Annotated in this window: 84 protein-coding genes, 1 tRNA gene and 1 riboswitch (1 of these 86 running past the window's edge); of the genes, 46 read left to right on the forward strand and 39 right to left on the reverse strand. The window is 43.4% G+C overall.

The genetic code is table 11. The features are described 5' to 3' along the window. The first annotated feature begins 493 nt into the window (after nt 1–493). From GQF63_RS13165 to GQF63_RS13195, 7 genes are all read left to right on the forward strand, one after another. Entirely contained in the window at nt 494–1687 is a 1194-nt protein-coding gene (locus tag GQF63_RS13165; protein WP_160369706.1) for a FecR family protein, read from the forward strand. Nucleotides 1688–1933: 246 nt separating this feature from the next. Beyond that, nucleotides 1934–5413 (forward strand): SusC/RagA family TonB-linked outer membrane protein, encoded by a 3480-nt coding sequence (locus GQF63_RS13170; RefSeq protein ID WP_160369707.1) that lies wholly within the window; start codon nt 1934–1936, stop codon nt 5411–5413. 26 nt (nt 5414–5439) lie between these two features. After that, nucleotides 5440–7455 (forward strand): RagB/SusD family nutrient uptake outer membrane protein, encoded by a 2016-nt coding sequence (locus GQF63_RS13175; RefSeq protein WP_160369708.1) that lies wholly within the window; start codon nt 5440–5442, stop codon nt 7453–7455. A 27-nt stretch (nt 7456–7482) separates the two neighbouring features. After that, the gene (locus GQF63_RS13180) at nt 7483–8838 is read left to right on the forward strand and encodes a DUF5126 domain-containing protein (RefSeq protein ID WP_160369709.1); all 1356 of its coding nucleotides are present in this window, start codon (nt 7483–7485) and stop codon (nt 8836–8838) included. A 30-nt stretch (nt 8839–8868) separates the two neighbouring features. Next, nucleotides 8869–9558, forward strand: a complete 690-nt coding sequence (locus GQF63_RS13185; protein ID WP_160369710.1) for a DUF4998 domain-containing protein — start codon at nt 8869–8871, stop codon at nt 9556–9558. Between the two features lie 94 nt (nt 9559–9652). Beyond that, nucleotides 9653–10681 carry an MBL fold metallo-hydrolase gene (locus tag GQF63_RS13190; protein WP_160369711.1) on the forward strand — a complete coding sequence of 343 codons (1029 nt, stop codon included), beginning with the start codon at nt 9653–9655 and terminating at the stop codon, nt 10679–10681. 283 nt (nt 10682–10964) lie between these two features. Then, nucleotides 10965–11549: an RNA polymerase sigma factor gene (locus GQF63_RS13195; RefSeq protein ID WP_160369712.1), complete on the forward strand. Its 585-nt coding sequence runs from the start codon at nt 10965–10967 to the stop codon at nt 11547–11549. Between the two features lie 69 nt (nt 11550–11618). Here the strand turns inward: GQF63_RS13195 and GQF63_RS13200 are convergent, their stop codons facing one another. Genes GQF63_RS13200 through GQF63_RS13210 form a run of 3 tightly spaced genes read right to left on the reverse strand, consistent with a single transcriptional unit; the run spans nt 11619 to nt 15537 of the window. After that, nucleotides 11619–12071, reverse strand: coding sequence for a DoxX family membrane protein (locus GQF63_RS13200; protein WP_212592577.1), 453 nt, complete (start codon nt 12069–12071; stop codon nt 11619–11621). A gap of 3 nt (nt 12072–12074) precedes the next feature. Next, a complete protein-coding gene (locus tag GQF63_RS13205) occupies nt 12075–13322 on the reverse strand; it encodes a hypothetical protein (protein WP_160369714.1) in 1248 nt (415 codons plus the stop codon). 22 nt (nt 13323–13344) lie between these two features. Beyond that, nucleotides 13345–15537, reverse strand: coding sequence for a TonB-dependent receptor plug domain-containing protein (locus GQF63_RS13210; protein WP_160369715.1), 2193 nt, complete (start codon nt 15535–15537; stop codon nt 13345–13347). Between the two features lie 302 nt (nt 15538–15839). Here GQF63_RS13210 and GQF63_RS13215 point away from each other — a divergent pair, with 302 nt between their 5' ends. Beyond that, nucleotides 15840–16847 carry a helix-turn-helix domain-containing protein gene (locus GQF63_RS13215; RefSeq protein ID WP_160369716.1) on the forward strand — a complete coding sequence of 336 codons (1008 nt, stop codon included), beginning with the start codon at nt 15840–15842 and terminating at the stop codon, nt 16845–16847. A gap of 319 nt (nt 16848–17166) precedes the next feature. Here GQF63_RS13215 and GQF63_RS13220 read toward each other — a convergent pair. After that, nucleotides 17167–17241, reverse strand: a tRNA-Glu gene (locus tag GQF63_RS13220). A gap of 112 nt (nt 17242–17353) precedes the next feature. On the opposite strand from GQF63_RS13220, the gene GQF63_RS13225 reads away from it, so the two are divergent. Beyond that, nucleotides 17354–19837, forward strand: coding sequence for a family 20 glycosylhydrolase (locus GQF63_RS13225; RefSeq protein WP_160369717.1), 2484 nt, complete (start codon nt 17354–17356; stop codon nt 19835–19837). Nucleotides 19838–19895: 58 nt separating this feature from the next. Here GQF63_RS13225 and GQF63_RS13230 read toward each other — a convergent pair whose 3' ends face one another. The 4 genes from GQF63_RS13230 to GQF63_RS13245 form a co-directional block, all read right to left on the reverse strand. Beyond that, nucleotides 19896–20618, reverse strand: a complete 723-nt coding sequence (locus tag GQF63_RS13230; protein WP_160369718.1) for a hypothetical protein — start codon at nt 20616–20618, stop codon at nt 19896–19898. Between the two features lie 195 nt (nt 20619–20813). Beyond that, a complete protein-coding gene (ribH, locus tag GQF63_RS13235; RefSeq protein ID WP_160369719.1) occupies nt 20814–21302 on the reverse strand; it encodes a 6,7-dimethyl-8-ribityllumazine synthase in 489 nt (162 codons plus the stop codon). 68 nt (nt 21303–21370) lie between these two features. Continuing rightward, complete coding sequence (locus GQF63_RS13240; protein ID WP_160369720.1) at nt 21371–22045, reverse strand: tetratricopeptide repeat protein; 675 nt, start codon at nt 22043–22045, stop codon at nt 21371–21373. Nucleotides 22046–22118: 73 nt separating this feature from the next. Further along, a complete protein-coding gene (locus tag GQF63_RS13245) occupies nt 22119–24053 on the reverse strand; it encodes a polysaccharide biosynthesis protein (protein ID WP_160369721.1) in 1935 nt (644 codons plus the stop codon). A 133-nt stretch (nt 24054–24186) separates the two neighbouring features. On the opposite strand from GQF63_RS13245, the gene GQF63_RS13250 reads away from it, so the two are divergent. Both GQF63_RS13250 and GQF63_RS13255 read left to right on the forward strand, forming a co-directional pair. Next, nucleotides 24187–25398: an alanine dehydrogenase gene (locus tag GQF63_RS13250; protein WP_160369722.1), complete on the forward strand. Its 1212-nt coding sequence runs from the start codon at nt 24187–24189 to the stop codon at nt 25396–25398. A 3-nt stretch (nt 25399–25401) separates the two neighbouring features. Continuing rightward, on the forward strand, nt 25402–26268 hold the full coding sequence (locus tag GQF63_RS13255) for an alpha/beta hydrolase (protein WP_160369723.1): 867 nt from the start codon (nt 25402–25404) through the stop codon (nt 26266–26268). Between the two features lie 11 nt (nt 26269–26279). Here the strand turns inward: GQF63_RS13255 and GQF63_RS13260 are convergent, their stop codons facing one another. The 6 genes from GQF63_RS13260 to porX form a co-directional block, all read right to left on the reverse strand. Next, complete coding sequence (locus GQF63_RS13260; protein ID WP_160369724.1) at nt 26280–27329, reverse strand: ABC transporter ATP-binding protein; 1050 nt, start codon at nt 27327–27329, stop codon at nt 26280–26282. A gap of 62 nt (nt 27330–27391) precedes the next feature. Further along, nucleotides 27392–28195 carry an outer membrane beta-barrel protein gene (locus tag GQF63_RS13265; RefSeq protein ID WP_246163532.1) on the reverse strand — a complete coding sequence of 268 codons (804 nt, stop codon included), beginning with the start codon at nt 28193–28195 and terminating at the stop codon, nt 27392–27394. 3 nt (nt 28196–28198) lie between these two features. Then, nucleotides 28199–28972 carry a hypothetical protein gene (locus tag GQF63_RS13270; RefSeq protein ID WP_160369725.1) on the reverse strand — a complete coding sequence of 258 codons (774 nt, stop codon included), beginning with the start codon at nt 28970–28972 and terminating at the stop codon, nt 28199–28201. Then, nucleotides 28969–29517: an RNA polymerase sigma factor gene (locus tag GQF63_RS13275; RefSeq protein ID WP_160369726.1), complete on the reverse strand. Its 549-nt coding sequence runs from the start codon at nt 29515–29517 to the stop codon at nt 28969–28971. The genes GQF63_RS13270 and GQF63_RS13275 overlap by 4 nt, the downstream gene beginning before the upstream one ends. 61 nt (nt 29518–29578) lie before the next feature. Next, the gene (gene tsaE, locus GQF63_RS13280; protein ID WP_160369727.1) at nt 29579–29989 is read right to left on the reverse strand and encodes a tRNA (adenosine(37)-N6)-threonylcarbamoyltransferase complex ATPase subunit type 1 TsaE; all 411 of its coding nucleotides are present in this window, start codon (nt 29987–29989) and stop codon (nt 29579–29581) included. 614 nt (nt 29990–30603) lie between these two features. Beyond that, nucleotides 30604–32157 carry a T9SS response regulator signal transducer PorX gene (gene porX / locus GQF63_RS13285; RefSeq protein WP_160369728.1) on the reverse strand — a complete coding sequence of 518 codons (1554 nt, stop codon included), beginning with the start codon at nt 32155–32157 and terminating at the stop codon, nt 30604–30606. A gap of 434 nt (nt 32158–32591) precedes the next feature. Between porX and GQF63_RS13290 the strand changes: the two genes are divergently transcribed. The 7 genes from GQF63_RS13290 (at nt 32592) to GQF63_RS13320 (ending at nt 39029) form a co-directional block, all read left to right on the forward strand. Continuing rightward, nucleotides 32592–33848, forward strand: coding sequence for an HD domain-containing protein (locus GQF63_RS13290; RefSeq protein WP_160369729.1), 1257 nt, complete (start codon nt 32592–32594; stop codon nt 33846–33848). A gap of 18 nt (nt 33849–33866) precedes the next feature. Beyond that, entirely contained in the window at nt 33867–34904 is a 1038-nt protein-coding gene (lpxD, locus tag GQF63_RS13295; protein ID WP_160369730.1) for a UDP-3-O-(3-hydroxymyristoyl)glucosamine N-acyltransferase, read from the forward strand. A gap of 35 nt (nt 34905–34939) precedes the next feature. Continuing rightward, entirely contained in the window at nt 34940–36334 is a 1395-nt protein-coding gene (locus tag GQF63_RS13300; RefSeq protein ID WP_212592578.1) for a bifunctional UDP-3-O-[3-hydroxymyristoyl] N-acetylglucosamine deacetylase/3-hydroxyacyl-ACP dehydratase, read from the forward strand. A 12-nt stretch (nt 36335–36346) separates the two neighbouring features. Next, on the forward strand, nt 36347–37141 hold the full coding sequence (lpxA, locus tag GQF63_RS13305) for an acyl-ACP--UDP-N-acetylglucosamine O-acyltransferase (protein ID WP_160369732.1): 795 nt from the start codon (nt 36347–36349) through the stop codon (nt 37139–37141). Between the two features lie 18 nt (nt 37142–37159). Then, the gene (locus GQF63_RS13310; protein WP_160369733.1) at nt 37160–37780 is read left to right on the forward strand and encodes an ABC transporter ATP-binding protein; all 621 of its coding nucleotides are present in this window, start codon (nt 37160–37162) and stop codon (nt 37778–37780) included. 50 nt (nt 37781–37830) lie between these two features. After that, the gene (gene efp, locus GQF63_RS13315) at nt 37831–38391 is read left to right on the forward strand and encodes an elongation factor P (RefSeq protein ID WP_160369734.1); all 561 of its coding nucleotides are present in this window, start codon (nt 37831–37833) and stop codon (nt 38389–38391) included. 68 nt (nt 38392–38459) lie between these two features. Then, nucleotides 38460–39029, forward strand: coding sequence for a 5-formyltetrahydrofolate cyclo-ligase (locus GQF63_RS13320; protein WP_160369735.1), 570 nt, complete (start codon nt 38460–38462; stop codon nt 39027–39029). Nucleotides 39030–39331: 302 nt separating this feature from the next. Here GQF63_RS13320 and GQF63_RS13325 read toward each other — a convergent pair whose 3' ends face one another. Together GQF63_RS13325 and GQF63_RS13330 are read right to left on the reverse strand one after the other, a co-directional pair. Beyond that, complete coding sequence (locus GQF63_RS13325) at nt 39332–40627, reverse strand: HAD-IB family phosphatase (protein ID WP_160369736.1); 1296 nt, start codon at nt 40625–40627, stop codon at nt 39332–39334. A gap of 15 nt (nt 40628–40642) precedes the next feature. After that, on the reverse strand, nt 40643–41650 hold the full coding sequence (locus GQF63_RS13330; RefSeq protein ID WP_212592579.1) for an NAD-dependent epimerase/dehydratase family protein: 1008 nt from the start codon (nt 41648–41650) through the stop codon (nt 40643–40645). A gap of 202 nt (nt 41651–41852) precedes the next feature. Here GQF63_RS13330 and GQF63_RS13335 point away from each other — a divergent pair, with 202 nt between their 5' ends. From GQF63_RS13335 to cydB, 4 genes are all read left to right on the forward strand, one after another. After that, nucleotides 41853–43040 (forward strand): formimidoylglutamase, encoded by a 1188-nt coding sequence (locus GQF63_RS13335; protein WP_160369737.1) that lies wholly within the window; start codon nt 41853–41855, stop codon nt 43038–43040. Between the two features lie 27 nt (nt 43041–43067). Beyond that, nucleotides 43068–44393, forward strand: a complete 1326-nt coding sequence (locus GQF63_RS13340) for a DNA recombination protein RmuC (protein WP_160369738.1) — start codon at nt 43068–43070, stop codon at nt 44391–44393. Between the two features lie 137 nt (nt 44394–44530). After that, entirely contained in the window at nt 44531–45868 is a 1338-nt protein-coding gene (locus GQF63_RS13345) for a cytochrome ubiquinol oxidase subunit I (RefSeq protein ID WP_160369739.1), read from the forward strand. 6 nt (nt 45869–45874) lie between these two features. Continuing rightward, nucleotides 45875–46951: a cytochrome d ubiquinol oxidase subunit II gene (gene cydB / locus GQF63_RS13350; RefSeq protein WP_160369740.1), complete on the forward strand. Its 1077-nt coding sequence runs from the start codon at nt 45875–45877 to the stop codon at nt 46949–46951. Between the two features lie 45 nt (nt 46952–46996). Here the strand turns inward: cydB and ggt are convergent, their stop codons facing one another. Next, a complete protein-coding gene (ggt, locus tag GQF63_RS13355; protein ID WP_160369741.1) occupies nt 46997–48691 on the reverse strand; it encodes a gamma-glutamyltransferase in 1695 nt (564 codons plus the stop codon). A 65-nt stretch (nt 48692–48756) separates the two neighbouring features. On the opposite strand from ggt, the gene GQF63_RS13360 reads away from it, so the two are divergent. After that, nucleotides 48757–49518 carry an endonuclease/exonuclease/phosphatase family protein gene (locus tag GQF63_RS13360; RefSeq protein WP_160369742.1) on the forward strand — a complete coding sequence of 254 codons (762 nt, stop codon included), beginning with the start codon at nt 48757–48759 and terminating at the stop codon, nt 49516–49518. A gap of 11 nt (nt 49519–49529) precedes the next feature. Here the strand turns inward: GQF63_RS13360 and GQF63_RS13365 are convergent, their stop codons facing one another. From GQF63_RS13365 to GQF63_RS13375, 3 genes are all read right to left on the reverse strand, one after another. After that, nucleotides 49530–49856, reverse strand: coding sequence for a nucleotide pyrophosphohydrolase (locus GQF63_RS13365; protein WP_160369743.1), 327 nt, complete (start codon nt 49854–49856; stop codon nt 49530–49532). A 10-nt stretch (nt 49857–49866) separates the two neighbouring features. Then, on the reverse strand, nt 49867–50325 hold the full coding sequence (dtd, locus tag GQF63_RS13370; protein ID WP_160369744.1) for a D-aminoacyl-tRNA deacylase: 459 nt from the start codon (nt 50323–50325) through the stop codon (nt 49867–49869). A 110-nt stretch (nt 50326–50435) separates the two neighbouring features. Next, a complete protein-coding gene (locus tag GQF63_RS13375; RefSeq protein WP_160369745.1) occupies nt 50436–52898 on the reverse strand; it encodes a TonB-dependent receptor in 2463 nt (820 codons plus the stop codon). Nucleotides 52899–53251: 353 nt separating this feature from the next. On the opposite strand from GQF63_RS13375, the gene GQF63_RS13380 reads away from it, so the two are divergent. From GQF63_RS13380 to GQF63_RS13390, 3 genes are read left to right on the forward strand one after another with little or no spacing between them, the layout of a single operon-like run. Further along, nucleotides 53252–54415, forward strand: coding sequence for an amidohydrolase family protein (locus GQF63_RS13380; RefSeq protein ID WP_160369746.1), 1164 nt, complete (start codon nt 53252–53254; stop codon nt 54413–54415). 32 nt (nt 54416–54447) lie between these two features. Then, entirely contained in the window at nt 54448–54729 is a 282-nt protein-coding gene (locus GQF63_RS13385) for an acylphosphatase (protein ID WP_160369747.1), read from the forward strand. A 1-nt stretch (nt 54730) separates the two neighbouring features. Further along, nucleotides 54731–56218, forward strand: a complete 1488-nt coding sequence (locus tag GQF63_RS13390; RefSeq protein ID WP_160369748.1) for an oligosaccharide flippase family protein — start codon at nt 54731–54733, stop codon at nt 56216–56218. A gap of 11 nt (nt 56219–56229) precedes the next feature. Here the strand turns inward: GQF63_RS13390 and dusB are convergent, their stop codons facing one another. The 5 genes from dusB to trmD all read right to left on the reverse strand — a co-directional run bounded on the left by dusB (nt 56230) and on the right by trmD (nt 61413). Then, nucleotides 56230–57225 (reverse strand): tRNA dihydrouridine synthase DusB, encoded by a 996-nt coding sequence (gene dusB / locus GQF63_RS13395; protein WP_160369749.1) that lies wholly within the window; start codon nt 57223–57225, stop codon nt 56230–56232. Between the two features lie 469 nt (nt 57226–57694). Beyond that, a complete protein-coding gene (gene trpC / locus GQF63_RS13400) occupies nt 57695–58477 on the reverse strand; it encodes an indole-3-glycerol phosphate synthase TrpC (RefSeq protein ID WP_160369750.1) in 783 nt (260 codons plus the stop codon). Between the two features lie 37 nt (nt 58478–58514). After that, on the reverse strand, nt 58515–59087 hold the full coding sequence (locus GQF63_RS13405; protein ID WP_160369751.1) for an anthranilate synthase component II: 573 nt from the start codon (nt 59085–59087) through the stop codon (nt 58515–58517). A gap of 1 nt (nt 59088) precedes the next feature. After that, the gene (locus GQF63_RS13410) at nt 59089–60492 is read right to left on the reverse strand and encodes an anthranilate synthase component I family protein (protein WP_160369752.1); all 1404 of its coding nucleotides are present in this window, start codon (nt 60490–60492) and stop codon (nt 59089–59091) included. Nucleotides 60493–60735: 243 nt separating this feature from the next. Further along, entirely contained in the window at nt 60736–61413 is a 678-nt protein-coding gene (trmD, locus tag GQF63_RS13415) for a tRNA (guanosine(37)-N1)-methyltransferase TrmD (protein WP_160369753.1), read from the reverse strand. 397 nt (nt 61414–61810) lie between these two features. Here trmD and GQF63_RS13420 point away from each other — a divergent pair, with 397 nt between their 5' ends. The 5 genes from GQF63_RS13420 (at nt 61811) to GQF63_RS13440 (ending at nt 72459) form a co-directional block, all read left to right on the forward strand. Next, entirely contained in the window at nt 61811–64957 is a 3147-nt protein-coding gene (locus tag GQF63_RS13420; protein WP_160369754.1) for a SusC/RagA family TonB-linked outer membrane protein, read from the forward strand. An 11-nt stretch (nt 64958–64968) separates the two neighbouring features. Beyond that, nucleotides 64969–66444 carry a SusD/RagB family nutrient-binding outer membrane lipoprotein gene (locus GQF63_RS13425; protein ID WP_160369755.1) on the forward strand — a complete coding sequence of 492 codons (1476 nt, stop codon included), beginning with the start codon at nt 64969–64971 and terminating at the stop codon, nt 66442–66444. Between the two features lie 14 nt (nt 66445–66458). Next, on the forward strand, nt 66459–66962 hold the full coding sequence (locus GQF63_RS13430; protein WP_160369756.1) for a hypothetical protein: 504 nt from the start codon (nt 66459–66461) through the stop codon (nt 66960–66962). A 771-nt stretch (nt 66963–67733) separates the two neighbouring features. After that, entirely contained in the window at nt 67734–70937 is a 3204-nt protein-coding gene (locus tag GQF63_RS13435) for a SusC/RagA family TonB-linked outer membrane protein (protein ID WP_160369757.1), read from the forward strand. Between the two features lie 19 nt (nt 70938–70956). Then, nucleotides 70957–72459: a RagB/SusD family nutrient uptake outer membrane protein gene (locus tag GQF63_RS13440; RefSeq protein WP_160369758.1), complete on the forward strand. Its 1503-nt coding sequence runs from the start codon at nt 70957–70959 to the stop codon at nt 72457–72459. A gap of 147 nt (nt 72460–72606) precedes the next feature. Here GQF63_RS13440 and GQF63_RS13445 read toward each other — a convergent pair whose 3' ends face one another. After that, entirely contained in the window at nt 72607–73668 is a 1062-nt protein-coding gene (locus GQF63_RS13445; RefSeq protein ID WP_160369759.1) for an Mrp/NBP35 family ATP-binding protein, read from the reverse strand. 115 nt (nt 73669–73783) lie between these two features. Here GQF63_RS13445 and GQF63_RS13450 point away from each other — a divergent pair, with 115 nt between their 5' ends. Continuing rightward, on the forward strand, nt 73784–75859 hold the full coding sequence (locus GQF63_RS13450) for a transglycosylase domain-containing protein (RefSeq protein ID WP_246163533.1): 2076 nt from the start codon (nt 73784–73786) through the stop codon (nt 75857–75859). Nucleotides 75860–75861: 2 nt separating this feature from the next. After that, nucleotides 75862–76422: a phosphoribosyltransferase gene (locus GQF63_RS13455; protein ID WP_160369760.1), complete on the forward strand. Its 561-nt coding sequence runs from the start codon at nt 75862–75864 to the stop codon at nt 76420–76422. Here the strand turns inward: GQF63_RS13455 and GQF63_RS13460 are convergent. Continuing rightward, nucleotides 76403–76969, reverse strand: a complete 567-nt coding sequence (locus GQF63_RS13460; RefSeq protein WP_160369761.1) for a DNA-3-methyladenine glycosylase I — start codon at nt 76967–76969, stop codon at nt 76403–76405. The genes GQF63_RS13455 and GQF63_RS13460 overlap by 20 nt on opposite strands. Before the next feature lie 46 nt (nt 76970–77015). Between GQF63_RS13460 and GQF63_RS13465 the strand changes: the two genes are divergently transcribed. The 7 genes from GQF63_RS13465 (at nt 77016) to GQF63_RS13495 (ending at nt 85080) form a co-directional block, all read left to right on the forward strand. Further along, a complete protein-coding gene (locus GQF63_RS13465; RefSeq protein WP_212592580.1) occupies nt 77016–77990 on the forward strand; it encodes a DUF4271 domain-containing protein in 975 nt (324 codons plus the stop codon). Nucleotides 77991–78000: 10 nt separating this feature from the next. Further along, entirely contained in the window at nt 78001–78768 is a 768-nt protein-coding gene (locus tag GQF63_RS13470; RefSeq protein WP_160369763.1) for a uroporphyrinogen-III synthase, read from the forward strand. Between the two features lie 687 nt (nt 78769–79455). After that, the gene (porK, locus tag GQF63_RS13475; protein WP_484589481.1) at nt 79456–80733 is read left to right on the forward strand and encodes a T9SS ring complex lipoprotein PorK/GldK; all 1278 of its coding nucleotides are present in this window, start codon (nt 79456–79458) and stop codon (nt 80731–80733) included. A 34-nt stretch (nt 80734–80767) separates the two neighbouring features. After that, nucleotides 80768–81418: a type IX secretion system motor protein PorL/GldL gene (gene porL / locus GQF63_RS13480; RefSeq protein WP_160369764.1), complete on the forward strand. Its 651-nt coding sequence runs from the start codon at nt 80768–80770 to the stop codon at nt 81416–81418. A 51-nt stretch (nt 81419–81469) separates the two neighbouring features. After that, nucleotides 81470–82993 carry a type IX secretion system motor protein PorM/GldM gene (gene porM, locus GQF63_RS13485; protein WP_160369765.1) on the forward strand — a complete coding sequence of 508 codons (1524 nt, stop codon included), beginning with the start codon at nt 81470–81472 and terminating at the stop codon, nt 82991–82993. 21 nt (nt 82994–83014) lie between these two features. Continuing rightward, nucleotides 83015–84064: a type IX secretion system ring subunit PorN/GldN gene (gene porN / locus GQF63_RS13490; protein ID WP_160369766.1), complete on the forward strand. Its 1050-nt coding sequence runs from the start codon at nt 83015–83017 to the stop codon at nt 84062–84064. Nucleotides 84065–84210: 146 nt separating this feature from the next. Then, nucleotides 84211–85080: a cupin-like domain-containing protein gene (locus tag GQF63_RS13495; protein WP_160369767.1), complete on the forward strand. Its 870-nt coding sequence runs from the start codon at nt 84211–84213 to the stop codon at nt 85078–85080. 44 nt (nt 85081–85124) lie between these two features. Here GQF63_RS13495 and GQF63_RS13500 read toward each other — a convergent pair whose 3' ends face one another. The 6 genes from GQF63_RS13500 to GQF63_RS13525 form a co-directional block, all read right to left on the reverse strand. Continuing rightward, nucleotides 85125–86054 (reverse strand): substrate-binding domain-containing protein, encoded by a 930-nt coding sequence (locus GQF63_RS13500; protein WP_160369768.1) that lies wholly within the window; start codon nt 86052–86054, stop codon nt 85125–85127. A gap of 1 nt (nt 86055) precedes the next feature. Continuing rightward, on the reverse strand, nt 86056–86529 hold the full coding sequence (locus GQF63_RS13505) for a DsrE family protein (protein WP_160369769.1): 474 nt from the start codon (nt 86527–86529) through the stop codon (nt 86056–86058). Nucleotides 86530–86533: 4 nt separating this feature from the next. Continuing rightward, nucleotides 86534–87580, reverse strand: a complete 1047-nt coding sequence (locus GQF63_RS13510) for a c-type cytochrome (protein WP_246163534.1) — start codon at nt 87578–87580, stop codon at nt 86534–86536. Nucleotides 87581–87643: 63 nt separating this feature from the next. Further along, nucleotides 87644–88552: a LysR family transcriptional regulator gene (locus GQF63_RS13515; protein ID WP_160369770.1), complete on the reverse strand. Its 909-nt coding sequence runs from the start codon at nt 88550–88552 to the stop codon at nt 87644–87646. A gap of 81 nt (nt 88553–88633) precedes the next feature. After that, on the reverse strand, nt 88634–91525 hold the full coding sequence (locus tag GQF63_RS13520) for a PD-(D/E)XK nuclease family protein (RefSeq protein ID WP_160369771.1): 2892 nt from the start codon (nt 91523–91525) through the stop codon (nt 88634–88636). Nucleotides 91526–91534: 9 nt separating this feature from the next. Beyond that, nucleotides 91535–94894, reverse strand: a complete 3360-nt coding sequence (locus GQF63_RS13525; protein ID WP_160369772.1) for a UvrD-helicase domain-containing protein — start codon at nt 94892–94894, stop codon at nt 91535–91537. 239 nt (nt 94895–95133) lie between these two features. Between GQF63_RS13525 and GQF63_RS13530 the strand changes: the two genes are divergently transcribed. Further along, nucleotides 95134–95664 carry a 30S ribosomal protein S16 gene (locus GQF63_RS13530; protein WP_160369773.1) on the forward strand — a complete coding sequence of 177 codons (531 nt, stop codon included), beginning with the start codon at nt 95134–95136 and terminating at the stop codon, nt 95662–95664. Nucleotides 95665–96198: 534 nt separating this feature from the next. Here the strand turns inward: GQF63_RS13530 and GQF63_RS13535 are convergent. Next, a complete protein-coding gene (locus GQF63_RS13535; RefSeq protein ID WP_160369774.1) occupies nt 96199–97926 on the reverse strand; it encodes a RagB/SusD family nutrient uptake outer membrane protein in 1728 nt (575 codons plus the stop codon). An 18-nt stretch (nt 97927–97944) separates the two neighbouring features. After that, on the reverse strand, nt 97945–100983 hold the full coding sequence (locus tag GQF63_RS13540; protein ID WP_160369775.1) for a SusC/RagA family TonB-linked outer membrane protein: 3039 nt from the start codon (nt 100981–100983) through the stop codon (nt 97945–97947). 800 nt (nt 100984–101783) lie between these two features. On the opposite strand from GQF63_RS13540, the gene rimM reads away from it, so the two are divergent. Next, nucleotides 101784–102311 (forward strand): ribosome maturation factor RimM, encoded by a 528-nt coding sequence (gene rimM, locus GQF63_RS13545; RefSeq protein ID WP_160369776.1) that lies wholly within the window; start codon nt 101784–101786, stop codon nt 102309–102311. An 80-nt stretch (nt 102312–102391) separates the two neighbouring features. Continuing rightward, a riboswitch (SAM riboswitch) is annotated at nt 102392–102492 on the forward strand. A 45-nt stretch (nt 102493–102537) separates the two neighbouring features. Continuing rightward, the gene (gene metF, locus GQF63_RS13550) at nt 102538–103494 is read left to right on the forward strand and encodes a methylenetetrahydrofolate reductase [NAD(P)H] (protein ID WP_160369777.1); all 957 of its coding nucleotides are present in this window, start codon (nt 102538–102540) and stop codon (nt 103492–103494) included. Nucleotides 103495–104009: 515 nt separating this feature from the next. On the opposite strand, the gene GQF63_RS13555 is transcribed toward metF, so the two are convergent. Further along, nucleotides 104010–104588, reverse strand: coding sequence for a thioredoxin family protein (locus tag GQF63_RS13555; RefSeq protein WP_160369778.1), 579 nt, complete (start codon nt 104586–104588; stop codon nt 104010–104012). A gap of 271 nt (nt 104589–104859) precedes the next feature. Here GQF63_RS13555 and dnaK point away from each other — a divergent pair, with 271 nt between their 5' ends. Continuing rightward, entirely contained in the window at nt 104860–106776 is a 1917-nt protein-coding gene (gene dnaK, locus GQF63_RS13560; RefSeq protein WP_160369779.1) for a molecular chaperone DnaK, read from the forward strand. Between the two features lie 474 nt (nt 106777–107250). Next, entirely contained in the window at nt 107251–110262 is a 3012-nt protein-coding gene (locus tag GQF63_RS13565; protein ID WP_160369780.1) for a glycosyltransferase family 117 protein, read from the forward strand. Nucleotides 110263–110392: 130 nt separating this feature from the next. Here the strand turns inward: GQF63_RS13565 and GQF63_RS13570 are convergent, their stop codons facing one another. Continuing rightward, nucleotides 110393–112063, reverse strand: a complete 1671-nt coding sequence (locus GQF63_RS13570; protein ID WP_160369781.1) for a glutamine--tRNA ligase/YqeY domain fusion protein — start codon at nt 112061–112063, stop codon at nt 110393–110395. Between the two features lie 94 nt (nt 112064–112157). Here GQF63_RS13570 and GQF63_RS13575 point away from each other — a divergent pair, with 94 nt between their 5' ends. Continuing rightward, nucleotides 112158–113432, forward strand: coding sequence for an FAD-dependent oxidoreductase (locus GQF63_RS13575; RefSeq protein ID WP_160369782.1), 1275 nt, complete (start codon nt 112158–112160; stop codon nt 113430–113432). 82 nt (nt 113433–113514) lie between these two features. Here the strand turns inward: GQF63_RS13575 and GQF63_RS13580 are convergent, their stop codons facing one another. Together GQF63_RS13580 and GQF63_RS13585 are read right to left on the reverse strand one after the other, a co-directional pair. Further along, nucleotides 113515–114162, reverse strand: coding sequence for a carbonic anhydrase (locus GQF63_RS13580; protein ID WP_160369783.1), 648 nt, complete (start codon nt 114160–114162; stop codon nt 113515–113517). A gap of 70 nt (nt 114163–114232) precedes the next feature. After that, on the reverse strand, nt 114233–115343 hold the 3' portion of the coding sequence (locus GQF63_RS13585; RefSeq protein ID WP_160369784.1) for a SulP family inorganic anion transporter. Its footprint extends 479 nt past the window's final position; only the last 1111 of its 1590 coding nucleotides appear in the window; its start codon lies beyond the right edge, outside the window; the stop codon is at nt 114233–114235.

Consider the following 115343-nt stretch of genomic DNA (forward strand, 5'->3'; position numbering starts at 1 on the left):
AAGGATCTTTAGGCTATCACTATGAACAGCTTGTCCTCCTGTTTTACGTTTCTTCTCCGGATTTCTCATAACTATTAAAGTTAATTCTTAATGTCCGCTTTTTGTAAACCATTTTTAGGAATGGACAAGGTGTTGTTTTTGAGTTGCTATCGTGCTGTCGTCGGGTTATCGGTTTGTTATCGCATTGTCATCGTATTGTCATGGTGAGGGGGGGTAAAATGTTTGCAAAATTTATTGGAAGGTGATGACATGATGTGGCCTTGCGTGTTAAGCTATGCTTTTAAACTATGGCACGCTTTGCTAGTAAACTGTGGCACGCTATGTACTGCGTTGCGGCAAGTATTGTCATCGTGGTTCGACTCCGCTCACCATGACAAAACTATGACAATACTGTGCCATACTTGTCTACTTCCCCCTCCTCAAAAAATAGTTTACTTTTTTACTAAGGTTTTTTCATCTCGTTCGTATTACACCTAGAAACCAACATTAATCAATGGATAGAAGCGCTGAAATAGCAACCTTAATACGAAAGAAAATCGAGGGCACCTTGACTGCCCAGGAGGCTATCTTGCTGCAAGATTGGCTATCCGAGAGCCAGCAACATGCCGATTTCCTAAAGCAGGCCAGCCATGAAGACCTGGTTTGGGAGGATGTGAATGCCTGGCTCGTGCTGCGGGAAGGTGAGGCGCAAGACGCCTGGACGCAACGGCTGGAGCAAATCACCATGCAAAAGATTCAAGAAGGCCGTCAGCAGCATGGGCATAGCAAATGGCCGTTCTATCGGCGTCTCTTATCCTATGCGGCGGTCCTGCTGCTGGTGGCATCCGTTTCCTTATTAATCTATAAAAATCAACATACAGATAAGCAGTATACGGAGATTGAAAACCTGGAACCGGGAAGCAACAGAGCACAGATTACCCTGTCGGACGGGCGTGTGATTGAGTTGCGGGAAGATCAGGATGGCGTTGTCTTAGGGGAAGATCTGGTTTATGAAGATGGTACCATGATCACCAGCTTAGACAATGAGGAGCCTGTTTTTGCCAGTATCGTTACTCCTCGGGGCGGACAATATCAAATTACGTTAATGGATGGCACCAAGGTATGGCTGAATGCAGCTTCCAAGTTGACCTATCCATCGCGCTTTGATCAGGGCGAGCGGAGGGTGGAATTGGAAGGGGAAGGCTATTTTGAAGTGGCCAAACAGATGAAACAGGGTAAAAAAGTTCCTTTTATTATTAAAACCCCTACGCAGGAGGTGGAAGTATTGGGAACGGAGTTTAATATTAGCGCGTACAAAGATAATGGCGAATCGGCCAAAACCACGCTCGTGGAAGGTTCGGTACAGGTGCATGCGCAGGGGGAAACTATGCTGTTGAAACCCGGCGAGCAAAGTGTGCAAAGTGCGAAAGGCTTGAACAAGAAGAAAGTGGATGTAAGTCCGTTTGTTGCTTGGAAAAATAATGAATTCGTCTTTTTTGAAACGGAATTGAAGGATGCTTTATTGGTGCTGAGTCGCTGGTACGACTTTGATGTCGATTTAAAGCAGCCTATCCCTAGCACCCATCTTTATGGCAGCATCAGTCGCAAGGAAAGCTTAAGTGAAGTTTTGGAGATTTTAAAAAGCAGCGGCTTGAAGTTTAGAATAGAAAACCTAAAAAATAAAAACAGACTGATAATATTACCTTAAACTAAAATGAAATTATATGCGGAAACCATAACCTAACGAAAGGACGAAAACAAAAACGGACAGTGCGGTAACACTGCCCGAAACAGTTTAAATGTCCATCACAATTAAATCATCTCTAGGGTAGAGCGTGAAATTATTTTAATTATCTGATAAATTATAATATGATCTAAACTGCACAAATATATGACTTTAACTACAAAACCTGATAATCTCCATGGGTTTTTAACAAACCGTTTTGTTCGGATTATGAAATTAATTATTCTACTTATTCTGCTGAATATCACAACCGTACTTGCGGATGGATTTGCGCAGAAAGTAACGTTGAAAGCGACTAACATCTCCTTGGTTGAGGCGATGAAAAGCATTCAAAAGCAGAGTGGTTTTCGCTTCTTTTTGAATGGTCGCCAATTGGCCAATATCAAGGTCGATGCGAACATCCAGGCGATGGAAATCGACCATGCCATGGACCTGCTGCTCGAAGGTAAGCCGGCACGTTGGATTCTAGAAAACGGCACCATTATTATTAAGCCGCAAGCCATAAGAACAACGCATGCTGCGGTTCGGGTGGCGCCAAGGGAAGTGCAAGCAAGCCTGCCTATTGTTGAACAAACACCCATTACAGGTACCGTTACGGATGCCTTTGATGATGCCCCTTTAAACGCCGTGAGCGTGATGATTAAAGGAGATTTGCGTGGTAGTAAAACCGATGCCAACGGGGTGTATGAAATTAGGGCCAATGAGGGTGATACCTTGGTATTCTCATCCATTGGTTATGCGACGCAGAAAGTGGCGGTAGGCAAGGTGAAAATCATCAATATCCGTTTATCCAAAGATACCGAAACATTGGATGAAACGGTTGTTGTAGCCTTCGGTCGGCAGACCAAAGAAAGTGTGGTTTCTTCAATCACGACCGTGAATGTTAAAGACCTACGCTCGCCATCGAGCAATTTAACAACGGCTTTGGCCGGGCGAATGGCCGGATTGGTGGCTTACCAATCTACAGGTGCACCGGGCGAAGAAGATGCGCAGTTCTTTATTCGTAGTGTAACATCCTTTGGAAGTGGATTGGCTTCGCCTCTTATATTGATTGATAATATTGAAGTAACCTCTCGGGATTTAGCGCGTTTAAATCCAGATGATATCGCTAGCTTCTCCATCTTAAAAGATGCCTCGGCAACAGCCTTGTATGGTGCCCGTGGAGCCAACGGTGTGGTGCTTGTGACCACTAAAGAAGGGGAGAAGGGGAAAGTAAAAGTATCTTTCCGGACGGAGACTTCCATGTCTACACCGACAACTAAAGTTGATGTGGCCGACCCGATTAGCTTTATGGAATATTCGAATATTGCCAGCTTGACCCGTCATGATTTATTGACTTACCCGCAAGGGAAGATTGAAGCTACGAGAGACCCGAACCGTAATCCTTATGTGTACCCGGCGGTGGATTGGAAAGATATGTTGACACAGGATTATTCCATGAACTACCGGGCGAATATCAACCTGACCGGTGGTGGAAATGCAGCCACCTATTACCTGGCAGGTTCCTTTTCACAAGACAATGGTATTTTGAAGGTGGATAATGTGAACCCTTTCAACACCAATATTAACCTGAAGAAATACACGATCCGTTCCAACGTTAATCTTAATTTAACGAAATCGCTAGAAGCAAAGGTGCGTTTAAGTGCCAATTTTGACGATTACTCCGGCCCAATCGGCGAGTCTGGAAGCGGGGGAGCCTATACTTATGGTAAAACATTATTGGCCAATCCGGTTTTATTCCCGGCTTACTATCAGGCCGATCGTGCCAACCAATATGTAGATCGTATTCTGTTCGGTAATTATAGCGATAGTGAATACGGAGATGGATCACCTAAATACCTGAATCCCTATGCTGATATTATGCGAGGCTATGAGGATGTTCGGAATAGCACCTTATTATCCCAATTGGAATTACACCAAGATTTGGGGATGCTAAGCCAAGGCTTAAAAGCACGCTTTATCGGAAGTATTACCCGTTATTCCGGTTTTAATATTCAGCGCAGCTATAAACCATTCTATTACCAATACATTAAAGGAACCTATAATCCGAATGAGGCCAGCTATCCGTATGAGCTTTCTGTGCTAAATCCAGAAGGTGGCTATGATTATATTGATTATACCGCGGGGAGTAAATTTGTGGAAGCACGTTTCTATGCAGAGGGAGCCTTATTATACAACCGTAAATTTGATGGTAAACATGATGTGGGCGGTTTATTGGTCGGTTCGGTAAAAGAAAGCATGGATGGAAGTCCTTTAAATTTGGATTCTTCCTTGCCGTCTCGAAATGTGGCACTTGCCGGACGTTTTACTTATGGGCTTTCGCAGAAATACTTTGCTGAATTTAACTTTGGTATCAATGGATCCGAGCGCTTCGACCCACGCTTCCGTTGGGGATTCTTCCCATCTATTGGTGCAGGTTGGCAAGTCTCTGATGAGCCATTTTGGGAGGGTATTCGCACTTATGTCCCTAAATTCAAAATCCGCGGAACTTACGGCTTAGTGGGAAATGACGTTATCGTTTCGGAGTGGGACCGTTTCTTCTTTACCTCGAATATCAACTTAAACGGACCTAATGCCGGATATTTTGGAAATGACCCTACACAGACTTTTAGTCGACCTACGATTCAAACCTATCGATATGCCAACCCGAATATTACTTGGGAGGTATCTTATAAAACCAACTTAGCTGTTGAGTTAGGCCTATTGAATAATGACCTATCTATTATTGCTGAGGTATATCATGAAAACCGCACCAATATCGTTCAGGTACGTCAAGATATTTCCTCTATCGTCGGTTTAACCACAGAAGTTAAAACCAATTATGGCGAGGCCATTGGTAAAGGGATTGATTTGACCTTGAACTATAATAAGGCTTTTGGAAATACCATGTGGTATATCCTTCGTGGTAATTTCACTTATGGTACGGCGAAGATTTCGGTATACGACGAATTGGATTACTCGGGTATTGCCCCTTGGAAATCGGTGGTCGGCCAGAAAGTAGGCCAATCACGCGGCTATGTGGCGGAGCGTCTATTTATTGATGATAATGAAGTGAAAAACTCACCGATTCAACAAGTGCATGCGAGTGGAGGCGATTACCAAGCCGGTGATATCAAGTATCGGGATATCAATGGCGATGGGGTCATCAACTCCTTCGATATTGTGCCGATGGGCTATCCGGAGAACCCGGAAATTCAATTCGGTTTGGGCGCTTCCTTTGGTTATAAAAACTTTGATATCTCAGCCTTCGTGCAAGGGGAATCCAACTATTCATTCTTCATGAATGCAGCAGCAATGGCGCCTTTTGTGGAAGTGACTACCGATGGTAAAAAAGGAAACCGGGCGATGTTAAACTTTATTTCGGAAAGCTTATGGACCGAAACCAATAGAGACTTGTATGCCAAATGGCCACGCTTATCTCCGGATGTTGCGGGTGCTGCGGTAGGGAACAATAATAATTTTGTGCGCAGTAATTATTGGATGCGTACTGCCGGTTATATCCGTTTGAAATCGGTAGAAATGGGTTATAAAATCAAGGATTTCAAGGGAATATCGCCTCGCGTTTATGCCAGTGGTACGAACCTGTTTACCCTTTCTGACTTTAAGCTATGGGATCCGGAAATGCGTGGAAATGGCTTAGCCTATCCGTTGCAACGGGTGTTCAATGTTGGTGTTCAAGTTAATTTTTAAAGACCTCATTATTAAATGATATACAGATGAAAAATATACCCTATTTAGTAACTGCTTTCTTTCTGTTGTTGCTCACGGGCTGTAACAAGTTTTTGGATGTTTTGCCCGATGATAAACCGGTATTGGAGGATGCTTTTAAGGATAAATATAATGCCGAAAAGTATTTATTTACTTGCTATGGCAGTCTTCCGAATTTCGTGTCACCAACGAATACGCTGGGGATATCCGGTGGAGGTGATATTATCTATTCCGAAAAAAATACAGGAGGAGGATTTGGCGGAGGTCTTCCGGCTCCGCAATTGGCCTTTTTGAAGGGAAACAATGTTTCGAATCCGTATGCTAACTTCTGGGACGGAGCGAATGGTGCAAGTGAAAATATTTGGGCTGGAATTCGCCATTGTAATGTGTTTTTGGAGCATATTAAGGTGGAAGATGGTGGACCTCGGGATTTGGATGAATCCTTACGCGAGCAATGGATTGCGGAGGTGAAAACCATTAAAGCTTACCTGCATTTTTATTTACTGCAATTGTATGGGCCTATTCCTATTGTAGATAAAGTGATTCCAATTTCTGCGAAAGGCGATGAAGTTGATCTATACCGTGAACCGGTTGATAAGGTGGTGGATTATATCGTGAATACCTTGGATGAAGCCATCGCAACGCTGCCGAATAAGAATGAATTGGATGTGGTGAGTGAATATGGCCGTTTTACAAAATCAATTGCCAAAGCGATTAAGGCCAAGACCTTGGTGTTGGCAGCAAGCCCTTTGTTTAATAATAATAACTATTATAAAGGGTTTAAAGACAATCGTGGTACCGAGCTTTTTCCACAGGGGGATAGCCAGGCACGTTGGGATCGCGCAGTGCAGGCTTGTGATGAAGCTGTTCGTTCTGCAGAATCAGATGGTGCCATTATTCTGATTAGTACAGATGGCGGTAATAATGCCATTCGGGGCATAAACAGTACGAATATCAACGATACCACCAAAGCCATGGTCAGCATGCGTCAAGCTGTGACGGAGCCTTGGAACCTGGAACAAATCTGGTCCACGAATGAAAGTACCACCGTTTTGCAACGCTGGAGTACCATGTTGAGTAATGACGAATGGTTTAACTTGGCGGGTTCCGGCGGTTCAGATATTGGGCAGCGCCAGTCGCCAACCATCAACTTTGTCGAGCTTTTCTATTCGGCCAATGGGGTGCCTATTGAAGAAGATGCCGATTGGGAAACCAACGGCTGGTATCAAAACCGCTATAATACGCAATTACCCGATGCGGAGCATAGCAAATACTTTGTGAAAAAAGGACAGGAAACAGCCATTCTCCATATGCACCGTTCCTTACGGTTCTATGCTTCTGTAGGTTTTGACGGTGGTATTTGGGAAGGACGGGAGAAGTCTTTAGCAGATGCTTCATTCCCGAATATGATGCGTTATTTTGGTAGTGGTTTCAAACATGGTGAATCTTATGGTGGTTATCCTTTTGCGGGTTACCTAGCCAAGAAATTAAGCCATTTAAGAACAACCTATACTGAAACTCGGATTACCCTGATTAGTCAGCCTTATTCCTTTCCTATAATTCGTTTGGCCGATTTACACCTCTTATTAGCGGAATCGTTAAATGAAGCCGGAGGCCCTGGAAAAACGGACTCGCAGGGGCATAATGCCGTTTACTACCTGGATCAGATTCGCAAACGTGCAGGAATGGAAGGGGTAGTTGAAAGTTGGCAAAAATATGCGCAATCTAAATTTAAAACCAAGCCGAACAGCATAAACGGGTTACGCGATATTATTCGTAGAGAACGGATTAACGAACTGGCTTTTGAGGGGCATTTTTATTACGATGTGCGCCGCTGGTTAATGGCAGAAAGTATGTTTAATCAGCCTATTCTGGGTTGGAACCAATACGGCGAGAATAAGAAGGACTTTTATAACATCCGGGTGCTTTTGCAGCCTCGTTTTTCCATGAAAGATTACTTAATGCCGATCCGTACAAACACCTTATTGCAGAACGGTAATCTGGTTCAAAATCCGGGTTGGTAATATTAAATGACCTTAAAAATGAAAGATATGAAAAGATATATGCGCAGCTTCCTAATTCTTTGTTGCAGCAGCTTACTCTTGTTGTCCTGCGGGGAAAAATACCTTGGGGTAGAGCAAGTGGGTATTGAAACGACGAAACCTGAAAAGCTAACTGTGGATCAGGTGATCTCTAAATCGGGGGCTTTAGAAATACATTTTACACTGCCTTCAGGCAATCCGAATATCGATCAGGTGGTAGCAACCTACCTGAATAAGCGGGGCCAAAAGGTAGAGTTTAAGGTGTCTAGATATTCAAATGTTATTTTGGTGGAAGGTTTTGTCGGTACAGATGAAGCGACCGTAGAATTGACCTGTGTAGATGTGGGTGGACATCAATCGGATGTAACCTTGGTGAAAGCCGCACCTTTGGCTTCGCCGGCAGAGCTGGCGATGCAGGCCATGAAGGTTGAACCCGCCTTCGGTGGGGTAAAAGTGTCTTGGGAAAATAAAAATGCCCAAGCTTTGGCTATTCACGTTCTGACCGAAGATGTGCTTCAAGTAGGGGTTGTTTCTTTTGTGGAAGATCCCCTCAAAACCATCTATAACAGAGACTCGGTGAATACCTTCGCTTATGTGCGTCAGTATCCTTCGTCTGAGCAACGCTTTGGCTTTGTGATTTCTGATAAATGGGGAAATAGAACAGATACCCTGGTGCAGACCTTAACGCCGTATAAGGAGGAAGAAATTGACTATAACCGGGTAAAAGCGGTATCCTATTTTAACCCGACCTATTTTGCGGGTAGCCGGGATTATGGAATTTATGGGGTGAATGCAGCAACCGGTATTCAGAATGATGCGAATGCGCATGGTACAGCCTATGCACCACAAACCCTATTCAATAGTTCGACCACCGGCAACCAATACTACGGTTATAAATTCGTGAAGAACCTGGCGGATCCGAATCCGGCGAATCGCGAAATTGTAAACGATGTGTTCCTGACCTTCGACCTGAATATGGATGTTCGTCTGAGCCGCTATCTTCTTTTCCCAAGAACAGGATCGGCCTATACCTATGGACGTTCCAGTCCGAAGCGTATCCGTATTTATGGAACCGATGATTCCAACAAAGATAGATGGGCGAAATTCCCGGAAGGCTGGGTGTTGATTGGTGAGTATGTAGGTCCGGAGCCTGCGGTACCCGGTAGCTTGACCCAGGAAGAGATTGAATGGTTCAATAGCAAACAGGAATACTCCATTAGTGAAGATAATGTGAATCCGGATGCTAACCCTACAGCCGTAATCCGGTATATGCGCCTTCATCTGATGGACTCTTATAATCGGAATGAAGCCTTCTATACGATTAACGAGTTCAGGATGTTTGGTGATATTCAAAAAACGTATTAATAGAAACCTGTTTTTAAAGAGATGAATAGCATGAATAAATTATTATATATAGGCTTATTTTTCCTTTCCTTCTTGCAGCTGAGTTGTGAGGATTCTGGAGAAATGCTGGACAAATACTTAAAGGATGGGCCGATTACCTATGCAGGAAAAATAGAAAGCATGAATATACAATCTGGGTATTACCGGGTTCGGTTGAATGTTTATCCGGCAGCGGATGTGAATCGTTCGCATTGCATGATCAGTTGGAATATATCCACAGGGGTGAAGGATTCCGTTAAAATGGATTACGTAGCAGCAAATTATGATGAGAAAGCAGCTTGTTATTATACCCTAATTACGGTGCCTGAAATTGAAGGTAATTTACTGTTGGAAGCTATAAATGTGGATAAGTTTGGCAATAAATCTTTGCTGACCAACGTTGGTGCTTTTATATACGGTAAAACTTATACTTCAACCTTACAGAATTCTTCCCTTAGTTTTTCGGCTAAGAAAGATGAAATCATCTTTGAAGATCGCGTAGGCTCGGTGGGCAACCTGGTTAGTTATGAACAGAACTCGGGTAAATTTACTGATGAGGTAATCGTACGTAGCAGCAGGTTTCCTTTAGTAGATGCGAAAAAGGGCGGAATTATCCGTACGAAAACCCGCTACCTGATGACAGCAACCGATATCGATACGCTGCTAACTGGTTCGTACCTGGAAACAAGAATACCTGAATAACGGTTGTAAACCGTAACTTATAAACCCTATGCATGAAGAACCCAATAATCCCAAACCCGTTCTTCATGCATAGTTTATTTAATTATAGACAAGAATGAAAAGAATCTTCCTAACCTACTGCTTGCTGCTGCTGGCTTTCGCCGTAGTTGCGCAACAGCCTTCCTTTCAAAAAAATCAAAAGAAGTACGCCAATGAGGCCGTACAAACAGTGAAACAATTTCGTAAGACTTCGCCTTTGCTGTTGAATGAGCAGCGGTTGCAGCTCCTCAAAACGTTTGAGACTTATTCTGACCCATATTCAAACGCACCTTTCCGTGCTTACCTGGCTGAATCAGATGCCGGTGCCGAGCAGTTAGAGCATACCGTACCTATTCTGTATAGCTATCGGGAAGCGTTTGACAAGGTGTTGCATGAGGTGAAAACCGTAAAAGTAAAAAAAGGAACCGCAAAGGTTTGGTTGTTATATAATATGGGTTTTGTCGTAAAAACCCCATCTGGTTGTTTCGGTATCGATGTAGACCATCGCTATGCGGAAGCGCTCGCGCCTTATCTTGATTTCTTATGCATTACACACAACCATGGCGATCATGCGAATGTGAAGCTTATGGAGGCCATGACCAAGGCAGGGAAACCCGTGCTGTCTAACTTTTACAAAGGCGATGAAAAGCATCTTTCTAAAGTGCCGACAACCTATAGCATAGGAAACTTTAATATCCGTACCGATTTTAGTGATCACTTAAAGAATGCGAACCTCTTAAAGTTTGTGACAACTTATCGTATCGACTGCGGCGCGGATGCTGGCGATTTCTCTATCCTGCATTGTGGTGACTCGGGTTTCACTCCGGCGCAATTTACCAAGGTGGATGGCCCCGTGAGTTTGGTGGTATTGAGATGGGGCGCCCCTGTAGAGAATCAGATTTTTGGAACAGGCCCCGGACAGATACAAACCGATTATGCTGTGCTATCGCACCTGATAGAATTAAGACACGATCCGTTTCCGAAAGGACAAGCCTCCATTACCCAAACGCTAAAACACTTGCCAAATGTGCACTGTAAAAACACCTTAATTCCCTTTTGGGGGGAGATGCTGACCTGGAAAAAAGGTAAGTTGATTAAAAAATAATATTCAGGCTGTCGTTTCCTGAAAAGCACATGTTATCAGGTGGTTCTCCTTGTATTCTTCTTATTTTTAGTTTAATAAACTTAAATATTGAGGGGATATAAATAATAAAATTGATTTTTTTATTTAGGAATTGTTAAATTATACATATTTTTAAATAAACCAATGAAGACTTAGCGCGCGAATATCAGGGTAAGTATTAATATAATGATAACATCAAAACCCTTTTTTCTTCGCATTCTTTATCTAATTTTAGAATTTCATATTAGGATAATAAAAAAATAAAATGCAGTCTATAGACGTCATGAAACACCTTCTTTTGTTACAATCAGGAAATGAGGAAGGTCTTCGATTTTTTATGTCTAACTATGGGAACCATCTACGCTTTTTTGCTTATAAAATCACCAGAAATAAGGAAGTTTCTGAAGAGATAGTTTCCGAATCGTTTTACAAATTATGGCAAGGACATGAAAAAGCAACCTCGCTGGAGTCGGTAAAGTCTTTTCTTTATTACGCCACGCGGAATGCTTGCTATGACCATGTAGGCTCGGCCTATTATAAAACGCTGCAACACGGCGAAGAACTCCTCTGGGATACTGCCGAAGATAAAAATGATGCCCTCACTCAAATTATCTATACCGAACTCATCGGGCAAATAGTCGCTGAATTGGATAAGCTACCGAAACAACAAGCCGAGGTATTCCGATTGGCTTACTTAGAGGGAATGGATACCAGCGAAATCTGCAAGGTTTTAGGCACCACAGCTAATAATGTGTACTTCGCACGATCGAAGGCTTTATCGGCGCTTAAAGTGGTGTTTAAAGAAAAGGATTTGAGCTTGTATTGCGCTTTGCTGGTGATGTTTTGTTGAGAACTAGCAGTTACAAGCCTATCTAATTCTTGTAAAAGCTAGTCATAATCGTTTATATCCTCAAATCCATTAAATCCAAGTTTTTTCCTTTTTGAAGAACAGGCTTTTTAAAGGGAGATAGTTTATAAATAGAAGATAGAGGTTAAATAACAACACTAAACTATCAAATATTAAAAAATCCATTGCATGACTTAAGAAAACATGGCAGAAAAGCATTCCTATTGAAATAGGCAATAACCAAATGCTGCCGAATAAATAGGTGCGCTTCGGAATGAGTAGCAAACCACCAATAAGTTGGCCTAATCCGATGACCCAAATAAAACCAGTACGCTCCCAGATCAGATAGAAATCAAGGAAATCACCGGCGAGACCAAAATCGATGTATTCTTGCGGGTCTATTTTTTTTGTCAGTTTTTCCCTACCATGGGGGATATACACCCAAGCTAGAAATAATCTTGAAAGGTAGGTTATTACGAGCCAAACTTTGTTCATGTGCTGTGTTTTTGATTGAATTATTTCCATTTTTTAATCGTTAAAGATGTGGAAGCCCATTAACCGACCGCTACCCTCCAAGCGGAATGTCTCCTTCGTTTCTCCCGTTTTTGGATTGTATTGTGTTACTCCAGAGAAGTTGTCTGTGGAATTATTAGACAAAAAGTAAATTTCACCTTGATGAAGGAAAGGGTTCTGATAGGCGTAGAAGTTATCTACAGGAATGTCGAGGCGTTTTGCTTTTCGGGTAATCGCATCAATCTCGGTCCAATACCAGATATCTTGCCTGTAGGAGACGCCATGCTGACCTCCCCCATAGTAGGAGGTTGGTCGGCTGGATATGGTCGTGTAAATCTTACCATTATGTGCAAAAAGGCGATTGAAGTCTGAAGGATATTGAAAATCGTTGATTTTTAGTTCGAAACTTTCGTCGAACTGATTTTCCCCTTGTTTTATACGCAATATTTTTGAGGTAGGGGTTTGAGTCACCATGTCACCAATGGCTACCATATACAGATCTTTAGTTACTTCATCGATACTCCAAAGTACATGGTCGGCAAATAAACCTAGGTTTGTTGCTCCGTTATAGGTTGTTGTATTTTCGATGGTTTTGCTACTGAGGTTATATACGGCTATTTTCACGGAAAGGTCATTAGGTTTTACTTGCCATGCTTTAGTTCGCGTTCCATGTTGAATATCGACATAAAGTTTATCATCGCGCTTAGCAAGAATCAACTGCCCGGCAGCCTCATAGGAACTTCCGTTGGATAGGGAAGAAAAATCAATTTCACCGGTACGCTGCATGCTGCTTGGATTGAAAGTCTGTATTTTTAATCCTCCAGCACCAAGATTCCAATAGTAACCTTCCGTGTCGCTCACAATTAACGTATTTGTTTCATACGAGTTGGTGGGGGTGGCTAAAAAGCCGGCATGGCTAACCTGCTGGCTAGGGTCTATTGCAAATTTAGTGATGCCCAATTCTGTACTCGTAGCGCCGTTTAACTTATAAAGTGTTTTTCCTACAATACGTCCTCCGGCCGAATAGCCCAATTGGTAGAATTGTTTCCCCGATAAGTTGATGTTTTTTGATTTGTTTTCTTTTATCGCATATATACCGCCACTCCAATCGGCATTTCCGTTAAAGATTACCCATGTTTCCTGTTGTGGGAGGTCATCCTTTTTATTGTTTTCTACATTTGGTTTGTCGTCTTTACTGCAAGAGAATAGTACTAGACTGGCAACAAAGGCCAGCAGTATCGAACGAATGTGCTTAATTTTCATATCCATTTTGATTTGGTTTTACTTATATGATTTGATAGACTAGTTTTAAGTGAAAGGTTCTCCCTTGTCGTTGCACGTTGAAGTTGTCGTATAATTTTGCATTAGCTATGTTTTTGCATTCAGCTGAAATGGATGTTTTCTTGCTACTGAAGTCATAGGTAAGTGCCAGATCATTTGCCACTTGTCCGGGTCTTCCATCGCGTGGAATAATTAACGAGGTTTGGAAATCTTGAACAGGGCCAAACAGACTTGGTTCTTGGTTTCGAGGAATTGCCTTAAGGAAAAAGCGGTGTACATAATTCAGATTCCATTGGAAGTGTGCTCTGTCCTTTTTCTTATATAGGTTAGCAGTGCTCAGGCTTAGAAAGGCGTTGCCAAAGAAATAGGGAATATTGGGTATCCTGGATCCTTCAAGATTTCGGAACATGGATTCCCTAATGTTTATCCGTCTGATGTCTTGATAGGTTAAGTTGAATCCGCCAGAAATATGAGGATTGGGTGAATACCTGGTTTCCACTTCCACGCCTTTAATATTGAACTCTTCGTAATTGATATAGCGATTGAAAGGGATGTCTAATTGCAGAAATATAATGTCTTTTACGCGCCGATAAAATAGGTTAGCCGTAAAGTCTAGTTGTTGCTTGCTTATTAAGAGTCGCTGCTGTATATTCAAATTGACATTATGGCTTTTTTCTGGCTTTAAATCTAAGTTTTCCTTCAGCATTACTCCATCGCCAAATATTTCATACTCATCTGGTAGTCGGTTGGCGAATTCATAAGATAACTTGAGCAGGAAGCTATCGTTGTCCCATTTGACCGCTGCGAGGTAGCCAAATAGGTCACCCTTTTTGGAGGATTGCCATGCAAAATTGTATTTGTCTGTTGTGTATCCTGTTGTTTTATACTTGTAGTATTTTATGCTGAATATACTTTCTACTGTTTTTTGTAACCATTGAGCGTTATAAGCTAAGGCTAGTACATTCTTGCGATAAACTGCAGGTATACCCAAAATATCGATTTGATCGAGAACGGAAATGGTGCCTAAAGGATCAGTTCCTTTCCTATGTTGATACTGTTGAAGATTGCTCAATTCCAAATACTGTTGGGAGGCAATTGCGTATTTAGCATGAAGTCTTGTGGAATAGAGATGGAATTCCAATCGTTGATCATTGCCTCTGTTTATCTCACCAATAGGCATATTGCTGGACTGGACTTGGCCATTCCAATTATAACGTACTGTAGCTGTATCGACAAATCGAGTGTTGAAATGACTATAAGTGGCATTTAAGTGTAGTTGCAGGCGATTTTCGAAAAGTACTTTTCGAAAGGATAACAGAGTTGCATAGTTGTTTTCTTTTGAAAAGGCCTCCCCATACACGCGAACCATTTCAGCATCATTTTGGATTTGTTTATAAAAATCGGAATAAATGAGGGTCAATCTAAGGTCGTCTGCCCAGTGTTTGTTTCGCAAACCCGCGTACCACTCCCCATAAGATGATCGCGCGATATCATGAAATCGCTTTGTCGTATGGTAGCTTTGTCTTGCTGTAGATACATCGTAAAAGGGCGCATGAACCGGGTAATTATTATCTGAATAATTAAAAGAAGCATTAATTCCGGTGTAGGCGGAAGTTCTGTCTGGATGGGTAATAAAAAGATTCGCGGTGGCCCGATGCGTGTTGTAGGAGGCCAATTCGTAGGAAAATACCGCTGAGTTTTTTATTGGTTTCCTTGTAATGAGGTTAATTCCCCCTCCTAAAGCATCCGATGCTAAGTAAACAGGCATTGCTCCTTTGTATATTTCAATTCTTTCCAACATATTACTAGATATGGTACCTAAATTGAAACTGTGACCATACAATTCAATTGGAAGTCCATCTTTGAAAACTTTGATAGCTTTCCCTTGTAATCCAGCAAGGTTGACTTGTACAGAAGAACCTAAACTTCCATCGGCACGTGTTTTCACCCCCAGCGAGTGATTCAAGAGATTGGTTATATCGCCACTGTGGCTATATTCCTTTCGCATATCTAATACTTGAACTGCAAATGGGGAATCTTCCAGTTTCTTTTTGATCGACTTTGCTTCTATGGTTATTTCTTCCAATTGCCGAATAAGACTATCGGGGCGCGTTTGGGTTTCCTGCCCGAATACGGAGATTCCTATACTGGAATAAATGAAGATGACTGTTATACATGCCTTGGTTAATTCGTACATTATTGCTTTGTATGCTCCTTGCCATGCAAACTTAGCGTCAGTTGCTTTCGGAGGATTACGAATTCAGAATTAAAATTTAGGATTTTGGAACTAAGGAAAGGCATGCGTCACGCTTATGTCACTTCTATTGGCATTAAATGTTTCTTTACTGATATTTTCTAATTTAGAAAGATTATAAATAAGTAGTTTGTTTATCATAGCTGACTTCTCCTGGTGACCGTTTGCAACTGTTGAGTGAAAGGAGAAGAAAGCATAAACAGCTGGTTTTTAATGCACACGAACCCTATTATTAATATTACTCAATGAAATTTGTACTTAGTGCAGAACAATGGAATGACGAATTAAGCTATAGTCATACAGATGCAGCAATTATCGCATCAGGAGCAACCTTAGAAACGAAGGCCAATTTATCTAATCAATTCGGAAATGTATCTTTTCGGGAAATACAACTTGAGATTGCCAATATCCTTATCGGCGATTACCAATTGACCAAGGAACTCGTCCTTAAAAACAAGTTGATGGAGCCCTTGATTGAAATGCATTTCAATTTTGACTCCAGCATTTGGATGGGAGAGAACAGTAGGTTTCAGACAACAGTAGATGGTATGCGTCATAATATCTTTGGACTTAATGGGGTAAGCGGGTTTGTAGACTTTAGCAAAGGCCAGTCTTTTAAAACATTCGATATCCATTTATCGCTTAATTATGTTAGGAAATGGCTCGGGGAGAGTCCATTGTTAGATCGGTTTCTGGATGATTTCGATCAGCAACGCCCCTGTATGCTCTATCCACAAGCCATGCATATCACGCCTGCTATGCAGGAGGTCATTAGTCAAATACTGAATTGCCCGTTCGAGGGGTTTACTCGTAAAATCTACCTGGAAAGCAAGGTTCAGGAATTATTTTCACTACAAATTGAATTATCTTATTTTATGTCAAATATTGGTGTTTATGCTCAAAAAGAACTCTCTCCAACCGATGTAGAACATATCCATGAAGCAAAGAAATATATCGAAAACAATTTGGCAAAGCCCAAGAGTATTGAAGAACTCGCGCGGTTTTGCGGAACAAATCAACAGAAGCTAAAATATGGTTTTAAGCGCATGTTTGGTACCACTATTTTCAGCTATTTGCAAAAATGTCGGATGCTAGAAGCCCGCAGACTTCTATTGGAGGGGATGTCGGTAAGCGAGGTGTCTTACCATGTAGGCTATGCTAACCATTCTAGTTTTAGCCATGCTTTTAAGGAGTATTTTGGATTTTCACCGATTAAAAATCGAGATGGAAGGCATAAGCCCGTTGGTCGCTAGCTTTCTGTTTTCATAACTAATGAAGGGATATTGTGTTCATCTAAATAAATGTGCAGTTGATTGTCAACTGATCTATTTCTAAATCTTAAAGTATTCTCAAAGGCCTTCAGTCCTCAATAAGGATAGTAATTTACATTCGGCGTCTTGAAAGGGATTACGGCTTTAAAGATGCTAAACTAGGAAATTATTACTATTTCCCTCCAAGAATTCAGCTTGATCCATAGAGTTTGCGAATTTCTGAACATTTTAACCTGCCGTAAAAACAAAAAAGCCTGCAAACGTTAAATTTGCAAGCTTTTGTATGTTTTGATCTTCGATCTGGTAGCCCGTAGGGGAATCGAACCCCTGTTTCAAGAATGAAAATCTTGCGTCCTAACCCCTAGACGAACGGGCCTTATTGCCTTTCGGTGTGCAAATATAGAATTTACTTTCTTATTCTCAAAATAATTTTAAAAAATTGTTTACATGCCAAATTTCCTTAATTTTAAGGCTCACGAAAAAATCATATGAAACTAATTAATAAACTAAGTTTACTGCTCCTGTTCACGGGGATTTCCTCCCTTTTTGCCCAGCAACAAAACTTTGACATCAAGTGGAATTATGGCCATTCTTACAATGGAAAGGACGATTTATCCTTAAAACTTACCCTGATCAATCAAAACGATCAAGCTTTCCAGCTAAAAGATTATGCCCTTTGGTTTAATTCCATGTATCCTATTAAGGAAGGAAATTTCGGCGATTTCAGCATACACAATCGTAATGGTAACCTCTATAGTATCGATTTTAATCGGAATACCACACTCGCTAGCAAAGATTCTTTGCAGATTGATTACCAATCGCCCTATCCGATAGCACATATTTCCTTAACCCCGAATGGCTTTTACTTACAGAATCGCAAAAACAACAAGCAGCTGATTCCGATTGCCGACCCGCAGATTACTCCCTTAAGCATTTCTGCAGAAGAGCAGCGCCAGTTTTTGGCAGCCTTATACGATAAGATTGAATCGCGTCAGGCCGATACGACCCAGCTTATTTTACCAACGCCCCTAAAGATCCGCCGGATGGAAGGCTCTTTAACCCTTCAAAATGAAGTCAGCTATTTTATTGATGAGGCGTTCAATTGGGAAATGTCTTCTTTTCAGGAATTCGCGCAGCAGTTGCAGCAGCTACAATTTGTAGAAGCAGGGGAGAAGGCTGCCCAAGTGAAGGTGCTGTTTGATAAAAACCTCGGAGAGGAAGAATATAAGTTAACTATCAGCGAAAAGGGTTTAGTGATTGAGGCCGGCAAGGGCCCGGGGGCATTCTATGCCTTGCAAAGCATCAAGTCCTTATTGCCAAGTCAGGCTTTAAGTGGCGAAATGGGCATTAAGTTACCCGCATTAACGATCCACGATAAGCCACGTTATGCCTATCGCGGCTTTATGATGGATATAGCGCGGAATTTTAAGGATAAGCAAGTTATCCTTAAGTACCTCGATTTAATGGCGCTGTACAAGCTAAACACCCTGCATTTGCACCTGATTGACGATGAAGGCTGGCGTTTGGAGATCCCCTCGCTACCTGAATTAACGGAGATCGGATCGGTGCGTAGTCCCTATTTTGCCGATGGCAATAGCCTGCAGCCTGCCTATGGCTCTGCGTCTAATACCACGAAAGGCCACTTCTTGAGCAAGGCCGATTTCCAGGAAATCTTGAAATATGCCGCAGCTCGCTATATTACCGTTATTCCAGAAATCGAAACCCCGGGCCATGCACGTGCAGCCATTAAGGCAATGGAAACCCGCTATAATCGCTTGATGAAGCAAGGGAAGAAGGCCGAAGCAGAAGCCTTCTTATTATACGAAGCGGCCGATGAGTCGCAGTATAGCTCCGCGCAATACTGGGACGATAATGTGATGAACCCGGCAATGCCTTCGGTCTATCATTTTATCGATGTGGTGTTAGATGATATTAAGGCCATGTATACCGAGGCGGGGCTGACCTTAAAAACCGTTTCCTTGGGTGGCGATGAAGTTCCCGCGGGTTCTTGGGAGAAGTCTCCGCTGATCAAAGCCCTGATGGCCAAAGAAGGCTTCAGCAGCGTATATGAGGTATGGCCTTATTATATCCAAAAGATTCAGCAGATCTGTGCCTCCAAAGGCCTGCAAATGGCGGGATGGGAAGAAATAGGCATGGTCAATAAAGGAACTGGCATGGTCGTCAATGAAAAACTCTCCCATTTAGATATGTTGCTCGATGTGTGGAACAACGTCATCGGTGGGGGACAGGAAGACCTGGCCTATAAGTTAGCCAATGCAGGCTATAAAACCATTTTCACCAGTTCCGCCAATTACTACCTAGATATGGTTTGGGATCGCGACTTCCGCGAACCCGGATTAAAATGGGCATCCATTAGCGATCTTTACCAAGCCTTCGCCTTATTGCCGGAGGATTTCTTCGCCAACCTAGCCCATACCGAAGCTGGAAGCTTGCTGAAACCGGAATACCTCAACGCCAAAACACGCTTAACGGAAAAAGGAAAGAGCAATCTAGTGGGTTTAAAGGCTGCTTTATGGCAAGAAACCGTATTGGATGAAGCCCGTATGGACTACATGATCCTTCCGCGCATCTTCGCCCTGGCCGAGCGTGCCTGGCGACCAGCTTATCCGTTTGAAAACGAGCATAAATTTAATAAGGACGCCTTTCTAAAGGCCTATGGTTCTTTTGCCCGCAAGGTAGGGGTCGAATTACCCAAGCTACAAACCCTGGCCGGAACCTTTCAGTATAGATTGCCTTCGGTTGGACTAAAACAAGTAGGCAATAAGCTCATGGCCAATATGGAATACCCAGGCTTTGCTCTGGTCTATACCATCGATGGATCCCACCCGAATGCCAATGCGCAGTTGTTCCCAACCAATGGACTGCCCGTTAGAGCCGGACAGCGCGTGAAAATAGCCAGTATGGATAAAGATCAACGTATCGGCAGGATCAGTGAATACCTCGTTCCTTAGCCCGATAGCAAATAAAAAAGGCTGCCCATCGGCAGCCTTTTTCTATTCTTTTAACTTTTTAATACGTTTTAAACTTTTGCTTTTCCATATCCGTAAAGGAAGCGACTTTCTGATAGGAAATGCTATCTGAACTACCTTTAAAGCTTGTCGGTAAAACCAATCCGCTACCAATATCTTTGTAGCCATTTACCAAGTACACTTTATTGTCCATATCGATCCGTTTGATCAGACCTGTTTCTTCGTTCACATAAATACTGCCGGATTTTCCCAAGAAGTTATCAAAAACAATTTTCTTCAGTTTCTCCGCATTAATAATCTTACTTTCCGATTGGTTGCTCAAACTCGCATTAGAAAGCAAGGTAACCGGTAAAGAAAGCACTTTTAAATCCATGGAATATTGCTCGATTAAGTCATCCAAAATATCCTTGAAATCTTGGGTAGCTATTGGCGCACCATTGTCATTAAAGGCACCGTTTAATTTATTGTTCCGTACATTAAATAGAAGTACGACATTTTGACTGTTGATGGCTCCTTCAAAGCGCACATCTCCCGTCTTTTTATCCAGCAAGAACTTACGTTCCGCGCTGATGCTATTAAATTTACTATTGCCCGAAACGGTAAACATCATGTAGTTGGTGTCGTCCCATTTACTTTTTCCGCCGATGCCCGTCCAAATCTTATCGCTGATGCTAGCTGTTTGGGCTAAAAGCGCTTGACATGGCATACTAACTGCAATAAAAAGTAGGCAGATATAGTAAACTATATGCTTCTCATGTTTCATAATGATGAATTTTAAGTGAAACCAGGGCTCCCCCGCCTTGTCTTACCTGTTTCTATGATTCTTTTTGGGGTAAGTGCTATAGGCCGCGCATGATTGGGATGCACAAGAGGATAGGAACGTCGTTCCTACAAATACAAAGCCCAGTAATATATAAAGATAACGCTTCATAACACTAATTAATCAAAAACAATACCATTAATGGCTACGGTGAATTAGGCCCATTTGAATGGCCGTAATCGCTGCTTCTTCGCCTTTATTGCCATGTTTGCCTCCAGCACGATCCATCGCTTGCGCTAAGTTGTCGGTGGTTAAAACCCCGAAAATAACAGGTTTGCTATGCTTTAAACCTACTTGCGCTAATTCCGTACCGACAGCTTGGCAGATAAAGTCGAAATGCCGCGTTTCCCCTTGAATTACACAGCCTAAGGCAATCACAGCATCCAGCTCCTTATTGCGTAAAGCCATATCACTACCAGCAATCAATTCATAACTGCCCGGAACCTCAATCAGCTCAATGTTTTCCTCAACGGCACCATGCGCCAATAAACCGGCATATGCACCGTTTAATAAAGCACCGGTCACTTGGGAGTTCCATTGCGAAACGACAATAGCAAATTTTAGGTCGGCCGCATTGCCCACTTGGATATGAGAAAAATCAGAAAGGTTTTTTAAACTACTAGACATATGTGTTGAATAATTACTAAAAAAGGGCTACCTACAGGCAGCCCTCAAAGTTAATAAAATTTTTATCATTACTGTTTCGCCTGAACACGCGCGATGAAGCTGTCAATAGTGGTTGCTTCAGCACTTTCAGGGAAATCATTACGAATCTTTTCATACGTAGCTTCAGCGTTTTTATAGTCTTGAAGCTCCTCATATACTAAGCCTAATTTCTTTAAGAAAACTGGCGTCGTAAAACTGTTTGCCGATTTATCAGCTGCTTTCTTGTAGTAGTTAGCGGCTTTATCATAGATTTTCTCTTCCGAGTAGGCATCACCCAATAAACCGATTACTAAAGGGTCTAAAATGCTGCTTCCTGTTTCAGAATACTGCTCCAAGTGTTTAATAGCCTCTTGGAAGTTTTTCTGACGAAGGTATAAACCGCCTAAGTAAGCATTTGCAATGTTTGCAGATTTTGTATTGCTATACTCATCGGCAATTTCTTTAAATCCAGCAAATGAACCATCACCTTCGATTGCTTTTTTCTGCAAAGAATCAATCGCAGCAAACTGCTCCGCTTGATACATATTGTTGGCTGCTTTTTCAGCACGTGGTGCCAAATAAAGCTTTTGGTAACCAATGTATAATAAAATTAATACAATAATACCTGCAACGATAAAGATGATACTCTTCTCGTTTTCTTGGAAAAAGGATTTCTTCGTACCTGCAATGTTTGCTGAAGAAACAGACTGTTTATTTTGTGACATTCTTAGTTTTAATAGATTACGGAACGCAAAAATACACTTTTAAAGAATACTTGCAATAAATTAACAAAAATATTTAAGAGGTTGGGCTGTTCACGGCTTCTAGAATCTCCTTATCTAATTGTTCATAGATGGAGTTCTGACTTTTGAATTCCGGCACCATCACTTTCATCTGCCGCACGATGTTCATGTTGTTATGGGAATCCAAGGCTTTGGAAAGGTTCTTCACTTCGTTTTTAACCAGGTCAAAATCATTATCGCGCACTTTGGCAATCATAATCTTTTCATGGTGGGTGGTTACGGTGTTTTCTAGGTCGTTCAGCAATTCTTCATAGAGCTTCTCACCCGGACGTAAGCCTGTAAATTTAATCTCGATATCTTTAAATGGCGTATGCCCAGATAGTTTAATCATCTTCTTGGCCAGGTCTACAATCTTCACCGATTTGCCCATGTCAAAAACGAAAATCTCGCCACCATGCCCCATGTTGCCGGCTTCCAATACCAGTTGGCAGGCTTCCGGAATGGTCATGAAATAACGCGTAATATCCGGATGGGTGACAGTAACCGGGCCGCCCTTTTCAATCTGATCTTTAAATCGCGGAATCACCGAACCATTCGAGCCCAATACATTCCCAAAGCGGGTGGTAATAAACTTGGTGCCCCTCTCGTCGTTCAGCTGCGTAATGTAATTGTTTAAAGACTGCACATACTTCTCAGCGATACGCTTGGTTGCCCCCATCACATTGGTGGGGTTCACCGCTTTATCCGTCGATACAAATACAAATTTTGCCACATCAAATTCAACCGCCAGATTCGATAGTAAAAAGGTGCCAAAAACATTGGTCTTCACGCCTTCGCTCGGGTGGTTTTCCATCATCGGCACATGCTTGTAGGCTGCAGCATGATAAACCACATGGGGTTTAAAAGTCTCAAACAACTCCCGCATCCGATCCTCATTGCGGATGTCTGCAATATAAGTGTGGTAAATTTGGTTCTTAAACTGGTCTTGTAGGTCCAATTGCAGGTTATGCAAAGGCGATTCGGCCTGGTCACACAGAATAATCAATTGCGGCTCATAGCGGCCTAATTGCTTTGAAATCTCGCTACCAATAGACCCTGCGGCGCCTGTTACCAATACGCGCTTGCCTTTTAGCTGATCCAACAGCTTTTCATTGGAAATCTGAATAGGCGCCCGCTCCAGCAAATCCTCGATCTTAATTTTCTTGATTTGGCTAGGCGATAAGTCGCCATTCATGATTTTATTCACCGGAGGCAATGTCAATACATTGACGTTTTGCTCTAAGGCCTGATCGATAATGGAATTCTTCGTGTCGATATCGATACGGGAGGAGGCGATGATCAGTTCATCAATACCAAACTTATCGATAACCCGCGGAAAGTCCTTTGATGAAAAAATCTTTAAACCATCGATAGATTTACCAATTTTTTCCTCATCATCGTCAATATAAGCGACAATGCTTTTTTCTGAACGAAAATCGTGCTCAAAGGTGCGCTTTACAGCGATACCTAAATCGCCGGCACCATATACGACGGCGTTTTTACGGCCATTACGGGTAGACTTTGTGTATTGAAAGAAAATCTTAATGCAGGTACGGTAGGTGGTCAATCCCGTAAAAGCAAATAAAGAATAAATGATAATTAGGTTTGTAGGCACCGTTAATGGAATGCTGAAGGCAATAAACACCAACTTAGCCAAAAACATAATGATGGAAGTAAAGACAATGGTCGACAGGATCCGGATCGAGTCTACCGCTGAGGTATAGCGTACAATGCCACTATACAGCCGGAAAACACAAAAGGAGACCGCCGTCAGCACGATGCAAAACAGGAAGGAAGTCGCAAAACTTAACTCCGAAAAGGCATCGAGTTTAAAATCATTGTACAGGGAATAGGCAAAGATAAAGGCAATGGCTGATACAGCGATATCAAACATGAAAATGATCCATCTCGGCACAATCCTGATATGATTCAGTGGTTTTAATATCTTCATCGTTATAGGTTAGATAGCAAACTTACGATAATTTTATGTACTCTTTTCTTTAATTTATTAACAAATATAATCCTAAAGCCCTGCTTTTTTGTAATAATAATCCTTATTTTTAGCTTAATATATTAATTTTTAAATGATAAACGTTTCGAAGATAGCTCAGCAAGGCGTGTTGCAACCACAAGAAGCCATGCTGAAAACGGGAAGGAAAAAAGGAAGATTGACCATCGGCATACCCAAAGAAACCTCTTTTCAAGAAAATAGAATCGCCTTAACCCCCTTATCGGTGGGGCTGCTTGTTGAAAATGGCCATGAGGTCATCTTAGAAAGTGGAGCCGGTAACAAATCCAACTTTCAAGACCACCATTACAGCGAACAAGGGGCACAAATTGTGTATGACGTAAAGGAGGTGTTTAAGGCCGAAATTATTATTAAAATATTAAGCCCTACCTTAAAAGAGGTAGAACTCATGAAAAACAGGCAAGTGCTCTTCAGCTCGCAGCAACCCTCGCTTATGCAAGTTGATGTGTTGAAGGCCTTGATGAAAAAGCAAATTACCGCCCTTTCTTATGAATACTTGCAAGACGAAGGTGGCCACCTATCGGTGGTGCGTGCCATGAGTGAAATTGTCGGCGCAACTTCCGTATTAATTGCGGCAGAATACCTCAGCAATGTCTTCGATGGCAAGGGGCTGATGTTAGGTGGTGTTACGGGCGTGCCGCCAACAGAAATGGTGATTATTGGTGCCGGTACGGTGGGTGAGTTTGCCGCCAGAACCGCCATCGCCTTGGGGGCGCAGGTAAAAGTATTTGATAGTTCGGTATACCGTTTACGAAGGCTACAGAATAATGTCGGTAGCCGGGTCTTTACTTCGCTGATTCAACCCATCATCCTGAACAAGGCGGTGCGTACCTGCGACGTGGTCATCGGTGCCGTGAGGGCCAGAAATGGGCGAACACCTTGTTTAATATCTGAAGATACAGTCTCTAAAATGAAGCCGAATTCGGTGTTAATCGATGTCAGTATCGATCAGGGGGGCTGTTTTGAAACCTCCGAAGTCACCAATCACGATAAACCTGTTTTCAAAAAATACGATGTCATCCATTATTGCGTGCCGAATATTGCATCTCGGGTGGCGCGAACCGCTACTTACGCCCTAACGAACATCTTTACGCCAATCCTGTTGGAAATTGGCGAACTGGGGGGGATGAACAGTTTGATTTGGGCACATCAGGGAATCCGTAGTGCCATTTACCTCTACCATGGTAATTTGACCAATAAGGATATGAGCGAAAAATTTAACCTGCCATGCAAAGATCTTGATCTCATTGTGATGGCCAACCTATAACCCATGAAAAACGTATTTTTTATTCTTACTATGCTAGTATCGAGTACGGCATTTGCCCAAGATGTAGGCGAAATGAAACCTTTGTATGAAGGGAAGATCATTCCCGGGGCTACCCATCCCACTGCGGAACTGGCGGAAGTGGATATTCCGAAATTGTATGTGCATGCCGCAGAAAAAGGCGATAAAGATTTTGTCTTTCTTATTATCCCCGGTGGTGGATATGCCAATGTGGCCATCAACCATGAAGGCCATGATGTGGCCAACCGCTTAAATGGTTTAGGCTATGATGCCTACGTGTTGTTCTATCGCCTGCCCAAGGTGGAAACCATGAAAGATAAACGCTTTGGTCCTTTGCAAGATGCGCAATATGCCATACGCACCATAAAAAGAGAAAATCCAGGGAAAAGGGTGGTGGTCATGGGCTTTTCGGCAGGTGGACACTTAGCTTCCAGCTTATCAACCTTATATGATAAGCCCCAAACCCAAGCCTTAAAGGATACCAATTTAAGGCCTAGTTTCTCGGTATTATGCTACCCGGTGATATCCATGGATGAGGCCATTACCCACAAGGGTTCTAAGACCAAGTTAATAGGCCCCGATTTTAAAGAGGAAGACTTAAGCCTATTCTCTACCGAATTGCAGGTGGATGAAAATACGCCGCCAACCTTTTTAATGAGTGCCAAAGACGATAAAGGAGTGCCTATTGAAAACTCCTATCGTTATCAGGAGGCCTTAAAGAAAAATAAGGTGGAGAATACGATCTTTACCTATGAAGAAGGGGGGCATGGCTTCGGGATGTATAATAAAACCGATAAGCGCGATTGGTTTGAGGCTATGTTAAACTGGCTGAATCAGGTCAGTAAATTTTAGCGGAATAAAGCCTAGGCTTCAAAATAATGTACAGCAGATACGAGAATGTCAATTCTCGTATTTTTTTTGACCTCTGCCGCCGGATACTGCAACGCATGCAGGGTCAATTGCGCATTACCCAGAATTACTTCCGTAAACATGCCACGGAAACGGAAATCCTTAATCCAAAAGGCCCCATCTTCGGCTTCTTGCCAGTGCACAAACTCCTGGTGGATGGCAATGAGCTGTTGCGATTCCAACTTTAAAACGGCCGCTTGTTCCGGCGTAAGGACATTGCTTTTCGCTAATAAACGCGCGGTATAAGGATTCTTTGGCCGGTAATATAAATCATGTGGATTCCCTTGGTCTACAATAAGACCATTTTTCATCACAATGAGGTAATCTGCCATCGCCAACACTTCCGCAGGGTCATGCGATACCAGTAAAACCGTTAAGCCGGTCTCCGCCACAATCTGCTGAATATCTTGTTGTAAATCGTCACGAAAGGCCGCGTCCACCTGATTAAAAGGTTCATCCATCAGCAATACTTCCGGATCGTTAATCAAGGCCCGGCAAATGGCGACGCGTTGTTTTTCACCTCCACTTAGGTCGGCCACACGTTTTTGCGCTAAATGGTCAATCCGCAATTTGGCTAATACGGCTTCCGTTTTTAGTCTTTTACGCTCCAGGTCTGTATTGGGCAATTGGGAGGCTACATTATCCCAAACTTTGGCGTAGAGGTTTAAGTCGTCGAACCCTTGAGAAACCAGCTTCATGGCGTCGTGACCCGGAATCAGTTTATCTTTTCTGGTTGGCACTAACCAGCCACGATAGCGAACCTCGCCACTGGCAGGCTCCAATAGGCCGTAGATAATCCGTAGCAAGGTGCTCTTTCCCGATCCAGACTCGCCAATAATAGCCGTTATTTTTCCTTCCTCAATGCCAAAGTTCACCTTGTTCAGCGCCACAACGGCTTCCTTGCCTTCAAATATGCAGGACACATCCTGCCCATGAATAAGGGGGAGGTTAGGTTGTTGAACATCGGAAAAAACGTATTGACAAGAAGTAGCTTTCTGACTCATAAAAAAAATGTCGGGCTTATGCAACCCGACACAAAAGTACGTTTTAGATTTTGAATTTGCTATTAAAAACCAAGCGTCAAGCCGAAGGCAAGGTTCCTTAAACCTTTTTGATCGGGGCTTTTTTCAAACATATCGTTCATATAATATTTGGCAAACAAGCCGAAGTTATCATAGCCAATACGGGCAAAACCACCGTATTGAAAGGTCTCTAAATTATAGGTGTCTTTATATTTCTGCTTGCCAAATTCCTTGCTTTTCAAGCGCTGGGTACCTTTCAGCAAAACACCAGTCATCGCACCGAAGGCAAATTTTAAGCGTTTCCCATTGGCTAATTGATGGCTACGCAGCTCAAAAGTCAAGGGCAGGCGCAGGTAAGTAGACGTGAAAATGTTCTTCTTATAGCCTGAATCATCGTCTAAAGGCTCAAAAGTTAAAGGCGTTACATCTTGTTGCAGTAGCACATTGTGTTCCAGGCGCAGGTAGTTCCACTCGAAACCGGCCGAAGCATAGACTTTGAACACATCGCTAAAGCGTACACCAAACTGGGCCACGTCAAAGCCGAAATTCGAAGCCTTCTTATAATCCAATAATTTGTTCCCTTCCGATAGGGTAAAACTACCGTCATCTACCAATCTGGAGAAACCCCAATCCACCCGGGTGAAGGTAATTCCGCCGAAGGACCGCGGGTAGCGGATCTTCTTGGCTTCGGTTTCATCATCTTTGCCGATGTTGATGTCGATGCTTGCACTTTTCTTTTTATCGGTAGAGTCTGTGCTAGCCTCGGTTTTGATGCTGATTTGGGCTTGAGCTACCTGCATGCCTAAACATAGGAGCAGGGCAGCAAAAAGGTTCATTTTTAATTTCATGTATTATCTTCTATTACGTGCTAAACTTTTTGTTAAATCAATGCGGATATTTCCTTCTTCATCGTTGCTAAACTGCACATCGCTTGGTCCAAGGTTGATGTTTCCGGCAATGCCATTTAACACCTTGGTCAATAGACTTTGCCGCGGTTTTTTCTCTTCCTTCGCCTGTTGGGCATACATCAGCTCTTCGTTTTCAATAATATTAACGAGTGGCTGTATGGGTTTCACCTCCGCCATAGCTGCTGCTGTAGTCGAATTTAAGCTTTCTTCCGGAGTAATATCCAACAACACCAGCACGGCTTCCAAAGGCGCGGTATGGTTTATCCTAGGGGTTTCCACCTGTGCAAGGGCAGCAGGGGTAACTTCAGGTTTGCTTTCCTGCTTGGCCAGCTGTACGATACCCGGCTTGCTTGCTGCTGTTTTCTTTTTGACTGTCGTTTCCTGTGGAACATCCGGCTTCAATGCTGCAGCTGCAACAGGAGCTTCCTGTGGAGGGGTCGATATCGCCGGTTCGGTTACTTCCGCCTGAGCAAGTTTTGCTTTGCCTTCTGCTTGCAGGTTAGGGTCGGCGGCATCAAAGAAGCGGAAGCCAATGCCCAAACACAACAATAACACGGCTGCGGCAGCAAAATAACGCCACAAAACCAGCGGCTTCTTCGCTGTTGCTTCCGTTGGCGGAAGTTCAGCTTCTATTTTCGCCCATAAGCCAGCCGGCGCAGGGCTCTCCGCGTCCTTCAACCCCTTAGCAAAGAGATCGTCTATTTCTTGATCTTTCATATGCCTAATTCCTCCATTTTTAAAATGCGTTCTCGAAGCCAAGCACGGGCTCTCGATAATTGTGACTTCGAATTGCCCTCTGAAATGTTCAACATCTCGGCAATCTCCCGATGGCTATAGCCCTCAATGGCATATAAGTTAAATACCGTACGGTAGCCGATGGGCAATTCCTGCACTAATTTTAACAGGTCTTTGTAGTCCATATGACCTAGGGAAAAATGGCTGCTGTCAGCGGTGCTGACGGCGGCTTCAGACTCCACAGAAACAAAGGTTATTTTATGTCTACGGTAGGTCTCAATGGCCGTGTTTACCATAATCCGTCGGATCCATCCTTCCAGAACGCCGGTGCCTTCAAATTGGGCACCCTTATTAAATACTTTTATAAATCCTTGTTGAAGCATATCTTCGGCTTCAAAGTTGTCCCGAGCATATCGGAGGCAAACAGCATACATTTTGGAAGCGTACAGCTGATACAATTCAGCTTGTGCTTTTCGATCGTTCTGTTTACAGCGATCCCAAATATGTAATACTTTTCCTGGTTCCAATTGTTTCGGTTTTATAGGTAAGACGCCGGAAGGTTCCGCGAGGTTGCACCGAAAAAGAAAATTAAATGATTTTTATGCTGCGGCCCTGATTTTCAGTCAAATGTATTTGGATAATTTCAGCTTCCTCCGGTAATAAGCTTGGAATTTTCTCCGGCCATTCCACAAAACAGTAGTTGCCCGAGTAGAAATACTCCTCATAGCCCAGGTCTAAGGCTTCCTGTTCATCTTTCAAGCGGTAGAAATCGAAATGATAAACCGGCCCATTGGGGGCATGGTATTCATTGACAATGGAAAAGGTAGGGCTTGAGGTGCTATCAACAACACCCAACTGCGCACATAGCGCCTTGATAAACGTGGTCTTGCCAGCGCCCATGGCTCCCTGAAAAAGAAAAATCCGAGCCTCCGGCTTCGCCGATAATAACCATGCCGCCGCTGCCGGCAGCTCCTCTAAACTGTTTACCTGATATTCCATGCCCAAAAATAAGGATTTCTAATGAGGAAAAAACAAGGCAATGGTTTCTGTTGAATTGCTTTTGCTTATTTGCATTGGAAGGTATTTTTAGCGCCTTTTCACTTCCCTTGTTTAGCCCTTTGCAAAGGGGATTGATACGGGTGAGAAAGGGGTGAGAAAGGGGGGAGAATAGTATTTAGTATGGAGTAGTTAGTAGTTAGACCGCTTTGTATTGCGTAGTGGCCTGTGCTGCCATCGTGGGAGGGTAAAAGGTTTGCAAAATTTATTGGAAGGTGATGACATGGAGTGGCATTGTTTGTTAAGCTTTGCTTATAAACTACGGTACGCTATGCTAGCAAACTACGGCACACTTTGCTAATAAACTGCGGCACGCTTGTACCGCATTGTGGCGAGGGATGTCATGGTGAGCGGAGTCGAACCATTGGTACGTCAATACAATCACCAGTGCTTAAATCATTGGTAATGAACTAATTAAACATTTATTATTGCACTGACGTACCAGTCGTTCGACTCCGATCACGATGACAGCACGATGACAGCACTAAGACAGCACTTCCATTCTTCTCCTCCCAAAACGGTCTAACTACTAACTACTAAATACTAAATACTAAGCCCTACTTCGGGCTATACGTAATAAAAGGAATAATCATTTCCTCCAATGAAACGCCGCCATGCTGAAACGTGCCGCTGAAGTAATTCACAAAATGGTTGTAGTTATTAGGATACACAAAATAAGTATCTTCCTTCGCGAATACGAATGTCGAGCTTACGTGCACCCTTGGCAGCTGTGCTTCCAGTGGGTTTTTGATGATAAACACATCCTTATCGATAAAGTTGAGGTTTTTACCTTGTTTATAGCGCAGGTTGGTATTGGTATTTCTGTCGCCGATAATCTTGCTGGGTTTGCGGACGCGGATGGTGCCGTGGTCGGTACTGATGATGACGCGGACATTACGCTGCGATAACCACTTCAATACCTCCAATAGCGGGGAGTGCTCGAACCAGGAGAGGGTTAAGCTGCGGTAGGCGGCTTCATCATTCGCCAGTTCGCGGATCATGGCCATGTCGGTACGGGCATGGGAAAGCATATCCACAAAGTTATAGACAAATACGTTCAGGTCGATTTGCATATGCTTGTTGATATTCTCCAATACATCGCGGCCCTGCTCCAGGGTAATCACCTTGGTATAGCTGTGCTTGATGTCGCGGCGGTAGAGGCGTTTGATCTGGTCGGCTAAGAATACGTCTTCATAGAGGTTTTTGCCGCCCTCTTCTTCATCATTTTGCCATTCTTTAGGAAAGCGTTTCTCCATTTCCAGGGGGGTAAGTCCCGAGAAAATGGCGTTCCGCGCATATTGGGTTGCCGTTGGCAGAATACTGTAATAGCTGTCTTCTTCTTCCACGCGGTAATAGTCGGAGATCACCTCGTTGATGATCTTCCACTGGTCGTAGCGTAGGTTATCGATCAAAAAGAAGAAGGTAGGTTTCTCCGGATCTAATTTTGGGAAAACCTTCTTTTTAAAGAGCTGATGCGATAGGATAGGGCCTTCTTCCGGATTTTTCATCCAGTTGAGGTAGTTTTTCTCGATAAATTTGGAAAACAACAGGTTGGCGTCCGATTTCTGCATGGTTAGGATTTCATGCATGCCGGCGTCTTCCAGTTTTTCCAAGGAAAGCTCCCAATAGAGCAATTTTTTATAGGCCTCCACCCATTCGCTGTAGTTCAGGTCGTCGTTCATGCGCATACCCAACTGTCGGAAATCCTGTTGGTAGGCCATGGACGTACGCTCGCTGATTAAGCGTTTATTCTCCGTAAACTTTTTGATGGTCATCAGGATCTGCTTCGGATTGACTGGTTTAATGAGGTAATCGTCAATCTTAGCGCCTATGGCATCCTCCATCAAATGTTCCTCTTCATTTTTAGTAACGAGGACGGTAGGAATGGAAGGGTTTATCGATTTTAAGATGTTCAGGGTCTCCAAGCCGGTTAAGCCGGGCATATTTTCATCCAAGAACACCAGGTCGAAGGGTTCATTCTTGAACGCATCGACGGCATCGGCACCATTGTTTACGGTTTTAACTTTATAATCTTTTTGTTCCAACAGGAGAATATGAGGTTTTAAGAACTCAATTTCATCATCGGCCCAAAGTATATGTATTTTCTGCATAAAAGGGTTGATTGCTATGGGCTAATTTAAGGCTTTTTTCTCAGTGAATCGGGAATATTAACCTTGCTTAACATTATTGTGTAGGCTATTATAGGGAGAAATTAAAAAATCATCGTCAAAGCGATTCCTGGCTATTGAAAATTTAATTCGTATGTAAGGAATTTCTTAACAAGCATGAGGTCTATCCTTGCTAGCCGTTTGCGGGCTGTTTTATTTATTTTCTTGTAACGTTTGCCCTACTTCCATTCCCTGCATTTCAGCTGATTATAGATTATATTTACCAGGATATAGGTAATTGTGGTAAAAACAGACTTTTTTTGGTTTTTTTTTAACATTAATTAAGTACCATCTATGTATCTTTGCACGTATCTTAGCCTAGAAATATTAAGTTAACATACGTTTTTAGGTTTGATAAGCAGCTAGTTATTAGTCGGTTGAATAAGAAAAAAATTATAAATGATCCTGTTTACGGTTTTGTTACAATCCCGTCCGGATTCATCTATGACCTGATTCAACATCCGTTTATTCAGCGCTTACGTTATATCAAGCAGGTCAGTATGACCCATTTGGTATATCCAGGTGCCCTGCACACCCGGTTCCAACATGTTATCGGCGCCATGCACCTGATGAGTTTAGCGGTGGAGACCTTGCGTGGAAAGGACGTGCAGATTTCGGAGGCCGAAGAGGAAGCCGCCTTAGCCGCTATTTTATTACACGATGTGGGGCATGGCCCTTTTTCGCATTCCTTGGAACATACCTTGGTGGAGGGTGTTTCGCACGAGATTATCTCGGCCTTACTGATGGCGAAGTTAAACGCGGAATTTGAAGGGCGATTGAGCCTGGCCATTACCATTTTTAACGATAAATACCATCGGAAGTTCTTACATCAATTGGTTTCGAGCCAACTGGATACCGACCGGATGGACTACCTGAACCGGGATAGTTTCTTTACCGGCGTTTCAGAAGGCGTGATTTCCTTCGATCGCATCATCAAAATGTTGAATGTAAAAGACAACGAGTTGGTTGTGGAGAGCAAGGGGATCTATTCTGTAGAGAAGTTTTTAATTGCCCGCCGACTGATGTACTGGCAGGTTTATTTACATAAAACCGTCATCACTGCCGAGCAGATGATGATAAAGGCTTTGGCACGCGCGAAAGAGTTGAGCAACAAAGGGGTAAATTTATTTGCCACGCCGGCCTTAGATCATTTTTTAAAACATCATATTAGCAAGGAGACTTTTCTTCTTGACGAATCGCACTTAGCTTGGTTTACCCAACTGGATGATACCGACATTATGTCGGCCATTAAAATTTGGGCAAACCATTCAGATCCCATCCTAAGCTTATTGTGCTCGAAGATTATCCGTCGGGAGTTATTCCGTACGGAAATGAGCAATAAGCCGTTTGATAAGGCCTATTTGGCGCTATTAAAGGAAAAGATCATGCAGCGATTCGGCATTGAGGAAGCAGATCTGGGCTATTATTTATATGAGCAAGTTGTTGGGAACAGTGCATACGATTCCTCGATAAACAGTATCCGGGTATTGGAAAAGGATGGACGCCTCTGCGATATCGCCGAAGCATCCGACTTATCTAATATCGAGGCCCTGGCTAAACGCGTGGAGAAATATGCGCTAACCTATCCGAAAGAAATTGGCTATGTCCAATCGGAGCTACTTGTTAACAATTAATACATACATAATCACCGAATGCAATTCACCGCTGAGCAGATAGCAACATTATTACAAGGAAAGGTCGAGGGAAATCCTGCCGTTATGGTAGATACACTTTCCAAAATCGAAGAAGCAAGTTCTTCGAGTCTTACGTTTTTGGCAAATCCAAAATACGAACAGTTTATTTACCAATCAGAAGCGGGCATTATTGTGGTCAATGAGGAATTGGTGCTGCAAAAACCCGTGAAAGCGACGCTTATCCGCGTAAAAAACGCCTACACTTCCTTTACCGAGATCTTAAAGCTGTACCATGAAATGCGGAACGACCGCAAAGGGATAGAAGAATGTGTGCAGATTCATGAAACGGCCAGCCTTGGCGAGAATTTGTACATCGGTGCTTTCACCTATATCGGGAAGAACGTTCAAATTGGAAATAACGTGAAGATCTATCCGCAGGTGTACATCGGCGATCAAGTGAAAATTGGCGATGGATCGGTTATCTATCCGGGTGCTAAAATTTATGAAGACTGTGTGATCGGCAAATCTGTGATTCTGCATGCCGGCGTTGTAATCGGTAGCGATGGTTTTGGCTTTGCGCCAAAAGAAGATGGTACCTATGATAAGATTCCGCAAATCGGGAATGTGATTATCGAAGATGCTGTAGAGATTGGTGCCAACACGGTTGTAGACCGGGCGACCATGGGTTCTACCGTGATTAAAACGGGTGTAAAATTGGATAACCTGATTCAGATTGCCCATAACGTGGAGATTGGACGGAATACGGTGATTGCGGCACAAACCGGGGTATCCGGCAGTACCAAAATCGGCGAGCATGTGGTGCTAGGTGGCCAAGTGGGTGTTGTTGGCCATATTCATATTGCCAAAGGTAGCCAAGTGCAAGCCCAATCGGGGGTGAACAGATCCTTAGTAGAAGAAAATAAAAAATGGGGGGGGAGCCCTGCATTTCCATATAATAATGAGCTTCGTTCTCAGGTGCTTTATTCTAAATTACCGGAAATGGAACGCCGTTTAGCGGAGCTTGAAAAGCAATTAAAAGATAAAAATAATAGCTAACTTTACCCGAATTACGCAAATCACTAATGTTAGATATGAACGTTAAACAGAGAACCATCAAATCCGATGTCGAATTTTCAGGCGTTGGGTTGCACACTGGAAAACAGGTGCACCTTACGTTGAAACCAGCGCCAGAAAACCACTGGTATAAATTTAAACGCGTGGATCTTGATGGCCAACCTACCGTGAATGTAGATGCTGACAATGTAACCAATACGGCACGTGGAACAACGATTTCACAAAACGGCGCCTCCGTAAGTACCATTGAGCACTTGATGGCGGCCTTGGTAGGCTTGCAATTAGACAATGTGCTAATTGAAATCGATGGCCCGGAAGTGCCCATCTTAGATGGTAGTTCTGCCATTTTCATTGAAAAAATTCAAGAAATAGGATTCCAAGATCAAGATGCAGATCGCGACTTTTTCGAGGTAACTGACAATATTCATTACAACGACCCAGAGAATCGGGTAGAAATCGTGGCGATGCCGGTAGATGGCTACCGCATTACCTGTATGATTGATTTTAACTCGCCGGTATTGGGAAGCCAACATGCTTCCATCAGCAATATCGATGAGTTCAGTAAAGAAATTGCCTCTTCTCGTACCTTCTGTTTCCTACACGAATTGGAAGCCTTGGTGAGCCAAAATTTAATTAAGGGTGGCGATTTGTCCAATGCGATCGTTATAGTAGATAAAGAAGTAGAGGACAACGAATTGGAAAAACTACAAGATTTATTTCATAAACGTGTTCAAGTAGCCCAGGAAGGTATTTTGAATAATATTTCCCTACGCCATCAGAACGAGCCGGCCCGTCATAAACTATTGGATATGATTGGCGATTTAGCCTTGGTTGGGAAACCAATTAAAGGCCATATCATGGCGGCACGTCCGGGGCATGCGGCGAATGTGGCCTTTGCCAAACGCATTAAGGCGCAAATTAAACGCGAGAAAAATAAGAAAAACGTAAAGGTGTATGACCCAAATACGCCTCCTGTATATGATACGGTGCAGATTATGAACATCTTGCCGCATCGCCAACCGTTCCTGATGATCGATAAGATCTTGGAACTGTCGGAAACCCATGTTATTGGTTTGAAAAATGTAACCATGAACGAGGACTTGTTTATGGGGCATTTCCCAGGCGCACCCTTGTTCCCAGGGGTGTTGCAAATTGAAGCCATGGCGCAAACAGGCGGTATATTGGTGTTAAATACGGTGCCTGATCCTGAGAACTGGTTAACCCTGTTTTTAAAAATCGAAAACGCACGCTTTAAAAATCAGGTTGTTCCCGGTGATACCGTTATCTTCAGCTGTGAGCTATTAGAGCCTATCCGTCGTGGTATTGCACGGATGAAGGGTGTTGGAATGGTCGGTGATAAGGTGGTTAGCGAGGCAGAGCTGATGGCTCAAATAGTGAAGGTAAAAGGATAATAGTAAGTAAACATGATTCAACCCTTATCATACATACATCCTGAGGCAAAAATAGCCCAGAATGTCGTAATAGAACCCTTCAGCACCATCCACAAAGATGTGGAAATTGGTGAAGGCACTTGGATCGGTTCCAACGTGACCATTATGAATGGCGCACGGATCGGGAAAAACTGCCGGATATTTCCGGGCGCTGTAATTTCTGGCGAACCCCAAGACTTAAAATTTGAAGGCGAGGTGACAACCGCGGAGATTGGTGATAATACCACCATCCGCGAGTGTGTAACCATTAACCGCGGAACAAAAGATCGGTATAAAACCGTAATCGGCAAGAACTGTTTGATTCAGGCCTATAGCCATATTGCACACGACTGTATCATTGGCGATAACTGTATTTTCTCCAACTCCAGCACCTTAGCTGGCCATATTACCGTTGGCGATTATGTGGTGCTTGCTGGTATGGTGGCCGTGCATCAGTTTTGTAAGATCGGATCGCATGCTTTTGTAACCGGCGGTACCTTGGTGCGTAAAGATGTGCCTCCATACATCAAAGCGGCGCGCGAGCCAATTTCTTATGCAGGCATCAACTCCGTTGGATTGCGCAGAAGAGGCTACAGCAATGAGCAGATCAATGAGATCCAGAACATCTACCGTGTTTTATTCGTACAACACAGTAACCTGGGGAAAGCATTGGACATTGTGGAAGCTGAATTTGAAGCAACGGAATTGCGCGATGAAATTTTAGGATTCGTGCGAGCATCCAACCGTGGTGTAGTCAAAGGATTTGGACAAGGCAAATCGAGTATGTAACTATAATTACCTGTTTATTTGAATATAACTTTACAAGACATTGGTAGAAGGTATAATCGAGAATGGATTTTTAGACATATCGATTATACCTTTTCCGTTCAAAACCGATACGCCATCTTGGGCCCTAACGGATCGGGGAAATCCACCTTAATAAAGGTGCTCATGGGCTCTTTAACCCCCAGTGAGGGAAAGCTAACCTACCAGGTAGGCGGCAATACCCTGGCGGTAGAAGATATTTATCAGCATATTAGCATGGCTGCTCCCTATGTGGAGCTGATTGAGGAATTCACCTTGAATGAACTCATCGCCTTTCATTTTCAGTTTAAATCGTATTTGCCCGGTATGGACGAAACCGCCATTAAAGAATGGTTGGGTTTCGAAAAGCATATCCTCGATAAGGAAATCCGTTATTTCTCTTCCGGAATGAAACAGCGGGTTAAATTAGTGCTGGCCTGTTGTTCCTCCAGCTCCTTATTGTTTCTGGATGAACCTACCAGTAACCTGGATAAGGCCGGTGAACAATGGTACCTACAGCTGTTGGAAGCCTGCAGCAAAGACCGCTTGGTCATCATTGGCTCCAATCAAGAACATGAGTATGCCATCTGCAATGAATATCTTGAAATAATGGATTATAAATAGGCAATGTGCCTTTCTTTTTTTATTTTTGTGACCAATAATTATTATAGACTATGGCAAAAGCTTCAGATGTAAAGAATGGTAATGTCCTACGTTTTAACGGTGAGTTAGTAACGGTTGAGGAATTTATCCACCGTACTCCTGGAAACTTACGTGCATTCTATCAAGCAAGAATGCGTAATGTGAAAACCGGTAAATTGGTTGAATATAGATTTAGAACCGATGAGGAGGTTGAAATTGCGCGCGTAGAGACAAATGACTATCAATACCTATATGAAGACGGTGATTTCTTTGTGGTGATGGATAACGATACGTACGAGCAATTTAATATTCCGAAACTTCTTTTCGGCGATACGGCACGTTTCTTGAAAGAGGGAATGAACGTAATTGTAGCCTTTGAAAGTGAAGAAGCTATTATGGCGCAAGCACCTACCAGTGTGGAATTGGAAATTACCTATACAGAACCTGCGGTAAAAGGAGATACTTCTACCAACGCATTGAAAAATGCAACCGTGGAAACTGGCGTGGAAATCCGTGTGCCTTTATTTATTAATCAAGGCGATAAAGTGAAAGTGGACACACGTACCGGTGATTACATCGAACGTGTAAAATAATATTAGGTTTAGGTTGATTATACGGTCTTGATAGCGCTCTGCTTCAAGGCCGTTTTTTTTGGATCATCATGGAGAAACAAACCCTGCGTAATCAGTATAAAGCCCAGCGGAACGCCTTGACAGCGGCGGAGCTGCAGCAATTGGATCTGGCGCTATTGCAACAGCTGCAAGCCTACGATTGGTCGGCTCTTCGTACCTTGCATGTTTACCTGCCGATTGAAAAGTTTAAAGAATACAATACCTGGCCGTTTATAAAATGGCTGTGGCAGCAGTATCCGGAGCTTACCCTGCTCTGCTCGGTATCTGATTTTCAAAGCCATCAACTGCGCCATTATAAGTTGCAGGTAGATGGGCAGTTGCAAGAGAATGCCTGGGGTATTCCGGAGCCTGTGGGTGCCGAGGAGGTGGAGGTGTCGGAAATTGATGCAGTTTTAGCCCCCTTGTTGGTGGTAGATAAACAGGGAAATAGGGTGGGCTATGGCAAGGGGTTTTACGATCGCTTTTTTGCGGCTTGCCGTCCCGATGTGAAAAGACTCGGCCTTTCTTTTTTTGAACCGGTAGAAAACATTACTGACGTGCATGGCTTGGATGTGCCTATTCAAGTGCTGTTTACTCCGGGGAAAACTTTTTATTTCTAAAGATAACCTCCGCTACAAATTGTAGAATTGTTGCTAGGCTAGGCAATTTGAAGCGATGTTCCACGTTGAAAAGACAAAGCACAGCTTGGAATAGACCTTGTCTAAAAAGCTATGATTTACATAATTTCGTTATTTACTCTCTGTGATGCCTATGGCAAATAATCGACTAAATTAAATTCTTAGTCATTCTAGTTTAGCATATGCTTTTTAGACAAGTCTTTTCTATCATGCTACTAAGTACAGAATAACAAAAAGGCTCTTAGTTTTTCACTAGGAGCCTTTTTTATGCTTATTAAGTTTTTTTACTTGTATAGGATTCGGAATTTTATGGTGTTGTCGATTTGCTTCAACTGCTTCAGCATGTTTTTGTCGTAAGCGGCATCGATGTCTGTTACCGCATAGCCAATTTCCCCACGGGTCATCAGGAACTGCGAGAAGATATTGATGTTGTTCTCGGCATACACCTTATTGATTTGCGCCAGGATGCCCGGTACGTTGCGGTGAATGTGCAATAAGCGGTGCGCACGTGTTAAGCGCGGCAACAGCATGTTCGGGAAGTTGCGGCTTTGGTTGGTATCGCCATTGTTGATGAAATCGGCCATCCGACGCGGGATAAACTCGGCATTCCGTTTCTTCGCCTTTTTATCATCAAATACCACAATGCCTTTCTCATTGCAAATGCTCTTAGATATATGACCCTTGGCATCTCCGATAAAGCCAATGGTTTTTAATTTATCCGCACGCGATAATTGCTCGTCGCTAATGTGGATATCCGGTCCTAATAACATCATACCCACATCTTTGGTGTACTTTTCTTCAAAGCTATCTTTGATGCGGATGGAGAAGCCATCACGCTTTAAAATATGAGCGGCAATCTCCGGAACATCGCCTATAATTAAACATAGGATGCGGTTCTTAGGGTAGGAGATGGCACGTGGCAGGTCGTTCACATATAAGAACTCGTCAAAGCTCGGGGTAATATGATCGGCCTTGTCCGTTACAGATTGTCTTGCGATGTTCTCCGTGAAGGCGTAAAAACGCTCGATTAAGCCTGATTCCTTTAATTGGAAATCAGAATAGCCATCGCCAATACCGAAGATACGGCCTTGGATATCCAGCTGTTTCAAAAGCTTCACCTTTCCACCTTCATCCGAAAGGGGGTTATTTTCATCGTAGCCTACAATATTGCCTTGCTCATCAAACTTGAACGTATTGGCGTAGATATTCTCTTTTTTGATATGGTAGGGACGAACAACCGGCGTAATAAACTCCTTGAATCCGCCGGATACAATCCAAGCGGTTTCGGAATTGTCTTTGAAAAATTCTTTATTACGACTGAAGGACTTGGATACCTTTTTCTTTAACTGCATAATCAGTTTATCCAAATGGTCACGATTCGCTTCCAATAGCTTCACACGACCCGCCAAGCTCTCGCGGAAGGAAATCTTACCTTCCATCGCTAAGTTGGTATAGCGTTCAATCTCTTCGTAAATCTTTTCGCGGTTGGGGTTGTTTTCTAGGGAAATGCGTGCTAATTCGTCCAGTGCCTCCACCTGAGTAAAGGTGCTGTCGAAGTCGATGATATAATAATTTTTCACGTTTAATATAGGGGTTTAGTTTGTTTTAACGTAATAGGTGTTGATGACTTCCTCCAAGGTATGGTCTATCGGTTTGAAGGTATAGCCCAAGGCCTTGCTGATTTTGCCATTGTCGTACATAAGTTTGCTGTTGGCTGCGCGGGCTGTCTCTTTGGTCAGTGCCGGACGCTTCCCATTCAGATAGGAGGCCAGTTTGGATAATCGCCAAGCCATCGATAAAACCACCCTGCTGGCAGCAATATTCGGTTTCGGCTTGTTCATCAGCTCGCTGATCTTATTTAAAAGCTCTTGATTGCTGATATTCGCTCCATTCAGGATAAAACGCTCGCCGGAAATAGGGGAGGCCATCAGCTGCAGCATAATCTGGGCTACATCGTCCACATCCACAATGCCTACACTGCCTAAAGGATAGATCTTGTTGCCCTTGAATACGCGCTCGAAGATCGTGCGTGAGCCAAACTCGCCCGGGCCTACGCCCATAATAACCGAAGGGTTCACAATAACAGCGTCCAAACCTTCGACAATGCCGCGCCATACTTCCATTTCGCTTTCATACTTTGCCATGGAGTAATTGGAAATCTTGCGATGGAACTCCCATTTATCGCTTTCCTTCACCGGCAATCCTTGTTTGTTCTTGCCTAAGGCCGCAATGGAACTGACATGTAGCAACCGTACCTGATGCAATAGACACAGATTGACGATATGTTTGGTGCCCTCGATATTGGTTTGAAACATTTCTGCAGCATCTTGCGGATGGTAAGAAATCTTGGCCGCACAATGGTAAACCTGACTTATTTTCGGGAAAAGATCGGCTAAGCTAAAGTAATCGGTGATGTCGGCATCTACCCATTCAATCAGGGAAGAGGATTTGAGATGCGCAGGAATAATGGAGTTTGCACGTTTCAAGGCAATGACACTCTGGCCATCGTCAATAAGGTGTTTTATTACTGTTGATCCTAAAAATCCGGTGCCTCCTGTTACTAAAATCACGTCAAACTTAATGTTGAAAATTGCTGAATTCAAAGATAACCTATTGCAAAGTCCTATGCAAGTCCTTTATCCCCCTAAACGTGCATTATCCGAAGAAATTACCCCGTTTAAATTCCTGAAAATTGAACTTGCTAACGTTTTGTTGAAAAAATAGGCTACTAAAAGTCTGATTTTAAAATGCATCTTTGTTAATAAGTCGCAATAACATCCTTTGCTGACTTCAACATCGTATCATATGACATTAGCAGACTTTTTATCCCCCATTTCCAGGGCAGAGCTGGGCCCCGAAGTGAACTATTATAACTCGCAGTTTGGACACAGCATCGTGAAATACGAAGATAGTTTCCCCGAGATTTTCGAGGAAGAACATAAACCCCATCTTGCCTTTATCGGCATTGAAGAAGACCGGGCCGCAGTAAATAATAAGGGTGCCGCAAAAGGTGCCGATAAAGTACGTCGCTATCTCTATGAACTGTACCAAGGTGATTACCCCGTGAAAATGGTGGACCTCGGTAATATTAAGGCCGGTGCAACCATTAAGGATACTTACATTGCCGTAAAACTGGTTATGGAGGAGTTAATAAAACATGATATCCTGCCGATTGTAATCGGTGGTGGGCATGACCTCACCTACGCGCAGTATATGGCCTACGAGAACCTAGAGCAGCGCGTGGATGTAGCCATCATAGATGCTAAATTCGACTTAGACCAGGATTACAGCGAGCAAACGACCCTAAACTCCAATACTTTTTTAAATCATATTATCCTGCATCAGCCTGATTACCTCTTCAACCTGAGCAATATTGCTTATCAGACGTATTTGGTAAGTAAGGAGTCCATCAATATGTATGATAAGCTTTTCTTTAATGCGCTACGTTTGGGGGCTTTCGCGGGTAAGCTAGATCAAGCAGAGCCGATTATCCGTTCTGCGGATTTGGTAAGCTTTGATATCGGTGCTATCCGTGCTTCCGAGGCCTGCGGAAATGCCAATGCAGGCCCTAATGGCCTATATGGCGATGAGGCTTGTCAGCTGGCGCGGTATGCCGGCATGTCGGATAAATGCTCCTCCGTAGGGTTCTACGAGTATAATCCTACCTTCGATCCGATGGGACAAACGGGGATGCTGATTGCCCAGATGATCTGGTGTTTTATCGATGGTTACTACGGACGCAAGAAAGATGCGCCTATGTATCCGAAGTCCAATTACATGATTTACAGAACAACATTGGAAGCGGAAGATTACGAGTTGGTTTTTGTGAAGAGCAAGAAGTCTGATCGCTGGTGGATGCAGGTGCCTTATTTTGGATCTAAATCGGTGAACGAGCGCTTTTATTTAGTGCCCTGCCGCTATGAGGATTATCAATTGGCGGTTTCCGGAGAAATGCCGGATCTATGGTGGAAAACCCATCAGAAACTTCAATAATAACATTTAGAATAGATTTTTTTGGCTATGGAGAGTTTGTATGTAGGGCTGGTATTGCTATTAATGATTGCTTGTGCCTATTTATTATGGCGAAATGGACGCGCTGTGTCTAAACAGCAGCATGAACAACTGCAACAGCAATGGCAACAAGGGCAACTGGCCTTGGGGAAAGCCGAAGAACGCGAGCGCCTCTTGGAATTGGATAAAGCGCAGCTACAGCAAGCCCTAAAGCAGGAAACCGACAGTCGACAAGCCATAGAACGTACCTTGGAGGGCACCAACGCCTACCTGCAAGCCCAGCAGGAGAAGTTTGCCGATCAAAAACTGGAAATAGAGCAGATTAAACGCCAGTTTAATACGGAATTCCAAGTATTGGCCAATAAAATATTAGAGGAAAAGACGCTGAAATTTACGCAGCAGAATCAGCAGAATATCAATCAGATTCTGGATCCCTTGAAAGAGAAGATTAAGCAGTTTGAGGAGAAGGTAGAGAAGTCTTATCAGCAGGAGTCTGCCGAGCGGCATGTATTGAAAGGTGTGGTCGAACAGCTGATGCAGCAAAGCTTGCAGATAAAAGACGAGGCGAATAACCTAGCTAAAGCCTTAAAAGGAGATAATAAGAAGCAAGGGAATTGGGGCGAGGTTATCCTAGAGCGCGTATTAGAGCGATCAGGATTATTGAAAGACCAAGAGTATAGCTTGCAAGCGGCCGTTATTGATGCGGAAGGCAAGCGCCTGCAACCCGATGCCATTATCAACCTGCCTGATGAGAAGCACTTGGTGGTTGATGCTAAGCTTTCCCTCGTGGCTTATGAGCGTGCCGTAAATGCGGATACTGAAGAAGATAAGATGCTTTTTATTAAACAGCATATACAGTCTATTGAAAACCATGTGAAGGGCCTCTCCGCAAAGGATTACCATGCGCTGTATAACATACAATCGCCGGACTTCGTCTTGCTGTTTATCCCCATTGAGTCTTCCTTAAGCCTGGCCGTAACCTATAAGCCCGAGCTGTTCTCGGATGCTTGGGACAGGCGGGTCGTGATTGTGAGCCCATCGACCTTGTTAGCCACTTTACGCACTATCGCCAGCATCTGGAAGCAGGAAAGACAGAATAGAAATGTGCTGGAAATTGCCAAAGAGGCCGGCTTACTCTACGATAAGTTTGTAGGATTCCTGGAAGATATGGATCAGCTGCAAACCTTAATCCAACGGACGGGTGCTAAGCATGAGGAGGCCATGAAGAAACTCGCACATGGATCGGGGAATGTAATTCGGAAAGTAGAGTCCTTAAAGGTATTGGGAGCTAAGGCAAACAAGCAAATCAACGATAAATTTCTGGAAGAGGAGTAGCTATATTTCTTAAAGGTTATCATCATTTTAATTCATGGTACTATTCGGATAAAAACTTGTAATATCCCGCTATAGGTTTGTAATTCAGGCAAAAAGGCCATAGCTTTAGGAAGCATTAATTAAACCCTATGTTTGCTATGGAAGACATGATTCTCTATAATCGGCTTCAATTTGCCTTTACCATAACATTCCATTACCTCTTCCCCCAGTTAACCATGGGACTCTCCCTAATGATTGTTTATTTCAAATGGAAGTTCCTGCGGACAAATATGTTGCATTATAACGATGCGGCTAAGTTCTGGATGAAGATCTTTGCCTTAAACTTTGCCATGGGTGTAGTAACGGGCATTCCGATGGAGTTTCAATTCGGCACCAATTGGGCCAAGTTCTCCGAACTCACGGGCGGCATTATCGGCCAAACCCTCGCCATGGAAGGTATGTTCTCATTCTTTCTGGAATCCTCCTTCCTGGGGATGTTTATTTTCGGGGAGAAGTTATTAGGCCATAAGCTTCACTTTGTGGCCGGTCTGATGGTGTTTATAGGCTCCTGGGCCAGTGGATTCCTCATCATTGCCACCCATTCCTGGATGCAGCATCCGGTGGGCTATGAAATCCTGGAGAACGGGAAGTTTGTCCTTAATAATTTCAAAGCCCTATTTGATAACCCTTGGCTATGGCCATCCTTTTTGCATAATCAGGCGGGCTCCTTAATTACCAGTTCTTTCTTTATGGCGGCCGTTGGAGCCTTCTACCTGCTCAGTGGCCTCCACAAACCTTTCGGGAAGATCTTCGTAAAGTCGGGGGTTATTTTTGGATTTATTGCCTCGGTGCTGGTGGCATTTCCAACAGGCGATATGGCGGCCAAGAATGTGGTTAAGTATCAGCCTGTAACCTTTGCCGCCATGGAAGGCATCTTTGAAACCGAAGATGGAGGCTCAGAAATCGTCTTGATCGGTCAGCCCGACATGGAGAAAAAGAAACTCGACAATAAAATTGCCGTGCCGAATATCCTGAGCTTCCTGACCTACCAACGCTGGGATGCGCAGATTAAAGGCTTAAATGAATTTGATGAGGCTACGCATCCAACCAATGTACCAGCCTTGTATTATAGCTACCATATCATGGCCGGCTTGGGCACCATTTTTATTGCCGTAATGGGCATTGCTGTCTTTCTGTTGTGGCGTAAGAAACTGTATGAAAGCAATTGGTTGCTGTGGATCTTGATGTTCCTGATTCCATTTCCCTATATCGCCAATACCGCCGGATGGTATACGGCCGAGTTGGGCCGGCAACCCTGGTTAGTTTATAACCTCATGCGCATGGTGGATGGCGTTTCGCCAACTGTATCTTCCGGAAATACCCTATTCACGTTCTTGGGCTTTATCGGCTTATACCTTCTGCTGGGGCTGCTGTTCCTGATGCTGGTCATAAAGATTATCCGCAAAGGCCCTGAATCTCAATTATCCTTAAACTAACACGCGATGGAACTCTTTTGGTTTATAGTTTTAGTATGTATGCTAGGGATCTATGTCGTTCTGGATGGCTATGATTTCGGCGCGGGTATCGTTCATTTGTTTTTCGCCAAAGACGAGCAAGAAAGGAAAGCAGTAACCAATGCCATCGGTCCTTTCTGGGATGCCAACGAAGTGTGGTTAATTGCCGCAGGTGGTGTATTGTTCTTTGCTTTTCCTACCTTATATGCCTCCTCCTTTAGTGGGTTTTACCTGCCTCTCATGATGGTGCTGTGGTTTATTATCTTCCGGGCTGTTGGATTGGAACTGCGGGGGCAAATTCACAATAGGCTATGGGAGCGGTTTTGGGACAAAGCCTTTGGCATTGCCAGTCTTTGCTTGGCGTTGTTCTTCGGAGCGGCCTTAGGCAATGTGGTACGAGGTGTAAACTTGGGTATGGTAGAAAATGGCGTATCTACCCAGGAAGCCCATTATTTCTTTCTGCCCCTATGGAATCCGACCTTCGACCCACTTGCCGAGCATCAAGGTATCATCGATTGGTTTACCATCCTGCTAGGGTTGGTCTCTGTCGTTACGCTGACGATTCACGGTGCCAATTGGATCATTTTGAAAAGCAGCTCCACCCTTAATCCCCGATTAAGAACCATCATCTATCGCTTGAATTATGTGCTATTGCTATTGGTTGTGGCTTCGGCCTTACTTTGGCATTATGTAAAGCCACAAGCATTGAATAATCTATTTGCGCATTACTGGTTATGGATCTTCCCGGTTATGGCTGCTGTCGGGCTGTTTAGTTTATTCCGTATCCGCAGCTTTAAGAAGGATGGAACAGGCTTTTTGTTTTCCACCTTGTTTATCGTGGGAAGCTTTGGCAGTACGGTTGCTTCCTTGTTTCCTACGATGCTGCCGTCCACCAATCAGGTCAATCCCTCGCTTACGTTGTATAATGTGGCAGCGCATGAATATGGGCTATCTGTAGGCCTCGGCTGGTTTATAATTGCTGCTATTTTGGTGGTCCTTTACTTTATTATCCAGTTCAGAGTCTTTAAAGGGAAGTTGGACGATGTAGGCTATGGTGATCATTAATCAAGCTATAAACAAAAGAGGGAGTCATGCTCCCTCTTTTGTTATTTAATAGCCTGCGGCCTTATCATCCCCGCGCGGGTCGGCGCCGGTTTGTAATCTGCCGTTGGGTAGAATAACAATATTCTCAACCCGTCCGATAGGACCTCTTTTATTAATGGTATAACCATCTTGTTGAAGGCTCTCTCTTGTTTTGCTATCGATTGCTTTTTCTTCCACGTCAATGTATTCCGGTTTCCACTGATGGTGGAAGCGGGCCGCACTTACAGACTCTTGCGCCGTCATGCCGAACTCCAATATATTTAAGATCGTTTGGAATACCGAGGTAATAATAGTCGAACCACCCGGAGTTCCTACCACCATCTTCAGCTTGCCATCTTCCTCGACAATGGTAGGTGTCATGGCGCTTAACATGCGTTTTCCAGGGGCAACAGCATTGGCCTTGCCCCCCAACAATCCATACATATTCGGACTTCCCGGTTTTACGGAGAAGTCGTCCATTTCGTTGTTCAGCAAGAAACCGGCACCATGCACCCATACCAAGGCACCGTAGGAGCCATTGATGGTGGTGGTTAAGGATACGGCATTTCCCTCCTTATCGACAATGCTGTAGTGGGTGGTTTCTTCCGATTCGTAGCCCGGGAACTTCGCAGCCTTTACCAAATCGCTGGGTGTTGCTTTTTCCAGGCTTACCTTCGCCATGCGCTCCTGGTTAAACTTCGCATCCGTCAGGTTAGCTACCGGCACGCGGTAGAAGTCCGGGTCGCCTAAGTGCGTAGCACGGTCGGCATAGATGCGTCTTTCCGCCTCTACCATAACCCGTACAGTGCTGTCGTGTTGGAATCCCCATTTCGCTAATGGATACTTCTCTACCGACTGTAAAAGGGCTAATAGCGCCACCCCACCACTGGAAGGGGGAGGCATGCTGATAATTTTATAGTTTTTGTAGTTGCCTACGATTGGCGTGCGCCAGGCCGCTTGGTAATTGGCCAGGTCTTCCATCGACATAATGCCGTTGCCACGCTTCATTTCAGCAACAATATATTCGGCTGTTTTTCCTTTGTAGAAGCCGTCACGGCCATGTGCTGCAATTCTTGTTAGCGTTTCGGCCAAATCGGCTTGCACAAAAAGATCGCCTTCCTTCCAGGCTGCTTCCCGAATGATGGCCGCCCCTAAAGGATTATGTTTTTTAAAGCGCTCCTGATAGCGGTTGAACTCCCCAGCCTGTTGTGCTGTAATGGCGAATCCCTTGGTTGCCAATTCGATTGCAGGTTGCAATAAGTCTTTCCAAGGCAGGCTTCCGTATTTTTTATAGGCTTCATCCATCCCGGCTACAGATCCCGGAACTCCGGCTGCCAGTTGGCCATACAAACTTAAATCGGTAATCGGATTTCCGGCTTGATCTAGGTACATATCGCGATGCGCCTTCGCTGGTGCTTTCTCGCGGAAATCTAAAGACGATACCTGACCGTCTTTTCCCCGGTAAACCATAAAGCCACCACCGCCCAGGTTTCCCGCATTGGGGTACACCACGGCTAAAGCGAATTTGACTGCAATAGCAGCATCGACCGCATTTCCGCCTTTCTTTAATATCGCTACACCCACCTCTGAAGCTACAGGATGAGCCGTAATGACAGCGCCATTTTCATAGCTAACTGCCTCCTTCGCGGTCTGTTGACTGACCGAGCAAGAGCCGATAAAAAAGCTGATAAAAAGTAATAAGAAAAAATTTGGTAGTTTCATGGTTTAAAGATATTAAATTTGGAGGCATTAGGGTAATATAATTATCTTCAAGCCTAAATATCAATATGATGAGAATCCTACTTCTAAGCCTAATAATCTGCTTTTTTATGCCCGCTACGGCGCAAAGCATCCGAGTGATGAGCTATAATATCCACCATGGCAATCCGCCTTCCCTTAAGGATAGTATTGACCTGCAGGCCATTGCCAAGGTCATTAATGACGCGCAAGTGGATATTGTTGGCATTCAAGAAGTAGATATCCATGTATCCCGTTCCAATATGGAAAATCAGGCCGAGCGACTGGCTGAACTGACCGGAATGGACTATTATTTCTCTAAGGGGATTGATTTGGAGAAAGGCAATTATGGCACCTTGATTCTTTCTAAGCATAAAATTGTAGGAAAGAGACGCTATGATTTGCCGATGCCTGTGGCCAGCGAGAACAGGTCTTTAGCTATTGTTGATGTACAATTACCCAATGGAAAGAAATTCTCCCTCGCGAATAGCCACCTTGATTTGCATGAGGAAAACCGCATAGCCCAAGCTACTTTTATTACGGAATTGGTCGATCTTTATAGCCATCCCTTGATTTTGGTGGGCGACCTCAATGCCAAGCCGGGCTCCAAACCTATTCAAGTATTAGATCAGCATTTTATACGCAATACCGAAACCAATGCACCCACATCGCCGAATATCAAGCCGCGAAATGAAATCGATTTTATTATGCTGCTCAATAATGTGCCCTTTAGCTGGAAATCGTATCAGGTGCTACCGATATCCTATCCTTCCGATCATTTACCTGTGTTGGCCGAAATAGAATTGAAATAGCCGCTATCCGCCTATTTAAGCTTTTCGTTGTTCTTATGCCTATCGCTATCGCGCTTGGTTTTCTTGTCCAAGTTCTTTTGCAGAGCTTCGGTCAGGTCTATACCGGTTTGGTTGGCCAGGCAGATCAGCACAAAAAGTACATCAGCCATTTCATCGGCCAGGTCTACCTGTTCATCTGATTTTTTAAACGATTGTTCACCGTATTTTCGGGCCATAATGCGGGCCACTTCGCCCACTTCTTCCATTAAAATGGCGGTATTCGTCAACTCATTAAAATACCGGATACCGGTGGTATTGATCCATTGATCTACAATTTCTTGGGCTTCTTTAATCTTCATGCTCTTCGGCTTAATAGTTATCCTTGTCTTTGGTATTCATCATAATGGTCACCGGGCCATCGTTGCGCAGGTCTATTTTCATGTCGGCCCCAAAAATACCCAGTTGCACTTCTTTGCCTAGTAATTGCGATAAGTAGGCAGCCATTTTCTCATACATGGGTTTCGCGAAGTCGGGCTTACCGGCACGGATAAAGGAAGGGCGGTTGCCCTTCTTGGTTTGCGCGAATAGGGTAAACTGAGATATAAACAGCATATTGCCGTTTACATCTTGAATCGATTTATTCATCAGGCCCTGCTCGTCGGAAAAGATCCGCAAGTTCACCAGCTTTTGGGCTAGCCATTCTATGTCGGCCATCGTATCGCTTTCTTCAATGCCTATCAACACCAACAATCCCTGTTCTATAGCACCTGTCACCTCGCCCCCAACCGTGCAGGAGGCTTGGCTTACTCGTTGTATCACTGCTCGCATGGCCTAAAATAAAAAGATAAAGCCTATTTAGCAATGCATAGCCTCCTTATAAACGAAAAAAGCCTCGTTGTATGCCAGTACAACGAAGCTTTTCCGTCCGATTCCGAAAATTAGAAGCGGATATTTAAGCCCAGCAAGAAGTTTGTTTCCGCTTGTGGGTAATAGAAGTTATAATGATCAGTGGTTCCTTTGGTTTCAAAAATCTGCCTCCAGGTATAGCCCATGGTTTCGTATTTGCTGTTCAAGATGTTGTTTACCGAAAGGTTTAAGTCCACATGCTTCAATCCGAACGCCGTAAAGGTATACATCGCCTGGAAGTTGTTCACGAAAGAAGGGTCTATGCTGCGGTCTTTGCTGGAGGTATTGTCCAGGTAAATCCGCGACACATATTTGCTCAGCAAGCTAAAGGATAACGCTTCAATAGGCTTATAGGTGAAATTATTCCCTAAAATAGCGGCCGGTGATTTGGCGATATGCGTAGATTTATGATGAATGACCTCTTCGCGCACTTTGTTCCAATCGTTCTCATTATCATACACCGGGATAAATTCTTCAAAGTTCTTGATTTTATTATCGCTTAATGCCGCATTGATTCCCCAGCTAAACTGTTTGCTAATCCGCCAGGTTCCGTCCAACTCTACCCCCATGCGGTAACTTTCATCCACATTGATGCGTAGGGCAGCACCCTCCTCGTTCAAAGAACCGGTTGGAATCAACTGGTTTTTATAAAACATGCCGTATACATTGGCTCCCACATTAAACTGTTCGTTTTTAAAGCGGTATCCCGCTTCAATATCCTGCATCTGTTCCGGTTTCGGGAATAATCCGCGCGGGTTTTCCACGTAATCTTTACGCGTTGGTTCCTTGCTGCCGTAGGCATAAGACAGGTAGATATTGCTGTAAGGATTCATGAAATAAGTTGCTCCAACCTTCGGGTTAAAGAAATTTAATTTATCCTCAAAATACAGGTCTTTCACTTTATCATCATCACCGCGGCCCAAGTAATACAGGTTTCTGTATTGCAGGTCTAAGTTGAATAAAAACTTAGCTACCCGATAATCTGCTTTTGCAAAGATGTTGAAGTCGTTCTTATCCGATTTATTGAAATAATAACGATCGCCTAATTTGCTGTTGGAGGCATATTGTGCCCATATCACCTCGCCGTAATGTTTACCCCGGTATTGGTTATAGGCGCCACCCAAGGTTAGGTTCAAGTTGGCTGTGGCCTTGTAGTTAGCGGCATAGGTAAGGCCGTAAAAATGGTTGTCTAACCATCTTCTACGCACTAAATCCGTTTCTTTTAAGGTTTGACCGCCGATTACGACATCTGCTAAACCATATTTACTGAACTTTTCTCCCGCTTTAAACTCTTCGTAATAACCCGCGCCACGGGTATAGTGTAAGGCAGCATTGAGGTTTAATTTTTCATTGGCCGCAAAGGTGTATTGCAAATGGCTATGCGTTTGGGTATAGTTGTCGGTTTGATTGTCGTAGGTATAATAATTATATTTTCTACCCTCTTCTTTCAAGCGGTCTATGCCTTCCTGATCATAGATTCCCATATTGTTGGCATAATCTTCCAAGCGCGAATAATCACCGGTAATCAAGGGTTCAGGTGTGCCATACCAAGACTGGTAAGTTTTCTCTTTTCCGGAGAATACCGTAGCCTTCAAGATATGCTTATCGGTATACAAGCCGCCATCTACATAGAAAGATTTCAGGTTAGAGCTGGCCCGATTGATATAACCATCGGACACAATGCGCGATAAGCGGGCATTGAAGGCATACTTATTGTCGATTAAGCCCGAGCCTACTTTCAAGGTGTTTTTCCAGGAGTTATAGGAACCGAAGGAATTGTTCAATTCGGCATAGGCCTGCGTTTCCAAGGCATCGGTTTGGATATTTAAGGAAGCACCAAAGGCCCCAGCGCCGTTGGTTGATGTACCAATTCCGCGTTGAATCTGGATACTCTGTACACTAGAGGCAAAGTCGGGCAAGTTGACAAAGAAGCTGCCCATACTTTCCGCATCGTTTAGCGGAATGCCATTTAAGGTCACGTTAATACGCTCGTTATCCGAACCACGAATGGTCATGCTGGTATAGCCAATACCGGCGCCGGCATCCGAACTCACCACCACGCCTGGTGTTTGGTTCAGCAGAAAAGGAATGTCCTGGCCGAGGTTGTTTTTGCGGATTTCTTCCTTGCTTAAATTCTTGAAAGTAGTTGCTGAATTCTCTTTTGCACGTGTTGCTGTTACAAATACTTCCTCGGTACGAAAAGATTTTGCCTGCAATTGCAGGGTTATGCTGCTTTGTTTACTCGGGTCTACCGTATGTTTTACCGAGCCGTAGCCAAGAAAACTAACCTGCAGGTTATAGGTTTTTGCTTGTAGCCCTTGGAAGGTTACTTCACCTTGGCTATTTGTTTTTTGCAGCTGCTCATCTAACTTTACCGAAGCGGCTGTCAATCCTTGTTGTTGGCTATCCGTAATCTTTACGGTTAGTGCATGCTGAGCCATGCTCAACACGATAAACTGGCAAAAGGCTACTGTAGCCCATACCTTTTTAAACATAATACAATTGTTTATTTAAGAGTTAAACTTAACTATTGCAAGGGGTTACAACAGTCCTTATTTAACCGCCCTTTCCCTACGCTGGCATTATCCAGATCAGGTTTGCACGCGTCTGAACGACAGGTGCTGGGTATAATCTCAGCCTTTCTTTGTGTCGGAAAACCAACAAGGCACCCCTATATGATGCCACAAAATTAGCCTTTTCGGCGTTAAAAACAAAATTATTCGAGCCGTGTAACAAATTTGTAATTATTATTTTATTAGTTAATGTGTATAGTTTTTTTTGTAAATTGGCGGGTATATGCCTCAAAAGGCAAATTACGCTAACATTAAAAAACGGTTTTATAGAATTTATGAAGTATTATGCTGCTGATATTGTATTTCCAGTAACTGGCCCTGCAATAAAAAAGGGGATCGTGGCCATGGACGATCAGGGGGTTGTTAAGGGTGTTTTCAATCAAGGCGAAGTAGATGATTCTCAAGTAGAATTCTTAAAAGGAGCGCTGATTCCAGGGTTCATTAATGCACATTGTCATTTAGAGTTATCGCATATGGAGGGGCTTATTCCCCAACATACCGGATTGCCACAATTCTTGATGAAGGTGATGACTGAACGCGGGAAAAAAGACAAAACGTTGGATAAAGCGATGGAGGCCGCTGACAAGACCATGTATGAAAATGGGATTCAGGCCGTAGGGGACCATGCGAATTCAGCGGTTTCAGCGAAAATTAAAGAACAAAGTCCAATTCAATACCACACTTTCGTTGAAGTGATGGCCTTGGCCGATGCCGATGTAGAAGCACGCATCGATCAAGCGAAAGAAATTGAATTCCATTTCGACTACAAACGTTCTTCCATTACGCCGCACGCTCCGTACTCTTGTTCAAAAACACTTTTTAAAGCCTTCAAAAAGGTCGTGGGTGAAGATAATATTATCAGTATCCACAACCAGGAAAGCGACGAAGAAAACAAGTTGTTCCGCTATAACAAAGGGGAATTTCTTGACTTTTACGAAAAGATGAAACTCTCGGTGGAGGGATTCCGTGCCCAAGCACGTAACTCGCTGCAGTCTTTCTTGCCTTACATTCCGACAAAAAACAAACTGATTTTGGTGCACAACACGTATACCTCTATCAAGGATTTAGATTTTGTGGACCGTATGGGTCGTAAAGTGTATTTCTGTTTATGTCCAAAAGCCAATCTTTATATCGAAAACAGACTGCCTAAAGTGGAGAACTTCCTTTTGGGTGGGCATGAAATTGTTATCGGTACAGATAGCTTAGCGTCCAACACATCTTTGGATATTTTGGATGAACTTAAAGTGATCCACGCGGAATATCCGCACCTTGATTTTAACGAAACGTTAAAATGGGCAACCATCAACGGGGCGAAGGCCTTGGGTATAGACCATGAAATGGGATCGCTCGAAGAGGGTAAAAAACCAGGTTTGGTACTCCTAGAGGGGATGGAAAGCTTTAAGCTAGATCCTAAAATTAAAGTTAAGCGAATTCGATAGCTTTTTCTATTTCTTCTTTTACCTTTGTAGCCATGAAGCATTGGAATATAAAGGTAAAAGGGAAAGTACAAGGTGTATTCTTTCGGGCCTCGACAAAGGCCGTTGCCGATCAGCTCGGGGTGAAAGGTTTTGTGCTGAACGAAGCAGACGGTACGGTTTATATCGAGGCTGAAGGAGATGCTATTGCCTTAGACTTTTTACTGGACTTTTGCAAAGAAGGGCCGTATGATGCTGAGGTAAGCGATGTGCAGGTGGAAGAAAGCACAGACTTGAAAAATTTCAAGAATTTCGAAGTCATTAAAAAACGCAATTAACGTGTCGGTAGTCAAGAAATTTTTAAGCGATACGGTGGTATATGGTCTTTCGACCATCTTATCCCGCATGCTTGGATTTATTATGACGCCGATTTTCGTGAATAAGTTTTCCGCGTCGGTGTATGGTATCTTTACCAACTTATTTGCCTACGCGTCGATGGTCAATGCCCTGTTGGCCTTTGGGATGGAAACCACCTACTTCCGATACCTGCAAAAGGTGGAAGGCGGCAAACAGAAAGTGTTTGATACCAGCTTCTTTATCACCATTCTTAGCAGTCTATTATTTTTACTATCGGTCTTTGTGTTTGCGCATCCTATTGCGCATTGGTTAAGTGAAGGCGAGCAGGTAGCCGATTATGTGCTATACGTTAAATTCTTTGCGGTTATTCTGGCGGCCGATGCCTTAGCGGTGGTGCCTTTTGCCAAATTGCGGGCAGAAGGGAAGGCCATGCGCTATGGGCTTATCAAGCTGCTGAATATCGTCATCTTTGTGGCTTTCAACTTAATCTTTCTGTTTTACCTACCGGAAAGCAATAAACATACTGCGTTTTACGAGCATTTCGTGGCCGGTTGGTTTCGAGAGGGTTGGTTAGGCAATGTATTTATTGCCAATGTTATTGCCAGTGTGGCCACTTTATTGCTCCTGTTGCCACAGGTGTTGAGTTTCTCCTTCCAGGTAGATCGCAAGTTGATCAACAATATGATTGGCTATACAGTGCCTATTTTAATTGCTAATATATCTTTTATCATCAACGAAAACCTGGATAAAATGATGTTCCCTCGTTTGGTGCCCGGGGAAGCCGGGGATCGGGATTTGGGGATTTATGGGGCCGTAACAAAACTGGCTGTACTCCTTAATTTATTTGTGATGGCCTTTCGGCTAGGGGCCGAGCCTTTCTTTTTTAGTTACGCTAAAAATGAAAATGCCCGAAAAGCCTATGCCTTGATTATGGAGTATTTTGTAATTGCCATGCTCGTGGTGATGGTGGGGGTATGTGCCAACCTCGATTGGCTAAAATACTTTATTAAAGGTAAACCAGCTGATATTTTAGTCTATTGGTCTGGATTGAAAATTGTGCCGGTTTTACTGTTGAACTATGTGTTGTTGGGTATCTATATTAACCTTTCGGTATGGTATAAACTATCAGATCAAACGCGCTATGCCCTGTATATTTCCGGTATTGGTGCCTTGGTGACCATTCTCCTAAACTTCCTGTTGATTCCAAAATTCTCCTATGTAGGTGCGGCTCTTTCTACAACCGTAACTTACCTTATTATGGTGTTTCTGTCCTATTATTGGGGGCAACGTAATTATACCATTCCCTATCAGGTGGGGAAAATCGGCTTTTACATGCTGGTGGGGGTAGGGCTTTCTTTCTTGGCCTATAACCTGAACTTCTGGCTGGGCAACCTCTTGTTCCTTGCTTTTATGGCCTTGGTGCTGTTTAAGGAAAAGGCTATGCTGTTGAAAGTTCTGCGCAAAAAATAATCGCTTAGTTCCTAAGCGATTTCCTCTGCAAAATTATGTTGAATTTCGTCCAGCACTTCCTGGATGAGTCTTTCTTCCTGAAGTTCCACCAATTTCATGCGGTATTCTTTGAAATTCGGGATGCCTTTAAAGTAGTTGGCATAATGTCTACGCATTTCGAAGATGCCCGTTTTATCGCCTTTCCATTCGATGGACTTGGTTAAATGCGTTCGGCATACGGCTACGCGTTCAGCAATAGTAGGGCCTTCCAAGCGTTCGCCGGTTTGAAAGAAATGTTTGATTTCCCGGAAAATCCATGGGTAACCAATGGAAGCACGACCGATCATAATGCCGTCCACTTCGTATTCCTTGCGCCAAGCTGCAGCTTTGTCTACCGAGTCTACATCGCCATTTCCGAAGATCGGGATTTTGATGCGGGGGTTCTTTTTTACATCGCGTATCATGGTCCAGTCGGCTTGGCCCTTATACATTTGGGAGCGCGTGCGCCCGTGAATAGCTAAGGCTTTGATGCCAATATCTTGCAGGCGTTCGGCCACCTCATACACATTCTTGGTATTATCATCCCAGCCGAGGCGGGTTTTTACCGTAACAGGCAAATAGGTAGCATCGACCACGGCTTTGGTCATGGCCACCATTTTATCGATATCCTGTAATAGGCTGGCGCCGGCACCACGGCAAGCGACATTCTTTACCGGACAACCGTAGTTGATGTCGATTAGATTGGGATTGGCAGCGGTACAGATTTCTGCCGATTGACGCATATGCTCGATATCGGAACCAAAAATCTGAATACCAATGGGGCGCTCATACTCGAAGATGTCTAGCTTTTGGCGTGATTTCGCGGCATCGCGAATCAAACCTTCCGACGAGATGAACTCGGTATACATCATGTCTACGCCATTTTGTTTACACACAAAACGGAAGGGTGGATCGCTGACATCCTCCATCGGTGCTAACAACAATGGAAACTCGCCTAAATCAATATGTTCACCAATTTTTACTGACATGATTACCTAAAATTTTTACAAAGGTAAGGAATTTTATGTTTTTGAACTTCTTCTGCTGTGTGTGTTTCCGATTTCTTCCGAATTTCGGAGCGGCAAAACGTACTAGTGGTTCGACTCCGCTCACCATGACAGCCCTATTCCAGCCCATTCTTAGCCCTTTCCTAGCCGTAGCATTACCCTTTCCTAGCCGTAGCATTACCCTTTCCTAGCCGTGGTATAACCCTTTCATACAAAATACTAAATACTAAATACTCCCTTCTTTCTCCCCTTTCATTCCCCTTTCTCACCCGTATCAATCCCCTTTGCAAAGGCTGCGGATAGGGAATTGAAAAGGGAGGGTATTGTCACAATTAGGGAAGAAAATAAACCCTGGTCGGTAGGCTGTTTTTGCTTAAGCTATTAAAAGGCTAGCCCTGTCTTTTTGTAGCAAAGACAGGGCTAGGAAATGGGGTATGCAATGTGTTAATTTTTACAATTGGGCAACAAATTCTTGAATGGCTGCGCTAGGATTATTCGTTTTCATAAAGTTTTCACCAATCAGGAAGCCTTGGAATCCGGCGGCCTTGAGTGTTTTTATGGTTTCCGGGTCGGATATGCCGCTTTCGGATACTTTGATGTAACGGTCTGGGATTTTATTGACTAGGTCGAAAGAATGATCTAAGGATACGGAAAAATCTTTCAGGTTTCGGTTGTTTACGCCGATGGCATCAATGCTATCGAAGAGGCTTTTGTTTAATTCGGCTTCGTTGTGAATTTCCAATAGCACGTTTAAGCCTAAGGACTTGGCGTAGGCGGAAAGGCTTTCGATTTCGCTTGACTCGAGACAGGCGGCAATTAATAGGATGATATCGGCGCCGTAGGCTTTGGCTTCGGCAATTTGATAGGCATCAACAATAAATTCTTTGCGTAACAAGGGGATGCTTAATGCTTCCCTTGCTTGGCTAAGGTCCTGAAGATTGCCTTGGAAAAAGTCCTGATCCGTTAAGACCGATACGGCCGATGCGCCGGCATCTTGGTATCCTTTTACGACTTCCTGCACGCTAGACTCGCCGTTAATGAGTCCCTTGGAAGGGGAGGCGCGCTTAAATTCGGCAATGATGCCGGTGCGCTGTGGATGCAACATCGATTCGCGTAGCTTGTAACAGCTGCGGGCGAATAAAGGATACTTTTCTAGCTCCGCCAGCGATACTTTCGCTTTGGTGGCGGCAACTTCTTCCTTTTTACGGGCAACAATGGTATCTAATATCGTCATGTGTTCGTAGGGTCTACAGTTTAGATAAATAAAAGGCTTAGTCGTTTAACCAGTTTTCAATCAGGGTTTTGCCATGATCGGTGAGGATGGATTCGGGGTGGAATTGCATCCCCTTAACATCGTATTCGGTATGGCTTAAGGCCATGATGACGCCATCCGGATCGACCGCGGTTACCTTTAAGCTGGCAGGCAAGCTTTGCGGATCGACGGCCCAGGAGTGGTAACGTCCGATTTTAGCATCGGCCGGGAAATTCTGAAACAGTTCTTCTTCTTGATCTACCACTTCAATGGCCGTTGCTACGCCGTGCAAAGGTTTGGGCATGTTGTATAGCTTGCCACCAAATACCTCAGCAATGGCTTGTTGGCCCAGGCAGATGCCCAAGATGCTTTTGCTAGGGGCATAGGTACGGATAACATCCAGCAACAATCCGGCTTCTTCCGGAATACCTGGTCCCGGCGATAATAATATCTTATCGTATTGGTCTACGTCGGCCAGTTCGAATTTATCGTTTCGCACCACTACGTATGAGCGATTGAGCTCTTGAAGTAAGTGTACGAGGTTATAGGTGAATGAATCGTAATTGTCGATTACTAATATAGGCTTGCTCATGTTAAATATTTTCCGCTAGTTCCAGCGCTCTGCGAAGTGCTGATATTTTATTGTTTACTTCTTGTAGTTCTTTTTCAGGGTCGGAATCCAAGACAATGCCGGCTCCTGCTTGGTAATGAAGGTTGTTTTGTTTGCTTAAAAAGGAACGGATCATAATGGCGTGGTTAAAATCGCCGTTGAATCCCATAAAACCGATAGCACCGGAATAGAAGGAGCGTTGAAAGCCTTCGTAACGGTCGATAAGGGTTAAGGCCATGTGTTTTGGCGCGCCAGAAAGGGTGCCGGCAGGGAAGGTATCGCCTACCACATCAAAAGGATTGGCTTCGGGGTTTAACTTGCCGCTAACTTTGGAAACCAAATGGATAACGTGGGAGTAATACTGCGCTTCTTTATAGGATTTTACCTGCACGTTGGTGCAATGCCTGCTTAAATCGTTCCGGGCTAAATCGACCAGCATCACGTGTTCTGCAGATTCTTTGGGGTCATTTTTCAATGCCTCGGCAATTTTCTCATCTTCCTCCATATTTCCGGTACGTTTAAAGGTTCCGGCGATGGGGTAGATGCTGGCTACATCTTTTTTGATGGTGAGTTGGGCTTCCGGTGAGGAACCAAAGAGCTTGAAGTCGCCGTAATCAAAATAGAATAGGTAAGGCGAGGGGTTGATGGAGCGCAGTGCGCGGTATACATTAAACTCGTCGCCGGCGAAAGGTGTACGGAATCCTCGGGAAGGGACAATCTGGAAGACATCGCCCCGTTGGATGTGTTCTTTCATTTTCAATACCAGGTCACGGAAGTCCTGGTCGCTCATGTTTGAGGTTTCTTCACCTTTTTTCTTGAAAGTATATTCCGGGAAGTTTTTGTTTTGTATCAGGAATTGCAGGCGTTCGAGCTCGCTGTTTTCGTTTTCTAATAGGTTTTCGAAGATATGGAGCTGGTTCCGGAAATGGTCGATCGCGATGACATATTTATAGACATGGTATTGCAGTGTAGGGATATCTTTCTCGGGATGGCGTGGCGTGGTCAATTGGATGTCTTCGAAAAAGTTGATGGCTTCGAAGGTGAAATAGCCGAATATACCGTTGCTGATCACATTGACTCCAGGGAGTTCTTCGGTTTGGAAGGATTTCCGAAAGTTGGACACTTCTTCGCGTAGGTTTAGTCCGCTTACGGGCTTGCTGCTATGGCTGCCGTCGGGCATCTGTATGGTTAGGTTTTCGTTTTCCAGGACAATGCCGGCGATGGGCTGGCAGCAGATGTAACTGATGTTATTGTCTCGGCTATGGTATTCCGAGCTTTCCAACAGCAAGCTGTTTGGGAAAGTATCACGAAGTCTTAAGTACATGCTCACCGGCGTGGTTGTATCGGCGAGGATGTTTTTATGGTTCGTTTTGAATTTAAAGTTCATATATGCTAGTTATAGTTTTGCAAAAATAAAAAAAGCCCGACGTATTTACGTCGGGCTACCATTCAGTGGTTTTGGTTGATTATGAAAATCTTATGTATTAATATACCACCCTCCCGACTTTTAAGTCAGAAGCCACCAACGGTTAGTATATTTAATTTCTGTCATCATTTACTCACAAATTTAATGGAAATTTTGATTATTCAAACTTTATTTAAAGAAAAAAACAAAAATCTCCTGTTTTTTTTAATCATTTAGCAAATCTGGGCGTCTTTCCTTGGTACGTTTTAACTGCTGTTCATGTCGCCAGGCCATAATTTTAGCTTCATGGCCACTAAGTAATATTTCTGGTACTTTGTGTCCCTTCCAATCTACCGGGCGGGTATAGATAGGGGCATCCAGGAGCCCGTCTTGGAAAGAATCGGTTAATGCGGAGGTTTCATCCGATAATACCCCGGGAATCAGCCGGATAACAGCGTCTACTAAAATAGCGGCCGGTAATTCGCCTCCCGAGAGTACATAATCGCCAATCGACATTTCTTTGGTTACGTAGATATCGCGGATACGTTGATCGATACCTTTATAATGACCACAAAGGATCATGATGTTTTCGGCACTGGACAGTCCGTTTGCGATTTCCTGGTTTAATGTAACGCCATCGGGTGTCATGTAGATGATTTCATCGTACTGCCGTTCTGCTTGCAGTTTTTCGATGCAGGCAGCGAAAGGGGCAATCTGCATCACCATACCCGAACCCCCACCGTAAGGGTAGTCGTCTACTGATTTATGCTTGTTGTCGGCGTATTCGCGAAGATTATGCACATGAATTTCGGCGATTCCCTTCTTTTGGGCACGCTGTAGGATGGAATGTGCAAAGGGACTTTGCAATAAATCGGGTAAAACACTGATGATATCGAATCTCATGTGGCAAAGGTAGGAAGATTGTTGGAAAAATGAGTGAGGCAAAATAAAGTTGAAAGTGCGGGTATTTTTTATATAAAAGTTGATATAGATAGTTTAATAATTTAAAATATACTAATATGTTTATTTAAAATTTAGAAAAGATAGGTGTAGGGAAATTGTAACAAAGTAAACGGTTAAAAAACAGCCTCCCTAAGGCATAAATTTTTATTTTGTGTTCTAATAGAAAAGCAAAATAATTAATAAGAAAAATTAGTTTTTATTTCGATATTTTGAAAATTTTTCGTGTTTTTATTTGCAGCGACAACTTTTCCCTTCTATTTTGCGGAAGATTTAACAAAAATTTAACGTTTTTGTAAATCTAGCAAACCAAAAGCATTTAACTAAACAACAACAAAACATGAAACAAAAATTACTCAGTATTTTTTTGCTGTGTACTTTACTCGTAGGGGTTTCGTATGCGCAAAATCGGCAAGTGAGTGGTAAGGTTACGTCGTCAGTAGACGGTTCTCCGATAGCCGGAGTGTCCGTTACTGTGATTGGAACTTCTACTTCTACACAAACCAATGTGAATGGACAGTATGAAATTGCTGTTCCATCGGACGCCACTCTTCGCTTTAGTTTTATTGGATTTAATTCTCAAGCCGTAAAAGTTGGTGCATCAAACGTTTTAAACGTAGTCCTCATTAATTCTGATCAAACTATTGAAGAGGTTTTAGTAACCGCTCAAGGTATTGAGAGAACAGCTAAATCTATCGGATATGCTACACAAAAAGTGTCCGGTGATGATTTAGTGCAGAAGTCTGAAACAAACGTGTTAAACTCCTTGCAAGGTAAAGTTGCTGGGGTAAACATTTCGAGTGCTTCTGGCCAGCCTGGGTCTTCTACGAATATTAATATCCGTGGTATCACATCTTTTGGTGGGAATAACCAACCCTTGATCGTGGTAGATGGTATTATTTTTAGTAACGATACAGATAATAGCCAGAATACATTATTCGGTTCTCAGCCTGCCAACCGTTTAAACGATATTCCACCAGATAATATTGAATCTATTTCGGTGTTAAAAGGTCCTGCAGCTTCCGCCTTATATGGTTCAAGAGCTTCAGCCGGGGTTTTAATGATCACAACTAAAACTGGTAAAGGAATGGCTGGAAAAACAGAAGTGACTTTGAACTCTTCTGCAAACTTCCAAAATATTGCCTATATTCCTAAATTTCAGTCTTTGTATGGTCAAGGATCCCAAAACATTTACAATAATCAAAGTACCTTGTCATGGGGACCGAAATTCGGCACAATGGCTGAAGTTATTCAAGGCGGTACAGGATTAACAGTTCCTTATCAAGCTTATCCAAACAATGTGGTTGACTTTTTTGATACAGGTTCATTCTTCCAGAATTCCCTAAACTTAGCAGGTGGTGATGAGTTGACTAACTTTGTTGCTGGTCTTTCAAGTACCATTCAAAAAGGGGTGGTGCCGAATAGTAAATTTAACAGACACACAGCGAATGTTGGTGGTAACAGACAGTTAAATAACGGAATCAAAATTAGTGGAACTATTACGTATGCTAAAACCAGCCAACATGGTGCAACCATGGGGAATGGTGGTAGTGCATTCGGACAAATTACACGTATTCCAATTTCTTACGATTTACTCGGTACGCCAATCTTAAGCCCTTCAGGCCAAAGACAGTACTTTATTCCTACACAAAACAGTCCATTATGGAGTATTGAAAATGAGTTTTTTGATTCTAATGTGGATCGTGCTTTTGGAAACTTGGTAATTGGATATGATTTTACAGACTGGTTAAATGTTTCTTACCGTGCAACGGCTGATACTTATATCGATCAAAGAAGTCAAGTGTTGCGCAAAGGTGCAGCGCGTGCTCCGCAAGGTGCAATTGATGAAGATAATCGCTTTAGATCTGAATTGAACGGCGATTTAATGATTACTGCTAAAAAGGAGAACTTGTTTATTGAAGGGTTAAATGCAAACCTATTATTAGGTCAAAACATTAACCACCGATATTTTAAATCTTCTGGTGTTGTGGCTGCTAGTTTAGCTATTCCAGGATTTGATAACGTAAGTAATGCTTCTGTATTTACAGGTTCTTACGCAAATCGCACAACCAGACGTTTAGTTGGTCATTATGCTCAACTAGGTTTAGGTTATAACGATTATTTGTTCTTAGAATTAACAGGTCGTGCAGATAAATCTTCTACGCTTCCAAAAGCAAATAATACTTATTTCTACCCTTCTGCTTCCTTAAGTTTTATTCCTACTACGGCTTGGAATAACCTACAATCAGACGTTCTTTCTTACTGGAAGTTACGTGGTAACATTGCAAAAGTAGGTCGTGATGCAGATCCGTATTTATTGAAGTCTGTTTATACCACTGCAAGCTACGGTAACAATACAGCAAGTATTGACTTCCCGTTAAGTGTTGGTGGAAGCAGTATTACTGGTTTCCAAATCGGATCTAGAATTGGTGCGCCGGATTTGAAACCTGAGTTTGTTACTTCCTTTGAGGTTGGAACGCAGTTAGGATTTTTCAATAACAGAATTGATTTAGATTTTACGTATTTCAGCACGAAAAGTTCTAGCCAAATTTTTGATGTAGCCGTATCGAATTCCTCAGGGTATAATACATTAACATCGAACATTGGTGAGATGACTAACAAAGGTATTGAAGTATTATTAGGTGGTTACCCAATCCGTAATGACAACTTTAGCTGGCATACTAATTTTAACTTTACTAGAATTAGAAATAAAGTAATTGCCATTTTTGGTGATGAGCCTGTTGGTGGTGAAAACTTGACCAGTACAGTTATCCCAGGAATTAATTATTTTGGAGGTATTACACCTTCCATTGCTGAAGGTCATCCATATGGTGTTATCGTTGGTGCTAAGAATGCACGTAATGAAAATGGCGATTTGTTGATTAATCCAACAACTGGTGCATTTGCAGCGGCAATTGGTAATCAGGTAATTGCTACTCCTCAAAAGGATTATATGTTAGGTTTCACAAATACCTTTACTTATAAGGGTGTAAGTTTGACGGCTTTAATCGATATCAATAAAGGTGGTCAAATCTTCTCAATGGGACAGGTTGATATGCGTTCAGGTGGTGTTATTGAGCCTACAGGTGTTGATCGTGATCAGCCAAGAATTCTACCAGGGGTAATTGAAGTTAAAGATGCTAGTGGTGCGGTTACAGGTTATAGACCAAATGATATCCAGGTTTCTGCTCAAACATACTGGCAAGGTTTAGGTGGTATTGCATCTGAAGCGGCTGTGTTTGACGCAACATCCTACCGTTTAAGAGAGGTTTCTTTGAACTATACTTTGCCTGCATCTGTATTACAAAGAACACCTTTCGGTAAATTGTCTATTGGTGTAAGTGGTAGAAATCTTTGGATGTTTGCTCCAGGTTTCCCGGGTGATCCAGAAATGAATACCCAAGGTGCTGGTAATGTTCAGGGTCTTGATTTAAGTGGTATTCCAACGACACGCAACTTTGGATTCAACTTACGTGCATCTTTTTAAATTTTAGCAGAATGAAATCGATAAAAAACAATATATTAAAAATATCAGTTATCGCATTCGCGTTAACTGCCACAAGCTGTGAGAAGTTTTTGGATGTCAATGACACCCCTAACAACCCGCTTGAAGTGCCTGCTGCTACCTTGCTTCCAACAGGGTTAGCCGGAACTGCCTTTGCCAATTCAAATGAATTAAATCGTTTCGCATCAACCATTATGAGTGTTACAGCAGGTGCCGGTGGAAGTCCGACCTCCTATGATAGATATATCATTGATGGAGATGATTTTGGAAACCAATGGAACTTTGAATTATATGGTGGCGCTTTAATTAATTATAAAAAATTAATTGAAACTGCAGAGCTTAACAATAGTCCAGCATATGCCGGTATTGGTAAAATCATGAAGGCTTTTACATTTGCTATGGCTACTGACATATGGGGCGATGTACCCTATTCTGAAGCTTTAACAGGTGATATTGGCATGACCAGACCTAGATTAGATGCTCAAAAGGATATTTATTTGGGTAATTCTACAGCTGGCATTCAGAGTTTATTTGATTTAGTAAAAGAAGGTCTTGCAGATCTTGATAAAGATAGCCCGCTAAAACCAGGAAGCGATGATATCGTTTATGGCGGTAAAATTGAAAATTGGAAACGTGCAGGTAACTCCCTTTTATTGCGGTTAGCCTTGCAGATCAGTTCTGTGGAAGCAGCTGCTGCAAAAACTGTAATTCAAGATGTGATTACTAAAAATATGTTCATCAATGCTAATGCAGCTAACTTATCAGTGAAGTTTGGTTCACAAGTAGGTAGTCAGGCACCTATTTGGACATTGACGCATAACTCTTTATTTCAGAATGAATTGATTATTAGTACCAGATTTGTTGATCTTTTAAAGGGTAAAAAGGATCCTAGACTTCCTTTGTTTGTGACGAATAATGATGGTGCCTATGTAACTATTGACAATGGCTATGGAGGTACTTTGCCAGCCGTTGGTTCTCGTTCTATCTATAATAGCTATGCTACGGGAAGAGATGGTGAAGGTCCAACTAGATTGTTGACGTATGCACAAACCTCTTTTATTTTAGCTGAAGCAGTAGTGCGCTTAGGTGTTACTGGCGATGCACAGGCTTTATACCAACAAGGTATTCAAGCTTCTATGCAAGAGGCTGGTGTTGCTGCCGCTGATATCACGAAGTATTTTGCAGAGAATGCAGCTGAAGTTGCATTGACGGGTACAAATGAACAGAAGATTGAGAAAATTGTAACGCAGAAGTATATTTCCTTATTCTCGAATGGTTTGGAGCAGTGGAATGATTGGAGAAGAACCGGATACCCTGTTTTAACAGCGCACCAAAATGCTGGTGGTATTGACGGAACGCGTCCTGTTCGCGCAGTTTATTTATTCTCAGAGCAACAAAGAAACCCTAATTTCCCACAAGGAAATACCGTGCCTCAGTCTAATGTGCGTGTTTGGTGGGATGCTAACTAATTAATAGTATGACAATGAAAAGATTTTTTATAGCAATAATCGCAATTCTATTCGTAGGGAGCATGAGCTCTTGCGATAAAGAATATTCAGAATTCTATTCTGATAATAGACCAGAAATACCAGTTACGTTTGAAGGTGCAACAACGCATGGTTTCAATCCGTATTATATTCAAAAAGTAAGTCAAAATGATATTACGATTACGATGAATATTCCTACTGCGTCTGGTAAACAAATTAAGGAGATTTCGAAAGCACTAGGTGGTGCAACATCTATTAATGCTGGTGGAGTTCGTACATCAACTTATTTAGCTGCTCCTGTAGCAGGCCAAGGTACTAAAGCAGTTTTTAAAACTAGCTTAACGGCTTTTAAAGCCTATAGTGCGGCAAATGCAAAGTTGATTAACGATTTTGTAGCAGGTGCTGGAACGCAAATCCAAATTGCATTTATGTTTGTGGTTAAATTAGATGATGGTCAAGAGATCATTCCAGTTCCAGTTCAAATCTGGTTGCAGAAATAATTATTATTAGGATATAGTCGTAATCTAGTCCTGATTTATTTAAAAGGAGTTGCTTTTAGCAGCTCCTTTTTTTATTAAATTCCTTATTAAAAGTTGCCCAACTTTAATATTCTCAAAATTGTTACATATTTTTTTTCATTCCATTAGCGGTTATTTTTAACATGTGTTTACAACATGTGGTCTGATAGTAACTTGTTGGTAATCATATTATTGTGTAAGATTTACTGTCTTTGTTTCAAATTATTACAATATGTTATTTTAATTCTTAAGAAGAATAAAAATAAATAATAAGTAAATCTATCCAATATTGTTTTGTTCTTAAAAAATACTGTGTTGCAGATTATTACTGTTGCTATTTATCTATTTATTTTGCTTTTATTTTGTTTTTTCTGTTAAATACAGGGTTTTATTTCGTAATTAAAGTCCTTTTTGTTTTTTTCTCTTTGAATTGCTTGTTACCAATTTGTTAATATTTCATAGTATATTCGTTAAACAATTGATAACCAAGGGTAACTAGTAAACTGTCTCAACAAAATAGGTTTAAAAATTATTAAAATAAGACAATAATTGGTTTTTTAATGTATTGTTTGTTGAGCTTTTCCTGTTTCTGTTAACACATTTATAAAAATTAGTAGAGTTAATTTAGTTTATCGCAAAAAAGAAGTTAGCTATGCAAGTTCTTTGTTAGTGAGTTTTTGAAACTATATATTTGGCCCCTGTTTAACAATTTTTAACAGTTAATAAACAAGTTCTTTAATTATTACAAACAACATGAAACAAAAATTACTCAGTATTATGTTTGTGCTTACCTGCCTTGTCGGGGTTGCGTTTGCACAAAATCGTCAAGTGAGTGGTCGCGTTACGGCAGCAGATGGGGGTACTCCATTATCAGGGGTGTCGGTAACGATTGTAGGAACGACGACTTCTACTCAAACCGACGAGTCAGGAAATTACAGCATCGCTGTTTCCGACAATGCTACTTTAGCTTTTTCTTTTGTTGGTTACATCTCCCAACGTATTCCAGTAGCAGGTAAATCTGTCGTAAATGCATCCTTGCAAAATGAGGACGAAGTCCTGGAAGAGGTTGTCGTAGTGGGTTACGGTAGCACTACCAAGGAGGCTTTCACCGGATCTGCTAAAAAGGTAGATGGTGCAAAACTTCAGCAAAAAAATGTATCCAACGTATCCCAAGCTATCGCGGGTGAGGTTGCTGGTTTGCAGGTAGTTAATGGTTCTGGTCAACCAGGTACTTCTGCAACGATCCGTATTCGTGGTTTCGGTTCCGTTAATGGTAATCGTGATCCACTTTACGTTGTCGATGGTGTTCCATTCTCTGGAAACATTACTTCCATCAACAATGCGGATATCGAAAACGTAACGGTATTGAAAGATGCTGCGGCTACGGCTATTTATGGTTCTAGAGGTGCGAACGGGGTCATTGTAATTACCACTAAAAGCGGTCGTGGTCAACAATCATTCGTAGAAGCTGATGCAAGTTTTGGTACCAACATGTCTTTACTTCCACGTTATGATGTGATTAAATCACCAGAAGAATACATCGGATTAAGCTGGCAGTCTATGTACAATGAAGGCGTAGCTTACGGTGAAGACGGTGAGGCCTATGCTAACGAATACTTATTCTCGGATGATGGTATTTCTCCATTGAGCAACATGTGGAATGTGACCAATGGTGCAGAGCTTATCGATCCGGTAACCAGAAAAGTTAGAAACGGTGTTACGCGCAAATTTGATCCAGAAAACTGGGAAGATTATGCCTTTCAAAACTCAGCAAGAACAGACTTAAATGTACGTTTCGGTGGAGCAAATGATAAAACTAGTTACTTTACTTCCTTTGGTTACTTAGGTGATAAAGGTTATTCTGTTAATTCTGATTTCGAGCGTTTAACTGGACGTTTAAGCTTGGATCATAAAGTGAATAAATGGATCAATGTGGGTATGAATACCAACTATTCCAAAGTTGAAAGTAACAGAGGTGGACAGTCTGAGGATTCAGGAAGTATTTTCTGGTTCGTAGATAATATTCCATCCATTTACCCATTATTCCGCAGAGATGCGAGTGGTAATAAACTTGACGATCCTATTTTCGGAGGTCATATTTATGACTATGGTGAAACTTCCAAACGTAAATTTGGATCCTTAACCAACGCTATTGCCGATGCTACTTACGATATTATGCGAGATAAACGTAATGAGCTAAACGGTAGAGCCTATGTTAATTTCAATATTATCGATGGTTTAACCTTCGAGAACTCCTTAGGTATTCAATACTACAACAATATCTACAACAACCGCGGTAACAAGTTTTACGGTTCTGCAGCGTCTCAAAATGGTTCATTATACCAAAGACGTACCGAGTTGAACTACTATAACTTATTAAACTTATTACGCTATAGAAAAGACTTTGGCGATCACTCTTTCGAGGCTTTAGCAGCCCACGAAGCTGTTAAATGGGAAAGCAATGTGTTGGATAACTCCGGTTATAACCTAATCACAAACGAAGGTTTAGACTTTAATAACGTGGTAGTAAGTAATCCTATTAAATCTTGGACCAACAACTACGCGTTAGAAAGTTACTTTGGTCAAGTTAACTACGATTACAAAAACAGATACTACTTATCCGGAAGTTTAAGACGTGATGGATCTTCTCGTTTCAAAACCCACAAATGGGGAACTTTTGGTTCGGTAGGTGCAGGCTGGGTTGTCTCCAATGAAGACTTTATGCAAGATCAAGAAATCTTCAAGTTCTTGAAATATAAAGTATCCTATGGTCTAATTGGTGACCAAGCCGGTGTAGGTTATTATCCTGGTTATACCCTTGTTACTCCTGAAAACGTAAATAGCGAGTTAGGATTAAAAATCGGGGATGATATGGGAAATACCGAGTTGACTTGGGAAACTTCCAAAATGTTCCAAACAGGTGTTGAATTTGAAATCGGTAAATATTTGACCGGTTCCGTTGAATACTATGTGAAGAATACCGACAACTTAATTTTCCAATTCGGTTTAGGCCCATCTTTGGGATACCCTAACCTATTGGTGAATGATGGTCAGTTAAGAAACCAAGGTATCGAGTTCGATTTAGTAGGACATCTTGTTAAAAATGACAACTTCTACTTAGACTTAGGTATTAACGGTGAAAGCTTCAAGAATAAAATCACCAAAATGCCTATCGAGGCCTCTACAAACCTTCCAAAAGTAATTGATGTTCAAGGACAATACGGTTGGGCTGAAGGACATTCTATCTACGATTACTACATGCGTGATTTCGCAGGCGTAGATCCAGAGGACGGTAGAAGTACTTGGAAAGTATTTTACATCGACAACGATGGAAATAATGAGTTCACTGCTGGCGAGCAAATTAGCTCGATGGCACAATTCACCAACCCAGATAACAAAGAGATTAAAGAAGGAACGACCAAAACCTATTCACAAGCTACGCAATACTACGTAGGCAAATCAGCGATCCCAGCGATCAGAGGAGCCTTCAACTTACGTGCTGGCTACAAAGGTTTTGATTTAAGTGCACAAATGCTTTACAGCTTAGGCGGGTATGCTTACGATGGTGCATATGCCATCTTAATGAACAACGATCCAATCGGTGGTAACAACTGGCACAAAGACATCCACAACAGCTGGCAAAAACCAGGTGATGTAACAGATGTACCTCGCCTGAGCAACGATTTAGATGCGAATGTAAACTCACTTTCCACTAGATTCTTGACGAAATCTAACTATTTGATCTTGAATAATGTTCGTTTAGGATATAACTTCAAATCAGATTGGATTAAATCATTCGGAGCTCAAGCATTATCTGTATGGGTGTCTGCCGACAACTTAGCGATTGCCTCAGCAAGAAAAGGATTTAACCCTTCAACCAACCAAGCAGGTACCTCTAGCATGTATAGATATTCACCTTTATCTACCATCAGTGGCGGTTTAAGAGTTAAATTTTAACTTCAAATAGAATAAGAAAATGAAAAAATCATTAAATATATTGTTAGGCTCTATGTTGTTACTTACCTCTTGTGGTAAGGATTTCTTAAACACATTGCCTTCAGAAAAACCTTCAACTGATCAAGTTTCAGATGCAGGTAAAGATGATCCTTCGGTACTTAACGGGTATATCCTGGGAATCTATGCAACCATGTATAGTGCCTTCTCTGGTGTTCCTGAAATCGAAGATCACGATGACTTTGGTCAAAAAGGATTCGATGTTTACATGGATTTATTATCCTCCGATATGGCTTTGGGAAGTGTAAACTACGGTTGGTATTCCGACGTTGTTCGCTATAACTCGACTCGCGATTATACGTTAAAAGATGCGGAGAAACCATGGAGATATTACTATAAAATCATTATGGCGGCCAACTACGCGATGGATGCCGTTGGCGGATCAGAAATTGAAGTGCCAGCAGAGGATAAAGAAACCCGTTATGTAATCGGGCAGGCGAAAGCCATGCGTGCTTACGGGTACTTTTACTTAGCGAATCTTTACAGCCCAGAGTACGGTACAGGAAACGATAAAATCCTTCCTATTTATACCAATACACAACAACCAAATCAACCCCTTTCCACCACGAAAGAGGTGTATGATTTAATCATCAGCGATTTGGAAACAGCCGTAGAATACTTAGATGGATACGCTAGAAGTGGTAAACACAAGGTAAACAAATATGTTGCTGAAGGTTTATTAGCTTATGCCTTAGGTGCTAGAGGAACACAAGCCGACTGGCAACGTGTAGCCACTTTAACAGAGGATATCGTTAAAAATGGCGGATTCCCGTTAACTACAAAAAGCCAAACAGCAGCAGTCTTCAACGGAGGTCCTATGCCAGTGAATACCGATGGTGGATTCAACAATATCGCTACAGCAAGCTGGATGTGGGGTGCTGATATCACTTTAGCGAGTAACTTAGACTTAGTTTCTTGGTGGGGACAAATTGATTACTTTACCTATAGCTACGCTGCGGCGGGTGATCCTAAAGTAATCGATAAAGGATTATTTGATAAAATCCCGGCGAACGATGTGCGTAAAAAGCAATTTAGCTCAGGTTTACCAATCAATAAATTCTACACCTTAAAGCGTGAGCCAATGGAGCAACGTCAAATCGAAACGGATTATATCTACATGCGTGTCGATGAGATGGTGTTGTTAAATGCAGAGGCCAATGCCCATATCGGTAATGAGCCAGCTGCTATTGCGTCTTTGAAATCCCTATTGGATTTAAGATTAGATAACACCACCTACTTGAGTTCACTATCCGGACAAGCCTTAAAAGATGAAATCTACTTACAAACTCGTATTGAGTTCTGGGGTGAAGGAAAATCTTACTTAGCGATGAAACGTAATAAAGCAACCGTAACAAGAGGATCAAACCACTTGTACTTAGCTGGTCAATCGTTCAAGTACAACTCTGATGAGATGTCATTCCCAATTCCACAAGTGGAAATCCAAAATAACCCACAAATCGACTAGTTCGATTTGTGTCCAGAAACAGGCCCCGCCATCCGCGGGGCCTGTTTTGTTTCATGCCTTTTTATCATTCCTTCAGTCTAAGACCTTCCGGCACAAAAAAAGGCCGGCAATGCTGCCGACCTCCGTTTGTATAAATATATCTCTTGCTTAAACCGTTGCGGCCAGGATACTTAATTCCTGGGCTACACGACCTGCAATTTCTTCAAAAGATTGAGTTACCGGATCTTCCTTATCCAACGCAATCGGGAAGCCGTTATCACCGGCATCAGCTACCGACTTCAATAAAGGAATCTCACCTAGGAAAGGCACCTCATTCTGCTCGGCCAAACGCTTGCCACCATCTTTACCAAAGATGTAATAGCGGTTGTCAGGCAGTTCAGCAGGGGTAAAGTAAGCCATGTTTTCCACGATACCTAAGATCGGAACCTGCACGCCCTCCATCTGATACATCGCCATCCCTTTAATGGTATCGGCCAAGGCTACTTGCTGCGGCGTTGTGACGATTAAAGCGCCGGCAATCGGATATTGCTGCGCCACGGTAATGTGGATATCGCCAGTACCCGGAGGCATATCGACAACCAGGTAATCCAAATCGCCCCAGTCCGTATCATTAAACAATTGCTTAATGGCCGATGTTGCCATCGGTCCACGCCAAGGAATCGGCTGATTCGGATCCGTAAAGAAACCAATGGAAAGCAGTTTGAGGCCAAATTTTTCGATAGGCACAATCTTCGTCTTGCCATCGGCCGTCTGTGTCGACTCTGGTCGCGCGCCATCCAGTCCAAACATAATAGGCACGGAAGGGCCGTAAATATCGGCGTCTAAGAGGCCTGTGCTTGCTCCGCTATTGGCCAAGGCCAAAGCCAGGTTGGCCGCCACGGTAGATTTACCTACACCACCCTTGCCCGAAGAAACCAGAATAATGTTTTTGATGTTCTTTAACTGGGCGTTTTCCACCGCACGCACCCTCGCCGTCATGTTGATTTCAACCTCCACTTCCTTGCTGATAAACAAGGCGATGGCATTGCGGCAGGCATGTTCTATATGTCCTTTTAGGGGGCAGGCAGGCGTGGTCAATACCACGTCGAATTTAATTTTGTTCGGTAGAATTTCAATGTTCTCAATCATGTTTAGGGTTACCAGGTCCTTTTTCAGGTCGGGTTCTTCCACATGACTTAAGGCATCTAATATTTGTTGTTTAGTAATCATGAGTACACTTTAATGATACAAAGCTACTTAAAGCAGGACAATATCATGTCATAAAGATGTTTTTAATGAATTTTATCTATTTTTATCCCATTGTTATCGATGAAACGCGTTTTATATGCTGCTTAAAGAAAGGTTGAATAAGCTGGATTTTTCGTTCTTCAAAAAGAAAGGATTTTTGATTTCCGTCGGCGCTGTGCTCGGCATCATGTTGCTGGTGCTGATCTATGGTTTAACGGTGCGTGGGAAGATGTTAGACCAGGCTGTGCTGAAGGCCAAGCAAAAGCTCAAGGAAGATTATCAGCTCGATCTGCGTATCGGCTCCTATTCCTTTGCCGGCTTAACCACGGTGGATTTTAAGAAGGTCCGCGTGCTGCCCGATTCTGCGCAGCAGCTAGCCGCTATGGACGATTTCAAAGTATCGGTGCAATTATTTCCCTTGCTATCCGGTAAGGTTAAGTTCGGTTCCATTTCCATGGAGAACGCCGATATTACCTTAGTGAAGGAGGATAGCACATCCAACTACGATTTTTTATTCCGCAAGAAGGAGCGTGATTCCACACAAACCGATACCAGCTCGCGCAGCTTAGCCGAGACCGTCGATCGTTTATTGCAGCAGGTATTCCTGAAGGTGCCAAATGATATGCAATTGACGAATGTGAACCTCTCTTTTCAGGATAGCTCCGGCACCCAGGTGGTGCGCATTCCGACAGGAGAAATCGACAATGGCGATTACGATGTTGATGTTTTCTTGAACGATCAGGAGGCTAAATGGAACTTTAAAGGCGAGGTGAATCCAGATCGACAAACGATAAGTGTTGCCATCACCTCCGATAATAAAGCAGCGGAGATCCCTTTTATTCGCCGCCGTTTTGGCCTGCGGGTCAGCTTTGATGAGCTTTCTTTCCGCATGGACGATGTGACGCGTAAAGGGAAAGACGGTTTGCAGGTGCATGGAGGCTGGTCGGCCAAAAACCTACAGGTAAAGCACCGCCGGCTATCCGAAGAGCAAATCAGCCTGCCAGAAGGTTCTGCTGTCGGTGGGTTTCAAATTACCGAAAATACCATCGAGCTTTTGCCGGGCACCAAAGTGCAGGTCAAAGACTTTGCATTCGAACCTCGCTTAAAATACAGTCGCAAGCCCAAAAAGCTGTTGAACCTGGCGGTGCATACCGGCAGATTCAAAGCGCAAGACTTCTTTGATGCCATTCCGAAAGGCTTGTTCGACAACCTGGAAGGCATTGAACTGGAAGGAGAGGTGCAATACGATATGGATTTTGAAGTCGACCTGGATAATCCGGACGCCTTAAAATTCAGCTCCAAAATAGACGATGCTCAATTGAAGGTGAAGAAATGGGGGAAGGCCAATATCGCAGCCCTGAATCAACCCTTTGTATACGAAGCCTACGATGATACCACCAAGCTGCGTGATATTATTGTCGGCCCGGAAAACCCTTCCTATACGCCGCTGAATCAGGTGTCCTCCATCTTAAAGAAAACCGTGCTCAATACCGAAGATCCCTTCTTCTACAAGCATAAGGGGTTCGAGTTGGAAGCATTTCAATTATCCATTGTCACCAACATCAAAGAGAAAAAATTCAAGCGTGGCGCCAGTACCATTTCCATGCAGCTCATCAAAAATGTATACCTCAATCGCAACAAAACCATGATGCGTAAGTTTGAAGAAATCTTACTGGTATGGCTCATGGAACAATCGGGGCAGGTCAGTAAAGATCGGCTGCTTGAAATTTACCTGAATGTAATTGAATGGGGTAAAAATGTATACGGTATTGCCGAAGCAGGACAGTATTATTTCAGTAAAAAACCTGCGGATCTTACCATAGGCGAGAGCCTATTTTTGTCCAGCATTATTCCAAGGCCGAAAACCGGTTTGTCATCCTTCGATTATACGGGGCAGCTGAAGCCCTGGGTGCTGAAACATTTTAATACCTACGGCTATATTATGACGAAAATGGGCCAGCTCGACAATGAAGAAGTACCGGGGAACTATGGTTTCTATCAGGTCTCCTTGCGCGAACCATTGCGTCCGGCACGACCAAAAGGCCTGGTAGATAGTATGCATACCCACGATGAAATTAAGGAGATGGCCGAAGAAATGGATCGGGAAGAGCGATTGCGCAAAACCTTAATCGAAAGGCTCTTTGGACCGCAAGAGAAAAAGGAGGAAAACTAAGCATGAACAACATCATCATAGACGATCTGCACTTCGAGCTGATGCTCGATTACGAGCAAATACAAAAGCGTATCCGCCTGATAGGTATCGATATCAATCTTCGTTTTGAAGATAAGCATCCGGTATTTATTGGGGTGCTGAATGGCTGTTTTATGTTTATGGCCGATTTAATGAAGCAGGTGCACATTCCTTGCGAAATGTCTTTCGTAAAATTAGCGTCCTATACGGGCAAGGATGCGGGTCAGGTACATGAATTGATTGGCGTAGGCATGTCTTTGGAAGGAAGACATGTGGTTGTTGTGGAAGATATTGTAGATACCGGCAATTCTTTGGTGCATACCATTGAAGCACTGGAAAAACTTGGCGTGGCCAGTATTTCTGTCGCTACCCTCTTAATGAAACCCGCCTGCTTGCTGTATAGCTTTGATAATATTATGTATGTAGGTTTTGAGATCGAGCCGGAATTTGTCGTAGGCTACGGATTAGACTATAATGGCCAATGCCGCAACCTACAGCATATCTACCGGCAATACGATCCTGAATCTACCGAAAAGCGCAGCTAGTTTCATGGTCGCTTATCATGCCTACGGCTTGCATATAGGCATAGCATATGGTGCTGCCAAAAAAGCGTACGCCCCGTTTATGTAGGTCTTTTGAAATGGCATCCGACTCTGGCGAGCGCACCGGTGCTTCGCGGTAATTGGCATAGGCATTCACCTGCGGTTTCCCCTCCGGCATAAAACCGTACAGGTAGTTGTAAAAACTGCCAAATTCTTTTTGAACTGCCATAAATACCTGGGCATTCTTAATGGTCGATTTAATTTTGAGGCGATTTCGCACAATGCCCTTGTCCAAGAGTAATCGCTCCACATCTGCATCGGTCATTTGGGCTACTTTTTCAACCTCAAAATCAGCAAAAGCCTTTCTGTAATTTTCTCTTTTGCGCAAAATAGTCAGCCAGCTCAAACCGGCCTGTGCCGATTCCAGAATCAAAAACTCAAATAAAGTCTTGTCATCATGCACCTGTTTTCCCCATTCCTCGTCGTGGTAAGCCTGGTATTGGGCGTCTTGGCCGCACCAACCACAGCGGCTTAGTTCTGTATTACTCATATTTGAATTTATAAAGCGATTTATTTATTCTAACTTTACGCCATTCATGAAACAGGCGGTACTCGTTAGCATTTTATTTTTCTTTTTATTGTGCTTTGCGCAAGGCCAACAGTCAGTGTCGAGGAACCTTGCAGGGCAGCAGCCTGAGCTGCTGCAAGATAGCTTGCGCTCGGCTGACTCCATTCCTCCGGCTTCGCCTTTAGATTCCCTAGATTCCGTTTTTAAATATACTGAAATCATTCCCGGATTAAGGAAAGATAATAATTTCTTAATACAGCAACTGCAACAACAGCTGCAGGCGGGAAGGCATGACTTGCTCTATTCCCTAGATCCTTTGCAGGCAAGTGCGCAGGAGAAAAACCTAACCGAGGGCCAAGCGAAAGGACAAAGACCCATTTGGGTATTGCTGGTGGTATTTATACTATTCTTAATTTTAGCGGTTTTAAGGCTTATTTTCCCGGTTGAAATACGAACCATTGTCGATGCTTATTATAAAGAACGCTTGCTCTTGCAGGTCAGTAAAGAAGATAATTTAGCCACTTCCTGGCCTTATATTTTTCTCTACCTGCTGTTCAGCCTGTCCTTGGGTTTGTTTATCGTGCTGCTGATGTCGGGATTTAGCGACAAAAATTACCTTACTTTCGAGAATTTCCTAAAAAATTCACTTTTCGTAGGTATTTTATTTGTTGCAAAGATTGTTATTATTCGATTTGTATCTTTTATTTTTTCCTTGGAAAAGATTGTGCGTGAATATGTTGCCGTTCTCTATCTGGTATACTTCAATAGCATGTTTTTCTTGATGCCCTTCCTGTTAACGGTGGTTTTTGTGCCGGTGAAATACTTCCAACTGATCAGTATTATTTACATTATTTTAATCGTAATTTTATTTAGCTACCGCTTTTTACGCACTGCATTTCACCTGTTCGCGAATTTCAAATTTTCAATATTTTATTTAATTCTTTATCTTTGCAGTCTCGAACTAGCACCAATTTTAATATTAGTTAGAGCACTTAGTAAATAAGAAAGAATATATGCAGATTGATGTTGAAAGATCCAAGAAGGTAAAGAGCATTTTAGTTACTTTACCAAAACCTGAAAACGATAAATCTCCCTACTTCACCTTAGCCGAGAAATACAACTTAAAGCTGGATTTCCGCGGTTTTATTCACGTTGAAGGCGTTTCTGCCAAAGATGTAAGGAAAGACAAGGTTAATTTTGCTGACCACACGGCTGTTATTTTTACCAGTAAAAATGCAGTTGACCACTTCTTTCGGGTATGTGAGGAAATGCGTTATGAGGTATCTGCCGAGATGAAATACTTTTGTATCTCCGAAACTATTGCCTTGTACTTGCAAAAGTATATTCAATACCGTAAGCGTAAGATTTTCTTCGGCAAACAAACTGCAAAAGATCTGGAAGATGTGTTGAAAAAGCACAACAAAGAGAAATTCTTGTTCCCATGTTCGGATGTGGCGAATGAAGAAACCCAACGTTGGTTGCAAGATAATGGCTACGACTTTACGGCTGCCGTATTATTCCGTACCGTAATCAGCGACATTAAAGACTTAAAGGATGTATTCTACGATATCATCGTTTTCTTTAGCCCTTCCAGCGTACAATCTTTGTATGAGAACTTCCCGGATTTCATCCAAAACAACACCCGCATTGCTGCCTTTGGATCCAGCACGCAACAGGCCCTTTTAGAGCATGACTTAATCTTAGACATTCCGGCACCTACGCCGAATGCGCCAAGCATGACCATGGCCATCGAACAATACATTAAACTGGTCAATAAATAGAAAATAGATCGGCAGAACGCTTCTTTTTGCGTTCCTACGCTACATTTTAACGATATGAACATCCCCGGCACGACTTGCCGGGGATTTTTTGTTGCCCCTCGGTTTGGAACCATCCGGAATTGCGCTTGCTCTACCTTTTTGCTTACTCCTTTTCTTCCTTTTGCTGGCTCCTTGTTATCCCCTTGGCAAAGGGGATTAATACGGGTTTGAAAGGGGAGTGAAAGGGGAGAGAAAAGGATGTGTGTTAGCCTTGAGCTTGCAGATTTGTATAGCTGAGCTGCTTTTAAGAAAGAGAGGTGGAAAAGCATAAGAAAGTGCCTTCTGTAGGATTGGAAGTTATTTCCAGGGTATTCTGTGACAAATTTTACGCGTTGCCTCAGGTTTACTATTCGATCATTTTCTTAATTTTTTTGAAGAAATCTTTCGGTTGGATTTCGACAATCAACTACATTATCGTTGATTTATTTCCCAAAAACCTTGTTTTTCAAAGAATAGGCATTAATTTTGTGCCTTGCCAAACGTTCCTGGAAACAGGGAAATTGCTCCTATGGGGAGCAAAAAGAATGTAATTTTTTTTGTTTATGCAGATTCCATTTAGGATTTTTGGCTATTGCGAAGAAATGGCATAGGCCATTACGCTGTCTAAACATATATTTTGAATAAGAACATATAATGATACTTAAGCCTTTGAAACGTCTATTCCAGCTTGCACTGTTATTAATCGTTGTTGTCTCCGGATGTAATAGACCGGATAGTGCTGGCGAATTGGTGGGTACTCGGTTAAATAGGCTTAAGGCCAATAAAACACCATACGGTATGGTGCTTATTCCTGGAGGTACCTTTATTATGGGGCAATCAGACGAGGATATTACGTTCTCGCAAACTGCACAAAACAGACAGGTTACTATTGCGCCCTTTTACATGGATGATACCGAGATTTCCAATAGCGAGTATCGTCAGTTTGTGAACTGGGTTCGCGACTCCATTTTAATCACCAATTATTTAAATGATCCTTCCTACTTCGTGCAGTCCAGTACGGGCGGTAATCGTCATATCGACTGGAAAAAGGTGCGTTCAAATTCGCCCTGGGCAGCAAAAGATCCTGCACATCAAGATCGCTTGAACAACATGTATTACCAAGGGGAAGACAAGATTTTCGGTAAAAATGAATTAGATGTACGCCAATTGACCTACCATTATGAATGGTATGATTTGCGTGCTGCGGTTGCGGCTAAAAACGACCCTAGTAAAAAGCGTTCCGACTTTATCTTACGCGATACCATGTTAATCTATCCGGATACTACCGTTTGGTTAGCCGATTTCTCGTATGCACAGAACGAACCTTTAGTAGAGAGTTATTTCTCGCACGCCTCTTATGATGAATATCCGGTGGTGGGGGTAACATGGCGCCAAGCCCAAGCCTTCAATACCTGGAGAACCTTATTGTTCAATAATAACTCGGCCTCCCGCAAGCAAGAGGAGCGCCCGCCCTATCAACTTCCTTCGGAAGCCCAGTGGGAATATGCTGCTCGTGGTGGTAAAATCGGGATGCAATATCCATGGGGTGGACCAACGGCAAGAAATGCCAAAGGTTGTTTAATGGCGAACTTTAAACCCGGACGTGGAAATTACCTGGATGATGGTGCCGCGTATACTGCTCCGGTTTATTCCTATTTCCCGAACGATTTCGGCTTGTATAATATGGCCGGCAACGTGGCGGAATGGACACAGTCGAGCTATAATGAATCGGCGTACTCTTTTGTGCACGATATGAACCCAACCTATACCTACCATGCTTCACCAAGCGACCACGAAACCATGAAAAGAAAAGTTATTCGTGGGGGTTCTTGGAAAGATGTGGGCTACTTCCTACAAAACTCTACCCGCCAATACGAATATCAAGATACCGCGAAAGCTTACTTAGGTTTCCGTAGTGTTTTGGCGTATAAAGGTGTTACACAGTAATATAAAAACTTAAACTAAAAATAAGACTTAAAAGATGGCAAGAAAGAGAAAATTCGGTTTCGGAATCAATTCCCTGATTAACTGGGGTGCATCTGTAGTAATTATCGGCTTGATGTTCAAAATCCTTTATCTTCCGGGCGGAGAGTGGATGATTGGTATTGGTTTGGCTGTGGAAGCTGTCCTGTTTTTTATCATGGGATTCTTATCTGCCGAACAAGATGTAGATTGGACCCGCGTTTATCCGGAGTTGGATGAAGACTACCGTGGTGAGTTGCCAACCCGCAGCACGTCACAGGCGGTTGCTCTGCCGGCAGCTGTTGGTAATACGGCAGCCTTAGATAAACTATTGCAGGATGCTAAAATCGATGAGAACTTAATCGGGAACCTAGGCGATGGCCTTCGTACCTTTGGTGATAAAGTGGCGGCTATTTCAAAAGTGGCCGATACAGCAACAGCTACCAATCAGTTTGCCGATAAATTAAATGCGGCAGCAACGGGAGCTTCTCAATTAAGCCATGCTTTCGAGCGTGCAGCAGCGGATTTGCAGACCTTCAATGAGTCGGCAACCGATATGCAACAATTTAAAGAGCAAGTCAATACTTTCAATAAGAACTTATCATCGTTGAATGCCATTTACGGAAACATGCTTTCAGCTATGAATCCGAATGCCGGAAATAGATCATAACATAGTTTGAACTCGATTTTTTAACCCTTTAAAAAATAGCAAGACGTCGTTATGGCAGGCATAAAAGAAACTCCAAGGCAGAAGATGATCGGGATCCTATATTTGGTTCTACTAGGCTTAGTAGCACTAAATGTGAGCGATTCCCTGTTAGATGCCTTCAAGAATTTGGGCGATAGTTTAAAAACATCGACCGTGAATACCCAAACGGGTATAGATAATATGTTCCTATCCTTCCAGGAAACAAAAATGAAGGAAAACCCCGAGCGTGCAAAACCTTTATTGGAGAAAGCCGAACAAGCCCGTAAAATTGTGGCCGGCCTAACCAATAAATTAAAAGAGTATGATGCGCTATTTGCCGAACACGGCGGTGGGATAAACGAAAAAACCGGCGACTTGAAGTTCCGTAGCAGTACGGATATTTCACCGCGGTTAATGGTGAAAGAAGGCCGTGCAAAACAATTGCGCGACTTGATTAATAAAACTGCTGAAGATTTACGCAAGCTGACCAACAACGAGGTGAATTTTTCACTGAGTGCCGAAAATCCGGCTGCGCGTGCTGGCTTGAAGAAAACCTGGGAGCAGGCTAACTTTGGTGAAGGAATTCCGCTGGCAGCAGCTATGACCGCCATTGAGAAGATTAATGCCGATGCCAAGAATGCAGAATCTGCTGTGGTGAAGCATATCTTCGGTAAAATGGATCAGGCGGTGGTTAATTTGGACCGTTTTGCGGCCGTTGCTGTAGCGCCTACATCTTATTTAATTCAAGGACAGCCCTACACAGCGAAGGTATTTTTAACGGCTTACGATTCAAAATCGAACCCGCAAATCTCGGTAAACGGTTCGCCGCTACAAGTGGTGGATGGCCAAGGGATGTATTCGGTGAATACTTCTTCTGAAGGAGTGTTCAACTGGCGCGGTACCATTCAGGTGCAACAAACGGATGGTACGGTTAAAACCTACGAAACAGAGCCGATATCTTATCAGGTAGCCCGTCCATCGGCCGTGGTATCACCTGATAAAATGAACGTATTGTACATTGGTGTAGACAACCCGATTTCGGTGTCGGCACCAGGTATTCCGAAGGAGAACTTACTTGTTTCCGGATCGGGCGTATCCATTTCCGGATCGGGCGGTAAATACAATGCGCGTGTTTCATCAACGGGTGAGGCAACAGTGAATGTATCGGCTAAGATTGGCGACAAAACCCAACAGCTGAGCAGCACCAAGTTCCGGGTGAAGCGTATTCCTAAACCTACAGCGCGGGTTGCTGGAAAAACAGGCGGTCGTATTTCGGCGGCACAGTTACGCGGACAAAACGTGGTAGCGGCCTCCTTAGACAACTTTGAATTTGATGCGAAATTTAGTATTTCTAAATTCAATATGTATATAGCAAAACCACGTGTAGACCCTATTGGTCCGTATACCACCAGTGGTTCCAACTTCAGTTCACAAATGAAGACGGGGCTTTCCGGGGTAACTAGCGGATCGGTCGTGATGATCTACGATATCGTGGGCGTAGGACCGGATGGTGTTGCGCAAAACCTGGATCCTATTACTTTCCAGGTGACGAATTAATCGACTTATCGGATTTTTGACATGAAAAAATTACTAATAGCGGCAGCAGTTTTGGTTTCCTTGCAGGCGAAAGCCCAGCAAGAAAACCTGAACAATAGCATTGACCCCGTGGCAGTGGATACCCTGCCGCCTGTGGATGGGTATGTGGTGAAATCGGATTTTGAAAACAGGAAAGTCGTGCCTTATGCCAATATCCGCCAAACAGATATTGCCTTCAGTAAACGGGTATGGCGCGAAATGGACTTGCGGGAAAAGATGAACCAAGCCTTTGCTTCTCCAAAGTCTAGCCTGATCAATATTTTATTGGAAGCCATACAAGAAGGTAAACTGCGGGCCTACGACCCGACACCAACCAAGGATGACCCCAATGGTGATTCCTTTAAAACCCGCTTAGCACCCGACCAGGTGATGGCGCGTTTTGGTGGAGACTCCATATTGGTAGAAGAATTTAACGAGAATAACGAGGTTATTGGTTCAAGCTATCAGCAACGTGACTTCGATGCTACGCAAGTGGTGAAATTTCGGATTAAAGAAGATTGGATTTTCGATAAACAACGCTCGGTATTTGAAGCGCGTATTGTAGGGATTGCACCTTTGATTACGCCACAGATTCCAGGCGCTACGGATATGCCGATTATTCCGGGCGATGCAGCGGCACCGGCTGCCGGAAATACAGGGGCTGATCCGTTTGATCCATTTGCGGTGCCAGCGCAGAATACGCAAGAGACCACCACAAATGATGCGCCTCCTGCTGATGCGGCTTTACCGCCGGTAACTAGCGATGCCTTTGTTCCGCAAATCGATGCCACACCGGCCTTCTGGGTATACTTTCCGGAAGCGCGCCATGTCTTGGTGAACAAGGAGGTAATGAACCGCCATAACGACGCTACAGGCTTAAGTTATGACGATATCTTTATCAAACGCATGTTTTCCAGCTATATCGTAAAACAATCGAACCCGGAAGACTTACGGATTAAGGATTACCTTTCCGATGATATGGATCGTTTGTTTGAATCGGAAAGAATCAAAAAAACTTTGATGGACTACGAGCAAGATCTCTGGTCTTACTAAAAAACTGATAATCATCATTTTTTACTAAAATATTTCTACATAATTTGCCATAGAATCGCGATAAAAAAGTAAGCTGCGATGATTTGGGAATATTTATTGTAGAAATATTTTTTTTATGTTTGTACAAACACATAAACGGTAATCTTGTGAAATTAAAACCTGTTAATAGTATCTCTGGGATTGCTCCGAACGACTTTATCAAAGATTATTTGAATAAAGGTCAACCGGTCATCATCAAGGACTTTGTCAGCAAAGACAGCCCTTGTTGGACCAAATGGAGCTACGACTATTTCAAGGAAATAGCGGGTAATGAGCAAATCGATATTTACGGACGTGAGGAAGAGTCGCAGAACCATGCTGCGAGCCCTCCTGTTGGCCGTATGAGCTTTGGGGAGTACTTGGATACCATTAGCAAGGAACCGACGGAATTGCGCCTGTTTTTATTCAATTTGATGAAATTGAGACCGGAGTTAAAGAAGGATGTCATCTTTAACGATGTGACAGGAGGTAAGGTGTTGCAATGGCTGCCCTACATGTTCTTCGGAGGTGAAGGTTCGGCTACAAGAAACCACTTCGATATCGATATGTCGCATGTGTTTATCACGCAGTTTCAAGGAAAGAAAAGGATCTGGTTGTTTCCAAACGATCAGTCGGACTTGATGTATAAATTGCCTTATAACTTCCATAGCATTGCCAACTTGAAGAAAAGCAGCGTGCAGGAATATCCGGGATTGGAATTTCTGGATGGTTATGAAGCCTTGATCGGGCCGGGTGAAACCTTGTATATGCCGGCAGGCTGGTGGCATTATATTCAATACGAAACGGAAGGTTATTCCATTTCGGTTCGGGCTTTGGCCAATTCCTTCTCGGAGAAGTTGAAAGGGGCGAGAAACTTATTTGTGACCCGCCATTTTGATGATACCATGCGGAAGATTTTTAAGGACAAATGGTTCGATTATAAAATTAAGACAGCAAAGACCAGGGCGAACAAAGCCATGAAAAAGTATAAAAAATAAAAGGAGCGTTTATCGCTCCTTTTTCTTTTGTTTATACCGCCGGTTTAAGGCGTATCAAATCCGTATTTTTTATAGATGGCCTTAGCTTCTTTGGACTGCATAAAGGCCAGGAAATCGGCCGCAGCTTGTGGCCTTGGTGCATTTTTAAGGCTGGCAATCTGGTAATGTGCTTTCACATTATCCTGATCGGGAATGGGAACCTCATCTACCGGATGTTTTAACATCTTTTGAAAGACAACCTCCGATGCCCATACCGGTGCCGCATCGGCCTGTTCGTAAAGAATGCGCATCGGGCTTTCGCGGTGGTGGATCTTGGTGAGGTAGGTGCTACCTTCTTTTACCTTGGTTTCCATAATCTGTTTTTCCAGGGCTTTTCCCCCAAGCTTATTGTATACCGATACAATCTGATTGCCTACGCCTTCCCAGGCAGGGTTCGGCATTGCAACACGCAGATCTTTCTTACCCAGGTCCTTGATGCTTTTTACCTGTTTGGGGTTGCCCTTGGGCACCATAATGGTCAGTTTGTTATAGGCATAGGTGTCGATCTTGCTGAAATGCTGTTGCATGCTGTTGATACGGTTTTTTCCAGCGGCATACACATCGGGTTTATGCGTAATACGCATGTTGCCAATGGTGATGGATCCACCTTCAATCTGCTTGGCCAGGATACCCGGCGGCAGGGTTTCCACGAAAATACGCTCGTATTCGGGGTGCTGCACTTTAAAGGCATCCAGCAATTCTGGAATACACATAAACTGATTGCCGGCAAAGAAGATCACCAACTGCGGGTCTACGATATCGCCATACAGGTCGGGGATGTTGTCGATCCCCGGAATGGTAAAGTTGACGGCCGACTCGGGCGATTTGTTCCAAGGCGGATCATAACGATGCTCTTGGGCATTAACGGGATTACTCATACTTAAAAAACCTAATACCGTGAGGCTGGCGAGCCCTAATATGCTGTTTTGTATCATCTTAAGGTTTTACTATAGTCCAACCTTCAGCTGATCGAATCACCAACTCTCCATTGCCACTCGGTACATATCCTATAAAAGGAAACAACTGATCTTTAGTAAGGTTTCGCTCTTGTAAGGAGTTGTTGCATTGGGCAACCCGTACACCCTTAAAAATTAAGTCTTTAATGGCCTCTTCGAAAGGCGAGGTTTTTAGCAGAGCCTCGGTACCGCCTGAAAAAGTGATAAGTTCTACTTCCAGCTTACCCTTTAAACGGGGGTCGTTCAGTACATTATTGATGTTTCGGATGGCCTTCTTAATGATATCCGGGTTATTGCTGTCTAACTGATAGATGACTTTGTAAAGTTCTTTGTGCGCCTGGGCGCCGGCATATTCTGCGTTTTTTTTGAGCATAGCGTCTTGATTTGATTTACTTTGAGCATGTAGGGAGATGCCGAGTAATAAAGAGCATCCCAACAATATGAATTTTCTCATGTACTTAAAAATTAAATGGTCCGTATTTATGTTGTGTTAATGATAAATTGTCTGCAAAGGGTGGATAAGCGGCATCCTTTGGCTTTAAGGCCAAGTCGGGGTAATCCTTATCCTTATGTGGTTTTTCGGGTCTTTCAAAGGAATTAATGTAAGCAGCCACATCAAAGGCTTCTTCATCACTGAGCACCGGCTCCTGCGGCGATATGCCTAAGGGCATGTTGCCCTTGATAAATTTGGCGGCCGTAAGCACCCGAGCCATTCCGGCCCCATCGTTGAAGGAGTCGGCACCCCATAATGGTGGATAAACATATCCTTCCGCCGGATTGTTTGCGACTTTCGCTAATCCTAGGCCGTTTTCCTGATGGCAGCTGACACATTGCTTCCGAAAAACAATAGCACCTTGGTTCAGGTCGGCTTTCCGATCGGGCGCCTTAAACTTCACAAAACCTTGCCCCTCAATGCGGCTTCCGATTTTTACGTCTTTACTGATGTGCTTGATATAGCTTATCATCGCCAACATCTCCTTGCTGTCTACCGGTAGCTTCTTGCCGTTCATGCTACGTTCAAAGCAGCCGTTAATGCGTTCTTCTAGGGTGGCCACCTTGCCTTCGCGGCCACTGAATATCGGGAATACAGCACTTAAGCCTACATAAGGTGCGGCATAGGCTTTGGTGCCGGCATTTAAATGGCAACTGCCACAGGCCAAGCGATTGCCGGTATAAACGGCATTGGCTTTATTGTCGGGGCCGAGGTATTTATAGGTTTCTTTAATCAATTGTTCGCCGTAGGCGGCCATCTTACCCTCTTCGGTATCCGGATAGGGAGCGAGTGTAAAATCGTCTACATGCTGTAAAAAGGAGGCAGCGCTGCTGTCTGCAGCTTTTGTAGGGTCATTTGCAGATTTGGCATGACTGAACCCGGAATTGATAAATGGAAATAAAAAGGTAAATAGAATCAACAGGACGAAAAGTAGCCCCATGACTTTCGCCATAGCGCTAAGCCTCTTCACCTCCGCTAGCAATTTATGGGTTGAATTTGTGTGATTTTCCATGGAGGCAAACTTAAGGCTCCCGGAAGAGTTGCTAAAACGATATTAGGTTATAGGCTATAACTTTTAGTTATCGAAAGCGCCGAGCTCCCCCTGTAAAAAGCGAAGGAACTGCTTAGGAAGCCCCGATATTTCGCCATGCAGATGCACCAGGTAGAGGTGCCGTTCCATATGGATGTCGGGAATCTCGACCTCCCGGATGCTCTTGTTCTCCAGTTCTTTGATGACGGCATGTTTGGAAAGGATGCCTATGCTGTCTTTATATTGTATGTATTGCTTAATAGACTCTGAGCTAGACATTTCGACGTTGTTGTTGAGGGATTTCGCCTCAATGCCGATGGCCTTGAAATGTTGAAATACAATATCGTTGGTGCCCGAGCCATGCTCCCGAAAGATAAACTCCTGATGACGTAAATCATCTAAACAGATCTCCGCCTTTTTGAATATCGGATGGCTGGAGCGGGCAATAAAGATCAATTGATCGTCCAGGATTTTGCTGTATTTTAAGGACTGATCTTCGGCGAGACCTTCCACAAATCCTAAGGCAATCTTCTGCTCAAATAACCATTTTGTTACATGGGCAGTATTGCCGTTGAACAGCTTTATGTTCACCAAAGGGTTCTGCTCGGTGAACTTTGCAATAATTTTGGGTAAGAGGTATTGGGCAATGGTGGTGCTGGCACCAATGACCAGGTTGCCCCGAAGCTGGTTGTTCAGCAAGCCAAGCTTATAATCGAGTTTCTCGTATTCCTTACTGATAATAGCGGCGGCATCCATCAGGGTTCGGCCAGCTTCGGTAAGCTGCAAGCGATTGCCGTTGCGTAAGAACAGCGCATGGCCGATAATGCTCTCCAACTCCTGAATATGCTTGGACACAGCCGGCTGGCTGATGAAAAGCTCGCGAGAGGTTTTGGTAAAGCTTAAGCTTTGCGCGGCATGAAAAAAGACCTTGATTCTAAAGTTTACTTCCAGCATGGTAATGGGGTAGCTTGATAAAGCAATAGGCCGCCGGTACTGGCGGCTTGCTATTTCCGGTAAATATAAACATTCCTGCCCTTACTCTTCCTCTGCGGCAGACTCTTTCAGGCTGTATTTATAAAATAAGGTGTATGGATCGGAGGGATAGACCTCCGCTTCCGGATTATGCTTGAATGGCACCGCACGATTGAATAATTCCTCTAAAGTTTGGCGCAAGAAGGCCACAAAAGCTTCCTTCTGTTCTTGTAAAGTCTGATCGCTCAGTACGATAGCTCCATTGTTGCTTCGGAATAAGGTGCCGTCTTCGCGCATCCGACGGGCCACATATAGATGGGGCTCAAGCTGGGTTAATCCGCTTACCTGCTCATAGACATAGGCATAGAATAGGGTTTGAACGAGGGCTTTATTTTCCGTATTGGGGGCAAAGACATGCTCCATACCACGGAAAGTTACGGCATCACTTCCGGTTTTGTAATCGACAATCCGGACCTTGGTTTGGCCATCCTTGGTCAATACCTCATCTACACGGTCGATAATTCCGTAAAGTGTTACAGTTTCAATCTTGCCATCGATGCTGATGGGGAAGTCTAAGGTGTAATCTTCATCGTTCTCCAACTCGACAATGCGGATAGCCTGATACTGGTCGATGTCATATTGCAGGTACATCTTGACGTATTCGCTGGCAATCTTGTGCATAATGCGCTGCAAGCTGTTGAGGTCTTCCAATCGGGATAGCTCGGTTTGGTATTCCCGACCGATCTGTTTGATCACAACCTGATCTACCCATTGCAGCTTATCTTTCAATTGCTCCGTCGGTACGAAATCTTTGATGTCTTTCAAGGGGCTCAGTAGTTCTTCCATGCTTTCGTGAATCACTGTCCCTAATTTGTTCATCTCGAATTCTTGACTGATGGAAGGCGGTTCCTTGATGTCAGCAACGTATTTCAGGAAGAACTGCAACGGCGATTGCAGGTAACTGGTGAAGGCGGAAGCGGAAATACGCTTGCCATATTGAATATAACTGCTGTAGAGTTTATGCCAAACGGCATCTGTTTTTTCGATGATCAGTTCTTCGGCTTGGGCAGGAAACTCCAAGGGTTGCTGCTGCACATGATGAATAAACTTGAACTGTGTTTCGAAAGCCAGCTGCTTGATAAAGCGACTTTCTTCCCCTGTGCTGCTTTCGGTGACTACCCCATTATAGAATAGCTGGATATCGCTGCTGTATTGAAAATGCCGATAGAATAGGTAGGCCGATAGGGCATCTTGATTTTCCAAGACCGGCAATCCGTAGGCCTTGCGCAGGTTGTTGGGTAAGAAGGTAGGGGAGTTGGAGGTTTTCGGTAAAATACCCTCATTCGCACCTAAAATATAAACTTGGTCAAAATTTAAACAACGGCTTTCTAATAGCCCCATAATCTGTAATCCTTTCAAGGGATCTCCCTCAATGGCCGCATTGATGGGGGAGATGGTTTTCCGGATTAACCCGATCTGAAAACCTATGCTTAGGTCGCCAAGGTTGTTAAATCCCAGCTGCAATTGATGCAATACTTTTTTGGTCTCGATTAATAAGTTTGATTCGATCTGTTTAATGCGTTCCTGATCGGCCATAGATAGCAATAAGGTATCGATCATGGCAATCAGTGTGGGCAATACTTGATTCGAAGCCGACAAAGGCCGGAAGAAATGCGGTAATACCGACGTGCTGACATCGATATCGCTTAGGACAATCTCGAACAGCTGCTTTTCCGCCGATTCCTTCTGGATTTGCTGCTTCTGCTCCTTCTTGATCTTACTCATCGGATGGGTAAGATAGCTTTCCAGCAGCTGGTAAGGGATCTTTTCCTTCTTCTGCTGGGCAATCAGGATTTGGATATTCATCCACAGATCCAGGAGCCCGAAGATAGGCGATTGCATCAGGGGATAGCCCGTGGTGATGTTGACCTCATGGCTTGGTAAGCTTTGAAGCAAGGACACCAGCAGACTCTCATCGGCTAAGAGGATAGCTGCAGACTTAGCTGGATCTTGTTGCTGCTGCAAAAGATCGTACAAGAGCTTGGTTTCGCTAATCTTCCCTAAGCTTTGGTAGCAATGTACTTCCGTGTCGCGGTTGGCAAGGATAGCAGGAGCCTCACCCAGGGCGTTGATAAGTCCGGTTTGGAACAAGTTGCGACGGATAAATAGTCCGGCCTCTTGCATCTTATCATCGAGGTAATGGGCATCTGCATCGAAGTAGAAGAGGGCCTTGCCTTCCTCTTGCCATTGCCTGAACAGCTGGGCTTCCGCACGGTTTAATGCATTGAACCCAACGAAGAGTATTTGTTTATAAGGTTGCAGGAAGTCGGGCTGCTCGGCACTGCCTTCCGCAAGTTCTCGATAGATTGTAGGGTAATTGGTTTGTCCTTCGGCCTTCATCTTGGCCTTGAAAGCCCGGTATAAGTTGGACAGACGCCGCCAAAGGCGTAAGAATCTTTTCTGCACGGCAGTGTGACCCTGCATGCTGAAGGACTCCCAGAATTGTCGGATAAAGCTTTGCTGCTCCGGCGTAAAATGCTGAAATGCTAGGTCGATTTCTGTGCTATCCGACAGTTCCATAAAGACTTGATCTATCGGGACAAGCTCATAATCCAACTGGCTGAAGTCGCTAAGGATAATCTCGGCAATCGGGTAAAACTCCTCTAAGCTTTCCGGATCTAGACCTTCCTGCTGCAGCATCTCATTGTGAAGCTGGAACAGGTAGAAGAACTGACTGATAGCCGAGGCCTGCACCTGCGAGCTCGATTGCCCCAGAAAGTCTTGTATGGTATAAAACTGCGGCGACCAAATGGCCTGCTGATACACATCGACAAGATGCTTCTTCAAATAGGTGATGGGTCTTTTATTGTTGAAAACGATGGCGATGTCACTGAGGTTTTTGCCGAAACGTTGTTGTATATCTTCTGCTACGAAGCGTAGGAATGGTTTATTCATTGATTATCCTTAAATAACTTCCACTAATTCTTTTGATTTGGCGTAATACAGGTAGCCCCGTACTTGCTGATAGCCTACGTTTTGAATGGCCTTCATGTACTTATCCACCTGCGCCTTATGCCCGATATAATCGCCTTGGGTAAACTTAAAATCCAATACGATAGTTTCGGCAGCACTGGTGAAAACCTTATCCGGTCGGATGGTTTCCCCTTCCGCAGTGATGATGCTAGCCTCGTTCCAGATCTTAAAGTCGCCGTTTAGCCATTGGTTGATCTGCGGATGATGCCAAATCTCATGGATTTCCTGCAGCAAACTATCCCTATCTTCTACCGGAAGAATACCTAGCTGAATATAGCTTTCCACCTGATGGTCGATGTCTTCTTCCTTGCTGGCTTCCGATACGATTTCATGCGCAAGTACACCATACTGCGCGGCTTTCTCCAGCAACAGGATGTTGTTGATGCTTCTAGAACTCGTCTGATCCAGCTCCTTCTCCAATACATTTGATATCGGATAATGCTGCAAGGCAATAGCAGCCTCTTGGCTAGGAAGCCCTGTATCTGCTGACATATCGATTATCTCCTGGATAACAACCTGATTGTTCTCCATCTTAAATTGCGATGTCGCCTGGTCTAACACTTGCCATAGGATATCAGAAATGTATTCATTCTTGATTTCATAGCCTAGTATTTCCCCGGTTTTCTTATCTACAGCTTCCTTAAACTGCGGAGCAGTGATATACAAGTGTTGCTTTGCACGCGTGTTGGCCACATAAAAGGTGTTTAAAGCATCCATGTAATTAAATAGCATTTCCTCAAAATACTGCTGGTAGAAAATGGAATTCCCAAGGTTCTTATTATACTTTACCGGTATTTTACCTAGCTCACTAAACGGACTATCCACTACATCGATCCAGAAGTCGGATCTAGCTTGCCCATCCAAATTCCAGGAGCAAAACGGCAGCATCACCACATCGTAGGCTAATCCTTTGGACTTATGGATGGTTGTCACTTCAATAGCGTCTATCTTACCATTGCTCGGAAGGACGGCCTTTTCGCCATCTTCCTGCCAATAGTCAAGGAACTGAATTAGCCCCCGTTCGCCGGAAGCCGAAAACTGCGTTATTAAATCTTTAAAAGCGAGCAGATAGGGCAGATGCTGTGCATGTGCCGCTTGCAGGCCATATATTTCAATCAGCTTTTCGCTAAGCTGAAGGAGAGGCATCTTTTGCAAAGACTCCCAGGTTTCCACAAGAGCGTTTGGCAAGAGTCCAGCTAACTCCTCTAAGTTGTTGTTCTTAAACTTTAACCAATATTCTTGCGGAAAGGAGGATTTCCCTTGTACCAATTGGTATAGGTAGGCCATATTCGCCAATTGGATGACATGTTTATCCGATTGATACACCAATGCTTTCATGGTTTCAATCATTAATAGAATCGCGTGATTGGAGATCAAGGTCAGCGCATCTCCGGATATTACTTCGAAGTTTATATGCTGCTTATTTTTGTAGTCCATCAGTTCCTGGATGATTAAGCGGGCTTGCGCATTACTGCGCACCAGAATACCAATCTGCGCCGGTTTATAGCGCCCGGAGGCTATCCAGTCCCCAATTTTATGGCATAACGCTTCAATGGAAGCATCTTCCACCTTCTTGCTACGCCAGCTGCCGTTCTCTACCGGGAGGAAGTTGATCTCAATAGAGCCCTGCGGGGCATCAGCACGCTGCAGGTGAGCTGGTAATTCCTGTTGGCTATCGGCATAAGCTTTAATCAGCATTTGATCATTACCCGTTCTGCTCCACCAATTTCTTCCTTCCTCATTTAGGTTTTCCAGCACCTTTTCATTCAGCACCTCTTGCAGTAGAGGAGGGATGCTGGCAAACAGGTAATTGTTCAGTTTAATTAAGTTGGGTAAGGAACGATAGTTGGTCAATAGATTCCCTTGTTCAATAAACTCTTCTACCTGCTGCGGGGCTAAGTGAAAGGATTGGGAAACTTGCTGCTCTACCTGTTGCAGCAAGATGCGCCAGTCGCCATTTCGCCAGCGGTAGATACTCTGCTTAACATCGCCTACCACGAGGTGCTCATTCAGCTTTCCTTCGGCATTGGCCAAAGCATTCAGCAGTAAAGGGCTATAGTTTTTCCATTGGATACGGGAAGTATCCTGAAACTCATCGAATAAAAAGTAATTATAACGGTTGCCGATCTTTTCCCAGATGAAGGTAGGGTCGTTGTTTTCATCCAGGCCGAGTTTATTTAATAAGATCTGGGCGTCGGATATCAATTGGGAGGCATTCTCTTTCCGCCAAAGACTAAGCAAATCGCTCATTTCTTTGAGGAGGCGCAGGAAGTATAAGTTCCCTTCCACAGCCTGATAAGCAATAAAGGTAGGGAAGAGGATATACAGCTCGTGGAGGCTTTGCAGGGCAGGGGCTAACCCAATCTGTAAATCATAGCGCACTTCTTTTTGCTGATCGGTAAAGGCTTCATCATTATCGAGTAGCACCAGGAATCGATCAAACAGCTTTTGCAGATCGGTAACCGAGGCTTTCGCCAAGTTCACATCCACCTTACTGGCACTTACCAACTTATTACGCGACCTGCCTTTCATATCGGCCTCATCAAGACCCAAACTACGGCAAGTTTCTTTAAAGTTGGTAATCGCTTGTCCAAAGGCTTCTAAAAATGCTTTAGACTTATCTGATATCTCCTGTTGAAGTAAGTTGAATACGCGGTTGCTATCAGCACTGAGGAGGTAGGCATCAAACTCTTGGAAGTTTTCCGAGAAGATCAGGCCCGCCAAGCTCATCAGTTGCTGGCGATAATTCCAGTTCTCATTATTGGCAATTTTCTGCTCCGCATAGCCGATTATCCATTCCAGTAGCTCAGGCTTTTCATCCAGCAGCTGATTCAGCATTACCGTCAGGTCTTTCTTCACCTTATTGGTATTCATCTCGATGGCGTATGCGGCATCTAGATTCAGCTCATAGGTAAAGCTGCGGATCACCTTTTGCGAGAAGCCGTCGATGGTGCTCACTGAGAAGTGGCTGTAATCGTGCAGAATGCGACGGTATACCTGTCGGGCTTTCTCTTGCAGGCGTATCGCATCGCCCTGGTTGGCCTGCTGCAATAAGATTTGCCGATAGCTGTCAATCCCCTTGCTTTGGTCATTTATGGCCAAGCCATGCAGCACCGTCAGGATGCGTTCTTTCATCTCTGCGGTAGCTTTATTGGTAAACGTAACGGCGAGGATTTCCCGGTAGTTACTTTCCTTGGCCAGGAGTAAACTCAGGTAATGTACGGTCAGGCTGAAGGTTTTACCTGAGCCGGCCGAGGCCTTCACGATTTTTAAAGGAGCTTTTCTGGACATACAATCAATGCGGATTATGGTCTATGAATATCGCTAATATCGCCTTAATCCTAAAATTAAATCCTAAATAAGCTTAGTGCTTGCTGCACAGGGATAAGGCTAGGCTATTTTTGCTGTCTTGCGGTACGCAACAAACTTTTGATATTTAGCTTTTTACTAATAAAAATACTTTGTATCTTTGCGTCCCCTCCTGCATGAAGCACGGGGGATATGTTGAATACATAAAATTAAATTAAAACATGGCAACTAAAATCAGATTGCAGAGACACGGTAAAAAAGGAAAACCTTTTTACCATGTAGTAGTAGCAGATGCACGTGCTCCACGTGATGGTAAATTCATCGAGCGTATCGGTTCTTACAACCCAAATACGAACCCAGCGACTATCATTTTAGATTTCGACAAGGCGTTAGACTGGATGAACAATGGTGCACAACCTACTGACACCGCTCGCGCTATCCTTTCTTACAAAGGTGTTCTTTACAAAAAACACTTACAAGGTGGTGTGAAAAAAGGTGCTTTCGACGAAGCTAAAGCTGACGAGTTATTCGCTAACTGGTTAGAAGGTAAAGATGCGCAAATCGAAGGTAAAAAATCAGGCTTAGCAAAATCTAAAGAAGAAGTTAAGAAAGCTGCTTTAGCTGCTGAGGCTAAGAAAAAAGAAGACAAAGCTGCTGCTATCGCTGCGAAAAACACGCCAGCAGAAGAAGCTCCTGCAGAGGAAGAAGCTGCTGAAGAAGCTGCAGAAAACACAGAAGAAACTGAAGGATAATTTCCCTCAGCAATTCTTAAGAAAAAGGGAGAAACCAATTTGGTTTCTCCCTTTTTTTAGATGTGAGATATGAGATTTGAGATGTGAGAGCAGGGCGGGTATCGTATTGTCATCCTGAACTGTCATGCTGTTGTTATCGTGAGCTGTCATTCTGAACTGTCATCCTGAGCGGAGTCGAAGGACTGGTACGTCAGTGCAATCATAAGCAATACCTGAGACACTTATTAACACGATGTTAGAAAGTGTTTTAGTCGCAATTGAATGTATTGGTGTACCAATCGTTCGTCCTTCGACTCCGCTCAGGATGACAGTTCAGGATGACAGTTCAGGATGACAGTTCATGATTACAGCGAAGGATGACAGTTCAGGATGACAGCTCACGATGACAGTACGGGAAAAACGCAGGACAAACTCTCCAAAACCGTCCAGTCTAAAAAAAGAATGGAGGTACAATCGCTGCACCTCCAAACTAACAAGTTACTAATTTTTACCCTTCAAAATTCTCACATCTCATATCTCATATCTCACATCTATCTATTGCGTTGGGTTCTGCGTAAGCACTCCAGGATAGGAGTTAATAGCAGATTGAGGTATGTAATAAACCACGCGATAATCAGTTGCCGGGATCACGACCTTTTGGTCTTGTGGGCCTGGGTAATCGCGGCTTAGCGACTCGCCGTTACGGAAAACATCGTAGCTGCGTTCTGCTTGGAAGGCTAATTCCAACTGACGTTCTTTATCGATAAGTACGCTGGCATTTGCTGCGGTTAAGCTGCTGTATCCGGCATTCTCGATTGCACGTGTGCGGATTTTATTTAAGTCGGCTAAGGCTTCTGTATATTTACCGAGTTTAGCATTTGCTTCAGCACGGTTCAAGTAAATCTCGCCAAGGCGGGAAATAACCGGTGAGTGTAAATGCGAGTTCTCCCCCTCTTTCGAGGCTTTGGTAATGTAGAACTGCGGGTAGGCACGGTTTAGGGCGATGTAGTAATCGATCATCCCTATGTAGGTTCTACCATCTTTATGTTTAAAGCTGTATACGCCTTGGGCAGCATTCACCGGGGTAAGGGTATAATTATCTACCACTTCCGAATCTCCAACCTTGGTTACCTCTTTGGCAATTACCGTCGATCCATTGCGGCTAATGGTATTTTGCATGTAGTTTTTCGAGGTTTCGCTGTCCTGTTTAATGTAGCGAAAAACTTCCGTATACTTCTTCGTTTTCTCGTCTAGCACGTAGGTAGGCTCAATAAATGCTGCACGTGCATCCACCAGGCGGTAGCTGTCTGGCCGCCAGTCGTTTCTGCCGGTTTCATTCAGCAGGTCGATGTACTTGGCGCTGGCATACATTTCACCCCAACCTTGACCGCCGATGTTCGCATACATACCACCTACACCGTAGTAATGATCACTTCCTGAAAACTCCGATGCCAAGCGCTTCACCGCGAAGATGGTCTCTTTGTTGTTCTCTGGTGTATAGGTATTGTAGCGCATAAAGTCGGCGCGACCCAATAGCACATAATTTCCCGAGTTAATTACCTTATCCGCATAGTCCGCAGCAAGTTTTGCATATTGCGCGTTCGGGTTTTTGTAGGTTCCGCTCATGTATAAGTAAACTCTGGAAAGGAGGGCTTGTGCCGCCTCTTTGCTGGCATAGATATTTCCTTTTTTCAAGGTCAATAAAGTTTCTGCTTTCTGCAAATCGGCAACAATTTGCTCATACGTCGCTTTTACAGTTGCACGATCGGGGAAGTTTAACTCGCCAAGCGGATTCTCTGGCGTTCCATTTACAATAGGCACTCCTAAGTTTGTTTCCGGGCTTTGTGCATAAGGTCTTCCGTAGGCACGTACTAAGTAGAAGTACATCATGCCACGAATGAAATAACACTCGCCCAATTGATTGTCCACATCTACACTTTCGCCCTCTTTCAAGAATTTCATGGCGTTAGACGATTGCGCGATAGCCTTGTAGCTGGCATCCCAGAATGTACCCAAACGACCATTATTAGGTGTTCTAGAGAATGAAATAAACTCGTAGAACGAGTCTGTGGAAGCCCCGCGAATCATGATGTTGTCGCCAGCGTATTCACCAGCACGGTGCATCGGATCCGACCATGCTTTTAACTGGGCATAGGCACCCGTAATTAATGCCTGCGGATTTTGCTCCACGGCATCTGTATCCATCGAACCTTTAGGCAAACGTTCCAGTTCACAAGAACTAAACAATGCCGTTGCCGATAATAGAAATAATATTTTTTTCATAACAGTAAATCCCCTCAATTAAAATGTAACATTTAAGCCAAACATGAACTTCCTTGTTGCCGGATAAACCGATGGTACTGCTGTTTCCATCAGTCTTCCATTATCCGGGTTAATCGTTGCTTCCGGATCAACACCAGAATAGTTCGTGATGGTAAACAAGTTCTCCGCCGACACAAATAACCGTACGTTATTCAAGTAGTATTGTGGCAATTTTAAGTTATAACCTAAGGCTAAAGAGCGTAGACGTAAGTAGTCATTGCTTTCTAGGTAACGGGTAGAGGCTTTGTTTCCGTTGTCTTTGTTGCCATATCTTGCAACAGGGTGTGTTGCCACATCACCAGGTTTTTCCCAACGGCTCCAACCATCCATTAACTTCATTTGGTTTCTATCAGTATAGGTACCATCGGCATCAATTTCCTGACGTGCATAGTTATATTTCTGACCGCCAATAGAGAAGCCAAAGTTGGCATTCAGGTCGAAGTTTTTATAGGCGAGGGAAGTCCCGAAGCCACCGAATAAATCCGGAGCTGCTTTGCCTACGCGTTGGTAACTTGCGGCAGCGTAATTTTCAGTCGTTGAATTACCCGTAACATTGCCATCAGCATCTTTATCCAGTTTATACCACATTGGCTTTCCTGTATCGCTGTTTACACCTGCCCACTCAATTAAATAATAGGAATCTACCGGTGCGCCAATTTCCAACAGACGTTGGGCAGAACCAGCAATATTCGAGTTATCGCCCGCAATAATAGGTTTTGAAATCAATTCACCGTTCTGTAGGGTTTTGTAAAGATCGGTTAACTTGTTTTTGTTATGGCCTAAGCTCAGGTCCATACTCCACAGCAAGTCTTCATTTTTAATGATATCGCCACCTACGGTTAATTCATAGCCGCGGTTATTCATTTTACCAACGTTTCTCCAAATGGAGGTTACCCCGATTAGGCCAGTAACCGGAACTTGGAACAATACATTGTCGGTATTTTTATCGTAGTAATCGGCGCTAACACGTAAACGATTATTAAAGAACGCCGCATCAATACCCACACCAGCAGTATAGGTGTTTTCCCATTTCAAACCTGGGTTACCGATTTGGTTTAATAAAGCACCCGGTACACCATTATAGCCAGAGGCATTGCTAATGGAATAGAGGTCATATTGCGGATAAAGGGAAGTTGGTTTATTACCTACGGAACCATAGGCTGCACGTAGTTTCAAGCTGTTCACTTTAGATACATCGAACCAAGCCTCGTTATGAATGTTCCAGCCTCCACTCACCGAGAAGAAGTTACCATATTTTACGTCGTCCCCGAAGTTCGAAGCACCGTCTCTACGGAAGGAAACCTGCGCTAAATAACGGTTGTCATAGGCGTAGTTCATGTTGGTTAGGTACGATTGGGTAGCCCATTCGGTAAGCGAGCCTTTAGTGCGCTCTGGTTTCGATACCACATCTAATACTTCGTATCCAGGGATAAATCCTGTGCCGTAGACATCGACTATTTTTTCGCCGAAGTCATTGAATTCATAGGCAACAATACCATTGAAAGCATGTTTATCCCAAGTTTTGTTGAAGCGTAAAATCTGGTTGGTATACCTGCGGTTATTTTCCAAACGGTATTCAGATAAGCGACCCAGTACACTTTGGCCATCGTTGGAACGTGGATCGGTATAGCCAGATCTGGAGAACAGGTTTGTACGGTAGCTATTGATGGAAGAGAAGGTCAACCAATCGGTCAGGCGTACATCGAAATCGAAATTACCCATCAACTCGTAGTTGCTTTCGTTGGTATGGTTCCATTGCAAATCATACAGGTAGTTCGTGCTGGCATTGTTCACCCAGCCGCTGTAGCGGTGCGGCACCAAATTGCCATCAGCATCGTAAGGGCTGTCCCAAGGTAAGTTAGTAACCATGGCTGTCGTCGAGTATTGACTGTCGTCGGTACCACGGCGCGCACCTACTATCGAGGGTTTAATAGTCAACCATTCGAAAGGTTTATACACGGTATTCAAACGCACGTTGTAGCGATCGTATTCAAAGCCTTTTACGGCACCCAATTCATTATAATAGCCTAAGGATAGGTAAGATTGTAAGGTTTCATTACCACCTTGTAGAGCAATATTATGGTTTTGGGTGAAGCCTTTGCGCGTTGCTAAGTTCCACCAATCGAAGTCTGAATTTCTTAAATCCGGACTCCATCTAGGGAATTTAATATCGGCCGCATTGGAGAAAGAGGAGTAGTAATCGTATAACTCCGCGCCGTTCATCATTTGCAGATTTCCGGTGGTCAAGTCGTTAAATCCTAATTTCGCGGAGTAGGAGAGTTGCATTTTTTGTGCACGCGGTGCTTTTGTTGTCACCACCACTACACCATTGGCTCCTTGCGAACCATAGATAGATGTGGATGCCGCATCTTTTAATACCGTTAGGTTTGCGATATCATCCGGGTTAAGGTCGCCAGGACTATAACCTACAATCACCCCGTCGATAACCCATAGCGGGCTGGTTACTCCGTTCACGGAAGCTTGACCGCGGATTACTACACCACCACGTGTGCCCGGTCTTCCTGTTCCTGGTGCTACATAAACCCCGGCAGCTTTACCGTTCAACATGTTTTCCACCGATGGGGTCGTCACATCGCGTAATTTTTGGCCACTTACGTTCTGTAGTGCGCCGGTTAAGCTTTCTTTTTTCTGTTGGATACCATAACCAACCACCACCACTTCATCCAAAGAATTCACAGATTCTTCTAGGTTAATGGTCATGCTGGCGGCGTCAATTTTACGTTCTACCTTTTCATAACCTACAGCTGAGATAATGAGGGTTTGGCCAATTTGCGCCTGGATACTGAACTTCCCATCGGCGTCGGTAGAGGATGCAAGTTTGGCATCTTCCTTAATGCTGATGGTTACACCACTTAATGGGCCTTTGGCTCCAATGATGGTCCCCGTAATTTGTTCTTGGAATGCGGAAGCATGAATCGTTGGCGTCGGGGAAGACGCGGCATGCAAGCCATGAGGTTGGAGCAGTGCTAGAGTCAAGACCGATGTAAGGGGATACATGGTTTTGACTATAAACGCTCTTGAAAATCGTTTTTTGTACATAATCAATCAATTTAGTTACAGTATCACGTTGGTTACCATAATTTAGTAATGTGCAACAATATTATGTTTTTGTAAACTCTTTAGTTAATGGTTTTAGCACTCAAACGTTTGCGCATTTTTAAGCAAACGTTTGCATAAGCAACTATGTGTAATTAGATATGAGATGTGAGATGTGAGAGCTGGGCGGGAATAGGGGGGGAAGGAAGGTAGCGTATATTTGTCATTAGGGGGGATTGTCATCGTGCTGTCATCGTGAGGGGGTAAAATGTTTGCAAAATTTATTGGAAGGTGATGACATGAAGTGGCATTGCTTGTTAAGCTTTGCTAGTAAACTGCGGCACGCTTTGCTGGTAAACTGCGGCACGCTTTGTTCATCGTTGTGGCCAGGGTTGTCATGGTGAGCGGAGTCGAACCATTGGTACGTCAATGCAAACCACAATGCATAACCACTTTACTTACAGTGTTTTGCAGAAACATGTCATTGGTAGCGGAGTCGAACGACTGGTACGTCAATACGGGTAATACACTTCAATAAGCATTAAAATGATGACTTAATCAAATATTAATGTAAAAGGTTTTTAATAAAACTGTTAGGTGTGTTTTGATTGCACTGACGTACCAGTCGTTCGTGGTTCGACTCCGCTCACCATGACAAATTAATGACAAAACGATGGCAGCACGCATCCACGCTCTCACATCTCATATCTCAAATCTCATATCTCCCACCACATATCACTTCTTTTTTCTATTTTTGCCCCATGACAAAAGAACAGTGTTTTTATATCGGTTACATTAGTAAAACCAGAGGCTTAAAAGGTGAAGTTCAACTTTTCTTTGAGTTTGAAGATTATATGGAGCTTGATTTTGATGTGTTGTTCTTGGAAGTCAATAAGAAATTAGTGCCTTATTTTGTCGATCAGCTCAAGATGCAGAATAACAGCACGGCCTATGCTTTTTTTGAAGATATAGACCATATCGATAAGGCGCAACCTTTATTGCGCAAGCAGATGTACCTTCCTTTAGATCACATGCCGGAGCGCGATCCGGATGATTTTCGTTACAGCGATTTAATCGGCTACATCGCTATCGATGAAACCGAAGGGGAGCTTGGCAAGATTACTCAGGTGCAGGAAATGCCGCAGCAATTTATTGCCACGGTATTGATGGAAGAGACCGAAGTGATGTTTCCGTTGAACGAAAGCTTTATTGTAGGCATTGATCCGGAGGAGAAAGTGGTCGTTTTAAACTTGCCGGAAGGGCTTATTGATATGTACTTCGAGCAATAGTTTGTCGTACAAATTCCATATTCGCTACATTTTTATCCTTTTCATTTTGAAATCTACCCGCTGTTTTCGATATTAGCCCTCGCTTATAGAGAAAGGCAGAGGGACTAGACCCGCTGAAGCCTTAGCAACCTGACGCTGTTCAAGGTGCTACATTCTACCTCCATTTGGGGAAAGATAAGCTTAAAACCAGGTACCGCTGTGTTTTCTCTAAGCCTAAAATAATGTTATGAAAATCGTAGACCACATTAAGAACGCGAAGGGGAAACCCCTATATTCCTTTGAACTATTACCCCCTAATAAAGGACAAGGTATACAGAGTATCTTTCGAACCATGGACGAGTTAATGGAATTTAAACCGCCATTTATCGATGTTACCTATCACCGGGAAGATTATCTATATAAGCAACATGCCAATGGCTTGCTGGAGCGTGTATCCTACAGAAAGCGCCCAGGTACGGTAGCCATCTGTGCCGCTATTATGAGTAAGTATAAGGTGGATGCGGTGCCGCATCTTATTTGTGGGGGCTTCACCAAAGAGGAGACCGAAAACGCCCTGATCGACTTAAACTTCCTGGGAATTGATAATGTATTGGTGCTCCGTGGGGATGCCCGCAAAGGGGATTCTGATTTTATCCCTACCGTAGGCGGACATTCCTATGCCACGGAACTGCTGGAGCAGGTGGTGGATATGAACCACGGCCGATACTTACACGAGGACATCGAGAGTTCCGAGAAAACAAACTTCTGTATCGGGGTAGCAGGCTATCCGGAGAAGCATTTCGAAGCACCCAACTTCAATACCGATTTCAAATGGTTGAAGAAAAAGGTAGAAATGGGCGCGGAGTTTATCGTAACGCAGATGTTTTTCAATGTAGAAAAATACAAGGAGTTCGTGAATAAATGTCGCGAGAATGATATCCATGTGCCTATTATCCCGGGCTTAAAACCCTTAACCAGCAAAAACCAATTAATTACGCTACCACGTATTTTCCACTTAGATATTCCAGAAGATCTGAGCGATGCCGTTGAAGCGTGTAAAACCAATGCCGATGTGCGCCAAGTAGGCGAGGAGTGGTTGGTGCAGCAATGTAAAGAGCTAATCGATTTCGGTGCGCCGGTATTGCATTTTTATACGATGAGTAACCCAGGCCCAACCAAGAAAATTGTAGAAAAGCTGGTGTAAGGAAAGGTAATTGATATAGGAAAGCTGTAATTTTTTACGGCTTTTTTTATTGCTTTGTTATTGTTTTGCCCTCCTTTTTTCGTCGTTTTGTCGTCGTTTTGTCATGGTAAGCGGAGTCGAACCACGAACAACTGGTACGTCAGTATAAGTAGTACGCTTCAATAAGCATTAAGATGATGACATGCTTTCACAAACTATTATTAATAAGCGTTTTAGGCAATGCTGATTGCACTGACGTACCAGTCGTTCGTGGTTCGACTCCGCTCACCATGACATCACATCTTTATACAAACTACGAAGATCATCTAAGTCACCCCCTTTCCACTTCCCTTTCACTCCCCTTTCTCACCCGTATCAATCCCCTTTGCACTGGGCTTAGAAAGGGGAAAGCAAAGAACCTGCATCGCTTCAAAAAAGCTGTAAATTGAAAGCATTTCTAATCCAAAGCGATTTATCTTATAAAAAAAATTCCCCGACCTCATCAGTCGGGGAATTACAGATTTATATTGTATTGCTTACGCTTGTTCCGGAGCGATATATTCTTCCAGTAAGCCTTGCAGCTCTACCTGAATGGCAGCGCCTTTATCTTCGTTATACCAACGTTGAATATCTTCTTTAATGTCTGCGAACGCTTTTCCTTCAGCCTTCATGGTCTCGAATAAGGCTTGCAGCACGGCAGGGCGTGGGCCCCATACTACTTTGTCATGACCCACATCGTTGCGGATAATCAACTTTGGAATAGATTTACCACCATTCGTTAGGTATTCGTCAATTAAGAAGGGTTCTGTATCGCGCAATTGTATATCCAGGTCGATATGTGGATTATCTTTTACGATTTTATAGATCTGTGCTACAGAGTGGGCCGCATCGCCACACCAAGGCTCCGTAATAACAATCCAATGTTGATCATCTTTGATTCGTTGAATGCATGCTTTCATGTCTTCCGAGGGCTCAAATCTTTTTAGCCATCTGTTCATTCTCGACCAATTTAACTTGGTGTAATTTAAATATTCAGCATCATTCTGGTAGACCTCGTGTTTTTCAGTGTTTTCTAAAATATCCTCGAAGTACCTCAGGTATTCGTCAAAGTTCATGTTGGGATTATTAATTTCCTCAAAAATACAGAATATTAAATGAATTTGGAAAAAACCTGCACTTGTGAAAGTCAACGCGGCAGATTATGAAGTCGAGATGACCGAATTTTCATGTCGTAAACGGTGGTAAAATGACATATTGTCACAGAACCATGACAATAGCAGGTCGAAATAGCCGATTTATCGGAGGAAAAGGGTAAAACAATCCTTTGGCATAAGCGTTGATGGATATAGAGAAATTAACAAGTAAATAAGAAAACACAATAAAGATATGTCAAAAATTATAGGAATCGACTTAGGAACTACCAACTCATGTGTTGCTGTAATGGAAGGTAACGAACCGGTAGTTATTGCAAACAATGAAGGGAAACGTACTACGCCTTCTATTGTAGCATTTGTAGATGGTGGTGAGCGTAAAGTTGGTGACCCTGCAAAGCGTCAAGCGATCACAAACCCGCATAAAACGGTATATTCCATTAAACGTTTTATGGGTACCTCATACAGTGAGGCTGAAAAAGAAATGACACACATCCCTTACAAGGTTGTGAAAGGCGACAACAATACACCACGTGTAGAAATTGACGACCGTAAATATACGCCACAAGAAATCTCAGCTATGATTCTTCAGAAAATGAAGAAAACGGCAGAAGACTACTTGGGCCAAGAAGTATCTCGTGCCGTAATTACAGTTCCGGCATACTTTAACGACGCACAGCGTCAAGCAACAAAAGAAGCTGGTGAAATTGCCGGTTTAAAAGTGGAACGTATCATCAACGAGCCTACAGCTGCGGCTTTAGCCTATGGCTTAGACAAAGCGAATAAGGACATGAAAATTGTTGTATTCGACTGTGGTGGTGGTACACATGACGTTTCCGTATTGGAATTAGGTGATGGTGTATTCGAAGTAAAATCAACCGATGGTGATACACACTTAGGTGGTGATGACTTTGATAACGCAATTATCAACTGGTTAGCGGATGAGTTTGCTGATGAAAACAATGGCTTCGACTTGAAGAAAGATGCCATGGCCTTGCAACGTTTGAAAGAAGCTGCTGAGAAAGCAAAAATCGAATTATCAAGCACTTCATCAACAGAAATTAACTTACCATATATCACGGCTGATGCTACAGGACCGAAACACTTGGTTCGTACCTTATCACGTGCAAAATTCGAAAGCTTAGTTGCTCCATTGGTAGAGCGTACAATTGAGCCTTGCCGTACCGCTTTGAAAAACGCTGGTTTCAGCACGGCTGATATCGACGAAATTATCTTAGTAGGTGGTTCTACACGTATCCCTGCGATTCAGGATGCCGTTAAGAAATTCTTCGGTAAAGATCCTTCAAAAGGTGTTAACCCGGATGAGGTAGTAGCTTTAGGTGCTGCCATCCAAGGTGGTGTATTAACTGGTGAGGTAAAAGACGTATTATTATTAGACGTAACTCCACTTTCATTAGGTATTGAAACTATGGGTGGTGTGATGACTAAATTGATTGAAGCCAACACGACAATCCCTACCCGTAAATCGGAGGTATTCTCTACTGCTTCAGACAATCAGCCATCGGTAGAAATCCACGTATTACAAGGTGAACGCCCTATGGCTGCTCAAAACCGTACCTTAGGTCGTTTCCAATTAACGGATATCCCTCCGGCTCCACGTGGAATTCCACAAATTGAAGTGGTATTCGACATCGATGCCAACGGTATCATTAAAGTATCGGCTATCGATAAAGCGACTGGTAAAGAGCAAAACATCCGTATTGAAGCTTCTTCCGGATTATCAGAAGAAGAAGTAAAACGCATGAAAGAAGAAGCCGAAGCAAACGCGGAAGCCGACAAAAAAGTAAAAGAAGAAGTTGAGAAATTAAATGGCGCAGACGCCCTTATTTTCTCTACGGAGAAACAACTGAAAGAATATGGCGAAAAAATCTCCGCAGATAAAAAAGCACCAATTGAAGCTGGTTTAGAGAAATTGAAAGCCGCTCATGCTGCGAAAAACTTCGCCGATATCGAAACAGCATCTACCGAGTTGCAAAATGCTTGGAATGCTGCTTCCGAAGAAATGTATGCTGCTTCGCAACAAGGAGCAGGACAGCAAAACCCACAAGGCGATGCTGGTCAAGCGAACCAAGGTGGAAACCAAGGCGGCGCAGACGACGTACAAGACGTAGACTTCGAAGAAGTGAAGTAAGCTGGAGCTAACAAAAAAAAGTCCCCTGATTCGAAAGAATCAGGGGACTTTTTTTTGTTAGCTAGTAGGCCATGTTGGACGTATTGTCATCGTGCTATCATCGTGTTGTCATTGCGTTTTTGTCATCGTGAGCGGAGTCGAACGACTGGTACGTCATTGCAATCAATGTGTAATACGCTTATTGCCAATAATTTAAAAAGAAATATCATTGACAATCTGTCGAGTGCTTTTATTGTACCTGTACTGACGTACCAGTCGTTCGACTCCGCTCACGATGACAAAAACGCAATGACAAGGCGATGGCAGCACGATGGCAGGGCGATGATAAAGCGTGTCGCTGTTCCCTAAATTGATAAAATATGTTAAATAGTAACCCATGGCTTATTACTGCTTTAATAAATTTATGATATTTGATTTATACTAATTTGCCGCCATAGATCTATCTACTAAATACTCAATACTAACTACTCTAAAATGACTTACAACAAGCTTAACAATCTTCTCGGCTGGGCCTGCGGGCTGCTGGCCAGCATCGTATACATACTGAGTGTAGAGAAAACCACAAGTTGGTGGGATACAGGAGAGTTTATTGCTTCTGCGGATAAATTGCAAGTCGTGCATCAACCGGGAGCTCCCTTGTTTTTAATGGTTCAGAATGTATTTTCCAATTTTGCCCTTGGCGATGTGGCTAAGGTTGCCTATTGGATGAATATAGGTGCAGCCTTGTGCAGTGGATTAACGATAGTGTTTTTATTTTGGACGATTACGGCTTTAGCTAAGAAGATTATAGGGAAGCCAGAGACGGCAAGTGCAGGGACCTACTATCGGATTTTCGGGGCCGGCATTATTGGTGCTTTGGCGTTTAGTTTTACCGATTCCTTTTGGTATTCGGCCATTGAGTCGGAAGTATATGCGATGTCTTCTCTCTGTACGGCGGTTGTGTTTTGGTTGGCCTTAAAATGGGAAGCCCGCGCCGATGAACCCGACCATGGCAAATGGCTTTTGGCCATCGCTTACGTGATGGGCTTGTCTATTGGGGTGCATTTGTTGAACCTATTGACCATTCCGGCTATCGCCTTGTTGGTTTACTTCCGCAAGTCGAGCAAGATCGAAGGAAAGGGCGTGTTGTATGCATTGGGTATCGGTACTTTGGTGTTGGCCTTTATTCTGTGGGGTATTATCCAGTATGGAGTCCGCCTTGCAGCCTATAGCGATTTGTTCTTCGTCAATAGTTTAGGTCTTCCTTTCGGATCGGGTATTATAGCCTTTTTTATCCTGCTGATCGCTACGCTGGTCTACGGATTATATTATAGCATCAAGCAGCAAAAAGCGCTGCTTAATCTGGCTTTATTGAGTTTTAGTTTTATAGTATTTGGTTTTGGCTCCTACACCTTATTGCCCATCCGTGCGCAAACTTCCATCACCCTGAATAACTATGATCCGGATAATGCCTTCAATTTATTGAGCTATTTAAGTCGGGAGCAATACCAATCGGAGCCTTTGCTGAAAGGGCAGACTTTTGATGCGCAGATTACCGGGGTGGAAAGCGGAAAGACCTACCGGAAGGACGAGGATCGGTATAGCCCCATTATTAGCAGTCGGAAGTATCAATATAACCGGGAGATGTTATTTCCTCGGGTTTACAGTGAAAAGCACAGCAGCTTTTACCGGCAATATTTACAGTTGGGCGAAGGGCAATCGCCTACGATGGGGGATAACCTCCGCTTCTTCTTTGGCTATCAATTGGACCATATGTACCTGCGTTATTTTTTATGGAATTTCGTGGGCCGCCAGAATGATACCCCAAGTCAGGGAGAAGTGACGGCGGGGAATTGGCTATCGGGCATCAGCTGGTTAGATCAATTGCGCCTTCCGGGACAACAGTCCTTATCGAAAAGTATGCTTCAGGACCCAAGCCGCAATACCTATTTCTTTCTGCCGCTGTTGTTGGGCATAATAGGGGTAGCTTGGCATTGGAAGAAAAATAAACGCGATGCCGCTATCGTGAGTTTATTGTTCTTCTTTACGGGATTGGCCATTGTCATCTACCTCAATCAAACGCCTTTGCAGGCGCGAGAACGTGACTATGCCTATGTAGGTTCCTTTTATGTGTTTGCGATCTGGATTGGGCTGGGTTTAATAGTTTTGGTTGATGTATTGAGTCGATGGTTCAAGCAGCCTGTGCAGAAGTTGGCCTTGGCTAGCACAGCCCTGTGTTTTGTAGCGGTGCCTTGCTTGCTGTTTACCCAGAATTGGGACGACCACCAACGCGCCGATCGGATGATGACTAAAGATTTCGCCCGTAATATGCTTAATTCTTGCGAGCCTAATGCCATTCTCTTCACCTATGCTGATAATGATACGTTTCCCTTATGGTATATCCAAGAAGTGGAAGGGTTGCGCCCTGATGTGCGGGTATTGAATTACGGTTACCTGTCTTCCGATTGGTATGTGCAACAAGCACTCACCGATATGAATGCTTCCAAAGCGCTGCCTTTAGGGTTTAGCTACGATAAGGTAAAACGTGGCCTGCGCGATGGTATTCAAGTGATGGATATGGGCGTGGAAGGGTATACCGATGTGCAGACCTTATTGGATATTATGCTATCCGACAGTCAGCAGAATATGCTGCAAACGCAGTCTGGCGAATATGTGAATGTGATGCCGACGAAAAAGATACAACTTAAAATAGATAGAGATGCCGTCGTGCGCCATAAAGCCGTACCACAAGCATGGGAGCATGCTATTCCGGCCTATATGCAATGGGATTTCAACCAGGATTTTGTGACCCGGGCCGAGCTTAGCCTGATGGGATTATTGCAAAATAACAATTGGGAACGACCGATTTACTTTGTGAAACAGGCGCCTAACGATATTTTTATGGGTATGGATAAGTACCTGGCTGCTGAGGGATTGGTTTACCGACTGATGCCGGTTGAAATGGGGCAAGCCGCCGATGAGCCTAGCTTAACCAATACGGAGGCTTTGTATGCCAATGCGGTGAAGAAATTCAAATGGTCGGATCTAAAGAAGCTAAACTTCTTGGATACAGACTCTAATTTTATGTATGACACGTATATTCAGCCGAACCTATATGCTTATGGATTGGAAGCCTTGATGCAGGAAGGGAAAGTAGCGCAGGCCAAAGATTTAGCACTTGTGGCCTATCAGCATCAACCCAAGCAACCGAAGAACCTGCGTCAAAGTTATTTTAGTACGGTATTAACCGATACGTTGATTCGCGTAAAAGAATTGGATAAGGCCAAAGAGATTGCTAGCATCAATATTCAACAGATTGATGAGCAGTTGCAGTATCATTATGCCATCTCCAAAGAATCGCAGGCCTTTAATCCGCAGAATATTCAGCTAGGCCTAGCGGCCCTCGATCGTTATCGCGCATTGGTGAATCAATTGGGCGATAAACAACTCATCGATAGAACCCAAAAGATATGGAAGTTCTATGAAGATGTATGGCTAAAAGGCTAGCGTAAAAAAGAGGAGCATCTATCCAGATACTCCTCTTTTTTATGGTATAAATGGGAAGTTTATTTGTAATTTATATTAAAGCACCATAGGTCTAAATACTAAGTACTAAATACTAACTACTTCCATCTCCCTACTTCTTCACTTCCTTCGCCCAAGAATCTTTCAGGGTCACGGTGCGGTTGAATACTAGCTTATCCGCAGTTGTGTTCTTATTGTCTAGGGTAAAGTAGCCTAAGCGAATAAATTGATAGCCTTTTCCTAAGCTTGCGGATGCTAAGTCAGGTTCGATATAGGCTTTTTCAATAATCTGTAAGCTATTCGGATTAATAGAAGCTTTAAAGTCTTCTGCTGCTGCCGGGTTTTCATCTTGGAATAAGCGATCGTATAAACGAACTTCGGCTTCTTTTGCATGCGCCACAGAAACCCAGTGGATGGTACCTTTCACCTTCATGCCGGAAGTATCTTCTCCAGATTTAGAATTCGGAACGTATTCACAGAATACTTCGGTGATTTCGCCTTGTTCGTTCTTATTGAAACCAGTACAGGTGACAATGTAGCCATGCTTTAATCGTACGGAAAGGCCAGGGCCTAGACGGAAGAACTTCTTAGGAGCATCTTCCATAAAGTCGTCACGTTCGATCCACAGCTCTTTGGAGAATGGAATAGCACGTGATCCTTCGCCGCCTTCAACTTCCGGGTTGTTCTCGCCTTCCAGCTCTTCCACTTGGCCTTCCGGATAATTGGTTATCACCAATTTAATCGGGTCAAGCACAGCCATGCGGCGCCAAGCAGATTTATTTAAATCTTCGCGGATACAGAATTCCAATAAGCTAACATCGATCATGTTTTCCCGCTTTTGGATACCGATGCGCTCGCAGAAGTTACGGATACTGGCCGGTGTATAGCCACGGCGACGTAGGCCTGAAATGGTAGGCATGCGTGGGTCATCCCAGCTTTCCACGAATTTCTCGTTTACTAATTGCAGTAATTTACGCTTGCTCATTACCGTGTAGTTCAGGTTCAAGCGCGCAAATTCATATTGTTTGGATGGGAAGATTTCTAAGCGATCAATTAACCAATCGTACAATGGACGGTGCGGAATAAACTCTAAGGTACATACCGAGTGGGTAATCTTTTCGATAGAGTCCGACTGTCCGTGGGCAAAATCATACATCGGATAGATGCACCATTTATCGCCGGTACGGTGGTGAAGTGCATGTTTGATGCGGTAGATAATCGGATCGCGCATATGCATATTCGAGCTTGCTAGATCGATCTTTGCACGCAATACTTTCTCGCCATCTTTATACTTGCCATCGCGCATTTCTTCAAATAAGCGCAGGTTTTCTTCGATGCTACGGCTACGATATGCTGTAGGCACGCCCGGGCTGGTTGGTGTTCCTTTAGCTGCGGCAATTTCTTCTGCCGTGCTATCGTCAACATAAGCCAGGTCTTTCTTAATTAAATCGACCGCATAAGCGTATAAAGTATCGAAATAATCGGAGGTATAGAGTTCCTCGGCCCACTGGAATCCAAGCCATTGAATATCTTTCTTAATACTATCCACGTACTCTACATCTTCCGTTACCGGGTTGGTATCATCAAAGCGTAAGTTCGTTTTTCCATTGTACTTCTGTGCTAAGGCAAAGTTTAGACAGATGGATTTCGCATGTCCGATATGAAGGTAGCCGTTAGGCTCAGGAGGAAAACGGGTTAACACGCGCCCGTCATTTTTCCCATTACGAAGATCCTCTTCGATAATCTCTTCAATAAAATTCAATGATTTTTCTTCTTCTATCATGTAGCAAAGTTAGCTATTTCAACGATATATTGGAGGGCTGCGTATCGAATACTTCGCGCAATTTTACGTATTTTCGAATTATTAACTGAACAATATGAAATTTAGACTTTCCGTACTCCTGTTGTTATTCCTTCCGATGCTGCTTTCGGCGCAGAAAAAGCAAAAACCCTTGCTGTTGGTCAATGGGGGTGGCATGGCTGGCTATTCGGCGGCTTTACAAGCGGCCTATTCCAATGTTCCAACCGTTCTGCTGATTGAAAACTTAGATGATTTGGAAGAATTAAAACAAGCCAGGCAACAGATAAGCAATAAATACCAGCTGGATGGTGGTTTATGGATGAGTTTGCTGATGGATATGGCCCTCAGTAAAACCAGTAGCGATTCGCTGGCTAAGGTAGTTAAAAGTGATTTTAACAGTCAGTTGGCCAAAAATGCGTTGGAGAAGTTGGAGGTTAAATTACCCAACCTCACGATATATACTGGCGAGAAACTGATTAAATGTGTTAAAGGAAAACGCAATTGGACGGTGACCCTTTCCAATCGAGTGAAAGTATCGGTTCCGGTGCTGATTGATGGATCTGCAGATGCGGTGCTGATTCAGGAGTTTAGCCCGGAAAAAAGGAACCTGCCCCAGTCTGATTTTATTGCGGTTAAGGATTTGACCTTAGCGCAAAGTAGAACTGTGCTGGCCGTAGGCGAACGCAATCAGGAGCCTGTGGTAGCCACCTTGGAAACCATATTGGCCAGCGAGAAGGATAAGCTGTTTGATTTGGCGGCCTTGCGGCAGTTGGACAACAACCCGAATGAATTGCCTTTGCGCATGGCTTTTGGCCAAGCGGTAGGCGCCACAGCGGCCTATTGCGCCTTCTTTAAGGCCAAAGCAGCTGACATTGACCTGCGGAAATTGCAAGCGGAGTTATTGGCGTATAAAGCACGCTTAAACCCTTATGTAGATATTGCCTATACAGATCCTCATTTCGGATCTATCCAGAAGTTTTTCTTGACGGGATTTTTTATGGATGATAAGGAAGGGGATGCGCTCTATTTTCATCCGGATGCTCCAGTGAAATTTGATGATATTAAGCCGGTGCTGAACGATGTATATACGCGTAGCCAATTGTGGTTTTTAGATAACTACCGGAATGATGACCTGACGTGGAAGGATTTGCTGAGCCTGATTAAATTCGTATCGCTGAAAGGCGATGAGGTGGAGCAGGCTTTGCGTGCCGACTGGAAAACCAAACGGAAGTTTGCCGGCGACTTTGATCTGGATGCCAAGATAACCCGTCGACAGCTGGCGGTGATGGCCGACCTCTATTCGGCATCCTTCGCCAAAGCTATACTGCCAACCGGTCAGTTTAAAAAATAAAATCAAGGCCTTAAAAATTGCCCTATAAAAAAGCCCGCTTCACTGAAACGGGCTTTCCTTGTTGAGATTATAGGTTTCCTTCCTATAGATAAGCGAAAATATCGCCTAAGCTTTCATTGCTGGTAAAGGTGTGGTTTAAATCAATAAGCTCACCCGTACCGATATTAATGACCATCCCGTGGATGGCTAAGTCCTGACGCTCTTTCCAGGCATTCTGGATAATCGAGGTGCTACACAAGTTGAACACCTGCTCTTTTACATTCAGCTCGACCAAACGATCGGTTTTCTTTTCTTGATCTTCAATGGCATCGATTTCTTGCGCATGCAAGCGGTATACATCTTTAATATGACACAACCAGTTGTCGATAATGCCGTATTGCTTAGAACTTAGGGATGCAGCTACACCACCACATCCGTAGTGACCTGCTACAATCACGTGTTTTACTTTCAACACGTTTACTGCATAGTCTAATACCGACAGCATACTCATGTCCGAGTGTACACACATGTTGGCAATGTTACGGTGTACAAAAACCTCCCCCGGTTTTTTACCTGTCAATTCATTGGCTGGCACACGGCTATCGGCACATCCGATCCAAAGGATTTCTGGACTCTGTCCCTTAGATAATTGATCGAACCTACCGGTATCATCGTTTTTAACAAACTCTACCCATTCCTTGTTTCCGTCGATAATCTTGTTAAAACTGGTCTTTAATACGTTATTTTCCATGTTTATTCCATATAATTTTAAGGGTAATCCCAAAAGGATTACACAAGTTTCAGCATTTCTTTTGATTTATTTAAACTACTTTTTGAAGTTTTTGTTTTTTCAAACGCAACTTTCTGTTGAAGGTCTTTTTCTTATAATTGACATCATTCAGCTCGATATCAAGACCTTTGCTCAATGCATTGAGCTCAAAATCCTTAATGACATCGATGACATCCTTATCGATAAATTTACTTTTTTGTCCATCAATCACGACCGACTTCACACCCTTTGGTAAATTGTAGAGCTTTTGTTGGATCGGTGCTTTGTTCAAGAAGGTAACTTCCTCGGCAAGGGTTAACACAGCCATTTCATTATCTTCCTTCTGCACAATATTGAACTGATAAGCATTGGTCATGTTTGCTTTCAAGATATAGAAGGTTGCGACTAAGATACCCACACCTACACCCGTTAATAAATCGGTAAATACCACAGCAGCTACGGTCACGAAGAAAGGAATAAACTGATCGAGTCCTTTTTTGTAAAGCTGCGTGAATAAGGCTGGTTTCGCTAATTTAAAACCGGTGTGCAATAGAATGGCGGCTAGGCCGGCTAATGGGATTAAATTGATAACGGAAGGGATGGCTAATAGCGCAACTAATAACCACAGACCGTGTAAGATGGCGGATTGTCTGGTTCTTCCGCCGGCATTCACATTGGCCGATGAACGCACAATAACCGAGGTCATTGGCAAGCCTCCTAAGAAACCACTCGTCATATTACCGATACCCTGTGCCAATAGCTCTCTGTTGGTAGGTGAGTTCCGCTTGAACGGATCTAGTTTATCAACAGCTTCAATGCTCAGTAGGGTTTCTAAACTGGCAATAATGGCAATGGTGAAGGCCACAATCCATACTTCCTTGTTGAAGATCTGGCTGAAGTCTGGGAATATAAATAAGCCCTGGAATTCAGCGATAGAAGAGACCACAGGAATGGAAACAAAGTGGTCTGTGTTTAAAGCTAATCCTGTTCCGCGGAACGCATAGCCTAATCCGACACCTAATAATACAACAATTAAGGGAGCAGGAACTTTGTTTAAGGGTTTAATGCGTGGCCAATAGATAAGAACGGCCAGGGATAATAAACAGATGATGGTTGCTCCCCAGTTTACACTGGCAAAAATGGTATCCGTAAAGGCGGCAATA

It is taken from the genome of Sphingobacterium humi, from assembly GCF_009768885.1.
Lineage (GTDB): Bacteria > Bacteroidota > Bacteroidia > Sphingobacteriales > Sphingobacteriaceae > Sphingobacterium > Sphingobacterium humi.

Coding starts and splice junctions, on each gene's coding strand:
- GQF63_RS13165 (WP_160369706.1), top strand. CDS start 494: ATGGATAGAAGCGCTGAAATAGCAACCTTAATACGAAAGAAAATCGAG.
- GQF63_RS13170 (WP_160369707.1), top strand. CDS start 1,934: ATGAAATTAATTATTCTACTTATTCTGCTGAATATCACAACCGTACTT.
- GQF63_RS13175 (WP_160369708.1), top strand. CDS start 5,440: ATGAAAAATATACCCTATTTAGTAACTGCTTTCTTTCTGTTGTTGCTC.
- GQF63_RS13180 (WP_160369709.1), top strand. CDS start 7,483: ATGAAAAGATATATGCGCAGCTTCCTAATTCTTTGTTGCAGCAGCTTA.
- GQF63_RS13185 (WP_160369710.1), top strand. CDS start 8,869: ATGAATAAATTATTATATATAGGCTTATTTTTCCTTTCCTTCTTGCAG.
- GQF63_RS13190 (WP_160369711.1), top strand. CDS start 9,653: ATGAAAAGAATCTTCCTAACCTACTGCTTGCTGCTGCTGGCTTTCGCC.
- GQF63_RS13195 (WP_160369712.1), top strand. CDS start 10,965: ATGCAGTCTATAGACGTCATGAAACACCTTCTTTTGTTACAATCAGGA.
- GQF63_RS13200 (WP_212592577.1), bottom strand. CDS start 12,071: ATGGAAATAATTCAATCAAAAACACAGCACATGAACAAAGTTTGGCTC.
- GQF63_RS13205 (WP_160369714.1), bottom strand. CDS start 13,322: ATGAAAATTAAGCACATTCGTTCGATACTGCTGGCCTTTGTTGCCAGT.
- GQF63_RS13210 (WP_160369715.1), bottom strand. CDS start 15,537: ATGTACGAATTAACCAAGGCATGTATAACAGTCATCTTCATTTATTCC.
- GQF63_RS13215 (WP_160369716.1), top strand. CDS start 15,840: ATGAAATTTGTACTTAGTGCAGAACAATGGAATGACGAATTAAGCTAT.
- GQF63_RS13225 (WP_160369717.1), top strand. CDS start 17,354: ATGAAACTAATTAATAAACTAAGTTTACTGCTCCTGTTCACGGGGATT.
- GQF63_RS13230 (WP_160369718.1), bottom strand. CDS start 20,618: ATGAAACATGAGAAGCATATAGTTTACTATATCTGCCTACTTTTTATT.
- ribH (WP_160369719.1), bottom strand. CDS start 21,302: ATGTCTAGTAGTTTAAAAAACCTTTCTGATTTTTCTCATATCCAAGTG.
- GQF63_RS13240 (WP_160369720.1), bottom strand. CDS start 22,045: ATGTCACAAAATAAACAGTCTGTTTCTTCAGCAAACATTGCAGGTACG.
- GQF63_RS13245 (WP_160369721.1), bottom strand. CDS start 24,053: ATGAAGATATTAAAACCACTGAATCATATCAGGATTGTGCCGAGATGG.
- GQF63_RS13250 (WP_160369722.1), top strand. CDS start 24,187: ATGATAAACGTTTCGAAGATAGCTCAGCAAGGCGTGTTGCAACCACAA.
- GQF63_RS13255 (WP_160369723.1), top strand. CDS start 25,402: ATGAAAAACGTATTTTTTATTCTTACTATGCTAGTATCGAGTACGGCA.
- GQF63_RS13260 (WP_160369724.1), bottom strand. CDS start 27,329: ATGAGTCAGAAAGCTACTTCTTGTCAATACGTTTTTTCCGATGTTCAA.
- GQF63_RS13265 (WP_246163532.1), bottom strand. CDS start 28,195: ATGAAATTAAAAATGAACCTTTTTGCTGCCCTGCTCCTATGTTTAGGC.
- GQF63_RS13270 (WP_160369725.1), bottom strand. CDS start 28,972: ATGAAAGATCAAGAAATAGACGATCTCTTTGCTAAGGGGTTGAAGGAC.
- tsaE (WP_160369727.1), bottom strand. CDS start 29,989: ATGGAATATCAGGTAAACAGTTTAGAGGAGCTGCCGGCAGCGGCGGCA.
- porX (WP_160369728.1), bottom strand. CDS start 32,157: ATGCAGAAAATACATATACTTTGGGCCGATGATGAAATTGAGTTCTTA.
- lpxD (WP_160369730.1), top strand. CDS start 33,867: ATGCAATTCACCGCTGAGCAGATAGCAACATTATTACAAGGAAAGGTC.
- GQF63_RS13300 (WP_212592578.1), top strand. CDS start 34,940: ATGAACGTTAAACAGAGAACCATCAAATCCGATGTCGAATTTTCAGGC.
- lpxA (WP_160369732.1), top strand. CDS start 36,347: ATGATTCAACCCTTATCATACATACATCCTGAGGCAAAAATAGCCCAG.
- efp (WP_160369734.1), top strand. CDS start 37,831: ATGGCAAAAGCTTCAGATGTAAAGAATGGTAATGTCCTACGTTTTAAC.
- GQF63_RS13320 (WP_160369735.1), top strand. CDS start 38,460: ATGGAGAAACAAACCCTGCGTAATCAGTATAAAGCCCAGCGGAACGCC.
- GQF63_RS13335 (WP_160369737.1), top strand. CDS start 41,853: ATGACATTAGCAGACTTTTTATCCCCCATTTCCAGGGCAGAGCTGGGC.
- GQF63_RS13340 (WP_160369738.1), top strand. CDS start 43,068: ATGGAGAGTTTGTATGTAGGGCTGGTATTGCTATTAATGATTGCTTGT.
- GQF63_RS13345 (WP_160369739.1), top strand. CDS start 44,531: ATGGAAGACATGATTCTCTATAATCGGCTTCAATTTGCCTTTACCATA.
- cydB (WP_160369740.1), top strand. CDS start 45,875: ATGGAACTCTTTTGGTTTATAGTTTTAGTATGTATGCTAGGGATCTAT.
- ggt (WP_160369741.1), bottom strand. CDS start 48,691: ATGAAACTACCAAATTTTTTCTTATTACTTTTTATCAGCTTTTTTATC.
- GQF63_RS13360 (WP_160369742.1), top strand. CDS start 48,757: ATGATGAGAATCCTACTTCTAAGCCTAATAATCTGCTTTTTTATGCCC.
- GQF63_RS13365 (WP_160369743.1), bottom strand. CDS start 49,856: ATGAAGATTAAAGAAGCCCAAGAAATTGTAGATCAATGGATCAATACC.
- dtd (WP_160369744.1), bottom strand. CDS start 50,325: ATGCGAGCAGTGATACAACGAGTAAGCCAAGCCTCCTGCACGGTTGGG.
- GQF63_RS13375 (WP_160369745.1), bottom strand. CDS start 52,898: ATGTTTAAAAAGGTATGGGCTACAGTAGCCTTTTGCCAGTTTATCGTG.
- GQF63_RS13380 (WP_160369746.1), top strand. CDS start 53,252: ATGAAGTATTATGCTGCTGATATTGTATTTCCAGTAACTGGCCCTGCA.
- GQF63_RS13385 (WP_160369747.1), top strand. CDS start 54,448: ATGAAGCATTGGAATATAAAGGTAAAAGGGAAAGTACAAGGTGTATTC.
- dusB (WP_160369749.1), bottom strand. CDS start 57,225: ATGTCAGTAAAAATTGGTGAACATATTGATTTAGGCGAGTTTCCATTG.
- trpC (WP_160369750.1), bottom strand. CDS start 58,477: ATGACGATATTAGATACCATTGTTGCCCGTAAAAAGGAAGAAGTTGCC.
- GQF63_RS13405 (WP_160369751.1), bottom strand. CDS start 59,087: ATGAGCAAGCCTATATTAGTAATCGACAATTACGATTCATTCACCTAT.
- GQF63_RS13410 (WP_160369752.1), bottom strand. CDS start 60,492: ATGAACTTTAAATTCAAAACGAACCATAAAAACATCCTCGCCGATACA.
- trmD (WP_160369753.1), bottom strand. CDS start 61,413: ATGAGATTCGATATCATCAGTGTTTTACCCGATTTATTGCAAAGTCCC.
- GQF63_RS13420 (WP_160369754.1), top strand. CDS start 61,811: ATGAAACAAAAATTACTCAGTATTTTTTTGCTGTGTACTTTACTCGTA.
- GQF63_RS13425 (WP_160369755.1), top strand. CDS start 64,969: ATGAAATCGATAAAAAACAATATATTAAAAATATCAGTTATCGCATTC.
- GQF63_RS13430 (WP_160369756.1), top strand. CDS start 66,459: ATGAAAAGATTTTTTATAGCAATAATCGCAATTCTATTCGTAGGGAGC.
- GQF63_RS13435 (WP_160369757.1), top strand. CDS start 67,734: ATGAAACAAAAATTACTCAGTATTATGTTTGTGCTTACCTGCCTTGTC.
- GQF63_RS13440 (WP_160369758.1), top strand. CDS start 70,957: ATGAAAAAATCATTAAATATATTGTTAGGCTCTATGTTGTTACTTACC.
- GQF63_RS13445 (WP_160369759.1), bottom strand. CDS start 73,668: ATGATTACTAAACAACAAATATTAGATGCCTTAAGTCATGTGGAAGAA.
- GQF63_RS13450 (WP_246163533.1), top strand. CDS start 73,784: ATGCTGCTTAAAGAAAGGTTGAATAAGCTGGATTTTTCGTTCTTCAAA.
- GQF63_RS13455 (WP_160369760.1), top strand. CDS start 75,862: ATGAACAACATCATCATAGACGATCTGCACTTCGAGCTGATGCTCGAT.
- GQF63_RS13460 (WP_160369761.1), bottom strand. CDS start 76,969: ATGAGTAATACAGAACTAAGCCGCTGTGGTTGGTGCGGCCAAGACGCC.
- GQF63_RS13465 (WP_212592580.1), top strand. CDS start 77,016: ATGAAACAGGCGGTACTCGTTAGCATTTTATTTTTCTTTTTATTGTGC.
- GQF63_RS13470 (WP_160369763.1), top strand. CDS start 78,001: ATGCAGATTGATGTTGAAAGATCCAAGAAGGTAAAGAGCATTTTAGTT.
- porL (WP_160369764.1), top strand. CDS start 80,768: ATGGCAAGAAAGAGAAAATTCGGTTTCGGAATCAATTCCCTGATTAAC.
- porM (WP_160369765.1), top strand. CDS start 81,470: ATGGCAGGCATAAAAGAAACTCCAAGGCAGAAGATGATCGGGATCCTA.
- porN (WP_160369766.1), top strand. CDS start 83,015: ATGAAAAAATTACTAATAGCGGCAGCAGTTTTGGTTTCCTTGCAGGCG.
- GQF63_RS13500 (WP_160369768.1), bottom strand. CDS start 86,054: ATGATACAAAACAGCATATTAGGGCTCGCCAGCCTCACGGTATTAGGT.
- GQF63_RS13505 (WP_160369769.1), bottom strand. CDS start 86,529: ATGAGAAAATTCATATTGTTGGGATGCTCTTTATTACTCGGCATCTCC.
- GQF63_RS13510 (WP_246163534.1), bottom strand. CDS start 87,580: ATGGAAAATCACACAAATTCAACCCATAAATTGCTAGCGGAGGTGAAG.
- GQF63_RS13515 (WP_160369770.1), bottom strand. CDS start 88,552: ATGCTGGAAGTAAACTTTAGAATCAAGGTCTTTTTTCATGCCGCGCAA.
- GQF63_RS13520 (WP_160369771.1), bottom strand. CDS start 91,525: ATGAATAAACCATTCCTACGCTTCGTAGCAGAAGATATACAACAACGT.
- GQF63_RS13525 (WP_160369772.1), bottom strand. CDS start 94,894: ATGTCCAGAAAAGCTCCTTTAAAAATCGTGAAGGCCTCGGCCGGCTCA.
- GQF63_RS13530 (WP_160369773.1), top strand. CDS start 95,134: ATGGCAACTAAAATCAGATTGCAGAGACACGGTAAAAAAGGAAAACCT.
- GQF63_RS13535 (WP_160369774.1), bottom strand. CDS start 97,926: ATGAAAAAAATATTATTTCTATTATCGGCAACGGCATTGTTTAGTTCT.
- GQF63_RS13540 (WP_160369775.1), bottom strand. CDS start 100,983: ATGTATCCCCTTACATCGGTCTTGACTCTAGCACTGCTCCAACCTCAT.
- rimM (WP_160369776.1), top strand. CDS start 101,784: ATGACAAAAGAACAGTGTTTTTATATCGGTTACATTAGTAAAACCAGA.
- metF (WP_160369777.1), top strand. CDS start 102,538: ATGAAAATCGTAGACCACATTAAGAACGCGAAGGGGAAACCCCTATAT.
- GQF63_RS13555 (WP_160369778.1), bottom strand. CDS start 104,588: ATGAACTTTGACGAATACCTGAGGTACTTCGAGGATATTTTAGAAAAC.
- dnaK (WP_160369779.1), top strand. CDS start 104,860: ATGTCAAAAATTATAGGAATCGACTTAGGAACTACCAACTCATGTGTT.
- GQF63_RS13565 (WP_160369780.1), top strand. CDS start 107,251: ATGACTTACAACAAGCTTAACAATCTTCTCGGCTGGGCCTGCGGGCTG.
- GQF63_RS13570 (WP_160369781.1), bottom strand. CDS start 112,063: ATGATAGAAGAAGAAAAATCATTGAATTTTATTGAAGAGATTATCGAA.
- GQF63_RS13575 (WP_160369782.1), top strand. CDS start 112,158: ATGAAATTTAGACTTTCCGTACTCCTGTTGTTATTCCTTCCGATGCTG.
- GQF63_RS13580 (WP_160369783.1), bottom strand. CDS start 114,162: ATGGAAAATAACGTATTAAAGACCAGTTTTAACAAGATTATCGACGGA.